103 protein-coding genes and 6 pseudogenes are annotated in these 114390 nt (G+C 69.2%); 55 read left to right on the top strand and 54 right to left on the bottom strand.

The features are described from left to right. From A5787_RS15445 to A5787_RS15400, 10 genes and pseudogenes are all read left to right on the top strand, one after another. A partial coding sequence (locus A5787_RS15445; RefSeq protein WP_197507151.1) for a (2Fe-2S)-binding protein occupies nt 1-1569 on the top strand: 1569 nt, incomplete at its 5' end. Beyond that, nucleotides 1566-1865 (top strand): annotated as a pseudogene (locus A5787_RS15440) (Rieske (2Fe-2S) protein); the annotation flags it as partial. The gene A5787_RS15445 and the pseudogene A5787_RS15440, both read left to right, overlap by 4 nt. Nucleotides 1866-2197: 332 nt before the next feature. Then, nucleotides 2198-2851, top strand: a complete 654-nt coding sequence (locus A5787_RS15435) for a class I SAM-dependent methyltransferase (protein WP_066968413.1) — start codon at nt 2198-2200, stop codon at nt 2849-2851. Next, nucleotides 2848-4137: a molybdopterin-dependent oxidoreductase gene (locus A5787_RS15430; RefSeq protein WP_066968411.1), complete on the top strand. Its 1290-nt coding sequence runs from the start codon at nt 2848-2850 to the stop codon at nt 4135-4137. The genes A5787_RS15435 and A5787_RS15430 overlap by 4 nt, the downstream gene beginning before the upstream one ends. 1 nt (nt 4138) lies before the next feature. Beyond that, nucleotides 4139-4669 (top strand): hypothetical protein, encoded by a 531-nt coding sequence (locus tag A5787_RS15425; RefSeq protein ID WP_066968409.1) that lies wholly within the window; start codon nt 4139-4141, stop codon nt 4667-4669. Nucleotides 4670-4774: 105 nt separating this feature from the next. Beyond that, nucleotides 4775-5980, top strand: coding sequence for an alpha/beta hydrolase (locus A5787_RS15420; RefSeq protein ID WP_066968407.1), 1206 nt, complete (start codon nt 4775-4777; stop codon nt 5978-5980). Nucleotides 5981-6024: 44 nt separating this feature from the next. Next, a complete protein-coding gene (locus tag A5787_RS15415; RefSeq protein WP_066968405.1) occupies nt 6025-7434 on the top strand; it encodes a wax ester/triacylglycerol synthase family O-acyltransferase in 1410 nt (469 codons plus the stop codon). A gap of 109 nt (nt 7435-7543) precedes the next feature. Beyond that, nucleotides 7544-8335, top strand: coding sequence for a crotonase/enoyl-CoA hydratase family protein (locus A5787_RS15410; protein ID WP_066968402.1), 792 nt, complete (start codon nt 7544-7546; stop codon nt 8333-8335). Between the two features lie 67 nt (nt 8336-8402). Then, complete coding sequence (locus tag A5787_RS15405) at nt 8403-9902, top strand: class I adenylate-forming enzyme family protein (RefSeq protein ID WP_066968400.1); 1500 nt, start codon at nt 8403-8405, stop codon at nt 9900-9902. Further along, nucleotides 9899-10195 (top strand): hypothetical protein, encoded by a 297-nt coding sequence (locus A5787_RS15400; protein WP_066968398.1) that lies wholly within the window; start codon nt 9899-9901, stop codon nt 10193-10195. Before A5787_RS15405 ends, A5787_RS15400 begins: the two co-directional genes overlap by 4 nt. 3 nt (nt 10196-10198) lie before the next feature. Here the strand turns inward: A5787_RS15400 and A5787_RS15395 are convergent, their stop codons facing one another. The 5 genes from A5787_RS15395 to A5787_RS15380 all read right to left on the bottom strand — a co-directional run bounded on the left by A5787_RS15395 (nt 10199) and on the right by A5787_RS15380 (nt 15270). Continuing rightward, complete coding sequence (locus A5787_RS15395) at nt 10199-11629, bottom strand: PE family protein (protein ID WP_066968396.1); 1431 nt, start codon at nt 11627-11629, stop codon at nt 10199-10201. Between the two features lie 224 nt (nt 11630-11853). Then, the gene (locus A5787_RS15390) at nt 11854-12420 is read right to left on the bottom strand and encodes a TetR/AcrR family transcriptional regulator (RefSeq protein WP_066968440.1); all 567 of its coding nucleotides are present in this window, start codon (nt 12418-12420) and stop codon (nt 11854-11856) included. 89 nt (nt 12421-12509) lie between these two features. Beyond that, entirely contained in the window at nt 12510-12641 is a 132-nt protein-coding gene (locus tag A5787_RS28505; RefSeq protein WP_255361726.1) for a hypothetical protein, read from the bottom strand. A 347-nt stretch (nt 12642-12988) separates the two neighbouring features. Further along, nucleotides 12989-14458: an aldehyde dehydrogenase gene (locus A5787_RS15385; RefSeq protein WP_066968394.1), complete on the bottom strand. Its 1470-nt coding sequence runs from the start codon at nt 14456-14458 to the stop codon at nt 12989-12991. Between the two features lie 41 nt (nt 14459-14499). Then, the gene (locus A5787_RS15380) at nt 14500-15270 is read right to left on the bottom strand and encodes a class I SAM-dependent methyltransferase (RefSeq protein WP_066968392.1); all 771 of its coding nucleotides are present in this window, start codon (nt 15268-15270) and stop codon (nt 14500-14502) included. Nucleotides 15271-15488: 218 nt separating this feature from the next. On the opposite strand from A5787_RS15380, the gene A5787_RS15375 reads away from it, so the two are divergent. Next, nucleotides 15489-16643 carry a glycosyltransferase family 4 protein gene (locus tag A5787_RS15375; RefSeq protein ID WP_066968390.1) on the top strand — a complete coding sequence of 385 codons (1155 nt, stop codon included), beginning with the start codon at nt 15489-15491 and terminating at the stop codon, nt 16641-16643. On the opposite strand, the gene A5787_RS15370 is transcribed toward A5787_RS15375, so the two are convergent. Beyond that, on the bottom strand, nt 16627-18294 hold the full coding sequence (locus tag A5787_RS15370) for a hypothetical protein (RefSeq protein WP_066968387.1): 1668 nt from the start codon (nt 18292-18294) through the stop codon (nt 16627-16629). The two genes, A5787_RS15375 and A5787_RS15370, sit on opposite strands and share 17 nt — an antisense overlap. A gap of 9 nt (nt 18295-18303) precedes the next feature. Next, complete coding sequence (locus A5787_RS15365) at nt 18304-19593, bottom strand: DUF3068 domain-containing protein (protein ID WP_197507149.1); 1290 nt, start codon at nt 19591-19593, stop codon at nt 18304-18306. A gap of 84 nt (nt 19594-19677) precedes the next feature. Between A5787_RS15365 and A5787_RS15360 the strand changes: the two are divergent. Then, a pseudogene (locus A5787_RS15360) lies at nt 19678-20914 on the top strand (acyltransferase family protein). On the opposite strand, the gene A5787_RS15355 reads toward A5787_RS15360, so the two are convergent. Together A5787_RS15355 and A5787_RS15350 are read right to left on the bottom strand one after the other, a co-directional pair. After that, on the bottom strand, nt 20880-22361 hold the full coding sequence (locus A5787_RS15355; RefSeq protein ID WP_066968381.1) for an AMP-binding protein: 1482 nt from the start codon (nt 22359-22361) through the stop codon (nt 20880-20882). The pseudogene A5787_RS15360 and the gene A5787_RS15355 sit on opposite strands and share 35 nt — an antisense overlap. Further along, nucleotides 22354-23334, bottom strand: coding sequence for a phosphotriesterase (locus A5787_RS15350; RefSeq protein ID WP_066968379.1), 981 nt, complete (start codon nt 23332-23334; stop codon nt 22354-22356). The genes A5787_RS15355 and A5787_RS15350 overlap by 8 nt, the downstream gene beginning before the upstream one ends. Before the next feature lie 63 nt (nt 23335-23397). On the opposite strand from A5787_RS15350, the gene A5787_RS15345 reads away from it, so the two are divergent. The 3 genes from A5787_RS15345 to A5787_RS15335 all read left to right on the top strand — a co-directional run bounded on the left by A5787_RS15345 (nt 23398) and on the right by A5787_RS15335 (nt 26836). Next, nucleotides 23398-25095, top strand: coding sequence for an acyl-CoA dehydrogenase family protein (locus A5787_RS15345; protein ID WP_066968376.1), 1698 nt, complete (start codon nt 23398-23400; stop codon nt 25093-25095). Between the two features lie 107 nt (nt 25096-25202). Next, nucleotides 25203-25898 (top strand): TetR/AcrR family transcriptional regulator, encoded by a 696-nt coding sequence (locus A5787_RS15340; RefSeq protein WP_066968374.1) that lies wholly within the window; start codon nt 25203-25205, stop codon nt 25896-25898. Further along, entirely contained in the window at nt 25895-26836 is a 942-nt protein-coding gene (locus A5787_RS15335) for a R2-like ligand-binding oxidase (RefSeq protein ID WP_066968372.1), read from the top strand. The genes A5787_RS15340 and A5787_RS15335 overlap by 4 nt, the downstream gene beginning before the upstream one ends. An 82-nt stretch (nt 26837-26918) precedes the next feature. On the opposite strand, the gene A5787_RS15330 is transcribed toward A5787_RS15335, so the two are convergent. Next, the gene (locus tag A5787_RS15330; RefSeq protein ID WP_066968369.1) at nt 26919-28337 is read right to left on the bottom strand and encodes an NADP-dependent succinic semialdehyde dehydrogenase; all 1419 of its coding nucleotides are present in this window, start codon (nt 28335-28337) and stop codon (nt 26919-26921) included. A 159-nt stretch (nt 28338-28496) separates the two neighbouring features. On the opposite strand from A5787_RS15330, the gene A5787_RS15325 reads away from it, so the two are divergent. Continuing rightward, a complete protein-coding gene (locus tag A5787_RS15325; protein WP_066968367.1) occupies nt 28497-28922 on the top strand; it encodes a nitroreductase family deazaflavin-dependent oxidoreductase in 426 nt (141 codons plus the stop codon). Nucleotides 28923-28964: 42 nt separating this feature from the next. Next, complete coding sequence (locus tag A5787_RS15320) at nt 28965-30611, top strand: acetolactate synthase large subunit (protein WP_066968365.1); 1647 nt, start codon at nt 28965-28967, stop codon at nt 30609-30611. A gap of 2 nt (nt 30612-30613) precedes the next feature. On the opposite strand, the gene A5787_RS15315 is transcribed toward A5787_RS15320, so the two are convergent. The 4 genes from A5787_RS15315 to A5787_RS15300 all read right to left on the bottom strand — a co-directional run bounded on the left by A5787_RS15315 (nt 30614) and on the right by A5787_RS15300 (nt 36824). Continuing rightward, nucleotides 30614-32062: a lipase maturation factor family protein gene (locus A5787_RS15315; protein ID WP_066968363.1), complete on the bottom strand. Its 1449-nt coding sequence runs from the start codon at nt 32060-32062 to the stop codon at nt 30614-30616. A gap of 57 nt (nt 32063-32119) precedes the next feature. Continuing rightward, a complete protein-coding gene (locus A5787_RS15310) occupies nt 32120-36301 on the bottom strand; it encodes an alpha-(1->3)-arabinofuranosyltransferase family protein (protein ID WP_066968361.1) in 4182 nt (1393 codons plus the stop codon). A 70-nt stretch (nt 36302-36371) separates the two neighbouring features. Continuing rightward, nucleotides 36372-36545 carry a DUF2613 domain-containing protein gene (locus A5787_RS15305; RefSeq protein ID WP_065443914.1) on the bottom strand — a complete coding sequence of 58 codons (174 nt, stop codon included), beginning with the start codon at nt 36543-36545 and terminating at the stop codon, nt 36372-36374. A 72-nt stretch (nt 36546-36617) separates the two neighbouring features. Further along, on the bottom strand, nt 36618-36824 hold the full coding sequence (locus A5787_RS15300; RefSeq protein WP_066968358.1) for a DUF2613 family protein: 207 nt from the start codon (nt 36822-36824) through the stop codon (nt 36618-36620). Between the two features lie 96 nt (nt 36825-36920). Between A5787_RS15300 and A5787_RS15295 the strand changes: the two genes are divergently transcribed. The 3 genes from A5787_RS15295 to A5787_RS15285 are packed head-to-tail and all read left to right on the top strand — an operon-like array spanning nt 36921 to nt 40018. Further along, nucleotides 36921-38069 (top strand): glycoside hydrolase family 3 N-terminal domain-containing protein, encoded by a 1149-nt coding sequence (locus A5787_RS15295; RefSeq protein WP_066968356.1) that lies wholly within the window; start codon nt 36921-36923, stop codon nt 38067-38069. A gap of 55 nt (nt 38070-38124) precedes the next feature. Next, the gene (locus A5787_RS15290) at nt 38125-38742 is read left to right on the top strand and encodes a TetR/AcrR family transcriptional regulator (RefSeq protein ID WP_066968354.1); all 618 of its coding nucleotides are present in this window, start codon (nt 38125-38127) and stop codon (nt 38740-38742) included. Between the two features lie 16 nt (nt 38743-38758). Further along, nucleotides 38759-40018: a chloride channel protein gene (locus tag A5787_RS15285; protein ID WP_066968352.1), complete on the top strand. Its 1260-nt coding sequence runs from the start codon at nt 38759-38761 to the stop codon at nt 40016-40018. Here A5787_RS15285 and A5787_RS15280 read toward each other — a convergent pair. After that, nucleotides 40015-40860, bottom strand: coding sequence for a MaoC/PaaZ C-terminal domain-containing protein (locus A5787_RS15280; protein ID WP_066968349.1), 846 nt, complete (start codon nt 40858-40860; stop codon nt 40015-40017). The two genes, A5787_RS15285 and A5787_RS15280, sit on opposite strands and share 4 nt — an antisense overlap. Beyond that, nucleotides 40860-42224 carry a 3-oxoacyl-ACP reductase gene (locus tag A5787_RS15275; RefSeq protein ID WP_066968438.1) on the bottom strand — a complete coding sequence of 455 codons (1365 nt, stop codon included), beginning with the start codon at nt 42222-42224 and terminating at the stop codon, nt 40860-40862. Before A5787_RS15275 ends, A5787_RS15280 begins: the two co-directional genes overlap by 1 nt. A 141-nt stretch (nt 42225-42365) precedes the next feature. Between A5787_RS15275 and A5787_RS15270 the strand changes: the two genes are divergently transcribed. After that, the gene (locus A5787_RS15270; RefSeq protein ID WP_066968347.1) at nt 42366-43676 is read left to right on the top strand and encodes an acetyl-CoA C-acetyltransferase; all 1311 of its coding nucleotides are present in this window, start codon (nt 42366-42368) and stop codon (nt 43674-43676) included. A gap of 277 nt (nt 43677-43953) precedes the next feature. On the opposite strand, the gene A5787_RS15265 is transcribed toward A5787_RS15270, so the two are convergent. Further along, nucleotides 43954-45789: an acyl-CoA dehydrogenase gene (locus tag A5787_RS15265; protein ID WP_066968345.1), complete on the bottom strand. Its 1836-nt coding sequence runs from the start codon at nt 45787-45789 to the stop codon at nt 43954-43956. A 190-nt stretch (nt 45790-45979) separates the two neighbouring features. Here A5787_RS15265 and A5787_RS15260 point away from each other — a divergent pair. After that, nucleotides 45980-46669, top strand: a pseudogene (locus A5787_RS15260) (2-oxoglutarate and iron-dependent oxygenase domain-containing protein). Between the two features lie 5 nt (nt 46670-46674). After that, entirely contained in the window at nt 46675-47163 is a 489-nt protein-coding gene (locus A5787_RS15255) for a flavin reductase family protein (RefSeq protein ID WP_066968437.1), read from the top strand. 48 nt (nt 47164-47211) lie between these two features. Here A5787_RS15255 and A5787_RS27760 read toward each other — a convergent pair whose 3' ends face one another. The 5 genes from A5787_RS27760 to A5787_RS15235 form a co-directional block, all read right to left on the bottom strand. Then, nucleotides 47212-47367, bottom strand: coding sequence for a hypothetical protein (locus A5787_RS27760; protein ID WP_197507147.1), 156 nt, complete (start codon nt 47365-47367; stop codon nt 47212-47214). Between the two features lie 30 nt (nt 47368-47397). Continuing rightward, a complete protein-coding gene (locus tag A5787_RS15250; RefSeq protein WP_066968343.1) occupies nt 47398-48144 on the bottom strand; it encodes a succinate dehydrogenase/fumarate reductase iron-sulfur subunit in 747 nt (248 codons plus the stop codon). Next, nucleotides 48144-50075, bottom strand: a complete 1932-nt coding sequence (locus A5787_RS15245; RefSeq protein WP_066968341.1) for a fumarate reductase/succinate dehydrogenase flavoprotein subunit — start codon at nt 50073-50075, stop codon at nt 48144-48146. The genes A5787_RS15250 and A5787_RS15245 overlap by 1 nt, the downstream gene beginning before the upstream one ends. A gap of 41 nt (nt 50076-50116) precedes the next feature. Continuing rightward, on the bottom strand, nt 50117-50944 hold the full coding sequence (locus tag A5787_RS15240) for a hypothetical protein (RefSeq protein WP_066968339.1): 828 nt from the start codon (nt 50942-50944) through the stop codon (nt 50117-50119). A gap of 78 nt (nt 50945-51022) precedes the next feature. Beyond that, nucleotides 51023-51328: a hypothetical protein gene (locus A5787_RS15235; RefSeq protein ID WP_066968337.1), complete on the bottom strand. Its 306-nt coding sequence runs from the start codon at nt 51326-51328 to the stop codon at nt 51023-51025. Between the two features lie 92 nt (nt 51329-51420). Here A5787_RS15235 and A5787_RS15230 point away from each other — a divergent pair. Then, nucleotides 51421-52190 (top strand): annotated as a pseudogene (locus tag A5787_RS15230) (isocitrate lyase/phosphoenolpyruvate mutase family protein). On the opposite strand, the gene A5787_RS15225 reads toward A5787_RS15230, so the two are convergent. Further along, entirely contained in the window at nt 52187-52684 is a 498-nt protein-coding gene (locus tag A5787_RS15225) for a helix-turn-helix domain-containing protein (protein ID WP_082977245.1), read from the bottom strand. The pseudogene A5787_RS15230 and the gene A5787_RS15225 sit on opposite strands and share 4 nt — an antisense overlap. A gap of 103 nt (nt 52685-52787) precedes the next feature. Between A5787_RS15225 and A5787_RS15220 the strand changes: the two genes are divergently transcribed. Then, complete coding sequence (locus A5787_RS15220; protein WP_082977244.1) at nt 52788-53327, top strand: DUF302 domain-containing protein; 540 nt, start codon at nt 52788-52790, stop codon at nt 53325-53327. Between the two features lie 57 nt (nt 53328-53384). Here A5787_RS15220 and A5787_RS15215 read toward each other — a convergent pair whose 3' ends face one another. Then, nucleotides 53385-53825: an Hsp20/alpha crystallin family protein gene (locus A5787_RS15215; protein WP_066968335.1), complete on the bottom strand. Its 441-nt coding sequence runs from the start codon at nt 53823-53825 to the stop codon at nt 53385-53387. Between the two features lie 225 nt (nt 53826-54050). On the opposite strand from A5787_RS15215, the gene nirB reads away from it, so the two are divergent. Next, on the top strand, nt 54051-56624 hold the full coding sequence (gene nirB, locus A5787_RS15210) for a nitrite reductase large subunit NirB (protein ID WP_082977243.1): 2574 nt from the start codon (nt 54051-54053) through the stop codon (nt 56622-56624). Further along, a complete protein-coding gene (nirD, locus tag A5787_RS15205) occupies nt 56621-56968 on the top strand; it encodes a nitrite reductase small subunit NirD (RefSeq protein ID WP_066968334.1) in 348 nt (115 codons plus the stop codon). Before nirB ends, nirD begins: the two co-directional genes overlap by 4 nt. A 3-nt stretch (nt 56969-56971) precedes the next feature. Here the strand turns inward: nirD and A5787_RS15200 are convergent, their stop codons facing one another. The 9 genes from A5787_RS15200 to A5787_RS15160 all read right to left on the bottom strand — a co-directional run bounded on the left by A5787_RS15200 (nt 56972) and on the right by A5787_RS15160 (nt 65165). Next, nucleotides 56972-57424, bottom strand: coding sequence for a hypothetical protein (locus A5787_RS15200; RefSeq protein ID WP_066968332.1), 453 nt, complete (start codon nt 57422-57424; stop codon nt 56972-56974). A gap of 31 nt (nt 57425-57455) precedes the next feature. Then, nucleotides 57456-58232 (bottom strand): sirohydrochlorin chelatase, encoded by a 777-nt coding sequence (locus A5787_RS15195; protein ID WP_066968330.1) that lies wholly within the window; start codon nt 58230-58232, stop codon nt 57456-57458. Further along, entirely contained in the window at nt 58223-59374 is a 1152-nt protein-coding gene (locus A5787_RS15190) for a uroporphyrinogen-III synthase (protein WP_066968328.1), read from the bottom strand. Before A5787_RS15190 ends, A5787_RS15195 begins: the two co-directional genes overlap by 10 nt. A gap of 77 nt (nt 59375-59451) precedes the next feature. Then, nucleotides 59452-60858 (bottom strand): MFS transporter, encoded by a 1407-nt coding sequence (locus A5787_RS15185; RefSeq protein WP_066968326.1) that lies wholly within the window; start codon nt 60856-60858, stop codon nt 59452-59454. 417 nt (nt 60859-61275) lie between these two features. Beyond that, the gene (locus A5787_RS15180) at nt 61276-61821 is read right to left on the bottom strand and encodes a GNAT family N-acetyltransferase (RefSeq protein ID WP_066968324.1); all 546 of its coding nucleotides are present in this window, start codon (nt 61819-61821) and stop codon (nt 61276-61278) included. Nucleotides 61822-61856: 35 nt separating this feature from the next. Next, complete coding sequence (locus A5787_RS15175) at nt 61857-62768, bottom strand: 5-oxoprolinase/urea amidolyase family protein (RefSeq protein WP_066968321.1); 912 nt, start codon at nt 62766-62768, stop codon at nt 61857-61859. 10 nt (nt 62769-62778) lie between these two features. Next, entirely contained in the window at nt 62779-63453 is a 675-nt protein-coding gene (locus tag A5787_RS15170; RefSeq protein ID WP_066968319.1) for an allophanate hydrolase subunit 1, read from the bottom strand. 101 nt (nt 63454-63554) lie between these two features. Beyond that, nucleotides 63555-64550: an ABC transporter substrate-binding protein gene (locus A5787_RS15165; RefSeq protein ID WP_082977242.1), complete on the bottom strand. Its 996-nt coding sequence runs from the start codon at nt 64548-64550 to the stop codon at nt 63555-63557. A gap of 9 nt (nt 64551-64559) precedes the next feature. Then, the gene (locus A5787_RS15160; RefSeq protein WP_066968314.1) at nt 64560-65165 is read right to left on the bottom strand and encodes a TetR family transcriptional regulator; all 606 of its coding nucleotides are present in this window, start codon (nt 65163-65165) and stop codon (nt 64560-64562) included. 130 nt (nt 65166-65295) lie between these two features. Between A5787_RS15160 and A5787_RS15155 the strand changes: the two genes are divergently transcribed. Further along, nucleotides 65296-66696, top strand: a complete 1401-nt coding sequence (locus tag A5787_RS15155; RefSeq protein ID WP_066968312.1) for an MFS transporter — start codon at nt 65296-65298, stop codon at nt 66694-66696. Here the strand turns inward: A5787_RS15155 and A5787_RS15150 are convergent. Then, entirely contained in the window at nt 66693-67934 is a 1242-nt protein-coding gene (locus tag A5787_RS15150) for a DNA polymerase domain-containing protein (protein ID WP_066968309.1), read from the bottom strand. The two genes, A5787_RS15155 and A5787_RS15150, sit on opposite strands and share 4 nt — an antisense overlap. Nucleotides 67935-67993: 59 nt before the next feature. On the opposite strand from A5787_RS15150, the gene fadD2 reads away from it, so the two are divergent. Next, nucleotides 67994-69673 carry a long-chain-fatty-acid--CoA ligase FadD2 gene (fadD2, locus tag A5787_RS15145; RefSeq protein WP_066968429.1) on the top strand — a complete coding sequence of 560 codons (1680 nt, stop codon included), beginning with the start codon at nt 67994-67996 and terminating at the stop codon, nt 69671-69673. A gap of 9 nt (nt 69674-69682) precedes the next feature. Here fadD2 and A5787_RS15140 read toward each other — a convergent pair whose 3' ends face one another. Then, nucleotides 69683-70003 (bottom strand): hypothetical protein, encoded by a 321-nt coding sequence (locus A5787_RS15140; RefSeq protein ID WP_066968307.1) that lies wholly within the window; start codon nt 70001-70003, stop codon nt 69683-69685. A gap of 493 nt (nt 70004-70496) precedes the next feature. Here A5787_RS15140 and A5787_RS27755 point away from each other — a divergent pair, with 493 nt between their 5' ends. Further along, nucleotides 70497-70955, top strand: coding sequence for a hypothetical protein (locus A5787_RS27755; protein ID WP_066968303.1), 459 nt, complete (start codon nt 70497-70499; stop codon nt 70953-70955). Between the two features lie 87 nt (nt 70956-71042). On the opposite strand, the gene A5787_RS15130 is transcribed toward A5787_RS27755, so the two are convergent. The 4 genes from A5787_RS15130 to A5787_RS15115 are packed head-to-tail and all read right to left on the bottom strand — an operon-like array spanning nt 71043 to nt 76014. Further along, nucleotides 71043-73244 carry an acyl-CoA dehydrogenase gene (locus A5787_RS15130; RefSeq protein WP_066968299.1) on the bottom strand — a complete coding sequence of 734 codons (2202 nt, stop codon included), beginning with the start codon at nt 73242-73244 and terminating at the stop codon, nt 71043-71045. Between the two features lie 45 nt (nt 73245-73289). Beyond that, nucleotides 73290-74261: a 2-hydroxyacid dehydrogenase gene (locus A5787_RS15125; protein WP_369829120.1), complete on the bottom strand. Its 972-nt coding sequence runs from the start codon at nt 74259-74261 to the stop codon at nt 73290-73292. After that, nucleotides 74237-75370, bottom strand: a complete 1134-nt coding sequence (locus A5787_RS15120) for an alpha/beta hydrolase (protein ID WP_156763959.1) — start codon at nt 75368-75370, stop codon at nt 74237-74239. The genes A5787_RS15125 and A5787_RS15120 overlap by 25 nt, the downstream gene beginning before the upstream one ends. Next, nucleotides 75367-76014 carry a TetR/AcrR family transcriptional regulator gene (locus tag A5787_RS15115; protein WP_066968293.1) on the bottom strand — a complete coding sequence of 216 codons (648 nt, stop codon included), beginning with the start codon at nt 76012-76014 and terminating at the stop codon, nt 75367-75369. Before A5787_RS15115 ends, A5787_RS15120 begins: the two co-directional genes overlap by 4 nt. A gap of 85 nt (nt 76015-76099) precedes the next feature. On the opposite strand from A5787_RS15115, the gene A5787_RS15110 reads away from it, so the two are divergent. Both A5787_RS15110 and A5787_RS15105 read left to right on the top strand, forming a co-directional pair. After that, nucleotides 76100-76681, top strand: a complete 582-nt coding sequence (locus tag A5787_RS15110) for a VOC family protein (RefSeq protein WP_066968290.1) — start codon at nt 76100-76102, stop codon at nt 76679-76681. 7 nt (nt 76682-76688) lie between these two features. Next, entirely contained in the window at nt 76689-77237 is a 549-nt protein-coding gene (locus A5787_RS15105) for a hypothetical protein (RefSeq protein WP_066968286.1), read from the top strand. On the opposite strand, the gene A5787_RS15100 is transcribed toward A5787_RS15105, so the two are convergent. Then, nucleotides 77194-77874 carry a TetR/AcrR family transcriptional regulator gene (locus tag A5787_RS15100; RefSeq protein WP_066968282.1) on the bottom strand — a complete coding sequence of 227 codons (681 nt, stop codon included), beginning with the start codon at nt 77872-77874 and terminating at the stop codon, nt 77194-77196. The genes A5787_RS15105 and A5787_RS15100 overlap by 44 nt on opposite strands. 83 nt (nt 77875-77957) lie before the next feature. Here A5787_RS15100 and A5787_RS15095 point away from each other — a divergent pair, with 83 nt between their 5' ends. Next, complete coding sequence (locus A5787_RS15095; protein WP_066968279.1) at nt 77958-78863, top strand: oxygenase MpaB family protein; 906 nt, start codon at nt 77958-77960, stop codon at nt 78861-78863. Here the strand turns inward: A5787_RS15095 and A5787_RS15090 are convergent. Beyond that, nucleotides 78860-79441 (bottom strand): cation transporter, encoded by a 582-nt coding sequence (locus A5787_RS15090; protein WP_231993996.1) that lies wholly within the window; start codon nt 79439-79441, stop codon nt 78860-78862. The genes A5787_RS15095 and A5787_RS15090 overlap by 4 nt on opposite strands. Nucleotides 79442-79559: 118 nt before the next feature. After that, nucleotides 79560-79907 carry a helix-turn-helix transcriptional regulator gene (locus A5787_RS15085; protein WP_066968273.1) on the bottom strand — a complete coding sequence of 116 codons (348 nt, stop codon included), beginning with the start codon at nt 79905-79907 and terminating at the stop codon, nt 79560-79562. Nucleotides 79908-80036: 129 nt separating this feature from the next. On the opposite strand from A5787_RS15085, the gene A5787_RS26770 reads away from it, so the two are divergent. From A5787_RS26770 to A5787_RS15070, 3 genes are all read left to right on the top strand, one after another. Next, the gene (locus A5787_RS26770; RefSeq protein WP_082977241.1) at nt 80037-81833 is read left to right on the top strand and encodes a PPE family protein; all 1797 of its coding nucleotides are present in this window, start codon (nt 80037-80039) and stop codon (nt 81831-81833) included. Nucleotides 81834-81997: 164 nt separating this feature from the next. Beyond that, nucleotides 81998-82990 (top strand): permease, encoded by a 993-nt coding sequence (locus tag A5787_RS15075; RefSeq protein ID WP_066968269.1) that lies wholly within the window; start codon nt 81998-82000, stop codon nt 82988-82990. After that, on the top strand, nt 82990-83745 hold the full coding sequence (locus A5787_RS15070) for a TIGR03943 family protein (protein ID WP_066968266.1): 756 nt from the start codon (nt 82990-82992) through the stop codon (nt 83743-83745). Before A5787_RS15075 ends, A5787_RS15070 begins: the two co-directional genes overlap by 1 nt. Nucleotides 83746-84197: 452 nt before the next feature. On the opposite strand, the gene rpsR is transcribed toward A5787_RS15070, so the two are convergent. From rpsR to rpmB, 4 genes are read right to left on the bottom strand one after another with little or no spacing between them, the layout of a single operon-like run. Continuing rightward, entirely contained in the window at nt 84198-84461 is a 264-nt protein-coding gene (gene rpsR, locus A5787_RS15065; RefSeq protein ID WP_066968262.1) for a 30S ribosomal protein S18, read from the bottom strand. 20 nt (nt 84462-84481) lie between these two features. Further along, nucleotides 84482-84787 carry a 30S ribosomal protein S14 gene (gene rpsN, locus A5787_RS15060; protein ID WP_066968259.1) on the bottom strand — a complete coding sequence of 102 codons (306 nt, stop codon included), beginning with the start codon at nt 84785-84787 and terminating at the stop codon, nt 84482-84484. 2 nt (nt 84788-84789) lie between these two features. After that, nucleotides 84790-84954 (bottom strand): 50S ribosomal protein L33, encoded by a 165-nt coding sequence (gene rpmG / locus A5787_RS15055; RefSeq protein ID WP_066968256.1) that lies wholly within the window; start codon nt 84952-84954, stop codon nt 84790-84792. Beyond that, a complete protein-coding gene (gene rpmB, locus A5787_RS15050) occupies nt 84954-85190 on the bottom strand; it encodes a 50S ribosomal protein L28 (protein ID WP_066968425.1) in 237 nt (78 codons plus the stop codon). Before rpmB ends, rpmG begins: the two co-directional genes overlap by 1 nt. A gap of 111 nt (nt 85191-85301) precedes the next feature. On the opposite strand from rpmB, the gene mrf reads away from it, so the two are divergent. Further along, nucleotides 85302-86501: a ribosome hibernation factor-recruiting GTPase MRF gene (gene mrf / locus A5787_RS15045; protein WP_066968423.1), complete on the top strand. Its 1200-nt coding sequence runs from the start codon at nt 85302-85304 to the stop codon at nt 86499-86501. Further along, nucleotides 86498-86764 carry a type B 50S ribosomal protein L31 gene (locus A5787_RS15040; RefSeq protein WP_066968252.1) on the top strand — a complete coding sequence of 89 codons (267 nt, stop codon included), beginning with the start codon at nt 86498-86500 and terminating at the stop codon, nt 86762-86764. The genes mrf and A5787_RS15040 overlap by 4 nt, the downstream gene beginning before the upstream one ends. Before the next feature lie 77 nt (nt 86765-86841). Here the strand turns inward: A5787_RS15040 and A5787_RS26760 are convergent. The 4 genes and pseudogenes from A5787_RS26760 to A5787_RS15020 form a co-directional block, all read right to left on the bottom strand. Further along, nucleotides 86842-87189, bottom strand: a pseudogene (locus tag A5787_RS26760) (Fur family transcriptional regulator); the annotation flags it as partial. A gap of 91 nt (nt 87190-87280) precedes the next feature. Beyond that, nucleotides 87281-88135 (bottom strand): metal ABC transporter permease, encoded by an 855-nt coding sequence (locus A5787_RS15030; RefSeq protein ID WP_082977238.1) that lies wholly within the window; start codon nt 88133-88135, stop codon nt 87281-87283. Between the two features lie 62 nt (nt 88136-88197). After that, the gene (locus A5787_RS15025; RefSeq protein WP_369829119.1) at nt 88198-88965 is read right to left on the bottom strand and encodes a metal ABC transporter ATP-binding protein; all 768 of its coding nucleotides are present in this window, start codon (nt 88963-88965) and stop codon (nt 88198-88200) included. Between the two features lie 7 nt (nt 88966-88972). After that, nucleotides 88973-89764 (bottom strand): metal ABC transporter solute-binding protein, Zn/Mn family, encoded by a 792-nt coding sequence (locus tag A5787_RS15020; protein ID WP_066968419.1) that lies wholly within the window; start codon nt 89762-89764, stop codon nt 88973-88975. Between the two features lie 285 nt (nt 89765-90049). Between A5787_RS15020 and A5787_RS15015 the strand changes: the two genes are divergently transcribed. The 13 genes from A5787_RS15015 (at nt 90050) to eccE (ending at nt 107419) form a co-directional block, all read left to right on the top strand. Beyond that, entirely contained in the window at nt 90050-90955 is a 906-nt protein-coding gene (locus A5787_RS15015; protein ID WP_066968243.1) for a class I SAM-dependent methyltransferase, read from the top strand. Between the two features lie 106 nt (nt 90956-91061). After that, nucleotides 91062-92570, top strand: a complete 1509-nt coding sequence (locus A5787_RS15010; RefSeq protein ID WP_066968240.1) for a PPE family protein — start codon at nt 91062-91064, stop codon at nt 92568-92570. A gap of 173 nt (nt 92571-92743) precedes the next feature. Continuing rightward, complete coding sequence (gene eccA / locus A5787_RS15005) at nt 92744-94597, top strand: type VII secretion AAA-ATPase EccA (protein ID WP_066968237.1); 1854 nt, start codon at nt 92744-92746, stop codon at nt 94595-94597. Next, a complete protein-coding gene (eccB, locus tag A5787_RS15000) occupies nt 94594-96231 on the top strand; it encodes a type VII secretion protein EccB (RefSeq protein ID WP_066968234.1) in 1638 nt (545 codons plus the stop codon). Before eccA ends, eccB begins: the two co-directional genes overlap by 4 nt. Continuing rightward, nucleotides 96228-100208, top strand: coding sequence for a type VII secretion protein EccCa (gene eccCa, locus A5787_RS14995; RefSeq protein WP_066968231.1), 3981 nt, complete (start codon nt 96228-96230; stop codon nt 100206-100208). Before eccB ends, eccCa begins: the two co-directional genes overlap by 4 nt. 2 nt (nt 100209-100210) lie before the next feature. Then, on the top strand, nt 100211-100519 hold the full coding sequence (locus A5787_RS14990; protein WP_066968228.1) for a PE family protein: 309 nt from the start codon (nt 100211-100213) through the stop codon (nt 100517-100519). A 2-nt stretch (nt 100520-100521) separates the two neighbouring features. Next, a complete protein-coding gene (locus A5787_RS14985; RefSeq protein ID WP_066968226.1) occupies nt 100522-102018 on the top strand; it encodes a PPE family protein in 1497 nt (498 codons plus the stop codon). 51 nt (nt 102019-102069) lie between these two features. Next, nucleotides 102070-102363 carry a WXG100 family type VII secretion target gene (locus A5787_RS14980; RefSeq protein ID WP_066917492.1) on the top strand — a complete coding sequence of 98 codons (294 nt, stop codon included), beginning with the start codon at nt 102070-102072 and terminating at the stop codon, nt 102361-102363. Nucleotides 102364-102392: 29 nt separating this feature from the next. After that, nucleotides 102393-102683 carry a WXG100 family type VII secretion target gene (locus A5787_RS14975; RefSeq protein ID WP_066968224.1) on the top strand — a complete coding sequence of 97 codons (291 nt, stop codon included), beginning with the start codon at nt 102393-102395 and terminating at the stop codon, nt 102681-102683. Between the two features lie 10 nt (nt 102684-102693). Further along, on the top strand, nt 102694-103575 hold the full coding sequence (locus tag A5787_RS14970) for an ESX secretion-associated protein EspG (RefSeq protein WP_066968221.1): 882 nt from the start codon (nt 102694-102696) through the stop codon (nt 103573-103575). Nucleotides 103576-103620: 45 nt separating this feature from the next. After that, nucleotides 103621-105051, top strand: a complete 1431-nt coding sequence (gene eccD, locus A5787_RS14965) for a type VII secretion integral membrane protein EccD (RefSeq protein WP_156763958.1) — start codon at nt 103621-103623, stop codon at nt 105049-105051. Then, the gene (gene mycP / locus A5787_RS14960) at nt 105048-106442 is read left to right on the top strand and encodes a type VII secretion-associated serine protease mycosin (RefSeq protein WP_066968215.1); all 1395 of its coding nucleotides are present in this window, start codon (nt 105048-105050) and stop codon (nt 106440-106442) included. The genes eccD and mycP overlap by 4 nt, the downstream gene beginning before the upstream one ends. Continuing rightward, the gene (gene eccE, locus A5787_RS14955) at nt 106439-107419 is read left to right on the top strand and encodes a type VII secretion protein EccE (RefSeq protein WP_066968212.1); all 981 of its coding nucleotides are present in this window, start codon (nt 106439-106441) and stop codon (nt 107417-107419) included. Before mycP ends, eccE begins: the two co-directional genes overlap by 4 nt. A gap of 19 nt (nt 107420-107438) precedes the next feature. Here the strand turns inward: eccE and A5787_RS14950 are convergent, their stop codons facing one another. After that, entirely contained in the window at nt 107439-108632 is a 1194-nt protein-coding gene (locus tag A5787_RS14950; protein WP_066968417.1) for a S9 family peptidase, read from the bottom strand. A 102-nt stretch (nt 108633-108734) separates the two neighbouring features. On the opposite strand from A5787_RS14950, the gene A5787_RS14945 reads away from it, so the two are divergent. Beyond that, complete coding sequence (locus A5787_RS14945; RefSeq protein WP_066968209.1) at nt 108735-109520, top strand: trans-aconitate 2-methyltransferase; 786 nt, start codon at nt 108735-108737, stop codon at nt 109518-109520. Between the two features lie 6 nt (nt 109521-109526). On the opposite strand, the gene A5787_RS14940 is transcribed toward A5787_RS14945, so the two are convergent. From A5787_RS14940 to A5787_RS14930, 3 genes are read right to left on the bottom strand one after another with little or no spacing between them, the layout of a single operon-like run. Beyond that, nucleotides 109527-110903 (bottom strand): sulfatase, encoded by a 1377-nt coding sequence (locus A5787_RS14940; RefSeq protein ID WP_066968205.1) that lies wholly within the window; start codon nt 110901-110903, stop codon nt 109527-109529. Between the two features lie 52 nt (nt 110904-110955). Next, nucleotides 110956-111621, bottom strand: a complete 666-nt coding sequence (bluB, locus tag A5787_RS14935; protein WP_066968202.1) for a 5,6-dimethylbenzimidazole synthase — start codon at nt 111619-111621, stop codon at nt 110956-110958. Between the two features lie 28 nt (nt 111622-111649). Beyond that, nucleotides 111650-112132 (bottom strand): hypothetical protein, encoded by a 483-nt coding sequence (locus tag A5787_RS14930; protein WP_066968200.1) that lies wholly within the window; start codon nt 112130-112132, stop codon nt 111650-111652. Between the two features lie 35 nt (nt 112133-112167). Here A5787_RS14930 and A5787_RS14925 point away from each other — a divergent pair. The 3 genes and pseudogenes from A5787_RS14925 to A5787_RS14915 form a co-directional block, all read left to right on the top strand. Next, a pseudogene (locus A5787_RS14925) lies at nt 112168-112788 on the top strand (phosphatase PAP2 family protein); the annotation flags it as partial. Between the two features lie 157 nt (nt 112789-112945). Continuing rightward, on the top strand, nt 112946-113599 hold the full coding sequence (locus A5787_RS14920; RefSeq protein WP_066968192.1) for a L,D-transpeptidase: 654 nt from the start codon (nt 112946-112948) through the stop codon (nt 113597-113599). Between the two features lie 93 nt (nt 113600-113692). Next, a partial coding sequence (locus A5787_RS14915) for a beta-ketoacyl synthase N-terminal-like domain-containing protein (protein WP_304441157.1) occupies nt 113693-114390 on the top strand: 698 nt, incomplete at its 3' end.

Here is a 114390-nt window from a genome sequence, read left to right as displayed (position 1 = left end):
CAGGCCGGCGTGCTGGCCGACCATTTGACCGGCACCAATCCCGCGGCGGCATACCATGGTTCACGCACCGCTACCAAGCTGAAGGTCGCCGGCGTCGACGTGGCGGCGATGGGAGTGAAGACGCCGGAGCGTGACGACGACGAATTCGTTCAGTACTCCGAGCCCAGGCGCGGCGTGTACAAGACCGTGGTGGTGCGCGACGACAAGCTGATCGGCGCCACCCTGGTGGGCGACATCAGCAAGGTGGCGTTCTTGATGCAGGCCTTCGACCGCCGGCTTCCGCTGCCGCCCGAGCGGGTCTCGCTGATGTTCGACCTCGGCACACCGGACGCGGTCACCGGCGCCGCCGAATTGGCGGACGACGCCCAGGTGTGCAACTGCAACGGGGTGAACAAGGCCGCGATCGTCCGCTGCGTCAACGACGGCCAGACCTCTGTCGACGGCGTGATGTCGGCGACCCGCGCGGGCAAGGGCTGCGGGTCGTGCAAGGGCTTGGTCGCCCAGGTCGTCGAGTGGGCGGCCTCGGAGACCGGGGTCGCGATTTCCCAAGGCGCCGGGGCAAATTGGTACGTGCCGGGGATCCCGTATGAAAAGCCGGAGTTGATGGGCAAGATCCGCGAGCTCGAGTTGCACTCGGTGGCATCGGTGTTCGCCGCGCTGGCACCGGAGGGGCGCGAGGACGCCGGGTCGAAGATGGCGCTGGCGTCGCTGCTGCACATGATGTGGGGCGACGAGTTCGTAGACGAACACGACGGCCGGTTCATCAACGACCGGGTGCACGCCAACATCCAGCGGGACGGAACCTTTTCGGTGGTGCCACAGGTCAAGGGCGGCGTGACGAGCTCGGAGCAGCTGCGCAAGATCGCCGACGTGGCCGACAAGTATCAGATCCCGATGATCAAGCTCACCGGCGGGCAACGGATCGATCTGCTCGGAGTGCGCAAGGAGGACCTGCCGTCGGTATGGGCCGACCTCGGGATGCCGTCGGGCTACGCGTACGGCAAGAGCTTTCGGACCGTGAAAACCTGTGTGGGAAGCGACTTCTGCCGCTACGGTTTGGGCGACTCGACGGCGCTGGGCATCGCGGTCGAGGAGCGCTTCCAGGGTATCCCCAGCCCAGCCAAGATGAAGCTGGCGGTGACCGGGTGCCCCCGCAACTGCGCCGAGGCGCTGTGCAAGGACCTCGGCGTCGTCGCCATCGAGGGCGGACAATGGCAGATCTACGTCGGCGGCGCGGCGGGCGCGCACGTCCGCAAGGGCGATCTGCTGGCGACCGTGGACACCCCGGAAGAGGTCATCGCGCTCACGGGCCGGTTCCTGCAGTACTACCGCGAGAACGCCAACTGGCTCGAGCGGACGTACGCCTTCGTGCCGCGGCTGGGCGTCGAGCGGATCCGGCAGGTGGTGGTGGAGGACAGCGAAGGGATCGGCGCCGACCTCGATGCGCGCATGCAGAAATCGGTCGATTCCTACCGTGATCCGTGGAGCGAGAGCCGAAACAACTCCGCACCCAACCAGTTCCGGTCATCCCTACCCCTCGTCCCGCTGCCGCAGGTGCCGGTGCGATGACGGAGGTGACGTTAGGACAAGTGGACGAGATCCCGGTGGGCGAGGGCCGCGCCTACGCGGTTGAGGGTCGGCAGATCGCCGTCTTCCGCCTGCGCGACGGCTCACTGCGGGCGCTCGATGCCGTGTGTCCCCACCGCGGAGGCCCGCTGGCGGACGGGCTCGCCGACGCCCGGATCGTCGTCTGCCCGCTGCACGGCTTCACCTACGACCTGGCGAGCGGAGACGAGGTCGCCAACGGCGGTGCGCCGGTCACCGCCTACCCCGTGCGTGCCGACGACGCGGGAAGCATCCACGTGCGGATCGACGGCGTCCCAGCCCGTCAACCGCAGTGCAACGGGTCGCTGGCCCGTTCGTTCGGCGGTGGGCGGGGTCACGACTTTTGACCCCGACCCGTCCGGGCCGGTTTCGGCGCCGAATGAATCGCGTGAACCATTCGGCCCGGTCGGTGGGGCGGCCCAGCGCGTGCGGGGTTAGCCGCGCGCGGATCGGGGTAGGAATCGGGTTGATCGAAACGTCGGCGCATCCCGTGTGTAGCAGCGTGCCGGCGATGCGGGTTCGCACCACCAACCCCCACCGGGGCAGAGGCGCGTCCGGGCCGCCCGGCCGTGCACGATGCGAGAGGCGTGACATGCTGGGGCATCTCTACGATCGGGCGCTCGGTGGCGAGAGGTGTTGGGTCCGGCACGAGGACGGCGAGATCCGTCCGCTGCCCGCCCACCGCTGGCTGGGCGATCGATGTCCCGACAGCGAGTCCCGCGACGCCTCTGACGACGTGTTCGACGAAGCCGTCACGCAGATGTGCACCGGCCCGACGATCGAGCTGGGCTGCGGGCCGGGTCGATTGGTCGCCAAGTTGATCCGCCGGGGCGTACCCGCGCTGGGCATCGATCGCTCGGCGACGGCGATCCGGCTGGCCGGGAGCGGCGGCGCGCCGGCGATACTGGGCGACGTGTTCGAGCCGCTGCCCGGAATGGGTCGTTGGCAGACGGTCTTGCTGGTCGACGGCAATGTCGGCCTCGGCGGCGACCCGCTCCGGATCTTGGCCCGCGCCGCCGAGCTGCTGGGCCGCGGCGGGCGTTGTGTCGCCGAGTTCGAGACCGAGGCGATCGGCATCCGTCCGCGCTGGGTGCGCCTCGAGACGGCCGGTGACGTGGGGCCCTGGTTCCGCTGGGCATCGGTCGGCGTGGACAGCGCCGCCGCACTGGCCGCGCAGGTGGGTCTGACGCTGACCAGCGTCCGGCTCATCGGTGGCCGGGTCGTCGCGGGCCTGACCGCCCTGTGAGCGACTACGGGTTTCCCGCCAGGCTGTGGCGCGCGCTCGACCGGAATCCACCGCCGGGCGCGCGGCGGCTGAGCCGCTTCCGGAGCCCCCTGCGCGGCCCATGGCTGACGTCGGCGTTCGGGCTGGTGCTGCTGGTTACGCTGCCCATCGTCATCCTCACCGGGCTGCTGTCCTACATCGCCTACGCGCCGCAGTTGAGTCAGGCCATCCCCGCCGACGTCGGCTGGCTGCGCCTGCCGGCCTTCGCCTGGCCGACCCGCCCGTCGTGGTTGTACCGGCTGACCCAGGGCCTGCACGTCGGGCTGGGCCTGGTGATCATCCCGGTCGTGCTGGCCAAGCTGTGGTCGGTGATCCCGAAGCTGTTCGTGTGGCCGCCGGCCCGCTCCATCGCCCAGCTGTTGGAGCGGTTGTCGTTGCTGATGCTGGTCGGCGGGGTGCTGTTCGAAATCGTCACCGGGGTGCTGAACATCCAGTACGACTACATCTTCGGGTTCAGCTTCTACGACGCGCACTATTTCGGGGCATGGGTCATGATCACCGGTTTCCTGATGCACATCACGCTCAAGATCCCGCGCATGGTCACCGGGCTGAAGTCGATACCGCTGCGAGAAGTGTTGCGCACCAATCGAAGTGACACCCGTCCCGAACCGCCCGATCCCGACGGGCTGGTTTCGGCCGATCCGGCCGAACCGACGATGAGCCGGCGCGGCGCCCTCGCGCTAGTCGGCTCCGGCGCGCTGCTCGTGGGCGTGCTGACGGCGGGACAGACGCTCGGCGGCGTATCCCGCGGCGCGGCCCTGCTGCTGCCGCGCGGGCGCGGGCAGGATTTCCCGGTCAACAAGACCGCCCTCGCCGCGGGGGTCGCGCCCGAAAGCGCCGGCGCGAGTTGGCGATTGGTCCTGCGCGGCGGACCCGCCGAGGTGGTGCTGGACCGGGCCGCGCTCGCCCGCATGCCGCAATACCGGGCGCGGCTGCCGATCGCGTGCGTCGAGGGATGGTCCACCGTGCAGACCTGGAGCGGGGTCCGGCTGGCCGAGTTGGCCCGGCTGGCCGGGGTCCCCGCGCCCCGCGCGGCGCGGGTGGACTCGCTGCAGCGCGGCGGCGCATTCGGCACGGCGACGTTGCAGGCCAACCAGATTCGGGATCCGGACGCCCTGCTGGCGCTGCGGGTCAACGGCGCCGACCTGTCGCTGGATCACGGCTACCCGGCCCGGATCATCGTTCCCGCGCTGCCCGGCGTGCACAACACCAAATGGGTGACCTCCATCGATTTCGAGCCGAGCTGACATGACCGGATTGCCAACGCGCTTCGCGGCCGTGTACGGGTCTCGCCCGCTGCACCTGCTGACGATGCTGTCCGGCTTCGCGCTGATGGGCTACGTCCTGGCCACCTTCAAACCGGCGACGCTGTGGAACTCCGGGGTCTGGTGGCAGTCCATCGTCGTCTGGCTGGCGGCCGCGGTGATCGCCCACGACCTGCTGCTGTTCCCGCTCTACGCGCTGGCCGACCGGCTGCTGTCGTTGCGGACGCGCCACTCAGGGCAGCCAAAAGTAAGCGCCCGCAACCACATTCGGGTACCCGCCCTGGGCGCCGGGCTGACGCTGCTGATCTTTCTGCCCGGCATCATCCAGCAGGGCGCACCCACCTACCACGCGGCCACCGGGCAGACCCAGCAGCCGTTTCTGGGCCGGTGGCTGCTGCTCACGGCGGTGATGTTCGCGGTCAGCGCGCTGTGCTACGCCGCGCGACTCGCCGGGACACATTTTCGAGCCGGAGGCGGCCCGCGGAGCGAATCGCCAATTCCGCCTGGACGGTAAGTAGGCCTCACACAGCTAACTACCAGCGGACCGGATTCCGGACGCGGTGACGGCGCGTTACGGAATCGTCAGTTTCGTCGCTCCGCGCGGGGGTACAGTCCGTACATGACTGCGAGGGCGCCCCGCATGACCCCCTGCGTGAAGTGGTTGCTGCGGGCCGGTCCCGGCGATTACATGCTGGCCCTGAGCGAGATCGGCGCTTCGCTGCCGGTCGTCGGCAAACGGCTGGAACCGCTGGGCGCGCTGACCGCCATGAGCGTGTGGGGCGCCCGGCACGCGCCGCAGGCCCTGTCCACGCTGACGAAGGATTTGCTGAAGCCCGGCATCACCGACGAGCGGCGCCGCGACAGGGAAAGCACCCAGGAGGTCTCCCTCGCTGCGCTGCGCGGTGTCGTGTCGGCCGCGGACCTCGACGCCGAATGGCCCGTCGCGGAGCGCACGCCCCCGATCTGGGACGCGATGCGCCAGCGCCGCTACCTGTACCGCCGCGCGGTCCACTACGGGAACAGCCCGGCGCAGGTGCTTGACGTCTGGCGCCGCAAGGACCTGCCCGCGCAACCCGCGCCGGTCCTGATCTTCGTCCCCGGCGGCGCCTGGGTGCACGGCCGCTGCATGGGGCAGGGTTCCGCGCTGATGTCGCGGCTGGCCGAGCAGGGCTGGGTGTGCCTCGCGATCGACTACCGCGTCGCGCCGCACCACCGCTGGCCGCGCCACATCACCGACGTCAAGACCGCCATCGCCTGGGCGCGTGCCAACGTCGACAAGTTCGGCGGCGACCGCAATTTCGTTGCGGTCGCGGGTTGTTCGGCGGGCGGTCACCTGTCCGCGCTGGCCGGGTTGGCCCCCGACGACCCCGCGCACGGGGCCGAGCTGCCCGAAGGCGCCGACAGTTCGGTGGACGCGGTGGTCGGCATCTACGGCCGCTACGACTGGGAGGACCGCTCCACCCCCGAGCGTGACCGGTTCGTCGATTTCCTGGAGCGCGTGGTGGTCAGGAAGTCGATCGCCCGGCACCCCGAGATTTTCCGCGACGCGTCGCCGATCGCGCGGGTGCATCGAAATGCCCCACCGTTCTTGGTGATTCACGGCAGCAGGGACAGCGTGATCCCGGTCGAGCAGGCCCGCAGCTTCGTCGAGCGGCTGCGCGCCGTCTCGCACTCGATGGTGGGCTACCTGGAGCTGCCCGGCGCGGGCCACGGGTACGACCTCATCGACGCGGGGCGTGCGGGTGCGGCGGCGCACGCCGCATCGCTTTTCCTCAACCAGGTCTACCGCGCCAAAATGCAGATCGGCGCGAAAGAGGTTATCTGAGCTCCCGCCGCTGGGTAATGTCCCCCTATGGCTAAGGGGCAGCGGTGAAAAGGCTCAGCGGCTGGGACGCGGTACTGCTGTACAGCGAGACGCCGAACGTGCACATGCACACGATCAAAGCCGCCGTGATCGAGCTGGCGCCGGATCGGCGTGACTTCAACATCGACGCCTTCCGCCAGGTGATCGGCGGCCGGCTGAACAAGCTCGAGCCGTTCTGCTACCAGCTCGTCGAGATTCCCTACCAACTGCACCATCCGATGTGGCGGGAGCACTGCGACGTCGATCTCGAGTACCACATCCGCCCGTGGCGGCTGCCCGCGCCGGGCGGCCGGCGAGAGTTGGATGAGGCGATCGGGCGGATCGCCAGCACCCCGCTGGACCGCGAACGCCCACTGTGGGAGATGTACTTCATCGAGGGGCTGGCCAATCACCGCATCGCGGTGGTCGGCAAGATCCACCACGCGCTCGCGGACGGTGTGGCGTCGGCGAACCTGATGGCCCGGGGGATGGACCTGCAGCCCGGGCCGGCGGACGGTCCGTATCTGTGCGACCCGGCCCCCAGCACGCGGCAGCTGATGACGTCGGCGTTCGCGGATCACCTGCGCCACGTCGGGCGGATCCCGGCAACAATCCGCTACACGGCGCAGGGGCTGGGCCGGGTCCGCCGCAGCTCGCGCAAGCTGTCCCCGGAACTGACCCGGCCGTTCGAGCCGCCATCCACCTTCATGAATCACAAGATCACCCCGGAGCGCCGGTTCGCCACCGCCACGCTGGCGCTGGCCGACGTCAAGGAAACCGGCAAACGGCTGGGCGCCACGATCAACGACATGGTGCTCGCCATGTCGAGCGGTGCGCTGCGCACCCTGTTGCTGCGGTACGACGGCAAGGCCGAGCCCCTGCTGGCGTCGGTGCCGATGAGTTTCGACTTCTCGCCCGAACGGATCTCCGGCAATCGCTTCACCGGCGTGCTCGTGGGCCTGCCGACCGACTCCGACGACCCGCTGGAGCGGGTGCGGTGCAGCCACGAGAACGCCATCGCCGCCAAGGAAAGCAACCAGCTGATGGGACCGGAGCTGGTCAGCAGGTGGGCGGCCTACATGCCACCCGCGCCCACCCAGGCCTTCTTCCGTTGGGCGTCCGGCCGCGACGGGAACAACAAGATCCTGAACCTGAACATCTCCAACGTTCCCGGCCCGCGCGAACGCGGCCGGGTCGGCGGCGCGCAGGTCACCGAGATCTATTCGGTCGGACCGCTGACCGCCGGCAGCGGCCTGAACATCACCGTGTGGAGCTACGTCGACCAGATCAACATCTCGGTGCTGTCCGACGGCGCCACGCTGAAGGACCCGCACGAGGTGACCGAGGCCATGGTCGCCGACTTCATCGAGATACGCAGGGCCGCAGGGCTTCCCGAAGAGCTGACGGTCGTCGAGGCGGCGATGGCACCGGCCTGAGGGCCGGCGGCGGAAACGGGACTCTCGACTGGTGCCAATGGCATTTCCATCGACCGTTACCATCGGTCGAATAGGCAGCCACCCATACCCGAAGGAGCTGTGCGGCACCGTGAGCACTGGGAACGAAGAGGCCACCAATCCCGAACCCGAAGTCCTGGTCGAACAGCGGGACCGGATTCTGATCATCACCATCAACCGACCGAAGGCGAAGAACGCGGTCAACGCCGCGGTCGCCAGGGGCCTGGCCGACGCCGTGGATCGGCTGGACGGCGACACCGGCCTGTCCGTGGGAATCATCACCGGCGCCGGCGGCTCGTTCTGCGCGGGGATGGACCTCAAGGCGTTCGCGCGGGGCGAGGTGCCCATCGTCGAGGGCCGCGGCATGGGCTTCACCGAACGTCCACCGGTCAAGCCGCTCATCGCGGCGGTGGAGGGATTCGCGTTGGCCGGCGGCACGGAGCTGGCCCTGGCCACCGACCTGATCGTGGCCTCCACGGACGCGGCCTTCGGGATCCCCGAGGTCAAGCGCGGTCTGGTGGCCGGCGGTGGCGGATTGCTGCGGCTGCCCGAGCGCATCCCGCCGGCCATCGCGATGGAGCTGGCGCTCACCGGTGAGAACCTTTCCGCCGAGCGCGCCCACGAACTGGGGATGGTCAACGCCCTGGCGGAGCCGGGCCAGGCGCTCGAGGCCGCCATCGCGCTGGCCGAGAAGATCGCTGCGAACGGCCCGCTCGCGGTCGCCGCCACCAAGCGGATCATCGTCGAGTCCCGCGGCTGGACGCCGGAGACGATGTGGGCGGAGCAGGCCAAAATCCTGGGCCCGGTGTTCGTGTCCAACGACGCGAAAGAAGGCGCGATCGCCTTCGCCGAAAAGCGCCCCGCGCGCTGGACGGGGACGTGACGTTCGGCCGGACGGGTTACACTGTGACTAAGTTTTGTAAAGGCGTGGGGATCCGGAAAGACCGAGGATGAGCATTTCGCTGCTGCTGGAGATGGCCGCGTCGAGCAACCCCGAGCGCACGGCACTCGTCGACGGCGAGCTGCGGCTGACGACGCAGCAGCTCAGCGATCTCGCCGACGGCGGCGCCGGCGTCATCGCGGCGTCCGGGGCCAAGCACGTGGCCTACGTGGGCGTCGGCGGTGCCATGCTGCCCCTGCTGATCTTCGCCAGCGCGCGCGCCGGGCTGGCCTTTACGCCGCTCAATTACCGGCTCGCCGCCGACGGCATTCAGGCGCTGATCGCGCGGCTGCCAGAACCGCTGGTGATCGTCGACGACCGCTACCGCGACATGATCGGGGACTCGTCGGAGCGGGTGATGTCGTCCGGCGAATTGCTCGCGGCCGCGCGTGAAAGCGAGCCTGCCGCAGAGTTTCCCGACCCGGAGTCCGTTGGGATCGTGCTGTTCACCTCGGGTACCACGTCGCAGCCCAAGGCCGTCGAACTCTCGCACAACAACCTGACCAGCTACGTCACCGGGACCGTCGAGTTCGAGTCGGCCGAACCCGCCGACGCCGCGCTGATCTGCGTGCCGCCCTATCACATCGCCGGGGTCAGCGCCGCGCTGTCGAACCTCTACGCCGGCCGAAAGATGGTCTACCTGACCAACTTTGATGCCGACGAATGGGTGCGGCTGGTCGACGCCGAGCGGGTGAGCACCGCGACGGTGGTACCCACCATGCTGGACCGCATCGTCGCCGTCCTCGAGGACGGCGGGCATGAGCTGCCGTCGCTGCGCAGCCTGGCCTACGGCGGATCCAAGGTGGGCCTGCCGCTGGTGCGCCGGGCGCTGGAACTGTTGCCACACGTGGGCTTCGTCAACGCCTACGGGCTGACCGAGACGAGCTCGACGATCGCGGTGCTGGGCCCCGATGACCACCGCGAGGCGCACTCGGCGTCGGCCGACCACGTCGCCAAGCGGCTGGCCTCGGTGGGACGCCCGGTGCCCGGCATCGAGCTGCAGATCCGCAGTGAGGACGGCGCGGTGCTGGGGCCAGGCGAAAGCGGCGAGCTGTTCGTGCGCGGCGAGCAGGTGTCGGGGCGCTACACCGGGATCGGCTCGGTACTCGACGAGGACGGTTGGTTTCCGACCCGCGACGTCGCCCTGCTCGACGAGGACGGCTACCTCTTTATCAGCGGGCGCAGCGACGACACCATCATCCGCGGCGGGGAGAACATCGCGCCCGCCGAGCTGGAGGAGGTGCTCATCGAGCACGCCCACGTCCACGACGTCGCGGTGGTCGGCGTCGAGGACCCGCAGTGGGGCCAGGCGATCGTGGCCGTGGTGGTGCCGGTCGCGGGCATCGATCCCGATCCCGAGGAGCTGCGCGAGCATGTCCGAAAGAGTTTGCGCGGGTCGCGCACGCCCGACCGAGTAGTGTTTCGCGACGAGCTGCCGACCACACCCACGGGCAAGGTCCTGCGTCGCGAAATCGTCGAAGATCTCCGAACATTAGGAACGCCAAAATGATCAAGAACGGAACCCGCCTCGCCAGCCAAGTGTGCGACACCCAGGTCATCGTGGTCCGCAGCGCCGACAGCCTCGACGACCTGCGCTGCGGCGGCGCGCCGATGGTGCCGATCGGGGGCGAGCGCTCCGGCGAGCTCGACCCGGCGTTCTCCGACGGCACGGTGATGGGCAAGCGCTACGTCGACGAGACCGGCGCCGAGGTGCTGGTCACCAAGCCGGGTGCCGGCAGCCTGAGCATCGGTCAGACCGCGCTGCAGCTCAAAGAGGTCAAGCCGCTGCCCGCCAGCGACTGAGCGCTAGGGTCCGGCCTGCCCGTTCGGTCCGGGGATCCCGAGCAGCAGCCCGCCTGCCCCACCCACTCCGGGAATCCCGCCGACGCCCGCGCTGTTGCCGCCGGCGCCGCCGTTGCCGACGAGTTGGGCGTTTCCGCCGTCGCCGCCGTAGGCCTTATTGGGGCTGGCCCCGCCGTTTCCGCCATTCCCGCCGCCGCCGAAGACGGCGCTGTTGCCGCCGTGGCCGCCCTGACCGCCGTTAAACGCGGCGTTGGTGGCCTGGCCGCCATTGCCGCCGTCCCCGCCGCTGCCGAACAGCCCGATGGCGTTGCCGCCGGCGCCGCCCTTGCCGCCGAAGCCTGCGGCGGTGGCTTGCCCCCCGTCGCCACCGCGGCCGCCGTCGCCGAACAGGGTGCCGCCGAGGCCGCCGTTCCCGCCGTTGCCGGTGAATTGGCCGGCTCCACCGGCGCCGCCGTTACCGATCAGGCCGGCATTGCCGCCGTTGCCGGCCGGCAGGCCGTAGCCGGCGCCGCCGGCTCCGCCGTTGCCGCTGAGCAGGCCGCCGGCGCCGCCGTCGCCGCCGGCGCCGATGAGGGAGCCAAACGCACCGGCGCCGCTTCCGGCGGCTCCGCCGGCGCCGCCACTGCCGTTCAGCAAGCCGCCGTGGCCGCCGTGGCCGCCGTTCCCGGACGTCTGGTTGACGGCAGACGCTGCGCCGCCGGTGCCGCCCGCGCCGCCGTGGCCGAACAACCCGACCGCGTCGCCGCCCGCCCCGCCGCTGCCCGCTCCCCCAAGGAGGGCGGCGGCGTTGTAGGCCCCACCCGCGCCGCCCGGGCCGCCGTTGCCCCACAACAGCCCGCCCGTGCCACCGGCGCCGCCTCTACCGGCGGGGGAACCGGCGGTGGTGCTCAGGCCGCCGGCCCCGCCGGCGCCGCCGGCGCCGAACAACCCGGCGGGCCCGCCGTCGCCGCCGGCATGGTTCGTCGCTCCGGATCCGCCGTTGCCACCGTTGCCCCAAAGGATGCCGCCGGCCCCGCCGTTCTGGCCGGTGCCTGCTATCCCGTTGGTGCCGTTGCCGATCAGCGGGCGCTGCAACAGCAGTTGGGTGGGCGTGTTGATCGCGCCCAGGAGGTCTTGCTGCAGGACCTGCCACGGGTTGGCGGTCGCCGCGGCGTTGGCCGCTTCGGCACCGGCGTAGGCGCCGGCGCCCGCGTTCAGTGTTTGGACGAACTGCTGATGAAACGCCGCGGCCCGGTTGCTCATGGCCTGGTAATCCTGGGCGTGCGCGCCGAAGAACCCGGCCACGGCGGCCGACACCTCGTCGGCGCCGGCCGCGACCAGCTGCGTGGTCTGGGCCGCGGCGGCCGAGTTGGCCTGGCTGAGCGTCGAACCGACACCCGCCAGATCGGTGGCGGCGACCGCCACCAGGTCGGGTTGCGCGATGACGAAAGACATTCCGAACCTCCGGCATAGCCCCCGTAGGTGGGCAATCGTAGCGCGGTCGCCGGAAGCGCAGGTGCGATTCGTTCGCTACGGTCCCTGCGGCCCGTTGGCCCCGGCGGCTCCCTCGCCGCCGTCGCCGATCAGCCCCACCGCGTTGCCGCCGGGCGCCCGCGCCGACGGTAGCGTTGACCGACTGCCCGCACACCGACCGGGTGCCTGCCAGACGGGGGGCTGCGCTAGCCGGGGAGCCCGTTGCGTACGACGAATTCCCTTGCTTTGATCAGAAATTCGAGCTGCTCGCCCACCTGGCGCAGCGGGTCGGTGCTGCGCGTCGAGCGCGACAGCACGACGGCGCCTTCCAAGGCGGCGATCGACATCACCGCCAGCGACGCCGCATCGGCGTCCTCGAAGCCGTCGTTGGTAAAAGCGCGCGTCAACGCGCTACACCACCGACCCAGAATGGCGCCCGCCTCGGCGGACAGCTTGGGGTCGGCGTCGTCGGAGCCGATCGCCGCGGCGACCACGGCGCAACCGGCGGCGAAGTCGCTCTCGGCCAGGAGGCGCTCCCAGAATTCGACGAACTCGCGCAGCAGCGCCCTGGCCCCCCAGCTGGCGGCGTCGTCGATCATGGCGGTGACGGAGTCGCCTGAGTAGCGCAGTGCCTCGGCGAGAATCTGATTGCGTCCCTCGGGGAAGTGGTAGTAGACCGAGCCGCGCGGCGCGCCGCTGCGGGCGAGCACCTCATCGATGGTCACCCCGGCGGCCCCGCGCTCGCGCATCACCTCGGCGGCGCTGAGGAGCATTTTCTTGCGCGTATCGCAGCGCTTGGTCGGCGCCTGTTCCGCCTTGGCGTCCGTGGTAGTCGGCACTGTTGTACCTCCCGTGGCGAGCGTCATGCAGCGTGCGAGTGCCGCGGTACCGGCCAGTGCATGTTACGCGGGCTGAAGCGGAAGGGGCGGCGCTTCACGTCGGGCATCTCGCGCGTGAACTGGTAGCCGGCGATGTTGAGTTCGATGATCCACATTGTTTTCTCCCGGCCTGAGTGCGGCCCATGATTATGCTTAGAACCATATAAGACATCGGTTGAGTAAGCAACTTTTATTCCCTAACTAAATCCAGCAGCTCGGTAAACGCCGAGTGGGCCTCGTCACAGTGCGAGTCGGGGCCATCCCGGATGTCCCGCTTTTATGCTCTATTGCATAACACTTAGGCTACGGTGCTGCCGACATCAGACGGCGTTGCCCCCAGCTATCGCCACGACCGGCCGCGCCGCCCGCGCTACCGGGCCCGAAAAGCGAAACGCCGAACGTGCACTCACCGCGAGAATCGGCAGAAATCTCGCAGCGCGCGCACGCTCGGCGCTAGCGGCAGCTAACTGTCGATCGTGTAGCCCATCGGCATCAGCACGCTCTTCTGCTGCGTGAAGTGCTCGACGCCCTCGGGGCCGTTCTCGCGGCCGATGCCCGAGTTCTTGTAACCGCCGAACGGGCAGCAGGGATCGAACGCGTACCAGTTGATCGCGTACGTTCCGGTGCGGATCTTCTCCGAGATCTCGATGCCCCGCGGCACGTCGGTGGTCCACACGCTGCCGGCCAGGCCGTACTCCGAATCGTTGGCGATCTTGATCGCGTCCTCTTCGGTGTCGTAGGGGATGATGCTCAGCACCGGCCCGAAGATCTCCTCTTGGGCGATCGTCATCTTGTTGTCGACGTCGGCGAAAACGGTCGGCTGCACGAAGAATCCGCTGTCGAGGCCCTCGGGACGGCCGCCGCCACACACCAGCCGCGCGCCCTCCTCGATGCCCTTGGAGATGTAACCCTCGACCCGGGCGCGCTGCTTCTCCGAGATCAGCGAACCGATCTGGGCGGCCGGATCCGACGGCAGCCCGACCGGCAGCGCCTGGACGAAAGCGCTTACGGCGTGGACGATTTCGTCGTATCGCGAGCGTGGCGCCAGGATGCGGGTCTGGCCAACGCAGGCCTGCCCGGTGTTCATGATTCCGGAGAACACCATCATCGGGACCGCGGCGGCCAGGTCGACATCCTCGAGGACGATCGCCGCCGATTTGCCGCCGAGCTCCAGGGTGCACGGTTTGAGCATCTCCGCGGCGCGGCGGCCGATCTCCTTGCCGACGCCCGAGCTGCCGGTGAAGGTGAACAGGTCGACGTCCCGGTTGGAGGTCAGCGCCTGCCCGGTCTCGATCCCGCCGGGCACCACCGACAGCACGCCCTCGGGCAGGCCCGCGTCGGCCAACACCTCCGCCAAAGCGTTTGCGGTCAGCGGTGTTTCGGCGGCGGGCTTGAGCACCACCGTGCAGCCGGCCAGCAGCGCCGGGCCCAGCTTGTTGACCGCCAGGAACAGCGGCACGTTCCAGGCCACGATCGCGCCGACGACCCCGATCGGCTCGCGGTGCACGATGGTCTGCCCGTAGGAGCCGTTGCGGATCTCCCGCCACTTGACCTGGTCGACGGCCGGCCCGGCGAAGAAGTTCATCGCCCCCATCGAGCCCATCCAGTGCATCGTCTCGATGGTCATCGGCGGCTGGCCGGTCTCGGCGCCCAGCAGGGTGGCGAACTGCTCCTTGCGCTCCTCGAGCAACTGCAGCGCCTTGGCGATGACGGCCGCGCGTTCCTTCGGCGGCGTCGTGGGCCACGGCCCGCTGTCGAAGGCGGCGCGGGCCGCTGCCACCGCGGCGTCGACGTCGGCCGCCGCGGCGAGCGGCACCTTCCCGACGTACTCGCCGGTGGCCGGGCAGTGCACCTCGATGATTTCCGAGGTCGACGGCTCCGTCCACTTGCCGCCGATGAAAAGTTTGTCGTATTCGGTCTTCACGTCGGTCATGGCGCCACCCTACCCAAGCAGAAGCAAAACGAGAACATGTTTCATTCTCGGGGTGCAAGCACCAGCACGAGATTGCTGACCAGGAACTCGCGCAGCGCCGGCACGGAGGTCAGCCACCACGCCCATCGGGGGTGGTAGCGGGGAAATGCGGCCACCGCCGCGCCGGTGCTGGCGGCCCAGTCCAGGCCGTCGGCCGCCGACACCGCGAACAACGACGACCCGTAGTTGTTTTTGGCCGGATGGCCGTGCTTGCGGGCGTACCGCGCGGCCGCGCGGGCACCGCCGAGGTAGTGGGTCAGGCCCATCTCGTGGCCGCCGAACGGGCCCAGCCACACGGTGTAGGACAGCACGGCCAGCCCGCCCGGTCTGGTCACCCGCAGCATCTCGGCGCCGAGCTGCCAGGGCCGCGGCACGTGTTCGGCGACGTTGGACGACAGGCAGATGTCGACGGAGTCGTCGGCGAACGGCAGTGCCATGCCCGAGGCCCGGACGAACGTGCCCGGCTCACGCGCCAAAGCCGGCCCGGCCGCGTGCATCTCGCCGGGGTCGGGCTCCACGCCGAGGTAGCGGACCCCGGCGTCGGCGAACGCCGCCGCGAAATACCCGGGGCCGCCGCCGACGTCCAGCAGCGTGTGGCCGACGGGTGGTCCGCCATGGGCACCCCGCCACAGGTCGGTGACCATCGCCGCGGTGTCGGCCGCCAGCGCGCGGTAGAAGCGGGCCGGGTCGGAGCGTTCGTGGCGGAATTCCGACAGCAGCCGCACCGACCGGCGAAGCGTCGCGCGCCGCGCGAATACGTCGGTCACGCCCACGTGCCGCTCCTCGGGAGCCGGTCGCACTGGTCACATGTGTCACGCGAGTCCCTGCGCCGGGCGGTATGCCCTTTGCCCGGCTCACAGCGACAACTGGCTCGAGCCGTCAGTTGTCGCTGTGAGGTGGGCACGAAGGACATCCTTCCAGCCAGCGGCGGCTGTTACGGATGGGGCAAGGCCCGGCGGGGCGTCCTCGCGCCCGGCTAGGCTGACCAGTAATGTCTGCTCTCCGCTCCGTCCTGCTGCTGTGCTGGCGTGACACCGGGCACCCGCAGGGCGGCGGCAGCGAAGCCTACTTGCAGCGCGTCGGCGCTCAGCTGGCCGCCTCGGGAATAGCCGTCACGCTGCGCACCGCCCGCTATCCGGGCGCGCCGCGGCGCGAAGTGGTCGACGGGGTGCGCATCGACCGCGCCGGCGGCCGGTACTCGGTGTACGTCTGGGCGCTGCTGGCGATGGCCGCGTCGCGCATCGGGCTGGGGCCGCTGCGGCGCGCGCGGCCCGACGTGGTCGTCGATACCCAGAACGGCCTGCCGTTCCTGGCCCGGCTGGTGTACGGCCGCCGGGTGATGGTGCTGGTGCACCACTGCCATCGCGAGCAGTGGCCGGTGGCCGGGCCGGTGCTCGGCCGGATCGGCTGGTTTGTCGAGTCGCGGTTGTCGCCGCGGCTGAACCGCCGCAATCAGTACGTGACGGTGTCGCTCCCGTCGGCCCGTGATCTGGTCGCGCTCGGGGTTGCCAACCAGCAGATCGCGGTGGTGCGCAACGGCCTCGACGAGGCGCCGGTGCAATCGTTGTCGGGCCCGCGCTCGGCGGCGCCCAGGGTGGTGGTGCTGTCGCGGCTGGTGCCGCACAAGCAGATCGAGGACGCCCTGGAAGCCGTCGCGGCGCTGCGACCGCGCCTGCCGAACCTGCACCTCGACATCGTCGGCGACGGCTGGTGGCGCCAGCGGCTCGTCGACCACGCGCAACGGCTCGGCATGTCCGGCGCGGTGACCTTCCACGGCCACGTCGACGACGTCACCAAACACCATGTGCTGCAAAGCTCCTGGGTGCACGTGCTGCCGTCCCGCAAGGAGGGCTGGGGTCTGGCGGTGGTCGAGGCGGCCCAGCACGCGGTGCCCACCATCGGCTACCGCTCCTCGGGCGGCCTGTCCGACTCGATCGTCGACGGGGTGACCGGGATGCTGGTGGACAGCCAGGCCGAGCTGATGGATCGACTCGAACAATTGCTGTGCGATCCGGTGCTGCGTGACCAACTCGGTGTAAAGGCCCAGGCGCGTAGCGGGGAGTTCTCCTGGGTGCAAAGCGCCGACGCGATGCGCGGTGTGCTCGAAGCGGTGCACGCCGGCGAGTTCGTCAGCGGCGTCGTCTAACCCGGCACAGCACCGCCCCGGCGGCGCCCCCGAGCAGCATCGCCAGCCAGGCCAGGTGGGCGATCAGCGTCGCGGTGCGGCGGGCCGGCGAGGCGCCGGCGGCGTCGCCGCCGATCCGATAGAGCGCCAAGTCGTTGTCGCGGTAGGCCGGCCGCAGCGCGGCGAGGGTGCGCGCGGCCGCGCCCATGTCGCCGGCGCTGTCCGATTCGACGACCAGCCACCCGACGCCGGCCGGGGCCAGCGCGGCCGGATCGGGCCCGCTCAGCAGCAGGTCCTGCACCGCGCGGGCGCGGTCGCCCTCCCCGGGCACGACGGTTCCCGAGATGGCCAGGTCGCCGGTGCTCAGCACGTCGGCGCGCAGCCAGCGGGGCAGCGGATCCAGCACCGGCGCCGGGCCCGACCAGGAGAACCGTCGCATGGTGCCGGCCGGCAGCACCGCGACCGTCCGCGGATCGGAGTTGATCGCCGCCGCCACCGCGGCCCACCCGCGCGGGTAGCGCACGGGAGCGACCTTGCCCCACACACCCCACGCCAGGTCCGGCAGCGCCAGGATCAGCGCGAGGCAGCAGACCAGCGCCGCCACCGGCGGCCGCAACCACCGCCGCAACGTCACCACGGCGCCGGCACCGGCCAGCGTGTAGCCCGGCAGCGCCAGCGCCACCCACTTCTGCCCGTCGCGCAGCACGCCGAAGCCCGGCGCGGCGTCCACCAGCGCCCGCAGCGCGTGCAGACCCGGGCCCGTCGCCAGAAGGGCCGGCACCACCACGGACACCGCCGCCAGCGCCAACAGCGGCACCGCCGCGCGACGCACCACCACCGGCAGCCCGGCCGCCACCACCGCCAGCAGCACAACGGCCGACGACACCGCGAAAAGCGTTGCCCGCGAAGCGGGTACGGCCTCGCCGTTCCAGATGCCGCCGAGGCCGGCCAGGCTGGCCAGCGTGCCCAGGCCGGGCTCGGCCCGCGGCGCGAACGCGTCCACACCCAGCGCGGCTTGTGACCTCAACGACGAGCCCAACGCCGCGGCGGTCAGCCAGGGCAGCGCCGTCACCAGCGCGGCGCCCGAGGCCAAGGCGGCGCAGAGCCAGCGCGGGCGCCCCGCACCCGGGGCGGCGACGCAGACCAGCGCCACCGTCGCGGCGAGCAGCAGGCCGGTCGGGGTCAGCCCGGCCAGCGCGATCCAGAACACCAACCCAGACCAGCCCGACCCCGTAGACCGCAGCGTCAGCATCGCCGCCGCGACCCAGGGCAGGCAGCCGTAGCCGACCAGCAGGCTCCAGTGGCCCTGCAGAAGCCGTTCGGCGACATAGGGATTCCAGATCGCCAGCGTGCTGGCGACGAATTCGGCGGGGGTGCCCGCGCCGGGCAGCGCCACGGCGACCAGCCGGGCTGCGCCCCATCCCGCGAGCCACAACCCCGCCACGAGCAGCGCCTTCACCACGACGCCGCCGTCGACCACCTGCGAGGCCAGCGCCACCGCGAAATCCTGGGGCGTCGCCCGCGGCGCAGACGTCAGCCCGAGGGCAGCGTCGGATAGGTACGACCGCGGCGTCGACACCGCGTCGCGCAGGAGCAGGTATCCGGGCGCCAGGAGCGGCCCTACCACCAGGAGCGCCAGCAATAACGCGTACCCCGGCCGGGTCCAGCGCATCCGCGGAAGCTAGGCCCGTTCGGGCGGGCCGGGGGCTTCGGGTTGCCCGGCGTCGGGCGGGCGCGGCTCGGCCGGCTCGTCCGACTCCGGCGGGTCCGAACCGGGTGATTCGGGGTCTCCGGCCGGGCGCTGCGTGGGCAGCTTCTCGGTCTCGGCCTCGGCGCCGGGCACCGGTTCCTCGGGCCCGGTGCGACCGAAGAACTCCTGGTCGGACCGGTCCAGGCCCGGGTCGGTCAGCGCGCTCTCGGTGCGCAGGCTGAAGGCGGCGAGCACGCCGCCGCCGATCAGCGCGATCAGGCCGACCGCGGTGAACGTGATCGGCAGCACCCGCGACCACAGCGCCAGCCGGTCGCGCTCATCGCGCGCGGCGTTGACCTGGGACTCGATGGTGTCTTCGTTCGAGGTGACCTTGTAGTCGACCAGCGTCAGCTCCGGCTTGAGCGGATCGCGGGCGAAGTAGTGGTTGGCGTGCTCGGTCTCCTTGACGATGGTGCCCGACACCGGGTCCACCCAGAAGGTCCGCTGGGCCGCGTAGTAGCGGGTCATGGTGATCTGCTCGGCCGGATCGCCGCCCTGCACGCCCCACATCGCCGCCGACGTGGTCTGCTTGGCGTCCTCCTGGCCGGCCAGCAGCGACGGGTATGCGACGGGGGCCACCAGCTTGCCGTCGGCGTTGTAGCCGATGTTCTGGGTGAACCGGTAGGTGGTCAGGCCGTTGACGTCTTCCTGGGTGTCGTAGTTGACGTCGAACGGCTTCTGCGCGATCGGGTCGAAGTAGGGGTACGTCTTCTTCTCGGTGTGGAACGGGAACCGGTAGGACAGCCCGTCGTGCCGCAGCGACTGGGCGGTGGGTGGGTTCTCATCGTTGAAGGCGCGCGGCTTCTGCAACGAGCCGCCGGGGTGGGTGTCATCGGAGACGGCCATCGCGGTCTTGCGGTTGAGCGTGACGGTGTCGACCATCGCCAGCAACAGACCGCTGTCCTTTTGCTTGTCGGTACGGCGCAAAGAGGTGCCGACCTGCAGCGTGACGAGGTCGGCGTTGGCCGGGGATTCGACGCTGACCTGCTGCTGGGATACCAGCGGCACGTTCTGATTGACGACGAGGTGGTCGGTGGACAGCGACGCGGAGTCGAGCGCGGTTCCGTTGCCGTCGGAGACCAACGTGGCGTTGATGTCCAGCGGGATCTTGGTGATCCGGCTGCTGGTGTACGTCGACAGCAGCAGCGCGGCGATCAGCAGGGCGGCCCCGAGTCCGATGATCGCGCATGCGGCATAGCGCAACATGACTGCTCGATTCACGTTGCTGTGCCCTCCTAATGGATCCCCGCGTGGCAAACCCGTTCGACCCTAACAGCAGAATTTAAGGCCCCGGTTCACCAGCCCGTGCAGCCTCGCGCCGAATACCCGATTCGTCCGCTGCCACACGACAGGCACACTTGTGGTCGTGACCGAGGGCCAGCAGGTGGGAGGGATCCGCAGCTTCCTGCCCGCCGTGGAGGGGATGCGCGCGTGCGCGGCGATGGGCGTGGTCGTCACGCATGTCGCCTTCCAGACGGGGCACTCCACCGGCGCCGACGGCCGCCTGTTCGGGCGCTTCGACCTTGCCGTCGCGGTGTTCTTCGCGTTGTCGGGGTTCCTGTTGTGGCGCGGGCACGCGGCGGCGGCACGGGGGTTGGCGCCGCGGCCGCGCACCGGCCACTACCTGAGGTCCAGGGCGATTCGCATCATGCCGGCCTATGTGGTGGCCGTCGTCGTGATCCTCACCCTGCTGCCCGACTCCGATCACGCCAGCCCGACGGTGTGGTTGGCCAACCTGACGCTCACCCAGATCTATGTGCCGCTCACGCTGACCGGTGGCCTGACCCAGATGTGGAGCCTCTCCGTCGAGGTCGGCTTCTACCTGGCCCTGCCGGTGCTGGCGTTCCTGGCCCGCCGACTCCCGACGGCGGCGCGGGTGCCGGCGATCGCGTCGATGGCGGTGCTCAGCTTCGCCTGGGCCTGGGTGTCCGTGTTTCTGTTGGACAGCAGAACCTGGAACAACCCGCTGGACTGGCCGCCGGCGTTTTTCTCCTGGTTCGCCGCGGGCATGTTGCTGGCGGAATGGGTGCACAGTGGGGTCGGCTTCCCGCACCGCCTGGCGCGCCGGCGCGTGCCGATGGCCGTGATCGCGGTGGCGGCCTACCTGGTGGCGGCGTCCCCGCTGGCGGGGCCGGCGGGCCTGGCCGTCGGCAGCCCCGCCCAATTCGCGGTGAAGACGGCGATGGGCGCCCTGGTGGCCTTCGCGCTGGTCGCCCCGCTGGTGCTGGACCGGGCCGACACCGCACACCGGCTGCTGGGCAGCACGACCATGGTGACGTTGGGACGCTGGTCCTACGGCCTGTTCATCTGGCACCTGGCCGCGCTGGACATGGTGTTCCCCGTCCTCGGGGTCTTCGCGTTCACCGGCCGCATGCCCTCGGTACTGGTGTTGACGCTGATCTTCGGCTGGGCGATCGCCGCGGTCAGCTACGGCCTGGTCGAGTCGCCGTGCCGGGAGGCGCTGCGCCGCTGGGAGAAGCGGCACCAACCGATGGCCGAGCCTGCCGTCACAGACGCTGAGGCGGACTCAATCGCGCCATGACCTCCTCGCGCACCGCCGACCGCCGCGCCTTGCCCGCGTCGTCGCGCAACGGAGCCTCGACGAACTCGACGGTGTGCGGCACCTTGTATGACGAGAGGCGTTCGCGCAGAAAGCCTTTCACGCCGTCGTGGTCCAGCGTGGACCCGTCGGCCGCGTGCACCAGTGCGTAGGGCACCTGGCCCAGGTCCCCGGCGTTCGGGTCGGGCACGCCGACGACGAGGCAGGACAACACGTCCGGGTGCGCCGACAGCGCGTTTTCGATCTCGGCCGGATAGACGTTGCGGCCGCCGACGGTGAACATGTCGACCCGGCGATCCGACAGATACAAGAACCCGTCGCCGTCGAAATAGCCGAGGTCGCCCAGCGAGTCCCAGCCGTCGCGGCTGTTGGCCTGCATGCCGACGTAGCGGTAGGTCGGCGCGCTGCCGGGGGCGGGGCGCATGTAGATCTCGCCCACCACCCCGGGCGGACACGGATTGCCGTCGTCGTCGAGCACCTTCATCTCCCCGGCGACCACCACGCCGACCGAGCCGCGGTGGGTCAGCCACTGGTCACCGGAGATGAAGGTCAAGGCCTGTAATTCGGTGCCGCCGTACAGTTCCCAGACGACCTCGGGGCCCAGCAGGTTGATCCAGGCCTCCTTGATGGCCGGCGGACACGGCGCGCCCATGTGCCAGAACCGCCGAAGCGAGGACAGGTCGTAGGACGCCGGTTCGGCGTGGTAGACCGGCAGCGCCCGCTGCATGATCGTCGGGACCGTCGTCAGGAACGTGACGCGATGGTCGGTGATCAGCCGCAGGAACCGTTGCGGGTCGAACCGGCTCATCAGCACCAGGTGGTGGCGCATCAGCAGCGCGATCGTCGCGGTGGTGAAGCCGGTGTTGTGCGACAACGGGATCGGGACCAGGGTGGTGTCGCACTCCTGCGCGCCCAGCGGGTAGCCGACGGCCGCGGGTATCCGGCTGTCCCCGCCGGATTCGATGAGCTTGGGCCGCCCCGTGCTGCCGCCCGACCCCATCGCCTTCCACACCGGCGACACCGCTTCCGGCAATGCGGCGTCGGACAGGGCCGGGTCGGGGGTGAATCCCGCTGGCACGCTGGGTATTTCAGCACTATCCCGACCCACCAGCAGTGCGGGCGGACGCAGCTCGATCAGCCCCCGCAGCTCCGCGTCCGGTAGCCGGGCCGACAGCGGCTGGGGCACGGCGCCCAGCTTCCAGCACGCCACCGCGGCCTGAATCCACTCGACGGAGTTGGGCAGCACCATCGTCACGTAGTCGCCGACGCCGACGCCGCGCTCGGCGTAGGCCCGGGCCAGCCGGTTGGTCGACCGGTCGAGTTCGGCGCGGGTGAGGGTCAGCCCGTCGCAGGTGACCGCGGGCTCATCGGGGGCGAGGGCGGCCAGCGCCGAAATCTGGGAACCGATTGGTGCAACCGGCTCACTCATAAGCGCCCTGCCGCTCGAAGATGCGCCGCGGGTTGTCGACCAGCATGGTGTGCAACTGCTCGTCGGTGACGCCGCGTTCCTTGAGGGCGGGGATTACGTCGTTGTGGATGTGCAGGTAATGCCAATTCGGCGCGGCCACCGACAACAGGTCCTCGGGCAGCGCGTCGAAGTAGCAGTTCGCGTCGTGCGAGAGCACCATCTTGTCGGCGTGCCCGCGCTCGCACATCTGCGCCACGGTGTTGACCCGGTCCTCGAACGGCAGATACACGTCGATGCCGAACCGGTCCATCCCGATGTAGGAGCCGGCGGCGATGAGCTCCTCGAGGTACCCGAGGTCGGTGGTGTCGCCGGAATGGCCGATCACCACCCGGCTCAGGTCGACGCCCTCCTCTTCGAAGATGCGTTGCTGCTCGAGTCCGCGCCGCAGCCCCGCATGGGTGTGCGTGGAGATCGGCACCCCGGTGCGCTTGTGCGCCTGCGCGACCGCCCGCAGCACCCGCTCGACGCCCGGGGTGACGCCGGGCTCGTCGGTGGCGCATTTGAGGATGCCCGCCTTGACGCCGGTGTCCGCGATGCCCTCCTCGATGTCGCGCACAAACATGTCGGTCATGACCTCCGGGCCGTCCATCGCGGTGCCGGGCCCGAGGTAGTGGAAGCGGAACGGGACATCGTTGTACGTGTAAAGCCCGGTCGCCACAACGATATTCAGCTCGGTGGCCGCCGCGACGCGCGCGATGCGCGGGATGTAGCGGCCCAGCCCGATCACCGTGAGGTCGACGATGGTGTCCACCCCGCGGGCCTTGAGTTCGTTGAGCCGGGTGATGGCGTCGGCCACCCGCTGCTCCTCGTCGCCCCAGGCTTCGGGGTAGTTCAGGGCGATCTCGGTGGTCATGATGAACACGTGCTCGTGCATGAGCGTCACGCCGAGATCGGCGGTATCGATGGCGCCGCGAGCGGTATTGAGTTCTGGCACGGGACTGACTCTAAGGCGGATGGGCGGTTCACCAACAGGGCTGTGTGGGAGTACGTTGCCCCCATGTTGCTCAATCCCAACCGCCTGCAACGCCGCTACCCCGATGCCCGCTCGGGGGAGATCATGGCCGCGACCGTGGACTTCTTCGAGTCCCGCGGCAAGGCGCGACTGAAGTCCGACGACCACAACCGGGTCTGGTACTCCGACTTTCTGGACCACGTCGGGCGGGAACGCATCTTCGCCTCGCTGCTCACACCGTCCGAATACGGGGCGGACGACTGCCGCTGGGATACCTACCGGATCAGCGAATTCGCCGAGATCGTCGGTTTTTACGGGCTGAGCTACTGGTACCCGTTCCAGGTCACCGCGCTGGGCCTGGGCCCGATCTGGATGAGCGACAACGAGGACGCCAAGCGCAAGGCCGCCGCCCAGCTGGAGGCCGGCGAGGTGTTCGCCTTCGGGCTGTCCGAGCAGACCCACGGCGCCGACGTCTACCAGACCGACATGATTCTCACGCCATCGGAGCACGGCTGGACCGCGAGCGGCGAGAAGTACTACATCGGCAACGCCAACGTGGCCCGGATGGTCTCCACCTTCGGCAAGATCGAGGGCACCGACGAGTATGTCTTCTTCGCCGCCGACTCCCAGCATGACCGCTACGAACTGAAGAAGAACGTCGTCAACTCGCAGAACTTCGTCGCCAACTACGCGCTGCGCGACTACCCGGTCACCGAGGCCGACATGTTGCACCGCGGACCCGACGCGTTCCACGCCGCCCTCAACACCGTCAACGTCTGCAAGTACAACCTGGGCTGGGGCGCCATCGGCATGTGCACCCACGCCATGTACGAGGCGGTCACCCACGCGGCCAACCGCTACCTGTACGGGACCGTCGTCACCGACTTCACCCACGTGGGGCGGCTGCTCACCGACGCCTACGTGCGGCTGGTCGCCATGAAGCTGGTCGCCACCCGCGCGTGCGACTACATGCGCAGCGCGTCCGCGACCGACCGCCGCTACCTGCTCTACAGCCCGCTGACCAAGGCCAAGATCACCAGCGAGGGCGAGCGGGTGATCACCGCGTTGTGGGATGTCATCGCCGCCAAGGGAGTTGAGAAGGACACCTTCTTCGAGGCCGTCGCCCGCGAGATCGGCCTGCTGCCGCGGCTGGAGGGCACCGTCCACATCAACATCGGGCTGCTCGGAAAGTTCATGCCCAACTTCCTGTTCGCCCCCAACGCCGACTTGCCCGTCGTCGCGCGCCGCGACGACGCCGCCGACGACACGTTCCTGTTCGCCCAGGGGCCCACCGGGGGCCTGGGCAAGGTGCGGTTCGCGGACTGGCGCCCGCTGTTCGAGGCTTTCGCCCACCTGCCCAACGTCGCGCTGCTGCGCGAGCAGGTCGACGTGCTCACCGAGCTGCTGGCCAGCGCCACCCCGGATGCCGTGCAGCAGAAGGACATCGACTTCGCCTTTGCCGTGGGGCAGTTGTTCGCGACGGTGCCGTATGCCCAGCTCATTCTCGAGGAGGCGCTGTTGTCGGGAGTGGAGGAGGCGTTGCTCGACGGGATCTTCGCGGTGTTGGTGCGGGACTTCAACGGCTACGCCGTGGAACTCGGCGACAAACCCGCCACGACGGACGAGCAGGCCCGGCTGGCGATGCGGATGATTCGGCGCCCGGTCCACGACCCCGCGCGCTACGAGCAGATCTGGAAGGAACACGTGCTGCCGATCAACGGCGCCTACCAGATGCGGCCCTGAATCCGCGGCCCCGACTGTGCGGCAGGCCGCACGCCGGCCGAGCGTCCCTTGACTGTGACGTGGCTCACCGTAGAATGACCAGTGGTCATCGACGCTAGGAGGTCGCATTGCCGACGGTGACGTGGGCGCGGGTCGACCCCGCCCGCCGCGCGGCGGTGATCGAAGCCGCGGAGGACGAGTTCGGGGCGCACGGATTCTCCCGGGGCAGCCTCAACGTCATCGCCCGCCGGGCCGGGGTCGCCAAGGGCAGCCTGTTCCAGTACTTCGCGGACAAGCGCGACCTCTACGCGTACGTCACGGACGTCGCGAGCCAGCGGGTGCGCGCGTACATGGAGAAGCTGATCCACGACCTCGACCCGAGCCGGCCGTTCTTCGAACACCTCACCGACCTGCTCGACGGCTGGGTGGCCTATTACGCCGAGCATCCCCACGAGCGCGCCCTGCACGCCGCGGTGAGCCTGGAGGTCGACACCGAGGCCCGGATCAGCGTGCGCAGCGTCAGCAATCGCCATTACCTGGAGGTGCTGCGGCCGCTGGTGCGCGCCGCGCAGCTGCGCGGTGACCTGCGCGCCGAGGCGGACACCGACGCCCTGCTCTCGTTGCTGCTGATGATCTTTCCGCACCTGGCGCTGGCCCCCTACATGCGCGGCCTGGACCCGGTGCTGGGGCTCGACGACCCTACGCCCGAGCAGCCGGCGCTGGCCGTGCGTCGGCTCGTCGCCGTGCTGGCGGCGGCGTTCTCGGCACATTCCGCGAACTCCCCTGTCAGCCCAGACTCGAAAGTCTCCGAGGAGGTCACATGACACGCACACATTCGGGCTCGATGGTTGCGGGCGGACTCAACTGGAACAGCCTGCCGCTGAAGCTGTTCGCCGGTGGCAACGCCAAATTCTGGGATCCGGCCGACATCGACTTCTCCCGCGACCGCGCGGACTGGGAGAAGCTGACGGACGTCGAACGCCACTACGCCACCCGGCTGTGCGCCGAGTTCATCGCCGGCGAGGAGGCGGTGACCGAGGACATTCAGCCGTTCATGGCCGCGATGCGCGCCGAGGGGCGGCTCGGCGACGAGATGTACCTGACGCAGTTCGCGTTCGAAGAAGCCAAGCACGTCCAGGTGTTCCGCATGTGGCTCGACGCCGTCGGCATCACCGGCGACCTGCACGAATATCTCGACGACATCCCGACCTACCGGACGATCTTCTACGAGGAGCTGCCGGCCTGCCTGGGCGCGTTGTCGTCGGATCCGTCACCGGCCGCCCAGGTGCGGGCGTCGGTGACCTACAACCACATGGTCGAAGGCATGCTGGCGCTGACCGGCTATTTCGCCTGGCACAAGATCTGCGTGGAGCGCGGGATCCTTCCAGGCATGCAGGAACTGGTCCGGCGCATCGGCGACGACGAGCGACGCCACATGGCCTGGGGCACCTTCACCTGCCGGCGCCACGTCGCGGCCGACGACGCCAACTGGGGCGTCTTCGAAACACGGATGAACGAGCTCATGCCGCTCGGGCTGCGCCTCATCGAAGAGGGCTTCTCGCTCTACGACCCGATGCCCTTCGGCATTTCGACGGACGAGTTCATGCAGTACGCCGCCGACAAGGGGATGCGGCGGTTCGGCACCATCAGCAGTGCCCGCGGGCGGCCGCTCGGCGAGATCGACCTCGACTACTCGCCGCTGCAGCTCGAGGACACCTTCGCCGACGAGGACGAGAAGGCGCTGGCGGCCGTCTCCGCCTGAGGCGCCGAGTGTGGGCCCTAGGTACGAAAACCGCGAAGAATTCGTCCATGGGTCCCACGCTCGGCGGCCGGGGTCTGGCCCGTCACTCCACCTTGGTGCCGCTGCCCGCGTCACCGGTTTCGGCCGAGCCCACCCACACGGTCTTGGCGTTGCAGAACTCGCGGATCCCGAGGCCCGCGAGCTCGCGTCCGTAACCGGAGCGCTTGACGCCGCCGAACGGCAGCTCGGGGTAGGACACCGTCATCCCGTTGATGAAGACGGCGCCGGCCTCGATGTCGTCGATGAAGCGCTGCTGCTCGGCCTCGTCGGTGGTCCAGGCGTTGGAGCCCAGGCCGAAGGTGGTGGCGTTGGCGATCTCGATCGCCTCGTCGATGTTCTCGGCGCGGTAGATCGAGGCGACCGGCCCGAAGACCTCCTCGGTGTAGAGCGCCATGTCCTTGGTGATGTCGGTGATGACCGTGGGCGGGTAGAACCAGCCCGGGCGGTCCAGGCGCTCGCCGCCGCAGCGGATCACCGCGCCGGCCGCGGTCGCGTCCTCGACCTGCTTGGCGATCTCGTCCCGGCCCGACTCGGTGGCCAGCGGGCCGACGTCGGTGTCGGGGTCGGTGGGGTCGCCCACCCGCAGCGCCTTGACCCGTTCGACGAACTTGTCCACGAACGCGTCGTAGATGTCGGCGTGGGCGATGAAACGCTTTGCGGCGATGCAAGATTGGCCGTTGTTCTGCATCCGCGCTGTGACGGCGGTCTTGACCGCCTCGTCCAGGTCGGCCGAGGGCATCACGATGAAGGGGTCGCTGCCGCCGAGCTCGAGCACGGTGGGCTTGATCTCGTCGCCGGCGATGGCGCCGACGGACTGGCCGGCCGGCTCGCTGCCGGTCAGGGTGGCCGCGGCGACGCGGGGGTCGCGCAGGATGGTCTCCACGGCGCTGGACGGAACCAGCAGCGTCTGGAAGCAGCCCTCCGGGAACCCGCCGCGGGCGATGACGTCGGCGAGGTACAGCGCGGTCTGCGGCACGTTGGAGGCGTGCTTGAGGAGGCCGACGTTGCCGGCCATCAGCGCCGGCGCGGCGAACCGGACGGCCTGCCACAGCGGGAAGTTCCACGGCATCACGGCCAGCACCACGCCCAGCGGTTGGTAGCGGGTGTAGGCCCGCTTGGCGCCCACCTTTGCCGCGTCGGCGGGCTCGTCGGCCAGCAGCTGCTCGGCGTTCTCGGCATAGTAGCGAAAACCCTTGGCGCACTTGAGTGCTTCAGCCTTGGCCGAGGCCAGCGTCTTGCCCATCTCCAGGGTCATCATGGCCGCGGTCTCGTCAGCCTCGGCCTCCAGCAGGTCGGCGGTCGCGTTGGCCCACCCGGCGCGCTGGGCGTAGGTGGTGGAGTGGCGGTAATCCAGGAAGCGCTCGTGAGCGCGGGCGATCGCTGCTTGGACTTCGTCGTCGGTTGCCGGGGTGAAGGTCTTGACCGTCTCGCCGGTGGCCGGGTTGATCGTGGCGATGGGCACGCTGACATCCTTCGTCTGGTGGGGTGTAACTGGGTTTGTTAAGACGTCCACCTACCAGCCTGCCACTTCCGCGACTGTGATGGCTCGACGGCGGGTATGGACGCTACGAGCACGGCTACATTGAGCACCCGACGCTGGACCGAGCACCGGAAGAGGAATATGACCGACGACGACTTCAATCGGCGCAACATCGAGGAATTTCGTGCCAACCACGGACGGATCGGCGGACAGTTCGAGGGCGCCCCGGTCCTGTTGCTGCACACCATCGGCGCGCGCACTGGCGAGGAACGAGTGAGCCCGATGATGTACCTGCCCGACGGTGACCGCTACCTGGTCTTCGCCTCCGCGGCGGGAGCCGACCGCAACCCCGCCTGGTATTGGAACCTGGTTGCCAACCCCGATGCCGGCATCGAGGTGGGTGACGAGCACCTCGACGTGCACGCCGTCGAACTCACCGGCGCCGAACGCGACGAGAAATACGCCGAGCAAGCCAGGCGGTACCCCGGATTCGCGGAATACGAACGCAAGACGACCCGCACGATCCCCGTGCTCGCGCTGCTGCCGACGGGGCAACACCACGACTGAGGCAGCACGGGCGCCACTAGTGTGGCGACCAGGAGGTGCCGGATGAGCAAAGCGGCCGAGCTGATCGTCAAGTGCTTGGAGAACGAGGGGGTCGCGATAGTCTTCGGGGTGCCCGGCGAGGAGAACATTCGCTTGGTGCAGGCGCTCGCGTCCTCCGGCATCAGGTACGTACTCACCCGGCACGAGCAGGGCGCGTCGTTCATGGCGGAGATGTACGGGCGCGTCACCGGCCGGGCGGCGGTGGTGTCGGCCACCCTGGGCCCGGGCGCGATCAACATGCAACTCGGCGTCGCCGACGCCACCACCAACAGCACCCCGATGGTCGCGATCTCCGCGCAGGTGGGCCAGGACCGGGAGTTCAAGGAGTCGCACCAGTACGTCGACCTGGTGTCGATGTTCGCCCCGATCACGCGGTGGGCCGCCGGCATCCCGACCCCGCGGGCCATCCCCGAGATGGTCCGCAAGGCGTTCAAGGTCGCCGAGGCCGAGCGCCCGGCCGCGGTCTACCTGGCCGTGCCGGAGCACATCGATGCCGATGACGCCGACTACGACCTGACGCCGTTGCCCCGCAACGTGGTTCGACCCGACGCGCCGGCGCCCCGTCAGGTCGCGCGCGCCGTCGACATCCTGCGCCAGGCAAAGCGTCCGGTCGTGCTGGCCGGGCACGGCGCCGCCCGCGCCGACGCGACCAAGGCCCTGGTCCGCTTCGCCGAGGAGTTCGGCATCCAGGTCGCCAACACCTTCCACGGCAAGGGCGTGATGCCCGACGACCACCCCAACAGCATCGGCACGCTGGGCTTCATGCGGCACGACTACGTCAACTTCGGTTTCGACAACGCCGACGCCGTCATCGCCGTCGGCTACGAGCTGCAGGAGTTCGACCCGGTGCGGATCAATCCGCAGGCGGACAAGAGGATCATCCACATCCACCGCTTCCCCGCGGAGGTCGACGCGCACTACTCGGTCGACGTCGGGATCATCGGCGACATCAGCGATTCGCTCAACGCGCTCACCGACGCGCTGGCCGGCCACACCTTCGAACACGCCGCCGATGTGCCCGGCTCGGGCCTGCTGTCCGAGGAATTCGCCCGGGGACAAGAGGATTCGCGATACCCACTGGCGCCGGCCAGGCTGGTCGCCGACACCCGCGCGGCGCTCGGGCGCAGCGACGTGGTCCTGGTCGACACCGGCGCCACCAAGATGTGGATGGCCCGGCTTTATCCGACCTACGAGCGCAACACCTGCCTCATCTCAAACGGCTTGTCCACCATGGGTTTTGCGCTACCGGGCGCCCTCGGCGTCAAGCTGGCACGCCCCGAGGCCAAGGTGCTCGCCGTCGTGGGCGACGGCGCGTTCCTGATGAACTCCCAGGAAATCGAGACCGCCGTCCGGGAGCGGATACCTCTGGTGGTGCTGATCTGGGAGGACGGCGGCTACGGCCTGATCGAGTGGAAGATGGACCTCGAACTCGGGGAGCACTATTACGTCAAGTTCGGCAACCCCGACATCGTGAAGTACGCGGAAAGCTTCGGCGCCAAGGGATATCGGATCAACAGCGCCGACGAGCTGTTGCCGACGCTGCGGGCCGCCCTCGACGACGACGGGGTGTCCCTGATCTGCTGCCCGGTCGACTACTCCGAGAACCTCCGGCTGACAGACCGGCTCGGCGAGCTGGACGAGACGCTGTAAGCTCAGCGGCTTTGCAGGTCGGTCGCGTTGTCGAGCGCCATGGGCCGGACGTATCCGCCCACCAGCGCGCGATGCCACCACGCTCGATCCCGCCGCAACTCGGCGAACGTGGTGAACCGGTACTCATAGAGCTGCGCCCGCACATATCGCGGCGGCGCATCGGGGAACGGATTGTGGCGCAACAGGCGCAGTGTCGGCCGGTCGTTGCGCAGCAGCCGCTGCAGCAGGGGGACCAGCCACGGGTGGGCGTAGCCGGGCGAGATCGCGGCGAACCACATCAGCCAGTCCAGGCGCAGGTGATAGGGCGCCCATTGCCGGGGCAGCCGGTTCACTGCGCCGGGCTTACCCTTGAATTCGTACTCCTGCCAAGCGGTGTGCTGCGTGACCCGTTCGTCGTCGGTGCCCTCGATCACCACCTCGCGCCTGGTGCGCCCGATGCTGCCGAACGCCCCATAGGTGTTCACTAGGTGAAAGGGGTTGAAGGACATGTTCATTCGCTGGCGCGAGGACAGCATGTTGCGCACCGGCCAGTAGGTCAGGAACAGCACGGCGCCGGCGAACGCGATCACCAGGCTGGCGAACCACAGCGGCCGGGCGGCCCAAGCGGGGTGCGCGGAAAGGGGAAACAGCCTCGCCAGGGACGGATCGTCGATGGCGCTGCACGCCAGGAAGATCGTCACCCAGTTGAGCCAGGCGAAGTTGCCCGAAGCCACCAGCCACAGTTGGGTGATCACCACGATCGCCGCGGCCACGCTAGCGATCGGCTGCGGTGCGAACAACCCGAACGGCACGATGAGCTGAGCGAAATGGTTGCCCGCCACCTCGACCCGGTGCAGTGGCCTGGGCAGGTGATGGAAGAACCAGCTCAGCGGCCCCGGCATCGGCTGGGTCTCGTGGTGGTAGTACAGGCACGTCAGGTCGCGCCAGCACGGGTCGCCGCGCAGCTTGATCAGCCCGGCGCCGAACTCGACCCGGAACAGCAGCAGCCGCGCCAGCCACAGCGTCAGCACCGGCGGCGCGATCCGGTCGTTGCCGAGAAAGATCATCAGGAATCCGGCCTCCAGCAGCAACGACTCCCAACCGAAGCCGTACCAGGTCTGGCCGACGTTGACGATCGACAGGTAAAGCACCCACAGCGCCAGCCACGCCAGCATCGCGGCCCACAGCGGCACCAGGTCGGCCGCACCGGCGGCGACGGCTGCCGCCAGCGCCGCACCCAGCCAGCACACGCCCGCGAACAGCCGATCGGAGTAGCGCAGCTGGAAGAGGCTCGGCGCCCGCCAAAACGATTGCCTGGCCAAAAACCTTGGCACCGGCAGTATTCCGTGCTCGCCGATGAGCGCCCGGAACTGGAGCGCGGCGGCTACGAACGCGATCAGGTAGATGGCCGCAACGCCCCGCTGCAGGACCATCCGGCCCAGCCAGTATTCGGGTGCCGAAAGCCAATCCATGGTCGTCACGTATTACCAGTCAAGCAGCAGAAAAACCGGTAGCCAACACCTCGGCCGTCATTCGTTGCGCGGCCGCGCCCGGCGGCCCGGCACCGTCACGACCGAAGCGGCAAGTACGGCAAGCGAAATCAGCGCCAGCAGCTGCACGCTCGCCGCATGGCCGGCGTAACCGTCGACCGAGCGCCAGGGATGCCGCGACAGCACGGCCCCGGCCGCGATCAGCCCGCCGGCGCTGAGTACGACGGTCACGTCGTCGCGCCAGCGCTGCCGGTGGCGCAGCGCGTACCGCAGGCCCAGGGCGGCGCCGACCGCGATCGCCCCGACCACGCCCGCGACGAGCCCGCCGGTCACCAGCGCGGCGACCGCCGCCCAGCGACCCGACGCCCAGGGCCGTGCCGGCTCCTCGTCGGCGCGGCCCCGCCGGGTGCGCCACAGCGCGAGCGCGGCCAGCAGCGGCAGCAACGCCAGCCCGACCGCCAGGCCCGCCCGGTACAGCGAGTTGGACGCGAAGGTCAGCGTGATGGTGCCGGGGTCGCCCGCGGGCACCACCCAGCCCTGCTGCCAGCCGTTGACGGCGACGGGCGTCAACCGGGCGCCGGTGCTGGTGCGCGCCACCCAGCCGGGGTTGATGCTTTCGGGGATCACCAGCACCCGTGAGGTCGCCGCCGCCGGGGCCCGCACCTCGCGGCGGGCCGCGCCCCACGCCCCGGTCTTGGCGCCGGCCTGCGAGGCGGTGGTCAGGTCGTCGGCGGCCGGGGTCGACAGCCGGGCCCCGTCCACGACGAACTGGGCACCGGGGCTGACCAGCAGCTCCTGCTGGCCCGGCGGCAGCGCGATCGGGTCGCGCTCGCAGGGCAGCGCCGCGACCGGTTCGCCGTTCAGCAGCGCGCCCACGGTGGTGCGGATCGAGGTGTGCACGAACCGGCCCGCGACGGCGATCACCGGGCCACGGTCGCAGCCGACGGTGATCTCGCGCGATCGGTTGCGATCGGCATCGGCGGGCGTGATCGGCCGGCCGTCGGCGCCGAGAACCGCCACCTCGGCCAGCCCCGGCGGCTTGAGCTGATCGAAGCCCAGGGCGTTGCGGTCGATGATGTCTTCCCAGCCGAGCAGGCTGATGCTGACGGTGTCGGTCACCCGCGGTGCGAGCGACAGGGTCTGCGGCTCACCGGCTTTCAGCTCCCGGACCTGCGGGCCGTCGCCCAGGTTGACGGCCAGCAGCGTCGGGTGGGCCGGCAATGCCGACCGGCTGGGTGCCACGCGCAACCCGGCGACCTCCGCGGGCCGCGGCAGGGTGACCGTCAGCGTCGGCGGCGACTTGTGCTGCACCACCCGCTGCGGCGCGGTCCAAGCGGTGGCCGGGTCGCCGTCGGCGGCCGCGTATGCCGAGCCGAGGATATCCACCACGTCGGAATCGCCTTGTGCGCGAGTCGTATTCGGCTCGGCGATCAGATCGGCCAGCTTGGGTCCCTGCCGCGGGCGTACCCACACCGTCGGTGTCACCGACACCGGAGCCGCCACGGTCAGGGTGCGGCTGAAGTTGACGGGCTCTTCGGGCGCCAGCGCCATCGACGCCGCGCAGCGCACGCCGTCGGGCGCCTGGGCGCAACCCGGCCTGCCCAGCAGCTCCGAGCCCAGGTCCCAGCCCGCGATCGCCGAGCCCGGCGGCGGCCCCGGCACGCCCACGGTGTGCCGCAGATTGAGCGGGTGGGCGAATCCGGAGGCGTCGTACTGGGTGACCGTCAGATCGGTGATGCCGAACTGCACACCGGGGGAGCCGTCGTCGGTGCCGGCGGCGGTGACCCGCACCCATGGGGTTTCGCCGTACGGCAGCGCCGCCGCGAGCGGCTTGCCGGGCTCGTCGAACCGCAGGGTGGTGCTGCCGTTGGCGGTCTCGATCAGGATGCGGCGGACCTGGGCGCCGACGGCGGTCGCGCTGGGGGTGATGGTGATGGCGCCGTTGCTGATCGGGTGGTCGAAGTCCACCTGCAGCCACTGCCCGACGGCGGACTGCAGCGCGTTGGACACCCACGCGGTTGCCGAGTCGCCGTCGATCGCGGCGGCCGGGGAGGTGGCCGGTGCGACGTCGGGCATCGCGGTGGAATCCGACGACGAGCTCGACACCGTGATCCGGCCGCCGTTCCACGCGCCGGATACCAAATCGGCACCCGGGACCGGGTAGTCGGGGACGCGGTTGAAGGTGTGCCGGGCGTCGCCGGGCGCCCGGATCGCCGACGAATGGTGGTCGACGCGGCCGTAGTCGGTCTCGCGGTCCACCGGGGTGTCCGTCGCGGTGACCAGCGGCGCCGCCAGCCCGGCGCCGCGCGCGTCGTTTGTCATCAGCACCGGACCCAGCGGCGGTTGGCCCAGCAGCCGTCGCCGTTCGTCGAGGCGCAGCAGCGCCTCCGGCCCCCCGTCGACCCGGGCCATCCGGTCGGTGTCGACGAAATACGGCGCCCCCGGATCACCGGCGACGTCGACGCGGTAGATCTCCACCGCCGGGTAGCGCGGGCGCAGCCCGCCGTCGGCGACGAAGCCCGCCAGCGTGCCCGGACCCACCGGCGCGCCGAACTGTGCCACCTTCTGCAGTCGCGGCGAGCCCTCGACGGCGCGATGCACCAGGATCGGCCGCGCCGAGCGCGACGTCTCCGGGTCCAGGTCGTTGCGCAGCACGACATACGAAATACCTTGCCGCGCAAGGGTATCGGCCAGTGCGGCCGAGGGCCGTCCGGCCGCGAACAGGCGTTGCACCGAATCCAGTGCCCGGATGGTCTGCGGCGGGGTCAACGGGATGGAGTCACGCACCCCCCACGGGCTGCTGCCGAGCACCTGCAACGGCTCGTCGTGGCTGGTGCCCCAGACCTGGGTGGCGAACGGCGCGCCGGGGACCACCAGCACACGCCCCGGAGCGGGGGAGCCGGTGTTGTGCTCGCTGAGCCAGTCGGCGGCCTCGTGCCAGTACGGCGGTATCGCGCGGAACGCGCCCGGCGGGGTGAGCCGGCCGGTCCACGCCAGCGAGGTGCTGACCGCCAGGGCCGTGAGGACCACGACCGTCACCGCCACCCGCTTGTCGCGCTCCGGGTGGGCGAACGCGTGCAGCCACACCGACCTCGGCGCGCTGCCGGGCAGCGCGACCCGGCCCAGCAGCTGCGCGATGCCCAGCACCAGCGGAATCCGGACCACCGACCCCAGCTTGTGCACGTTGCGCAGCGGCGCGCCGGCGGCGTCCAGGAACACCTGGATGTCATGGGCCAGCGGCGAGCCCAGGCCGCCGCTGTAGCCGACGGCCATCAACGCCACCCCGACCAGCAGCATCGTCACCAGCCGGCCCCGCGCCGGCATCCCGGGACTGGCCAGCCCGGCCAGCCCCGCCGCCGCGACCAGGCAGGTGCCCAGGATGGCCGCCGACCCGGTGACCAGCGGCGCGCCGGCGGTGGCGGTGGGCGCCACGTACGGGGTCCAGCTGTCGGTGCCGCGCAGGATCTCCGTCAGCGACGACCATTGCGTCGTCACGCCGGAGGATTCGATGAAGTCCAGGAACGGCGGACTGACGTGGCGCAGACACACCAGCGCCACGACCCACCAGAGCATGGCCAGGCACAGGGCCAGCGCCCACCACGCGGTGTAGCGCCACCACAGCCGATTGGGCCGGTGGCACGCCCACCAGATCACCGCGGGCAGGCAACCGGTCAGCGTGGCGATGGCGTTGACCGCGCCCATCAGCGCGACGGCCAGCCCGGCCTGCGCGGCCAGCGCCCGCACCGATTTGTCGGTCGAAGCCCGCAGCGCAAGGATCGTCGGCAACAACACCCACGGCGCCAGCATCATCGGCAGGGTCTCCGACGAGATCGAACCGAGCGTGGTCAGCACCCGCGGCGACAGCGCGAACGCCGCCGCGCCGAGCACCCGCGACGTCGGGCTGCCGATTCCGAGCGTCTCGGCCACCCGCAGCAACCCCCAGAACCCGACGGTGAGCAGCAACGCCCACCACAGTCGCTGTGTCATCCACCCCGGCACCCCCACCAGATGGCCGACCAGAAAGAAGGTGCCGTGCGGAAACAGGTAGCCGTAGGCCTGATTCTGCGACTGGCCGAAGGGCAGGTCGCTGTTCCACAGGTTGGTCGCGCGGGCCAGGAAGCGCAGCGGGTTGGCGGTGAGGTCGAGCTTGGTGTCGGGGGAGATCTGCCCGGGCGACTGCGCGAACGTCAGCGCCAGCGAGACGGCGCCGACCAGCAGCAGCCAGCGGCGGGATAGCGGCGCGGCCGGGGCTTCTTCCGCGGGCTCGGCCCGCGCTGCCTCTGCCGAGCGGCTAGCTACGGTTGCCGTACTCGACCCGGTTGAGCACTGACGACTGCGGATCGCCCCCGGGGAGTGGCGGCTTCGTGTCCTGCTGGACCATCAATGTGATCCCGAAGATCGCGGCCGCGCCCAGCAACAGACCAACCACCACGCTCGCGGCGGCGGGCGCAATGATCCGGTTCAACATGGCTCCTTTGGGTGACGTCCGACCTAGGGCCAACCTAGCAGAACGGCCGCCGGCGGCCGGGCCGGCAAATCACGGCCACGGCACGCAATGGGCATGCCAGCAGCGAGAGCCGTAATCCACCAGATACGGCCCGGTGGGGCTCCGCGTGACCGGTGCGGTCCGGGCGGGCACCCTGGTGTGGTCCTCGAGGGCAAGCGTGACGCCGACGGTCGCCGCGGCACCGATCATCAGCCCCGCGGCGATGCTCGCCGCGGCCGCCAACGAAACCCCCGCCATCGCCGGCTCCTCCCTGCCAGGCAAATGCTCTGGCCAACGTACCGCTGATGCCCCCTGGAGCCCGGGACGAAACGCCAAGCGTGACAACATGGCCCGATGGCATTCCCCCGGACCCTGGCCGTGCTCGCCGTCGCAGCAGCGCTGGTTGCCGGCTGCGGCCACCACGGCGCGCGGGCGCCGGGCGCCGCGACCGGCAAGCCGGCTGCGGTCCCCGCGCCGCCGGTGTGCGCCGACCCGACGGCCGTCCCGGCCGCCCTGTCCACCCGCGACAAGCTGGCGCAGCTGCTGATGGTCGGCGTGAAGGACGCCGGCGACGCGCGGGCCGTGGTCAACGGCTATCACGTCGGCGGCATCTTCATCGGTGGCTGGACGGACCTGTCGATCCTCAAGGGCCCGCTGGCCGACATCGCGCGCAGCGCGGGTCCGCTGCCGCTGGCGATCGGCATCGACGAGGAAGGTGGCCGGGTGTCGCGGTTGAAGTCGCTGATCGGGACGGCCCCGTCGGCCCGGGTGCTGGCCCAGAAGCAAACGCCCCAGCAGGTCCACGACCTGGCGGCCGACCGCGGCAAGAAGATGCGCGACCTGGGCATCACCATCGACTTCGCCCCGGACGTCGACGTCAGCGACGAGCCCGACGACGCCGTGATCGGGGACCGGTCGTTCAGCGCGAACCCGGACACCGTAACCGCCTACGCCGGGGCCTACGCGCAGGGCCTGCGCGACGCCGGCCTGCTGCCGGTCCTCAAGCATTTCCCCGGCCACGGGCACGGCTCCGGCGACTCGCACACCGGGGGCGTGGTGACCCCTCCGCTGAGCGAGCTGCAGAACGTCGACCTGGTGCCGTTCCGCACGCTGGTGACGGCGACGCCGGTCGCCGTGATGGTGGGTCACCTGCAGGTTCCCGGGCTGACCGGCGACGAGCCGGCCAGCCTGAGCCGGGCCGCGGTCCAACTGCTGCGCACCGGCACCGGCTATAACGCCCCGCCCTTCAACGGCCCGGTGTTCAGCGACGACGTGTCCAGCATGGCCGCGATCTCCGACCGCTACACCGTGCCGGAGGCGGTGCTGCGCACCCTGCAGGCCGGCACCGACGTCGCGCTGTGGGTCACCACCGACGAGGTGCCCGCCGTCCTGGACCGCCTGCAAAAGGCGGTCGATTCGGGCGAGCTGCCCATGGCGGCGGTCAACGACTCGGTGGTGCGGGTGGCGACCATGAAGGGCACCAATCGAACATGTGGCCACTAACGCGACGCATCCTCGTTACCCTGTAGCCAGATAGGCGGGCCAGAAGGGTGCAGCGATGGCGGGTGGTACCAAGCGGCTACCCCGTGCCGTCCGCGAACAGCAGATGCTCGACGCCGCCGTGCAGATGTTCTCGGTCAACGGCTACCACGAGACCTCGATGGATGCCATCGCCGCCGAGGCGGAGATCTCCAAGCCGATGCTGTATCTGTACTACGGCTCCAAGGAGGACCTGTTCGGCGCCTGCCTGGATCGCGAGCTGGGGCGGTTCGTCGACGCGGTGCGCGCCGACATCAACTTCGATCAAAGCCCAAAGGACTTGCTGGGCAACGCTATCGGGTCGTTCATGCGCTACATCGACGCCAACCGCGCGTCCTGGATCGTGATGTACGCCCAGGCCATCAACTCGCAGGCGTTTGCGCACACGGTGCGTGAAGGGCGTGAGCAAATCATCGAACTGGTCGCCGAGCTGATGCGCGCCGGCAGCCGCACCCCGCGGTCGGACGCCGAGTATCAGATGATGGCGGTGGCGCTGGTGGGCGCGGGCGAGGCGATGGCCAACCGCCTGTCCACCGGAGACATCGGCGTCGACGAGGCCGCCGAACTGATGATCGACCTGTTCTGGCACGGTCTTCGGGGCACGCCGGAGGACCGGGAAGCCGCCGCGGCCGGGTAGCCCCTACATTCGTGGGGTGGCCTCCTCGGCGTCCCGCCGCAACCTTGATTTCTTTTGCGCGGTGGTGATCGTCGGCCTGCTGGCCGGGGTCGCCGGGCTGGCGACGACCGCGGTGCTGCGCTTCGTCGAACACGCCACCTACCACTACAGTTTCGGCACGTTGCTCGCCGGGATCGCGGGCAGCAGCCCGGCCCGCCGCGTCGTGGGACCGATGGTCGGCGCCGCGCTGGCGGGATTCGGCTGGTGGATCCTGCGCCGCAGCGCCGAGGTGCCGCCGCTCGCGGAGACCATCGCCCGCCGCCAGCGGATCCCGCGGCTCGCGTGGAGCGTCGACGCCGTGTTGCAGGTGCTGCTGGTCGGATCCGGGGCGTCGCTGGGCCGGGAGGGCGCCCCGCGCCAATTCGCCGCGGCACTGGGCGATTTCGGCACCGCGTGGTTGAAGCGGCTGTCCGCGTATGACCGTCAGGTCTTGCTGGCGTGCGCCGCCGGGGCCGGGCTCGGCGCGGTCTACGCCGTTCCGCTGGCGGGCGCGCTGTTCGCCGCGCGGATCATGCTCAACACCTGGCATCCGCGCGCGCTGGGCGCGGCGTGCCTGACCTCGAGCCTGGCCGTCGCGATCGGTTCGGCCGCCACGCACGATCAGCCCACCCTGAGCTGGCCCAGCGAGGAATCGTCGTACGTGCTGACCGCCCACGGGCTGATGCTGGCGCCGCTGACCCTCGCGGTGGGTCTGGCGTTCAACCGCCTCATGGCCGCGGCGCGCCCGGCCCGGGTGATGCGGACGTGGGTGCTGATCCCGGCGCTGGCGGCGGCGGGTCTGGTGATGGGCGTGTGCTCGCATTGGTGGCCGGAGTTGCCCGGCAACGGCCGCAGCATCCTGACCGTCAGCCTCGCCAGCGGCATGACGCTGTCGACGGCCGCCATCATCCTGGCCTTGAAGCCGCTGCTGACGGCCCTGTTCCTGCGCGCCGGCGGGGCGGGCGGAATGCTCACCCCGTCGTTGGCCACCGGCGCGGCGGCGGGGTCGGCGCTGGTGCTGGCGATCAACTGGGCGGCGGGGACCAACCTGCACACGCCGGCCGTCTCGCTGGCCGGGGCCGCCGGGGTGCTGGCGGTCACCCAGGACTCACCGATCTGGGCCGCGATCTTCGTCTGGGAACTCGCCCATCCGCCGCTCTGGCTGTTCCTCCTGTTTCTGCTGACCGCCTGCGCCGCGTACGGATTGAAGGTGCTCGCGCTCGGTCGCCGATCCGCCGCGCCGGCGCGCAAGGGCTAGCCGGCCCGGACGCTGCCGGTCAGGTAGGGATACCCCTTGGCGACGTTGCGCAGGGAAAGGTCCCAGCCGCCGTCGTCGCCCTGGTCGATGTAGAGCCCGGCGGTGCCGGGCAGCACCAGCGGCTTGCCGAACCGCACCGAGTACTGCACCTGGTCGGGTAGCCGGGCCTCGATGTTGGCCAATACCGCCGCGGCGCTGAACATCCCGTGCGCGATGACCGTCGGGAATCCGAACAGCTTGGCGGCGATCGGGTTGGTGTGGATCGGGTTGTGGTGGCCGCCGACGACGGCGTAGCGACGGATCTGGCCGGGGCTGACCCGCAGCAAGGTGCTGGGCGGCGGCAGCCTGGGCTGCTTCTGCGGCGGCGGTTTGGGCTCGTCGGACAGGCTGGTGCGTTGCTGGTGCAGGAAGGTGGTCACCTGGTGCCACGCATCCTCATTGCCGACGCTGACGTCCGTGACCAGGTCCACCAGGAGGCCCTTCCGGTGTTCGCGCAGGTTCTCCGCGTGCACCCGCACGCCGACCGTATCGGTCACCGCGATCGGGCGGTACTGCGTGATGTGATTCTCGGTGTGCACGGATCCCATTGCCGCGAAAGGAAAGTCGAAGCCGGTCACCAGCGACATCATCGCGGGAAAGGTCAACGCGAACGGGTAGGTCAGCGGCACGTGGTTGCCATAGCGCAGGCCGGTGACGCCGGCGTATTCGGCCACGTTGGTGTGGTCGATGGGCAACTCGTCGACGGTCACCGTGCGGGTGGGCAGCTGGTCGGAGCGGGGCACCAACGGCAGGGCCCCGGCCGCCGCGCGCAGCATGTTCTTCAGGCCGCTTGGCTGGTTCATCACGCCCCCAGCATCGCCTGGCCGCAGACGCGAATGACGTTGCCGGTCACCGCATTCGAGGCCGGGCTGGCGAAGTAGGCGATCGCTTCGGCGACGTCGACGGGCTGCCCACCCTGCAGCAGCGAGTTCATCCGCCGGCCCACCTCGCGGGTGGCCAGCGGGATGGCGGCGGTCATCTGGGTTTCGATGAACCCCGGGGCGACGGCGTTGATCGTGATGCCCTTCTCGTACAGCCCCGGCGCCAGCGCCTGGGTGAGGCCGATCATGCCGGCCTTGGTGGTGGCGTAGTTGGTCTGCCCGCGGTTGCCCGCGATGCCGGCCATCGACGACAGGCCGATCACCCGGCCCCCTTCGCCGATGCTGCCGTTGCCGATGAGACCCTCGGTAAGCCGTTGCGGGGCAAGGAGATTGACGGCCAAGACGGCGTCCCAGCGGGCGTCGTCCATGTTGGCCAACAGCTTGTCGCGGGTGATGCCGGCGTTGTTGACCAACACGTCGGCGTGCCCGGCGTAGTGGTCGCGCAGGTGCTCGGCGATCTTGTCGACGGCGTCGTCGGCGGTGACGTCGAGCCACAGCGCGGTGCCGCCGACCCGGCTGGCGGTTTCGGCGAGGGTCTCCGCGGCCGACTCCACGTCGATCGCGACGACGCGGGCGCCGTCGCGGGCGAACACCTCGGCGATGCAGGCGCCGATGCCGCGGGCGGCGCCGGTGACGATCGCGACGTTGCCGTCCAGCGGCCGGTCCCAGTCGGCCGGCGGCGTGGCATCGGCCTCCCCGACGTAGAAGACCTGGCCGTCGACATACGCCGACTTGCCCGACAGGATGAACCGCATCGTCGACTCCAGGCCCGTGGCCGCGGGTTTGGCGGCCGGCGACAGGTACACCAGCTGCACGGTGGCGCCGTTCCGCAGTTCCTTGCCCAGCGAGCGGGTGAAGCCCTCCAGCGCGCGCTGGGCGATCCGCTCGTCGGTGCTGGCGGCCGCGTCGGGCGTGGTGCCGACCACGACGACGCGCGCGCTGTGGCCCAGATTGCGCAGCACCGGGGTGAAGAATTCGTGCAGGCCCTTTAACCCGGCCGGCGTGGTGATCCCGGTGGCGTCGAAAACCAGGCCGGCGAACTGATCGGCCCAGCGGCCGCCCAGGTTGGCGCCCACCACGTCGTAATCCTTGGCCAGCGCCGAACGCAGCGGCTCGGCCACCCTGCCCTCGCCGCCGATCAGCAGGGACCCGGCCAGCGGTGGGTCGCCGGGGGAATACCGGCGCAGGGTCTCGGGTTGCGGGACGCCAAGTTGCTTTGCCAGAAACGATCCGGGCCCGGAGTTGACGACCTGCGAGAACAGATCGGACGAGCGCTTGGGAGCCACTGAGCTGCTGCCTTCCATGGGTAGTTCGGTATCAGGCCAACCGTATCGGGGACGAACTTACTTCAGAGTAAGAACAGTGGGTAGTATGGCCTGTAACGGCCGGTTCAAGACTGGTGTACCCGGAGATACACGGAGAGAAAAGTGGCCCCAGAGAGTAAGAGCAGGCGACCCGTCGCGGTGCTGGGCGGCAATCGCATTCCGTTCGCGAGGTCCGACGGCGCCTACGCGGAGGCGTCCAACCAGGACATGTTCACCGCGGCCCTGGATGGGCTGGTGGACCGGTTCGGGCTGGCCGGCGAGCGGCTGGGCGCGGTTGTCGGCGGCGCGGTGCTCAAGCACAGCCGCGACTTCAACCTGACCCGCGAATGCGTGCTCGGTTCCGAGCTGTCGTCGTACACGCCGGCGTTCGACATCCAGCAGGCGTGCGGGACCGGGCTGCAGGCGGCGATCGCCGCGGCCGACGGGGTGGCCTCCGGCCGCTACGAGGTCGCCGCCGCCGGCGGGGTGGACACGACCTCCGACCCGCCCATCGGGCTGGGCGACAACCTCCGCCGCCAGCTGCTCAAGCTGCGCCGGTCCAAGTCCAACCTGGAGCGGCTGCGGCTGGTCGGCACGCTGCCGGCCACCCTCGGGCTCGAGATCCCGGCGAACAGCGAGCCGCGCACCGGGCTGTCGATGGGCGAGCACGCCGCCATTACCACCAAGCAGATGGGCATCAAGCGCGTCGACCAGGACGAGCTGGCCGTGGCCAGCCATCGCAACATGTCCGCCGCCTACGACCGCGGCTTCTTCGACGACCTGGTCATGCCGTTCCTGGGGCTCTACCGCGACGACAATCTGCGGCCCAACGCCAGCACCGAGAAGCTGGCGACGCTGCGCCCGGTCTTCGGCGTGAAGAACGGCGACGCGACGATGACCGCCGGCAACTCGACTCCGCTGACCGACGGCGCCTCGGTCGCGCTGCTGGCCAGCGAGGACTGGGCGGCCGCCCACTCGCTGGAGCCGCTGGCCTTCCTGGTGGACGCGGAGACCGCCGCGGTCGACTACGTCAACGGGCGCGACGGGCTGCTGATGGCGCCCACCTACGCCGTGCCCCGGCTGCTGGCCCGCAACGGGCTGAGCCTGCAAGACTTCGACTTCTACGAGATCCACGAGGCGTTCGCGTCGGTGGTGCTGGCACACCTGCAGGCCTGGGAATCCGAGGAGTACTGCAAGGAGCGGCTGGGGCTCGACGCCGCGCTCGGCTCGATCGATCGGTCCAAGCTCAACGTCAACGGTTCGTCGCTGGCGGCCGGGCATCCGTTCGCCGCCACCGGCGGGCGGATCCTCGCGCAGGCCGCCAAGCAGCTGGCCGAGAAGAAGGCCGGCCAGAAGGGCGGCGGGACCGTCCGGGCGCAGATTTCGATCTGCGCCGCGGGCGGCCAGGGCGTCGCCGCGATCCTGCAGGCCTGAGACCCGGGGCGCGCGCGCCCCAATGAAATCCGTCACAGCAGGTTATGAAACCGGCCCGCGGGGTACCCCCTCGTCCGGATAGCCCCGTGTTGCGGTCTGACCCCCCGACCCCGACGGCAATACGGGGCATCCCTTTAGTCAACCGCCCCGTCAGCGTGGACGGGCGTGTGAAACGGGCCGCCGCTGGAGTGAGGGGATCCAGCGGCGGCCCTTTTCGTGTGCCGCGCAATACAAAAACCCCGCCTCCAGCCGGAAGCGGGGTTTTTGCTGAGGCCGGTTAGAACGCGGCCTCGTCGAGCTCCATGATGTCGTTGTCCAGCGTCTCGATGACCTCGCGGGTGCCGGCCAGCAGCGGCAGGAAGTTCTTCGCGAAGAACGACGCCACCGCAATCTTGCCCTCGTAGAAGGACCGCTCGGAACCGCTGGCGCCGGCGTCCAGCGCCGCCACGGCCACCGCGGCCTGACGCTGCAGCAGCCAGCCGATGACCAGGTCGCCGACGCTCATCAGGAAGCGCACGGAACCCAGGCCCACCTTGTACAGGCTGGTGACATCCTCCTGGGCGGCCATCAGGTAGCCGGTCAGGGTCGCCGCCATGGCCTGGACGTCGGCCAGCGCCTTGCCCAGCTGCTCACGCTCGGTCTTCAGCCGCCCGTTGCCGGTCTCGCTGTCGACGAACTTCTGGATCTCACCCGACACGTGGGCCAGCGCCACACCCTTGTCGCGGACGATCTTGCGGAAGAAGAAGTCCTGCGCCTGGATGGCGGTGGTGCCCTCGTAGAGCGAGTCGATCTTGGAGTCCCGGATGTACTGCTCGATCGGGTAGTCCTGCAGGAAGCCGGACCCACCGAAGGTTTGCAGGCTCTCGGTCAGCTTCGCGTAGGCCTGTTCGGAGCCCACACCCTTGACCACCGGCAGCATCAGGTCGTTGACCTTGACCGCCAGGTCGGCGTCCACGCCGTGCAGCGCCTCGGCGACCGCCGCGTCCTGGTAGGTCGCGGTGTAGAGGTACAGCGCGCGCAGACCCTCGGCGTAGGCCTTCTGGGTCATCAGCGACCGGCGCACGTCGGGGTGGTGCGTGATGGTCACCCGCGGGGCGGTCTTGTCGGTCATCTGGGTCATGTCGGCACCCTGCAGCCGCGTCTTGGCGTACTCCAGCGCGTTGAGGTAGCCGGTCGACAGCGTGGCGATCGCCTTGGTGCCGACCATCATCCGGGCCATCTCGATGACGTCGAACATCTGCGCGATGCCGTTGTGCACCTCGCCGACCAGCCAGCCCTTGGCGGGCACGCCGTGCTGACCGAGCGACAGCTCGCAGGTCGTGGAGACCTTGAGGCCCATCTTGTGCTCGACGTTGGTGACGAAGACGCCGTTGCGCTCGCCCGGGTCGCCGGTCTCGAAGTCGAACAGGAACTTGGGCACGATGAACAGCGACAGGCCCTTGGTGCCCGGGCCGGCGCCCTCGGGGCGGGCCAGCACCAGGTGGACGATGTTCTCGAACAGATCGCCGGATTCAGCGGAGGTGATGAACCGCTTCACACCCTCGATGTGCCAGGAGCCATCCTCCTGCTGGACGGCCTTGGTCCGCCCGGCGCCCACGTCCGAACCGGCGTCCGGCTCGGTGAGCACCATGGTCGCGCCCCACTGACGCTCTGCGCACAGCACGGCCCACTTCTTCTGCTCCTCGGTGCCGAGGTGGTAGATGACGTTGGCGAAGCCGGCGCCGCCGCCGTACATCCACACGGCGGGGTTGGCGCCCAGGATGTGCTCGTGCAGCGCCCACACCAGGGCCTTGGGCATCGGCATGCCGCCGAGCGCCTCGTCGATGCCGGCCTTGTCCCAGCCGGCCTCTTGGACCGCGCGCACCGACTTCTTGAAGTTCTCCGGCAGCGTCACCGAGTGGGTCTCGGGGTCGAAAACCGGCGGGTTGCGGTCGCCCTCGACGAACGATTCCGCGATCGGGCCCTCGGCCAGCCGGCTGACCTCGGTCAGCATCTCTTTGGCCGTGTCCACGTCCAGGTCGCTGTACTCGCCCTGGCCTAAAGCCTGGTCAACGCCGAAGACTTCGAACAGGTTGAACACCTGGTCACGGACGTTGCTCTTGTAGTGGCTCACTACGTTCCTCCTCGTTGAGAATGCCACTTGTGGTTGGGTACTAGGTCTAAGTTACCCACCAGTAACTGTCCTAAAATATATCCGTTATTTGCGCCAACGCAAGCGAGTGTGAGCTACATTGCAGCATCTAACTAACCAACCGGTTGGGAAGGCGGGCATTGGCCGGTTGAGCTGCGGAGATGATCGCGGGATGACGGACGTGAGTCGCGTCACTGCGTTGCCCGTGGTGGATCTGCGGGCCGGTCGGGCGCCGCTGCGGGAGAGCCTCCGACCGGCCGCTCACGAGGTCGGATTCTGCTACCCGATCGGCGATGGCGTGCCCGACACGCTGGTGGGCAGGGCGCTCGAGGCGGCCCCGCGGCTGTTCGAGCCGCCGGACGCCGACAAGGACGCCATCGCGATGGTGGGCAGCCCGCATTTCGCGGCTACACGCGGCCGGGCGGCTACCCAGGCCGGGTGGGCTGGCGCGAGCAGATCGACCTCGGGCCGAAACGTTCCCGGATCGCCGGCCCGGCAAGCCGGACTACCTGTGGCTGCAGGGCCCGAATCAGTGGCCGAACGCCCTGCCCGAGCTGCCCGGGATCATCGCCCAGTGGGACGCCGCGCTGTCCGAGGTGACGGGCCGGCGACGGAGCGGATTTCGGTGGCGTACTTCTTCAACCCGTGAATGGACGCGCAGCTGCCGGTGCCGTCGCTGCCCGAGGAGTTCGCGGCAGTGGCCACCGAGCGGCACGACCCGGCTGACCCGATCTTTTCGGTCTACGGCCGCAACGCCTGGAAGAGCAGGCTGCGGGCGCATCCGGATGTGGCTTCAGCCCACGGATATTCGGCAGGTAGGGTCTGGGGCGAGAATTCCGTTCTCGGCGCAAGGGGCGTATGACCGCGGTGAACTCGAACAAGAATCTGACACCGTCCACACTTCGTGAGGCCTTCGGGCATTTCCCGTCCGGCGTCGTGGCCATCGCCGCCGAGGTCGAGGGGACCCGAGAAGGTCTGGCGGCCAGCACCTTTGTCCCCGTCTCGCTCGAACCTCCGCTGGTGTCGTTCTGCGTGCAGAACACGTCGACGACGTGGCCCAAGCTCAAGGGCGTGCCGATGCTGGGCATCAGTGTGCTCGGCGAGGTGCACGACGCGGCCGCGCGCACGTTGGCCGCCAAGACCGGGGACCGGTTCGTCGGTCTGGAGACGGTGTCCTACGACAGCGGCGCGGTGTTCATCAAGGGCACCGGCCTGTGGCTGGAGAGCGCCATCGAGCAACTGATTCCGGCGGGGGACCACACGATCGTGGTGCTGCGAGTCAACGGGGTGACGGTGGACGCCGAGGTGGCCCCCATCGTGTTCCACCGCAGCACGTTCCGCCGGCTGGGCGCCTAAGCGCTGGGCTGCACCATCGCGCAGGCTCGGCGCCGCGCGGGCCGCCAGCTAGGGCCGGTGGCCGAGTTCTTCCCGATAGCCGTCGATGCGCCGCTCGATTTCCGCAGCGTCCTCGTGCCGGCCCTCTTTACGCGCGAGTTCGGCGCGGACCGACAGCTCGCGGATCGCGGTGCGGATCTCGTTGACGCTGGTGGTTCCTCGCATGGGTTCCGGGTACCCGATGCGGGCGGGGCCTTAACGGCGGAACAGCTTGTTACCCAGCCACACCACGGGGTCGTATTTGCGGTCCGCGACCCGCTCTTTCATCGGGATCAGCGCGTTGTCGGTGATCTTGATGTTTTCCGGGCACACCTCGGTGCAGCACTTGGTGATGTTGCAGTAGCCCAGGCCGTGCTCTTCCTGCGCCTGGTTGCGCCGGTCCAGCGTGTCCAGCGGGTGCATTTCCAGCTCGGCGATGCGCATCAAAAAGCGCGGGCCGGCAAATGCCTTCTTGTTCTCCTCGTGGTCGCGGACCACGTGGCAGACGTTCTGGCACAGGAAGCACTCGATGCACTTGCGGAACTCCTGGGAGCGCTGCACGTCGGCCTGCGCCATCCGGTATTCCCCGGGCTGCAGGTCCTTGGGCGGCGCGAAAGACGGTATCTCGCGGGCCTTTTCGTAGTTGAACGAGACGTCGGTGACCAGGTCGCGGATCACCGGGAACGTCCGCAGCGGCGTGACGGTCACCACCTCGTCCTCGGCGAACGTCGACATCCGGGTCATGCACAGCAAGCGGGGATAACCGTTGATCTCCGCCGAGCACGATCCGCACTTGCCCGCCTTGCAGTTCCACCGCACCGCGAGGTCGGGGGTCTGGGTCTGCTGCAGGCGATGGATGATGTCGAGCACCACCTCGCCCTCGTTGACCTCGACCGTGAAGTCCTGCAGCGCGCCGGTGGCGTCGTCGCCGCGCCACACCCGCATGCTGGCGTTGTAGCTCATTAGCTTCTCCGTCCTGGGTGGTCGGCCAGCTCGTCGCCGGTGTAGTACTTCTCCAGCTCAGAGATCTCGAAAAGCTCGAGCAGATCGGGCCGCATCGGCGTCTGGTCCTCACGCGTGATGGTGATGTCGGGGATCACGGCGGCTTCCGGGTCGCCGGGCTCGGCGACTGCGCGGCACACCAGCAGCACCTTGCGCCACGACGAGTCCATCGACGGGTGATCGTCGCGCGTGTGCCCGCCGCGGCTCTCGGTGCGCTCCAGCGCGGCCTTGGCCACGCACTCGCTGACCAGCAGCATGTTGCGGAGGTCGATGGCCAGGTTCCAGCCGGGGTTGTACCGGCGACCGCCCTCCACGTGGATGTTCTTGAACCGCTCGCGCAGTTTGCCGAGCCGGCCGAGGGCCTCGGAGATCTCCTCCGACTTGCGAATGATGCCCACCAGGTCGTTCATCGACTGCTGCAGTTCCAGCTGGAGGGTGTAGGGGTTCTCGGCCGCGGCGCCGTTGCTTGGTCCGTCGAACGGGGCCAGCGCCCGCTGGGCCGCGGTGTCGACGGCGTCCTGGGCGACCGCGGGGCGGCTGCTCAGTGCGCGCACGTAGTCGGCGGCCCCCAGGCCGGCGCGCCGGCCGAACACCAGCAGGTCGGACAGCGAGTTGCCGCCCAACCGGTTGGAGCCGTGCATGCCGCCGGAGCACTCACCGGCGGCGAACAGCCCGGGCACCGTGGCCGCGCCGGTGTCGGCGTCGACCTCGACTCCACCCATCACGTAGTGGCAGGTGGGTCCGACTTCCATTGGCTCCTTGGTGATGTCGACGCCCGCCAGCTCCTTGAACTGGTGGTACATCGACGGCAGGCGCCGCTTGATCTCCTCGGGCGTCAGCCGCGAGGCGATGTCGAGGTACACCCCGCCGTGCGGGGTGCCCCGGCCGGCCTTGACCTCCGAGTTGATCGCGCGCGCAACCTCGTCGCGCGGCAGCAGGTCCGGGGTGCGGCGGGCCGAGTCGTTGTCCTTGAGCCACTGGTCGGCTTCTTGCTCGGTCTCGGCGTACTGGCCCTTGAACACCGGCGGGATGTACTCGAACATGAACCGCTTGGTGTCGGAGTTCTTCAGTACCCCGCCGTCGCCGCGGACGCCCTCGGTGACGAGAATCCCCTTCACGCTGGGCGGCCACACCATGCCCGTCGGGTGGAACTGGACGAACTCCATGTTGATCAGTGACGCGCCCGCCCGCAGGGCCAGCGCGTGCCCGTCGCCGGTGTACTCCCAGGAGTTCGACGTCACCTTGAATGACTTGCCGATGCCGCCGGTGGCCAGCACCACCGCCGGGGCCTCGAACAGGACGAAGTTGCCGCTTTCGCGCCAGTAGCCGAAGGCCCCGGCGATCGCGTCACCGTCCTTGAGCAGCTCGGTGATCGTGCACTCGGCGAAGACCCTGATGCGCGCCTCGTAGTCGCCGAGCTCCGCGAAGTCCTCCTGCTGCAGCGAGACGATCTTCTGCTGCATGGTGCGGATCAATTCCAGGCCGGTGCGGTCGCCGACGTGCGCCAGCCGCGGGTACGTGTGCCCGCCGAAGTTGCGCTGGCTGATCTTGCCGTCCTTGAGGCGGTCGAACAGCGCGCCGTAGGTCTCCAGCTCCCAGACCCGGTCCGGGGCCTCCTTGGCGTGCAGCTCGGCCATCCGCCAGTTGTTGAGGAATTTCCCGCCTCGCATGGTGTCGCCGAAGTGGGTCTGCCAGTTGTCTTTCGGGTTGGTGTTTCCCATCGACGCGGCGCAGCCGCCCTCGGCCATGACCGTGTGGGCCTTGCCGAAGAGGGACTTGCACACCACCGCGACCTTGAGGCCGCGTTCCCGCGCCTCGATGACCGCGCGGAGTCCCGCGCCGCCGGCACCGATGACGACGACGTCGTAGGAGTGCCGTTCGACCTCAACCATGAAACCCTCGCTAAGTTCCGATTTCTTCTTCAAATGGCTTTTCAGCCAACAAATCTCAGGTCAGGGCTGGTGCCGCTGGCCACCAGCGCGATGTAGAAATCGGTGAGCATCAGCGTGCCCAGCGTGATCCAGGCGTAGAGCTTGTGTCGGGTGTTGATGTGGCTCACCTGGGTCCAGATCCAGTACCGCACAGGGTGCTTGGAGAAGTGCTTGAGCCGCCCGCCGGTGACGTGCCGGCACGAGTGGCAGGACAGCGTGTAGATCCACAGCATGACGACGTTGCCGACCATGATCAGGTTGCCCAGCCCGAAGCCGAATCCATCCGGCCCACTGTCGGAGTGGAACGCGATGATCGCGTCGTAGGTGTTGATCACCGAGATGATGCCGGCGATGTAGAAGAAGTAGCGGTGGCTGTTCTGGATGATCAGCGGCAACCTGGTCTCGCCGGTGTAGTGGACGCGGGGTTCGGCCACCGCGCAGGCGGTGGGCGACTGCCACACCGTGCGGTAGTAGGCGCCGCGGTAGTAGTAGCAAGTGAGCCGGAACAGCAGCAGGAACGGCAGTGTCAGCGCGGCGTACGGCAGCCACCACACGTCCGGCAGCATTTGGGGCCAGAAGTCGCCGGCCGCCCCGCAGGCCTTGCTGACGCAGGGCGAGTAGAAGGGCGTCAGATAGTGGTACTTCGGGACGAAGAAGTAATCGCGTTGGAACGCGCGCGCCGTCGCGTAGATGACGAATGCGGCGAAGCCCAGGTCGATCCGCAGCGGCGACATCCACCACCGGTCGGTGCGCAGGGTCCGTTGCGGGATGTTGGCGCGCGTCGGTGAAAAGACACCGGACGCAGGACGGTTCGCCGTGGGTGCGCTCATCTAGTGTTCCTCTTCGAACGGGCTGTTGGTCGAAGGGTACACAGAGAGCACCCCCTCATTTCCGGGGGGCTTGTGTTGTCAGGACCTGCTGTGACCCCCGACACCCTCGTCGTCGACATCGCGCCAAAAATCGCTGTCGTATTGGGTGTCCGGAATGACGATCTTCTCGCCGGACTGCTGCACGGTGGCGCGGGCCAGATCCAATTCGGAGACGTCGGAATCGAGCAATTCGACGTCGGAAAGGATCCGGTCGGCGTCGATGACGATGCGGCGCATCGCGGGGCTGTCGCCGTACCGAGTCCGCAGGGAGTTCACGCACCGCCGCAGGCCGCCGATGAGGTCGTGCAGTTCGGCCAGTTCAGCAGTGCCGGTGGGGCTGGTCAACAGATCTCCTCGGATCTTCCCGCGCTAGACGGTGTCACGGATCACAGTATGCCCCCGATAGTAGCCACCGCGGCGGCCTAAGGTCGGACACCATGACAGGCCAAACCACCGCCCGGCGCGCGACGGCGCTACTGGAGCTGCACCAGCCGGGCAACCCGGTGATCCTGCCGACCGTGTGGGACGCGTGGTCGTCGGGGCCAGGCCACCTTGAAATAGACGAGCCGGATTCGCCGCCCTGACCGTCGGCAGCCATCCGCTGGCGGATTCCATCGGCAAACCGGACGGTGAGGGCATGTCGTTCGACGACGTGCTCGCGCGCGTCGCGCAGATCACGGCCGCCGTCGAGGTGCCGGTGTCGGTGGACATCGAATCCGGGTACGGGCAGCCGCCGGCGCGGCTGATCGAGGGCCTGCTGGGCGTGGGCGCCGTCGGCCTGAACATCGAGGACACCGTCCATGCCGAGGGCAAGCGGCTGCGGTCGGCCGGCGAACACGCCGAACTGGTTGCGGCGCTGCGCTCGGCCGCCGACGCCTCCGGGGTGCATGTCGTGATCAACGCCCGCACGGATCTTTTTCTGCGCCGCGACGGTGACGATTCCGACCGCGTCGAACGGGCGGTAGCGCGCCTGACCGAGGCCGCTCACGCGGGTGCCGACGTGCTGTACCCGGTGGGCCGACACGACCCGGACACGTTGCGGCGCTTGGCCACTGACCTGCCGCTGCCGATCAACGCGATCGCGCTGCCCGACCGGGACGATCCCGCGTCGTTCGGCCCGCTGGGCGTCGCGCGGATCAGCTTCGGGCCGTTCCTGCAGGCCGCGCTGGCGGCCCGCGCCAAGGAGCTGCTGGCCCGTTGGGGCTAGATCGGCTTCAGCATTCGGTGGGGACGCCGGAGCGCTCGGCTGACCGGATCATCGCGGCTCGGATTGCGCGGTCGCTGCGGCGGGTGCGCGATGAGATCGCCCACATCCGGAACACGTGCGCATCGGTGGCATGCGCGGTCGGGCCCGATCATGCCCCCACAGTCCGCGTGTCGGTAGGTCCTGCGATTGGGCTTGTCCACGTAGTTGTCGTTGCCCCAGGTGATCATCGACCAGATCATCGGCCACAGCTGTTTGCCCTTGTCGGTCACCCGGTATTCGCCCGAATCCTTGGTCAGCACGCCCTGTTCCACGAGGAAGCCCAGCCGTTCGGACAGCACTGCTTTCGGGACGCCGAGATGGCGCTGCACGTCGCTGAAGCGCCGTGCCCCGTAGAAGGCATCGCGCAGGATGAGCAGGGTCCACCGTTCGCCGACGATTTCCAGGGACCGCGCGATGGGGCAGCTCTCGGCGGGATATTCGCGGGGAAGGGCCACGGGGTCGATGCTACGCCTTGTGGGTTCGTTGACTGAACCATACACTCGGGGTGTTGAGTTCATTCACAGAACGAAAAGCGGCTTCGAAGCGTGAGGAAAGACGATGACGACTAGCGTTCAACCGGCCGAATTCACCGTGGTGCCGCACGCGATGAACCGCATCGACGTGGCCACCGGCATGGAATTCGACGAATTCCGAACCGCTTTCGAGAAGGCCGCGCCACCGTTCGACCGGGAGTCGATGCAGGATATCGTCGCGCGCGGGGGCAGCTGGGACGACGTCCTTGCGGCCGTGGCGCGCAACGCCCCGCACGGCCTGATGGTCTACGCCACCATCGACGCCCTGCCCTTGCTGTCCCTCGCGGGCCATACCACCAAAGCGGTGGAGTACCTGCTGGGCAACCACACGATCGCCGAGACCATGTTCCGCCACGACCCCAGGGCGCTGTTGTACGCGCCCCTGCGGGTGCTGGTCTACGCCGACGCCGACGGTGATGCGGTGTTCTCGATGGACCAGCCCAGCGCGGCGTTCGGCAGCCTGGGCATCGCCGCGGTGACCGGGGTGGGTGAGGAGCTCGACCGCAAGGTGGCAAACCTGTTGCGGGTCATCGGAATCGACGCCGCCGCCGCCTTCGGGTGCTAGGCGCGGCGAATCCGGCGGAACCGATGCCCCGCCGGATTCGTTGCGATTGACCGCGAATTACTGGGTGACCGCGATGCGCTGCGGCTGGGAGCCGGCGTAGGCCCCGGCGACCCGGACCGTTAACACGCCGGCGTCGTAGGAAGCCGCGATGGCCTCGCCGGTGACGTGCGCGGGCAGTTGGAACGACCGGCGGAACGAACCGTAACGAATCTCCCGCAGGGTCCGGCCGTTCTCCTCTTCCGCGTGCTCGTCGCGGTGTTCGCCGTGGATCACCAGGCGGCCCTTGTCGACCTCGACGTTGACATCCTTCGCTACGTCCACGCCGGGCAGTTCGAGGCGGACGACGGCGTCATCGCCATCCCTGACGACCTCGGCGGCGGGCGTAAATCCACCGGCGACCGGCTTGAACCAGTCGGTCGTCGCCGCGGGGCCGAAGAAGTCGCGCAGCCACCGGTCGGTGTCCCAGGCCGGTCGCGACCATAATGCGAGGTTGCTCATGGGTGTCTCCTTGTGCTTCCTTGTGCTTCCTTGTGAGTTGGCTGTGACCGGCTTGGCGGCCGGACGGCTATTTCTGGAAACCTGAGTCGACCCCGCTAAAGTTCCACCCGAGCGTTCGCCGGCAGCGAACACCTTCACAGCGGGCGTTGTGAGGTGTGAGGGCGCCGTCATGTGGGTGTCACATTCAGCGATTTCTCCTTAATTTGCGGCCCCTACCCTCGTGGCATGGCCCAATCCGAAACCGGGCGCGAGCACTGTGCCGCGCGTCACGTCATTGTGGTGGGGCACGGCATGGTTGGCCACCGCCTGGTCGAGGCGCTCCGTGCCCGCGACACCGAGGGGTATTGGCGTATCACGGTTTTGGCGGAGGAGGCCGACGCGGCCTATGACCGCGTTGGCCTGACCTCCTACACCGACAGCTGGGACCGGGCGCTACTGGCACTGCCCGGCAACGACTACGCCGGTGACGAGCGGGTCCGGCTGCTGCTGAACGCGCGCGTCACCCAAATCGACCGGGCCGCAAAGTCGGTGTTCACCGCCGACGGCCAACGGCACAGCTACGACGCCCTGGTGCTGGCCACCGGGTCCTACGCGTTCGTTCCGCCGGTGCCCGGCCATGACCTGCCCCTGTGCCACGTCTATCGCACGCTCGACGACCTCGACGCCATCCGAGCCGACGCCCAGCGCACCCTGCAGGCCGGCCGCACCTCGGGGGTGGTCATCGGCGGCGGGCTGCTGGGGTTGGAAGCCGCTAATGCGCTGCGCCAGTTCGGGTTGCGGACGCACGTCATCGAGATGATGCCGCGGTTGATGGCCCAGCAGATCGACGAGGCCGGCGGTGCCCTGCTGGCCAGGATGATCACCGAGCTCGGCATCGAGGTGCACGTCGGCACGGGCACCCAATCGATCGAATCCGTCGATCACGCGGACGGCTCGACGTCGGCGCGGGTGCGCCTGTCCGACGGCGGGGTCATCGACGCCGGCGTGGTGATCTTCGCGGCCGGGGTCCGGCCGCGCGACGAGCTGGCGGCCGCCGCGGGGCTGACGCGCGCCGAGCGGGGCGGCGTGCTCACCGACTTATCCTGCCAGACAAGCGATCCCGACATCTACGCGATCGGGGAGGTCGCCGCGATCGAGGGGCGCTGCTACGGCCTGGTCGGGCCCGGCTATACCTCCGCCGAGGTGGTGGCCGATCGGCTGCTGGACGGCGCGGCGGAATTCCCGGAAGCGGACCTGTCGACGAAGCTCAAACTGCTGGGCGTCGACGTCGCCAGCTTCGGCGACGCCATGGGCGCGACCGAGAACTGCCTCGAGGTCGCCATCAACGACGCGGTGAACCGGACGTACGCCAAACTGGTGCTGTCCGACGACGCCAAAACCCTGCTCGGCGGAGTGCTGGTGGGCGACGCCTCGTCGTACGGGGTGCTGCGGCCCATGGTCGGCAGCGAGCTACCGGGTGATCCGCTCGCGTTGATCGCGCCGGCCTCCTCCGACGGCGGGTCGGCTTTGGGTGTTGGGGCGCTTCCCGATTCGGCGCAGATCTGCTCGTGCAACAACGTCAGCAAGGGCGACCTGAAGGGCGCGATCACCGGCGGCTGCGCCGACGTTGCCGCGCTCAAGTCGTGCACGGCGGCGGGCACGTCGTGTGGGTCGTGCGTGCCGTTGCTCAAGCAACTGCTGGAAGCCGAGGGCGTGGAGCAGTCCAAGGCGCTGTGCGAGCACTTCAGCCAGTCGCGCGCCGAGCTCTTCGAGATCATCTCCGCCACCGAAATCCGGACGTTCTCGGGGCTGTTGGAGCGCTTCGGCAGCGGAAGGGGTTGCGACATCTGCAAACCCGTGGTCGCCTCCATCCTGGCGTCCACCGGTTCCGACCACATCCTCGACGGCGAGCAGGCCTCGCTGCAGGATTCCAACGACCACTTCCTGGCCAACATCCAAAAGAACGGCAGCTACTCGGTGGTCCCGCGGGTCCCCGGCGGCGACATCAAGCCGGAGCACCTGATCCTCATCGGACAGATCGCCCAGGATTTCGGGCTTTACACCAAGATCACCGGCGGTCAGCGGATCGATCTGTTCGGTGCCCGCGTGGACCAGTTGCCGCAGATCTGGCAGCGGCTGGTCGACGGCGGCATGGAATCCGGCCACGCGTACGGCAAGGCGCTGCGCACGGTGAAGAGTTGCGTCGGCAGCGACTGGTGCCGTTACGGCCAACAGGATTCGGTGCAGCTGGCCATCGACCTGGAGCTGCGGTACCGCGGCCTGCGCGCCCCGCACAAGATCAAGCTCGGTGTCTCGGGTTGCGCGCGCGAGTGCGCCGAGGCGCGCAGCAAGGACGTGGGCGTCATCGCCACCGAAAAGGGGTGGAACCTCTACGTCGGCGGCAACGGCGGCATGACGCCCAGGCACGCTCAGCTGCTGGCCAGTGACCTCGACACCGACACGCTGGTCCGCTACATCGACCGGTTCCTGATGTACTACATCCGGACCGCCGATCGGTTGCAGCGCACCGCGCCGTGGGTCGAGTCGCTGGACGGCGGCCTGGATCACATGCGCGAGGTCGTGTGCGACGACTCGCTCGGCCTGGCCGGCGAATTCGAGGCCGCCATGGAGCGGCACGTGCAGAACTACAAGTGCGAATGGAAGGGCGTGCTGGAGGACCCGAACAAGCTGTCGCGGTTCGTCTCCTTCGTCAACGCCCCGGACGCCGTCGACTCGACGGTGACCTTCACCGAACGTGCCGGACGCAAAGTACCCGTGCCCATCGGCATGCCGCGGGTCCGTGTGGGAGAGGAATCATGACAGTTCTCAACGACATTCAGGTATGGACGACCGCCTGCGCCTACGACCGCCTCATTCCGGGTCGTGGCGTCGGAGTGCTGCTCGACGACGGGACGCAGGCGGCGCTGTTCCGGCTGGACGACGGGTCGGTGCACGCGGTCAGCAACATCGATCCCTTTTCCGGGGCGGCCGTGCTCTCGCGCGGGATCGTCGGGGACCGCGGTGGCCGCGTCACCGTCCAATCCCCCTTGCTGAAACAGGCTTTCGCGCTCGAGGACGGCTCCTGCCTGGACGACCCGCGGGTCTCGGTGCCGGTGTATCAGGTGCGCGTGACGCCCGAGGGCGAAATCCAGATCGCCGCCTGAGGGCTAGCGGGAGATGTCGCCGACCAAATAGCGCTGCATCGTCGGGCCGATCGCGTCGACCAGCGTGTCGACCGACATCGAGTGCAGCGGCTCGGAGCGAATCCCATAGCGCATGATGCCGAGGCCGACCAGCTGGGAGGCGCACAACGACGCCCGCACGGCCGCCTTGTCGGCGCCCAGCATCTTCAGGATCGGGCCGAAAACCGGGCCGATGAACATGGCCTCGACGATTTCGGCGGTCTTGGCCATCCCGGTGGAGGCGACCGCGCTGGCCGCGAAGGGGCCGCCGCCGGCCGCGTCCCAGGTGGTGATCAGCATGTGCAGCGTGCGGCGGCCCACCTGGTTGACCCCGCCGGTGACGATCCGATCGATGAACTCCGGTGTGCCGAAGGGCAACCGCAGCATCTTCGCCACCGGGTCAAGGAGCCCGCGCGAGGGTTCTTCGCGGCTAGGCATGAAGCCAGAATCGCCGGTATGCGATCAAAGATCAAGCGTCGCGGGCCCCGGCGTGCCTCTTCAGGTGGGGTCCATGAGCCAGCAGAAGGCTGGGCCGGCGCGACGCGTGCCGCGCCGTGACGGGGACGAGCCCCGGCACGGCCCGGCGGAATCGATGCGCAACGAGCCGGGCCAGGCCGGGGTGGGTGCCCAGCGGTTGGCTCACCACATCGGCACCGCTGGCCAGCAGGCGTTGTTGAAACAGGCCGTCGGCCAGGAGGTAGGAGGCGACCACCACGCGCCGTGCACCGCCGCGCCGGGCGGCGGCCACCGCGTCGGCCACGGACGGATCGCCGGTGGCCGCGAATCCCAGCCGCACCCGCGCGCCGACCATGGCCGACAAGGTCGTTGCGGTGACGTGCAAGTCGGCGCGCGCCCGCGGATCCGTGGTGCCCGCCGCCGCGAGGATGACCGAATCGCCCAGCCGCCAGCCGGATTTCACCAACTGGTCGGCGACTATACGCGCGATCTCCCCGCTCGGCCCCAGGGCGGGGGCGAGGGTGACGTGCGGGTGGCCGCTGGTCGCGACATGGGCGGGCAGGTCGGTGCGCACGTGATAGCCCCGCGACAAGAACGCCGGCACCACGACCGCGGGGCGGCCGCCTGCCGCCGCCCGCGACAGCACCTCGCTGGGGCTGGGGCCCAACACGTCGACGAACGCGACCTGCACGCGGCGGTCGAGCAGTGCGCTCACTCGCGCCGCAAGGTCGCCGATCATCGTGACACCGCCCGGTCGGCGGGTGCCGTGCGCGGCCAGGATCAGGTCCACGGGTCGCCCTTGGGATCGTCGACGGCGAGCCGGTAACCCCGCTTGACCACGGTCGCGACCATGTTTTTGTCGCCCAGGGCAGTTCGCAGTCGCAGCACGGCCGTGTCGACCGCGTGCGGATCGTTGCTGTTGCCCGGCAGCACCCGCAACAGATCGGTGCGCGCGACGACGTCGCCGGGCCGTTGTGCCAGTGCGCGCAGCACCGACATCCCCGACGGCGACAGCAGCTTGATCGAACCGTCCACCAGCACGCAGGTGCCGCGGATGTCGAGCGTGTGGCCGGCCACCTTGACGGTGCACGATCCCAGCAGCGGCAACTCCTCGGCGATATGCCGGGCCAAGGCCCCCAACCTCATTCGCTCGGGCGCCGATGTCGGCACGCCCTTGCGGATCAACGGTTTGGACGTCACCGGGCCGACGCACATCGCGTGCACATCGGTGCGCAGGGCCCCCAGCACCTGGTCCTCGATGCTGAGCTCTCGGCTGCGTTCCAGCACCGCGGCGGCCGCGGGCGCCGACGTGAAGGTGACCGCATCGAACTGCCGGCGCGCGATCCCGGTGACCAGCTGGTCGAAATCGCCGCCCAATGGCGTTGGCTTCCACCGGTAGACCCGGATCGGGATCACGTCGGCTCCCGCGAAGCGCAGCCCGCCGAGGAACTCCGGGAAAGGGTCCCAGGCGTCGGCGGCGCCGTGCAGCTGGATGGCGACGCGCAGCCCGGATACGCCCGACTCGAGCAGATACTCGAGCACCTCGTGTGAGGATTCGGACTCAGGGGACCACTCCTCGTGCAGCCCGGCGGCGCGCACCGCTCCGGTCCCCTTCGGCCCGCGCGAGACGATCCGCGCCGACGACAACGACGTGACGAGCTGGTTGGCCAGGCCCCACCCCTCGGCCGCCGCGAGCCAGCCGCGGAATCCGATGCCGGTGTGCACGACCAGGATGTCGGGGGGATCCGCGATCAAAGCCGCTGTGTGCCTGTGTAATTCGTCATCGTCGGGCAGCGCGATCATGTTGATCGCGGGGGCGCTGCAAACCTCGGCGCCCTGCCGGCTCAAGAGCGCGCACAGCTCCTCGGCGCGGCGGGCGGACGTGACCGCAACCCGGTAGCCGGTGAGCGGCGCGGATTTTGGTTCGGCCATATGACCTGTGTAGGCCTGTGACGTTTCCGACGCGTTACCGGGGAATTGCTGACGCATTGCTCCTGTTGCGACGGCGCTCACACCCGTGCGAACTCAGTCTGGGCCTGCGAGCTCGCCACGTCCGGGGCCGCCGACGCGGGCCGGCGCACGTAACGCGCCCACGTCAAAACCGCTGCGGCGACATAGAAAAACAGGAAGACCCAGAACGCCAACGTGTCGGTGCCGGTGCTCAGGTAGGACTGGCGCAGCGCGAGATTGATCCCCACGCCGCCGAGCGCGCCGAAAGCGGCAACGAACCCGATGACCGCGCCCGACGTGGCTTGCGACCAACGACGGCGGTCGGTGTCGGTCAGGCCGAGCCGGTGGCTGCGCGCCTCGAAGACCGAGGGGATCATCTTGTACACCGAACCATTCCCCAACCCGGCCAGGACGAAAAGGGCCATGAACCCGCAGACGTAGCCGACCATGGTGGCCGTTGTGGTGAGGCCGGGAGTGCGGTCGTCGTGGGTGCTGAGGGCGACCAGGAACGCGGTGGCGACCCCCATGGTCGCGAGCACCGCCAGGGTGACGCGGCTGCCACCGATGCGGTCGGCCAGCCTACCGCCGTAAATTCGCGCCACCGACCCCAACGCCGGGCCGATGAAGGCGAATTCGGAGGCGTGCAGCGCGGCGTCGGCGTGGCTCTGCCCGGTCCCGACGAAGTTGATCTGCAGGATCTGGCCGAACGCGAACGAGAAACCGATCCAGGAGCCGAAGGTGCCGAGGTAGAGCATCGCGAGCACCCACGTGTCGCGCTCGGACAGGATCGAGCGCAGATGGCTGACGTCGTAGGTGGCGTGCGCCAGGTTGTCCATGTAGCGGGTCGCACCCAGGGCCACGGCGGTCAGCAGGAGCAGATAAAGGCCGCACACCCAGTACGGCTGGCGGTGGCCGGCGATGGCGATCACCAGCAGCCCGACCAGCTGGATCATCGGCACCCCGAGGTTGCCGGCCCCGGCGTTGAACCCGAGCGCAAACCCTTTGCGCCGGTGCGGGTAGAAGAAGTTGGTGTTGGTCATCGACGCCGCGTAGTTGGCCCCGCCCATTCCGGTCAGCGCCGCGCACACCAGATATGGCCACAGTGGCAGGCCGGGGTGGGCGAGCAGCCAGATCGTGCCGACGGTGGGCACCAGCAACGCCACGATTGAGAACACGGTCCAGTTGCGGCCACCGAAGGTGGCGATGCCCAGTGAGTAGGGGATACGCAGGCATGCCGCCACGAAAGTTGCGGTCGCGCCGAGCAGGAATTTGTCGGCAGCCGAAAAGCCGTACACGTTCTGCGGCATGAACAGCGCCATCACCGGAAACAGGGTCCAGACGCCGAAGGCGATGTGGTCGCAGGCGATGATCCACAGCAGATTGCGCCGGGCGATCTTGTTGTTGCCGGCCTCCCAGGCGGCCGCGTCTTCCGGATCCCAGTTCGTGATGCGGTGGCTGCGGCCCATGCTGTCTGCACCTTTCTGCCAACTCTTCCAGCGGGTTTGTCCCGGGCGGCGACGACGATGTCGCCGGGTCTCGCAAGGGCTCACCCCCAGGCGAAATGGCCTGGGCGCGTTGATGACTCACTGCCGTCAACCGCGGGCGCGCCGATTTGATCGCGCAAGGTCGCGCGAACGAAGAGACTTGCCCCGCCGTACGTTTCGATGCTCACATTAAAGACAGAAGCCCGTCAACTCGATCCGGCCGATATCGCCTGTAAGTTGAATCCCAGTTATCTGGTAAAGAGCTGAGCAACAATTCGGCAACGGTAATAGCTGCCGCGTCAAGTGATTTCGCGCGGTTGTGGGATTTGGTGTGAGCTGGAATACATTTCGTTTGAAACGGAATTCCGCGGCTTCACGCCACTGCGGAAATTCGCCTTACTACCAGACGTCGCCGGCGCGCCAGTCGCACGTCAGGGCCGCGGAGGTGTCCAAGCTGATGCCGACGGGCAGGACGTACACGCCGCCGTCGTCGTCGGGGGTGCGGACCGGACCGGTGGGAGCCAGCACCGAGGTCGGCCCCCGCCAGCGCAGCCACCGGCGCGCCGTGTACACCGCGCGGGCCGCGTCGGACGAACTCGCCGCACCCACCTCGTAGGCGCCGCGGATCACCTGCTCGACGCCATCGAGCAGGGCGTGCACCAGGCCCTGCCCCCGGCAGTCCTCCCGCACCGCGACCCCTTCGACGTAACCGCAGCGCAGCGCGTCGTCGCCGTAGCACAATCGCCGCTGGATCACCGCGGCGTGCGCGATGATCGCGCCGTGCTGCCAGATCAGGGCGTGCATGCCGCCCAGCGTGTGCTCCCAGTCGTCGTCGGTGAAGTCCCCGGCGAACGCGGCGGTGACCATCTCGCGGACGCGCTGCCGGGTTTCGCCGTCCAGATCGGCGGTGTGGACCAGGCGTGCCGTGTGGACCTGGGCTTGCACACTCCTTGTCTACCAGCCCTGTCCACCGGTCGGCGCTAGGAGAATGGCGACCCCGCGGCGCTCGAAACCGGCCGTCCCGCGGACCGGGGCCGCGCCCAGTGCAGCCGCACGTACTGGCCGGGTCGTACCTGGGCGACCTTGTCGATGTCCTCGTCGGTGACCACGCCCACCACCGGGTAGCCGCCGGTCACCGGATGGTCGGGTCCCAGGATCACCGGTAAACCGTTGGGCGGCACCTGGATCGCGCCGCGGGTCGTTCCCTCGCTGGGCAGCTGGCGGTCGGGGTAACGGTGCTGCAGCGGGCGGCCCTCCAAGCGCATCCCCACCCGGTCGCTGCGGTCGGACGCCATCCAGATCGTGTGCACGAGCGCGTCGGGATCCACCAACCAGTCGTCGCGCGGCCCCGGCACCGCCCGCAGCTCCACGAGGTGTTCGGCGATGCCCGCCACCGGGGCCTGGTCCAGCTCGGGGTAGTCGTCCGTGTGCGCGCCGACCGCCAGCCGGTCGCCGGCCCGCAGCGGCGCCGGGCCGATCGCCGACATCACGTCGTAGCTGCGCGATCCCAGTACCGGCTCCGCGCAGATGCCGCCGCGCACCGCCAGGTACGTCCGCAGGCCCGCGCGCGGGGTGCCCAGGGTGATCACCTGCCCGTCGCGAACGTGGTGAATGCTGTTGGTGCCGAACTCGATTCCGTCCACGGTGGGGTCGGTGTCGGCGCCCGTCACCGCGATGTCGACGTCGCCGCCGCGGACCCGGGCGCACAGGCCGCCGAACGTCACCTCGACCGTCGCGCGGTCATCTGGGTTGGCGACCAGCCGGTTGGCCAGCCGGTGGGCACTGCGGTCGGCGGCCCCCGAACGGCTGACGCCGAGATGGGCCAGCCCCGGACGGCCGAGGTCCTCGACGACGGCGAACGGGCCGGTGCGCAGGATTTCCAGGGTCACCATGGCTACCTCCTCAGACCGCCCGGAACCGAACCCACATGCCCTGCGTCAGCAACGCCGGGCTGGGACGTTCGAGGTCCCACAGGACGGCGTCGGTGCGCCCGATGAGCTGCCAGCCGCCGGGCGACTGCCGCGGATATACCGCGCTGAATTCCCCGGCGAGGGCGACGGAGCCGGCCGGCACCGAGGTTCGGGGCTCCGCGCGGCGCGGCACCCGCAGCCGCGCGTCGCCGTCGACCAAGTACGCGAAACCCGGTGCGAATCCGCTGAATCCGACCCGCCAGAGGCTGGAGGTGTGGGCGTCGATCACCTGCGCCGCGGTCAGCCCGGTGGCCTCGGCGACCTCGCGGAGGTCCGGGCCGTCGTAGACGACGTCGATCACCACGTCGGCGCCGCGGCCGGTCGCGGCGTCCGCGGTGGCGGTGACCCGCATCTTGCGGAGCCGCTGCCGGGTCACCCCCTGCCAGCGGGGGTCGTCGAGCTTGACCAGCACGGTGCGGGCGGCGGGGACGATGTCGAGCACACCGGGCAATGCGGCCGCGCGCAGGGCGTCCACCCACGCCAGTACCTCGGCGGTGCTGCCGCATTGGAGCATCAGCGCTTGGTCGCCGTAGTCGTAGACGGTGTTGCCGACCAGGTCGGTCGACAACCCCGTGGGGACACCCCCGCTCATGTCCGTCACGCTCATTACTCGACGGTAACTCCGCGATCGGGGCAGGCGGGAGGGGATGCGGACGGATTTTCGAGCACTGCCAGAGGTGCCTTAGCGAACGCTCAAACAGGGCGGCGCTAACCCAGGATTTTGCCCAGCTGCGGCGGCAGTTGATCGGCGATGACCGGGTAGCTCAGCGGCGACGCGAACGCGATCGCGCCGGCCTGGTCCTTGGTGGTGAAGATGTGGCGGTTCTGGGCGGTCGCGAGCGTGCCCGCCACCTCCGGGTCGGCCAGGAGCGCCTTTTGCTCGTCGGGGCTTTCGGTCGTCCAGATCACCACGTCGGCGGAATCGAGCACCGGCTTGATCTGATCGCGCGGGATGACGGCGCGATGATCGCTGCCGAAGGGCTTGATGCCGTCGGAGATGACGAGGCCCATCTGGTTGAGGAAGTCGGTGCGCCAGCCCGCCAGGGTCGCGACCACCGTGCCCTGAAAGAACGTGCCCTGCATCAGCAGCGCCTTCTTGCCCTTCCACTGCGGATTCTTCTGGGCGACATCGGTGAACTGCTTGTCGACACCGTCGATCAGTGACTTCATCTGGTCGGGCTGAAACACCGCCTGGCCGACGGCGGTGGCCTGCTCCTTCCAGGGCTCGAAGAAGGCGTCGCCGTCGGATTGCGCGACGGTCGGGGCGATCGCCGACAGCTTCTGATAGGTGTCGGCGTCCACCCCGGCGTTGATGGCCACGATCAGGTCGGGTTTGAGCCCGGCGATCTGGTCTACCGGGATCCCGTTGTCCAGGCTCAACACCACCGGCTGGGCCGTGCCGAGCTTGGGCTGGGCCCAGGGCCACACCGCGAAGGGCTGGTCACCGAACCAGTTGGTCACCGCGATGGGCACCACGCCCAGCGCCAGCAGGTCGTCCTGCTCGGTGTAGCCCGCACTGACGACGCGCTTGGGCGGCTCCTTGATGACGGTCTGACCGAACAGGTGGGTGATCGTCACCGAGCCGCCGGGCGCGGCGCCCGGTGCCTGTTTGCGCGGCGAGCACGCGGTCGGCGCGCCGGCGATCGCGGCCACCCCCATCGCCCCCGCGAGCTGCAAGAATCCCCGTCGATTCCAACCGCTCATCGCGTGAGATTATCGCGTTCTCGGCCCGGGCCCGCTCAGCGGCATGCCGGCGTCGAGAAAGTTCAGGGCCCGATAGATCGTCTCGGCCGTTTTCGGCGCGCTGTCGTAGGCCGACATCATCGCGCCCACCATCGCGCCGACGAACACGCGAACCTCGAAATCGTCTGCGGGACGCCCGATTCGGTCGCCGATGGCCTCGGCCATGACGGTGACGGTGCGGTGGTACTCGTCGTAGAGCGCGGCCTTGAGTTCGGGTATCGAGAAGATCAGCCGTTGCCTGGTGCTCTCGAACTCCGACTGCTCGTCGGACAGGGCCGCCATCGTCGACTCGTAGGCGCGGCGGATGGCCTGGGTCGGCGACAGTTCGGGCGGCTGGGCCCGGAACGCGGCCAAGATCAGCGGGTCCAGGTCGTCGGCCAGCAGCAGCGACTCCTTGGACGGGAAATACCGGAAGAACGTGCTCGGTGACACCTCGGCGGCGTCGGCGATCTGTTCGACGGTGGTGGCGGCGTAGCCGTGGGCGTCGAACAGGCGAAACGCCTCACGCCTGATGGCCTGCCGGGTCTTGATCTTCTTGCGTTCCCGCAGTCCCATGGGCTGGTCGGTCGCCTGCATGGGTTAATTCTCCCGCATCCGGGCGGCAAAAAGTTCTTACAGCGGCCCAGGGGCCGTTGCGAGATCCACGTATCTCCGGCGTAACTGCGCACACCACGACCGGTAACAGTCAGTCCTTAACGTCGGGTCCGTGACCACGACCACTCCCGAGACCGGCACTGGACTCCTCGCGCCCGCGCCGCGCCGGCATCACCACGGGCGACACTGGATCGACGACTGGCGGCCCGAAGACCCCGCGTTCTGGGAGACGACCGGCAAGCCGATCGCCCGTCGCAACCTGATCTTCTCCATCTTCGCCGAGCACGTCGGGTTCAGCGTGTGGATGCTGTGGAGCATCGTCGTCGTCCACATGACGGCCGGTGCGCACGGGCACGCCGCCGCGTCCGGTTGGGCGCTGACCGCCAGCCAGGCGTTGTGCTTGGTCGCGGTGCCCAGCGGTGTCGGCGCCTTCCTGAGGCTGCCGTACACGTTCGCGGTCCCGGTCTTTGGCGGCCGCAATTGGACGACGATCTCGGCGATGCTGCTGGTGATCCCGTGCCTGCTGCTGGCCTGGGTGGTGAGCCACCCCCACCTGCCGTTCCCGGCGCTGGTGGCGATCGCCGCGACCGCCGGCGTCGGCGGCGGCAACTTCGCCTCGTCGATGGCCAACATCTCGTTCTTCTACCCCGAGAAGGACAAGGGCTGGGCGCTGGGCCTCAACGCCGCCGGGGGCAACATCGGCGTCGCGGTCGTGCAGAAGATCATCCCGCCGATCGTCATCGCCGGCGGCGGGGTGGCGCTGTCGCGCGCCGGCCTGTTTTACGTGCCGCTGGCCGTCGTGGCCGCGGTGTGTGCCTTCCTGTTCATGAACAACCTCACCGAGGCCAAGGCCGACGTGAAGCCGGTTTGGCAGTCGCTGCGGCACCGCGACACCTGGATCATGTCGCTGCTTTATATCGGCACGTTCGGCTCGTTCATCGGCTACTCGGCCGCCTTCCCGACGCTGCTCAAGACGGTGTTCGGGCGCGGTGACATCGCGTTGGCGTGGGCGTTCGTCGGCGCGGGCATCGGATCCGTCATTCGTCCCGTGGGGGGCAAGCTGGCCGACCGGATCGGCGGGGCGCGCATCACCGCCATGAGCTTCGTGATGCTCGCCGCCGGCGCCGCGGCGGCGCTGTGGTCGGTCAACGCCAAGAACCTGCCGCTGTTCTTCGCCAGCTTCATGTTCGTGTTCGTCGCCACCGGCATCGGCAACGGCTCGACCTACCGGATGATCTCGCGGATCTTCGTGATCAAGGGCGAGCTCGCCGGCGGCGACCCCGACACCATGGTGCACATGCGCCGCCAGGCCGCGGGGGCGCTGGGCGTCATCTCCTCGATCGGCGCCTTCGGCGGGTTCGTGGTGCCGCTGGCCTACGCCTGGTCCAAGTCGCACTTCGGCAGCATCGAGCCCGCGCTGCGGTTCTACATCGCGTTCTTCATCGCGCTGCTGGTCGTCACCTGGTACTTCTACCTGCGCAAGAAGACCCGGATCGGGCGGCTGGGTGTCTAGCCGTTCTGGTAGCGCGCCCAGGGGCTGTAGTCGGCGATCAGCTCCTCCTGCGGCGGGCGCTGGTCGTCCGGCACGTGCTGCAGGTTGATCCGGATCCGGTACCAGATGGAACTCGGCCCGCGCATCCCGTCGACCAGCACGTCGGCGGGTTGCAGCAGGGCGGCCGCGGCGGGATAGCGGTCCCGCCAGGTGTCCAGCGCGGCCATCGCCTCGTCCTTGGTTTTGGTGCGGGCGATCTCGATGAGCGGTTTCGACGAGACGCGCCCGCCCTCGGTGCGGGTGCCGGACCCCTTCGGCGCGCGCTCGGGTGGTCCCATCTCCTCGGCCAGCATCAGCAGCCGATCGAGCTCGCCGACCGCGTCGTCCATCCCGGCCCACGCGTCGCCCAGTTCGGCGAACCGGTCGGGCACCGTTTCGATGGTGAACGCCTCGGGCCGGCAGCCGGCGACCTCCTCCCAGCGCAGCGGTGTCGAGACCCGCGCGTCCGGAGTCGCCCGCACGGAGTAGGCCGACGCGACGGTGCGGTCCTTGGCGTTCTGGTTGAAGTCGACGAAGACGCCCTCGCGCTCCTCCTTCCACCAGCGGCTCGTCGCGACCCCGGGCGCCCGCCGCTCGACCTCGCGGGCGACGGTCTGGGCCGCCAGTCGAACCTGGCGGAACCCCCAGCGTGGGGCGATCCGGGCGTAGATGTGAAACCCCCGGGACCCGGACGTCTTCGGCCACGCGACCAGGCCGTAGTCCTCCAGCACCTCGCGGGCAACCATCGCGACCTCGACGATGCGCGGCCACGCGACCCCGGGCATCGGGTCCAGGTCGACGCGCAGTTCGTCGGGGTGATCGAGGTCGCCGGCGAGCACCGGGTGCGGGTTCAGGTCGACGCAGCCCAGGTTGATCGCCCACGCCAGCCCGGCGGCGTCGTGGATGACGGCCTCGGCGGCGGAAGTGCCGCGCGCGTAGTGCAATTCGGCGACGTCGACGTAGTCCGGCCGGTTGGCCGGCGCCCGCTTCTGGAAGACGGCCTCCTGCCCGATGCCCTTGACGAAGCGCTTGAGGATCATCGGCCGCCCGGCGACGCCGCGCAGCGCCCCTTCGGCGACGGACAGGTAATAGCGGACCAGGTCGAGCTTGGTGTACGGGCCCGCGGTGCCGTGGCGTTCGAAGACCACTTTGTCGGGGTGGGTGACCGTGACCTGGTGCCCGGCCACCTCCAATGACGCCGGACCGGTCATGTTCATCATCGTAAGTCGGGGGGTATTAACTAGTGGCACTGAGACGGACGTCACATAGGGTGGAATTCATGCCAAACCTCATCGGCCTGCCGGGGCAGGCTGTCGCCAAAGTTCAGCAGTACCTCGACCGCGGCGCCGCCGAATTGCACTACGTGCGCAAGATCTTCGAATCGGGTGCGTTCCGGATCGAGGCGCCGCAGAACTACGCCGCGATGGCCGCCGACATCTACAAGTGGGGCGAGTTCGGCATGCTGCCGTCGCTCAACGCCAGGCGTCATCCCGACAAGGCCGCCTGCATCGACGAGGACGGCGAATTCAGCTACCGGGAGCTCGACGAGGCCGCGCACGCGGTGGCCAACGGGCTGCTGGAGAAGGGGGTCAAGGGCGGCGACGGCGTCGCTATCCTCGCCCGCAACACCCGCTGGTTCCTGATCGCCTACTTCGGTGCCGCACGGGTCGGCGCCCGCATCATCCTGCTCAACAGTGAGTTCTCCGGCCCGCAGATCAAAGAGGTGTCGGAGCGCGAGGGCGCCAAGCTGATCATCTACGACGACGAGTACACCAAGGCGGTCAGCAAAGCCGAGCCGGAGCTGGGCAAGCTGCGGGCGCTGGGCTCCAATCCCGATGCGGACGAGTCGTCGGGCAGCGACGACGACACGCTGGCCGACCTGATCGAGCGCAGCGACAAGTCTCCCGCTCCGAAGGCGAGCAAGCACTCGTCGATCATCATCCTGACCAGCGGCACCACCGGCACCCCCAAGGGCGCGAACCGCAGCACCCCACCAACGCTGGCGCCAATCGGGGGCATCCTGTCGCACGTGCCGTTCAAGGCCGGCGAGGTGACCTCGCTGCCCGCCCCGATGTTCCATGCGCTGGGTTTCCTGCACGGCACCATCGCGATGTTCTTGGGCTCGACGCTGGTGCTGCGGCGCAAATTCAAGCCGCCGCTGGTGCTCGAGGACATCGAGAAGTACAAGGTCACCGCGATGGTCGTGGTCCCGGTGATGCTTTCCCGCATCCTCGACGCCGTCGAGAAGATGGATAAGAAGCCCGACCTGTCCTCACTGAAGATCGTCTTCGTGTCCGGCTCGGCACTCGGGTCGGAACTGGCGGAACGGGGCCTCAAGGACCTCGGCCCCGTCATCTACAACATGTACGGCTCGACGGAGATCGCCTTCGCCACGATCGCCGAGCCCAAGCACCTGGAATTCAATTCCTCGACCGTTGGCCCGGTCGTCAAGGGCGTCAAGGTCAAGATCTTCGACGACAACGGCAAAGAGTTGCCGCAGGGTGAGGTCGGGCGGATCTTCGTCGGCAACGCGTTCCCGTTCGAGGGATACACCGGCGGGGGCAAGAAGCAGATCATCGACGGGATGTTGTCCTCCGGCGACGTCGGCTACTTCGACGAGAACGACCTCCTTTACATCAGCGGGCGTGACGACGAGATGATCGTCTCCGGCGGCGAAAACGTGTTCCCGGCCGAAGTCGAGGACCTCATTACCGGACATCCGGATGTCGTGGAGGCCACCGCGATCGGTGTCGAGGACAAGGAGTGGGGCCACCGGTTGCGCGCGTTCGTCGTCAAGAAGGAGGACGCCGACCTCGACGAGGACACGGTCAAGCACTACGTCCGCGACCACCTGGCCCGCTACAAGGTGCCGCGGGAAGTGGTCTTCCTCGACGAGCTGCCGCGCAACCCCACCGGGAAGGTCCTGAAGCGCGAGCTGCGCGAGATGGAGATCGACTGAGTCGTCAGGTCACCTGCGGGCCTGAATGGCCCGGGTGATCTGCGAGGAGAGCTGGGGATCGATCAGCAGCTGATCGATGAGCGCACTAAGGACCTCCTGCCCGGTCACCCGCGCGACGCCGATGCGGTCGGCCGCGTCGCGCTGCCAGACGTCGAGCGCGCGGTGGGTGGCCAGCGGCAGGTCGACGGTCCGACGCGTGCGCCGGTCGCGCGACGGCCGCGCGGGCGCCTCGCCGAGCGCGCTGAGGCGCTGCGTCGGGCCCGTCTGCCCGGGCGGGGGCGGCTTGGCGGTGTACCGGGCGAATCGGTTGGGACCTGAGTTGATCGTCATCGCGCGACTTTCTCTGAGAGGAGGGGTTGCACGTCAGTAGATCCGCTCTTCAGTATGCGCATCGCCGAGCGCCCGCGGCGCGGCGGCGGCCCGGCGCCGCTTGCGGCTGGCCGAACTCACGAGGCAAGAAAGACGGGGCATAAGCGTTCGGGCATTGTTTGCTCTGCCTTCGATATGCGAAAAGAATTGACCACATATGGCTTCATGATTCGCCCAAGTGATTATTCGCGTAACGCAGTGAATCCGTAATTCAGTAGAGCGAGTCTGACATGCATGTATGCCGGGTCACATAGTACTGAAATGAGCAAATCCGCAAATCGGAGATGTCGCAACACGTTTCCCAACCCCAAAACTATCGGCTGTGGATGGCGATTTGTCGTGAGATTGCTGACTTTGTGTAGAACCGAGAAATATGGGTATTGTCCCTCTGACGCAATGAGCGATCGTTGGCGTAGAACCTTTCGATCCCCTCCACACGCCGAAGGAGTCGCAGATGTTGATCACATTGCTTTCGCTCCGCAGGGCCGCGGTCCGCGCGGCTGCGGCCGGTTTGCTGGTGGGAGCGCTCCTGTTCGCGGGGAGCCCCGCTGCGCATGCCGCCCCGCCACCCGCTCCCGGCAACAGCTTCGACATGTCCGGCCCGCACGGCGCCCCCGACATCCCGCTACGGCCCGGTGGGGGCGGCGGCCACGGTGGCGGCGGCTGGGGCGGCCCCGGCGGCGGCGGTCACTGGGGCGGACCCGGACCCGGCGGCGGTCACTGGGGCGGACCCGGCGGTCACTGGGGCGGCCCCGGCGGTCACTGGGGCGGCCCCGGCGGCGGTCACTGGGGCGACTGGGACGGCCACGGCGGCTGGGGCGGCCACCCCGGTTGGGGTCACCCCGGCTGGGGCAACGGTGGCTGGGGCCCGCCCGGACTGGGTTTCCGGCCCTGGTGGGACTGGTGGTGGTGAGTTAGCGCCGCCCGCATAGCGGCCAAAGACCGGGCCATGCCGACCTGTACAGACGTGCGACAGGTCGGCATGTCCCTTTTCCGGCGTCTACGGGTCGCGGGGGAGGCCCAGCAGTCGTTCGGCGATGATGTTGAGCTGCACCTCGGAGGTGCCCCCGTAGATGGTGGTGGCCCGGCTGGCCAGCAGGTACTCGCCCCACTTGCCCGGCAGTTCGGCGGTGTCGCCGATCGCAGCGTCGGTGCCGAAGGACGACACCGCGAATTCGGCGTAGCCCTGGCCGGTTCGCATCGATAGCAGCTTGGAGACCGCGGCCGACGGCATGGCGTCGCCGCCGGCCAGCGTCAACAGCGTCGAGCGCAGGTTCAGCACCTTGGCGGCGTGGCCCTCGGCGATCAGCTGCCCGGCCCGGTGCTGCGCGGCCTGGTCGAACTGCCCGTCGCGGACGAACTCGACGAACTCGGGAAGCGTCGCAAGGAAATTCGCGTCGCTGCCGCCTATCGAGACTCGCTCCGCCGTCAACGTGTTGCGGCTGACCTCCCAGCCCCGGTTGACCTCGCCGAGCACGCACTCGTCGGGCACGAACACGTCGTCGATGTAGACGGTGTTGAAAAACTCCTGGCCCGTCAGCTCACGCAGCGGCTTGACGGTGACGCCTTCGCTTTTCATGTCGAGCAGGAAGTAGGTGATGCCGTTGTGCTTCGGGGCCGACGGGTCGGTCCTGGCCAGTAGCGCGCCCCATTGCGAGAACTGCGCGGCGGTGGTCCAGATCTTTTGCCCGGTGATGCGCCAGCCGCCCTCGGTCCTGGTCGCCTTCGTGGTCAGCCCGGCCAGGTCCGACCCGGCGCCCGGCTCGGAGAACAGCTGGCACCAGATCATCTCGCCGCGGAAGGTCGGCGGTAGGAACCGTTGTTTTTGCTCCTCGGTTCCGAACGCGACGATCGACGGGATGATCCACGCCGCGATGCCGACCTGCGGGCGCTTGACCCGCCCGGAGCTGAACTCCTGGGCGATGATGATCTGCTCCACCGGACTGGCGGCGCGACCCCATGGCTCGGGCAGGTACGGCAGGACCCAGCCGGCCTCGGCGATCGCGACCTTGCGGGCCTCGCGCTCCATCGCCTTGAGCGCGTCGACCTCCTCCCGGATCTCGCCCCTCAGTTTCTCGGTGTCGGGATCGAGGTCGATGTCGACCGCGCGCATTCCGGTGGTGGTCGCGGTGTCCACCACCTTCTGCGGGTACTCCGAACCCCGGCCGAAGGAGGCGGCCAGCATCAGCGCCCGGCGGTAGTAGACGTTCGTGTCGTGCTCCCACGTGAACCCGATCCCGCCGTGCACCTGGATGCAATCCTGCGCGCAGCGCTGGGCGGCGGTCGGAGCCAGCGTCGCCGCGACGGCCGCTGCGAACTCGACGTGGGAAGCGACGATGTCCCAATCGTTTTGGCCGGCCTCGTCGATCGCGCGGGCCGCGTCCCAAACGGCCGCGGTGGCCCGCTCGGTGTCGGCGATCATCTCCGCGCACTTGTGCTTGATGGCCTGGAACTGACCGATCGGCCTGCCGAACTGCTCACGGATCTTCGCGTATTGCGAGGCCGTGTCGGTCGCCCAGCGCGCCACGCCGATGGCCTCGGCAGACAGCAGCGTCGTCATCAGCGCGTGCGCGGTCGCCATGTTCAGGTTCCCCAACACGACGTCGTCGCCGACCTCGACGGCATTGGCGCGCACGTGCGCGATGGGCCGCAGTGGGTCAAGGCTTTTCACGGGCACGATCTCGAGCTGTTCGGCGCGCAGCACCACCCACTCCTCGCCGCTGTCGATCGCGACCGGAAGCACGAGCACGGAGGCCTGCGCGGCGGCCGGGACCGCGCGGACCTCGCCGCGGATCACCAGCGCGTCACCCTGACGGGTGGCGGTCAGCGCGCAGCAGTCCAGCGCGTAGGCGCCGATCGCCGCGCCGGACGCCAGCTCGGAGAGCACCTTCGCGTGCGGGTCATGCGCGGAGATCAGCGCGCTCGCGATGGCCGACGGCACGAACGGGCCGGGCATCGCCCCGTAGCCGAACTCGGCCAGCACGATGGCCAATTCGAGGATGCCGAAGCCCTGCCCGCCGACCGATTCCGCCAAATGCAAGCCCTGCAGACCCTGTTCGGCCGCGGCCCGCCAGTACGGCGGGGGGTTCTCGATCGGTGTCTCCATGGCCTGGTGCAGCACCTCGGACGGCGCAACGCGCGCCACCAGGGACCGCACCGAGTCGGCCAGGTCTTGATGCTCAGGATTTATTGCGATCGGCATTGGTCGCCTTCCCATGGCTCGCGTTTCGGCCCCGCAGCTTCCAAGCTAACAACCGGTCGGTTGGTTGACTACATGGGCCAGCGGCCGGCCGTCGCGCAGCCGGCGGCAGTTGGCCACCGCCTCGGTCAGGTATCGGCGCATGGTGTCCGCGGTATACCAGGTGACGTGCGGCGTCAGCACCACGTTGTCCAGCCCGAGCAGCGGATTGTCCGGCGCTACCGGCTCGACTTCGAAGACGTCCAGCCCGGCCCCGGCGAGCCCGCCCGTGCGCAGCGCGTCGACGAGGGCCGCCTCGTCGACGACGGCGCCACGGGACGTGTTGACCAGCACCGCATTCGGTTTCATCCGGGCCAGCGCGTCGCGCCCGAGCAGATGACGGGTCTGCGCCGTCAGGGGCAGGTGCAGCGAGACGATGTCGCTGGCGGCCAGCAATTCGGGCAGCGGCCGCCAGCCCGGCCGCCCGTCGTCGCGGGTGCTGGTGTGCAGCACCGCGGCCCCCATCGCCGCGACGATCTCGCTCACGCGCTTGGCGATGTTGCCGTAGCCCACTAGGCCGACGGTGCAGCCGCCGATGTCACGTACCGTCTCGCCCAGGCCCGGGTCCGACGGCCAGCCCCTCCCCTGGCGGATCGCGCGGTCCAGGCCCGGTAGCCGGCGCAGCGCGGCCAGCATCAGCAGCACCGTGCCCTCGGCCACGGACGGCGCGTTGGCGCCCGGCATGTTGGCGACGGCGATGCCGCATTCGCTGGCGGTCTGCACGTCGATCGTGTTCACCCCCGCGCCCAGCTTGTGCACCAGCCGCAGCCGGACCCCGAGCCGCAGGTCGGCGCCCGACAGCGGCCGAAGAACATGCCAGATGACGTCCGCCTGCGGCAGTTCCCGATAAAAGCCCGAGTCGTCGTCTTCGGCGCACCATCGGATGTCGAGCCAATCCGATTCTGGCGCAACGAAGTCGAGCACTTTGTCGCCGGGAACGAAATGAGCGAGAACCCTCAGCGCCACCGCTTGGTGATCCACCTGGCGATGGTATCGGCCTGCTCGCTGCGTGCGCCCGGGGTGGTGAAGTAGTGGTCGGTGTCGATCGACGCCCGCGACTTGTCCGTGCTGGCGAGCGCGTCGTAGATGCGCTGGGCGTCGGACGGGAACACGCCGGTGTCGGCCTCGGCGTTCATCACCAGCGCCGGGCAGTCGATGCGGGCCAGGTGCGGCTCCGCCCGGGTCTGCGCCATCCGCAGACTCCACATGCCCAGCCAGCTGCGCAGGGTGCATGCCGCGGCGATGCCGTGCGCCGACCGGTTCGCCTTGGCCGGGACGCCCGCGTAGCACAGGTTCGGCTGGCGCTTGGTCGGCTCGATGCTCGGGTCGACCATGCGGGGATCGGCCCAGGTGCGCATCACGGTGAACGGCCGATCCGAAAACCCGGCGGCGCGAACCCGTTTGAGCTCCGTCTCGGCCCAGTCGGTGATGGCGTGGTTGCGCGCCAGCTGTGCGTCCCGGTAGCGGGCGATGAAGTCCGCCGAGTATGGGGGGCCGTTGTCCTCGTTGAACAGGTCGAGGTCGGCGGCGGTGGCGACCGGGTCGTTCTCGTCGACGACGGCGGCGTCCATCCAGGCCGTCAGCACGTCGGGCCGCCCGGGGTGTGCGGCGGTGGCCACGTAGCCGTCGGCGGGAACCAAGTCGGTCAGCCCGGCCGCGGGGCGCATGCCCTCGAGCGGGGTCACGTTCGGTTCGGTCGCCTGCGACTGATAGGCGGCCATCAACGATCCACCACCCGAATTGCCCAGCAGCACAACGGTATCGATGCCCTGGGCCTCCCGCAGCCAACGCACCCCCACGCCGATGTCGACCAGCGCATGGTCGAGCAGGAAGCTGCTCTCGAAGCCGCGGAATCTGGTGTTCCAGCCCAGGAATCCGACGCCGCGGGTGGCCATGTAGTCCGCGAGGTAGTGCTCGGAGAAGTCGATCTGGTAATGCGCGGCGATCATCGCCACCTTCGGCTTGCGTCCCACCGCACGGTGGTAGAGGCCCTGGCAGGGATGCCCGCCGGCGCCGGCCCGCCCGGCGGTCGGCGATGGCAGCCCGACGAACTCGCGGAGCACCCCGGCGGCGGCGTTGCGACGGGTCAACTCGGCTCACCCCCCTCGGCGTAAATGGCCCGGTAGTAGATGTTGGCCAGCGTCCGGATGCACGCCTCGTCATCGGGTTCACCGGGACCGGCGAGCTGCATGTAGCAGAACTGGTAGAACATGGCCAAAATCGCCTCGCCGATCAGCCGCGGATCGTCGTCGGTACAGTGGCCGTCGGCCTGGGCGCGCCGCACCGAATCGCTGATGAAAGCGATTGGCGTAGCACAGATTTCGGCCCAGTACTGCGCGAAGTCGTCGTTGACCATTGCCAGCTGATAAATGCTGATGACCTCGGCGAGCCGGTTGCGGTAGGAGTGCCACTGCGCGGCGGCGGCCTCGTATGCGCGCTCGCGATTGGACAGGCCGTGTTCGGTCACCGCACGCGCCCGCTGGGTGATCTCCTCGCGGAACCGCAGGGCCCATTCGCGGACCATCGCCTCTTTGGAGTCGTAGTAGTTGTAAAACGAGGCTGGGGAACGGCCCGCCTCGGCGGCGATATCGGCGATCGTCGTCGCCAGAATGCCCTTACGCGCGATCACGGTCCGGGCGGCCAGGTCGATCGCGGCCCGCGTCCGCCTGCCGCGCTGCGTCGGAAACGCCCGCACGGGGCCGGCTCGCCCCTCAGGTTGCGCTGCGGTCGACAATTGCGCACCTCCTGGAGCAGAACTGAACCTGATGTTAGATTCAGATTTGCCTCTTGGCCATGACCCCGCGGACGGGAGCCGCACGATGATCAAGCCGCACAACGCCAACGCGGAATTCGAGCTCGGCGGCATCAACCACGTCGCGCTGGTGTGTTCGGACATGGCGCGGACGGTGGACTTCTACTCCAACATCCTCGGGATGCCGTTGATCAAATCGCTCGACCTGCCCGACGGCGCGGGACAGCACTTCTTCTTCGACGCCGGAAACGGCGATTGCGTCGCGTTCTTCTGGTTCGCCGACGCCCCCGACCGCGTGCCTGGCCTCTCGTCGCCGGGCGCGATCCCCGGCATCGGCGACATCACCAGCGCGGTGAGCACCATGAACCACCTGGCGTTCCACGTTCCGGCCGAGAAATTCGACGACTACCGCCAGCGCCTCAAGGCAAAAGGCGTGCGGGTCGGCCCGGTGCTCAACCACGACGAGAGCGAGCGCCAGGTCTCGGCGACGGTGCATCCCGGCGTTTACGTGCGCTCGTTCTACTTCCAGGACCCCGACGGCATCACGTTGGAATTCGCCTGCTGGGTCAGGGAATTCGGCACGAGCGACACCAAGGCCGTTCCCAAGACCGCGGCCGACCGCAGGCCGTCCGTGGAGGCCGTACGCTGAAACGGAGATGACCGACGGCATTCTGTCCGACGCCCAGATCGCGGCTCTGACGCCCGAGCAGCGCCGGGACCTGATCAGCCGGCTCGAGCAACCCCTGAGCGACGTGATCGATCCGGAGTTCCTCGGCCGGATACGGCGCATCCGGTTGAGCCTGATGACCGGGGGCTCGATCGCGATGATCCCCTGGCTCGGGTATCTGTCGATGACGCTGCCGCAGAACTACGTCGCCCACAATTGGACCCTCACCTGGATCGGTTTCGACGTCCTGCTGGTCGGGTTCATGATGGCCACCGCAGTGCTCGGCTACCTGCGCCGTCAGCTGCTGGTCCCGGCCGCGTTCACCACCGGGGTGTTGCTGATCTGCGATGCGTGGTTCGACCTGATGACCGCCGGGCCCAAGGACGTCTGGCTGTCGGTCACCACGGCGTTGCTGATCGAGGTGCCGGTGGCGGTCTTCATGATCTTCAGTGCGCAACGGCTGCTGCGACTCACGCTGATGCGGTTGTGGTTGATCAATCCCGGGATGCGGCTGTGGCATCTGCCGCTGTTTCCGTGACGCGGTACAGCTGCGGGTTGGTGAGTTCCTCGAGCAGCGCGGCCAGGTGATCGACGAGCTGGTCCGGCCCGAGTTGGACATCGCCGGCCAGCCAGGCGCTGATGGTCTGTCCGACGCCGCCGACCGCGAAGTGCGCCGCCGCCTTGACCCGCTCGTTCGCAGGCGCCCGCAGCGTGTCGACGGCGTGCTGGCCGGACAGCATGGCGAACAGTGCGCTGGATTCGGCGCGCTTGCGCACGATGACCGAGTTGGCCAGCTGGGTGCTGAACAGCAGCCGCCCGACGCGGGGGTCGCCGGCGATGCTCCGCACGATGTTGGCCATCCCGGCGCGGGTCTTCTCGTGCGCCGGCACCGCCGCCACCGCGGCCTGGGTGGTGGCCGCCAACTCGGCGACCACCCAGTCGAACACCCGCCCGACGAACTGGTCCTTGTCGGTGAAGCTCTCGTAGAAGTAGCGCGCCGCCAGGCCGGCCTGGCGGCAGATGCCGCGAACGGTCAGGTCGGAGATGTCTCGTTTTTCCGCGCCCAGAAGTTCCAGGCCCGCGGTCAGCAACCGGCGCCGGCGGCCGGCGAGCCGCTCGGCAGCCTCAACGCCCCGGTAGGGCCGCGCGCTGGAACCCTCAGCCATAGCCACCATCTTGACACCGGCGCCGGTAACAGGACAACATCGGGAAACAGGCGTTCGCACATTTAGCGGGCGGTGCCGCGGGAGGACTTACGATGGCCATACACGAGCCGATTGGGCAGGTGGAACGCCCCGTCGCCGACCCGCCCCGGTCGCGGCATGCCCGACGGTCCCCGGGTAGACGCGCCCTGGGCATGGACGAGGGCTTGATGGGCGTGGCGCTACTGGCCGGGCCCGCAAACGTCATCATGCAGTTGGCGCGGCCCGGCGTCGGCTACGGGGTGATGGAGAGCCGCGTCGAAAGCGGCCGGGTGGATCTGCACCCGATCAAGCGCGCGCGCACCACCTTCACCTACCTCGCGGTGGCCACCGCCGGCAGCGACGCCCAGAAGGAGGCCTTCCGCCGGGCGGTCAACCGCGCGCACGCGCAGGTCTACTCCACCCCGGACAGCCCGGTGCAGTACAACGCCTTCGACGTCGACCTGCAGCTGTGGGTGGGGGCGTGCCTGTACAAGGGCGGGGTCGACATCTACCGCATCTTCATCGGTGAACTGGACGGCGAGGACGCCGACCGCCACTATCGCGAGGGCATGGCCCTGGCCACCACGTTGCAGGTGCCGCCCGAGATGTGGCCGGCGGACCGGGCGGCCTTCGATCGTTATTGGCAGGAGTCGCTGGCCAAGGTGCACATCGACGACGCGGTCCGGGACTACCTGTATCCCATTGCCGCGGGCCGCATTCGGGGCGTAGCGCTGCCGCGCCGGCTGCAACGCCTGTCCGACGACTTCTCGTTGCTGATCACCACGGGCTTTCTGCCGCAGCGGTTCCGCGACGAGATGCGGCTGCCCTGGGACGCCGCCCGGCAACGGCGCTTCGACCGGCTGATGGCCGTGTTGCGCACGGTCAACCGCATGCTGCCGCGCTTCGTCCGGAACTTCCCGTTCAACGCGCTGCTGGCCGACGTCGACCGCCGGATCAGGACGGGGCGCCCCCTCGTCTAACGCATCGGCTGGCGGCCGCCCCAGCAGCCGCACTTGCCCCGCCAGGCGGCGCGGCCTTCCCTTAGCGCGGCGGCGGCGATCACCAAGGCGACCACCGGGTCGGCCCACGACCAGCCGAACAGGGAATTCAGCAGCAACCCGGCGAAGAGGACGCCTGACAGGTAGGTGCACAAAAGCGTCTGCCGGGAGTCGGCGACCGCGCTGGCCGAACCCAGCTCCCGTCCGGCACGCCGTTGCGCGAACGACAGCACCGGCATGACCACCAGCGACACCGCCGCCAGCACCATCCCGACCGTCGAGGGTGCGGCTGCCGCACAGGAAAACAACGATCGCGCGGACTCCAAAGTCACATAGCCGGACAACGCGTAGAACGACACCGCGATGATCCGCATCGCGGTGCGTTCCCGCGCCTCGGGGTCGGCACCCGAGAACTGCCAAGCCACCGCGGCGGCCGACGACACCTCGATCAATGAGTCCAGTCCGAATCCGATCAACGCGGTCGACGATGCGGCCGACCCGGCACCGATGGCAACCATAGCCTCGGCGAGGTTGTAGGCAATCGTCGCCGCAACGAGCATGCGCACACGCCGCGACAACGTCGTACGCCGTTGCCCATCAAGTGAATTCGTGGCCGCCGCAGCGCGGCACTCGCCACCGCAAGGGACTTCGCCCATGGACGGTCGGGTGACGGCACCATCACCCATGGTGCCCTCCCGCCGATTGCACGCCATCGTCGACGCATGACCGCTCGCGGTCGACGGTAAGCACCATCCGTACCAACTCCGTCAACGCGCGAGCAAGATGCGGATCGGCCAACGCGTAACGGACCTGGCGGCCCTCGTAACTCGCCACCACCAAACCGCAGCCGCGTAAGCAGGACAAGTGGTTGGAGACGTTCGATCTCGTGAGCCCAAGCTCGGACGCGAGTTGGCCGGGATAGCTGGCGCCGTCGAGCACGGCTAGCAGGATCCGGCACCGCGTCGGATCGGCCAACGCCCGCCCCAGCCGGGCCAATGTCAGCTCACGCGCTTCAAGCGTCATCATGGGCTGAACAATACAGTCGACAGTGATATGAACTGCTTTTGGATCGATGGCGCCGCTGGCTTGATAACGACAATCGTTTTCATTAAAGTCTGTTCCGTCTGGTAGACCCTCACAGCCCGAGGAGTGCCTATGACCGCACCGGTCTGGATGGCCTCGCCGCCGGAGCTGCACTCGGCGTTGCTGAGCAGCGGCCCCGGGCCGGGGTCGCTGCTGACCGCGGCGGGGACGTGGAATGCGCTGAGCGCCGAATACGCTTCGGCGGCGGACGAACTCATCGCAGTGCTTGCGTCGGTGCAGGCCAGCGCGTGGGAGGGGCCGAGTGCCGCGTCGTACGTCGCCGCCCACGCCCCATTTCTGGCCTGGTTGACGCAGGCCGTCGCCGACAGCGCGGAAACCGCGGCCGCCCACGAGGCCATGGCCGCGGCCTACACCACCGCGTTGGCCGCCATGCCGACCTTGCCTGAACTGGCCGCCAACCACGTCGTGCACGGAGTCTTGTTGGCCACCAACTTCTTTGGGATCAATACCATCCCGATTGCGCTCAACGAGGCCGACTACGTGCGGATGTGGATCCAGGCCGCCACCACCATGGCCACCTATCAGGCGGTCTCCAGCACGGCGGTGGCGTCTACACCGCAAACCCCCCCGGCGCCGCAAATCCTGAAATCCGACGCGCAAACCCCGGCCCAGGCGTCGGCGGCTACCAATCCACTGCAGTTATTCGTTCAACAGATCGAGCAGTTCCTGCAGAGCCCGCTGCAGGCGTACCAGGACTTCGTGAGCAACCCGAACATCAACCCGTTCAACGATTTCACGAACTTTGTGAACAGCCCGCAGATCTCTAACTTCCTGCAACAGTTCGGCATCGGCAATAGCTTATTGACACACGACCCGACGGTCTCCAATGCGCTGGATAACTTCGTCGCGAATATCTTGCAGAACTTCGGGGTGCATTGGAATCCCGCCGAGGGCACCGTGAATGGATTGGAATACGACGCTTACGCGGACCCGACCCAGCCGATGTGGTGGGTGGTCCGCAGCCTCGAAGTTTTCGAGGATTACCAGCAGTTCTTCGTCTACCTACAGTCGAATCCGGTGCTGGCCTTCCAGTACCTGGTCAGCCTGGAGCTGTTCGACTGGCCGACGCACCTGGCCGAGGCGTTTACCCTGACCAGCCAGCCCGCCGCACTGTTGGCGGCGCTTCCCGCGGCGGCCGCCCCGCTCGCGTCCGCTGGCGGCCTTGCCGGGCTGGCCGGGCTGGCGGCCATCCCGCAACCCGTCGTCGCCGCGCCGGCTCCCGTCGCGGCCGCCCCGCCCTTGTCTGCGATCGCCGCGATGGGGCCGACTTTCACGGCGCCGGCTGCGGCGCCCGCGTCGGCCCCGGCGCCCGCGCCCACGCCTTCCGGCCCACCGGCCCCCGCGGGCCCGGCACCCACAGCGCCGCCCGCGGCCGCGGGTTCGGCGGCTTTTCTTCCTCCGTATGTGGTGGGTCCTCCCCGCCTCGGGTCCGGCTCGGGGATGGGCGCCAGTGCGAGTTCCAGCGCGAAAAGAAAAGCGCCGGAACCCGACAGCGCAGCTGCGGCGGCTGCGGCGTCTGCTCGCGAGGCGGCACGGGCGCGTCGGCGCCAACGGCAGCGGCAGCGCGGGTACGACGACGAGTACATGGACATGAATGTCGACGTCGACCCGGACTGGGGTGGACCGCCCGCCGCCGAGACGGGGGCCTCCGACCGGGGCGCCGAAACGCTGGGGTTCGCCGGCACGGCGCGCAAGGAAGCGGCCGCCGAGGCGGCGGGTCTGACCACCCTGGCCGATGACGAGTTCGGCGGTGGCCCGCGGATGCCAATGTTGCCGGCCACGTGGGGCCCGGGCGGTGCCCGCGAGGGTGCCGAAGGGGCCCGCGACAGCGAACGACGCGGCAGTTAGCCTTGCTCCCTCCCCATTCCCTTCGTGTACACACCTGGCGTGCGGGCGCACAAACCGTTCATCGACTTCCTGAGCGAATGCGGCCGCGGCGACCTTCAGAGATCTGTCGCCGACATCGTCCGCAGGTCCCGATGGGGCCGCCCACGCGCTGACATACTGAGACGATGGCGACGCTGAGGACTCGGCCCAAGTTGCCGGTCGGGTCGATGGAAGTGCTGGTGGGCATTCTGCTCGTCGGTGCTTTCGCGGCGTCGAGGCTGCGGAACGCGGTCGCCCTCAGTCCGGCGTTATCGACGGCTGGCACCGTGTTCTGTGGGGTGTTCGTGCAGGCGGTTCCTTTCCTGGCGCTCGGCGTGGTGGTCAGCGGGTTGATCGCGGTGTTCGTGTCGCCCGAACGATTGGCGCGCTGGCTGCCGCGTCGTCCCGCGGTGGCGGTATTGGCCGCCGGCGTCGGCGGGGCTGCGTTGCCCGGCTGCGAATGCGGTTCGGTTCCGGTGGCGCGGCGGCTGTTTGGCGAAGGAGGGGCCACGGGAGCGGCGGCTCTGACGTTCATGCTCGCCGCGCCGGCGATCAACCCCGTAGTGCTCGTGGCCACCGCGGTGGCGTTTCCCGGCGCGCCCAGGATGGTCGTCGCGCGCATGGGGGCGTCGCTGCTCACTGCGGTGATCATGGGCTGGGCGTGGTCACGTTGGGGCCGCGCGGAGTGGATCACCCGCCGGTTACCCGCTTCGGGAACCGGGACCGAGTCACGGTGGACGGTGTTCACCGAGGCGGCAAGACATGACTTCCTTCAGGCCGCGTCGTATTTGGTTGTGGGCGCCGCGGCGGCGGCGGCGCTTCATGTGGTGGTGCCGCGTTGGGTGTTCACGCATCTGGCGTCGAACCTGATCCTGGGCGTTGCGGTGATGGCCGCCCTGGCGGTGGTGCTGGCGTTGTGCTCGGAGGCCGACGCGTTCGTGGCCGCCAGCATGATCATGGTGCCGCTGCTGCCCCGGCTCGTGTTTCTGGTTGTGGGCCCGGCCGTCGACGTAAAGCTGTTTGCGATGCAGGCCGGGATGTTCGGCCGGGCCTTTGCGGCCCGCTTTGCACCCTGCACGTTCCTTGTCGCGATCGCATGCGCCTGTGGCGTAGGACTACTCGTTCTGGCTGGCAGGTAATGACCCGCGAAACAGAGAACACGGTGCTGCTGGTGGTGGGCATCAGCATCGTCATGATCACGATCACGGGCGAATTCACCCGTTACGTCAAGCCGGGAATGCTCCCGTGGCTGGTCGCTTCGGCGGTGCTGCTCATCGGTTTGGCCCTCTTGGCGATGCTCGGCGATATCCGCCGCGGCGGTCCGCGCAACAGTGAGGAGGTCGACGATCACGATCACGATCACGATCACGATCACGGCCACGTGCACTCGCATCGGCGCGGCATCGTGTGGCTGCTCGTCGTTCCGATCGTGGCCCTGTGTTTCGTGACGCCACCGGCGCTAAGGCCGTCGGCCGCCGCGCCGTCGGTGACATCGGTGTCCAATGATGTTATGAATCGGGCGTTTCCGCCGATCCGCCCCGGCCGGGCTCCCGAACTGTCGCTGCCGGAGGTGCTCATGCGCGAGGCTCAGGACACCACCGGCTCGCTGAAGGGTCGGCCGATCACCGTGACCGGCTTTGTCCTGAACGAGGCGCAGGGCATCGACCTTGGCCGCGTCGTCATCATCTGTTGCGCGGCCGACGCGCAACTGGCCCGCATCCACCTGGGCGGCCCGGCCGCCGCGCAGGCCACCGGGCTACCCGACAACACATGGATTCGGGTCGAGGGCGAAGTCCCGCCCAGGCAACCGGATTCGCCCAAGATTCCGACGCTGCAGGCGACCGCGGTCACTCGCATCGATGCCCCGGCCAACCCCTACGATTATCCACGTTGATGACCTGCCATAGCCTCAATTGCTCCGACCAGCGTTGCGGGTCCAAAATTGATGACTGCCGAGATGCCTTGGCACAGGACCATTTTCCCATTGTCCGCGCTCCAACCAATCGCACAGCGCGGCGGCCCCGTCGTTGTCGCTGATGGGGCCGATCCAATGGGGTGGTCCGCAGGCTGTCCGGTCGTCCGTGCACGGCTGGACGAGAGCCATGACGCCGCATCCGGTTGGGCGCGACGCGCAGGTGAGTGGTCCGAGCATGCACGTGGCGGAGATCAGCATGGCGTGTGGACAGCGGCGGATGGTGGGACGAAGTTCGTCGATGACCGAGAGGGCGTGGTCGGCCGCACACGCGGCACAGACGACGACGGTGAACGGGCGGTCGGTACCGCCGTGCGGCGAAGTCAACGGTCAGTCCCTTCGTATCGTCCGGATGTCTTGATGCCCAGCACGTTTCAGTGACTCGCGGTCGGTCCCGGGTAGGGCAGCAGCGCCATTTCGCGCGCGTTCTTGATCGCCGTGGCGACCTGCCGTTGTTCTTGGACGGTGAGACCGGTCACGCGCCGCGAGCGCATCTTGCCCCGCTCCGAAATGAACACGCGAAGCGAGGCGGTGTCCTTGTAGTCGACCGCGTTGAGCCCGATGCTGGCGAGAAGGTTCCTCTTGGGCTTGATCAGGAGATCCGCGGTCAGGCGGCCGCGCCGAAGTGTCTTAGCCATTACCTAGCCATCCCGAGCCGTCACCAACTCGCCTTCCGCACGCCGGGCAACTGCCCGTTGTGGGCCAATTGGCGGACGCGCACTCGTGACAACCCGAACTTGCGCAGGTGCCCCCGGGGTCGTCCGTCGACGGAGTCGCGGTTGCGCAGCCGCACGGGGCTGGCATCGCGCGGCTGGCGCGCCAGGTCACGCTGAGCGGCTTCCTGTTGCTCAGCCGTGCTCGACGGTGAGCGAATGATCTCCGTGAGTTCGGCGCGGCGTTCGGCGTAGCGCGCCACGATGACACGTCGCTGGTCGTCCTTGACGACCTTCGATTTCTTGGCCACCCTCAGCGCTCCTCGCTGAAGTCGGCGTGGCGGCGGATTACGGGGTCGTACTTGCGCAACACCAGCCGGTCCGGGTCGCTGCGCCGGTTCTTGCGGGTCACATAGGTGTAGCCGGTGCCGGCCGTCGAGCGCAGCTTGACGATCGGGCGGATCTCGTTGCGCGCCATCAGATCCGATGCCCCTCCCGGCGCAGCCGCGCCACGACCGCCTCGATGCCGTCGCGGTCGATGACCTTGATCCCCTTCGCGCTGACCCTCAGCCGAATCCGGCGGTCCTCTGACGGCAGGTAGTACGTCTTGTGCTGGACGTTGGGTGACCACCGCCGACGAGTCCGCCGATGCGAATGCGACACCGCGTTGCCGAAACCCGGTGCCCGGCCGGTCACTTGGCAATGGGCAGACACTGGTACCTCCCCGAACCCGTTCGCCTTATTGAAAATCATTTTCGACAAGCTCTGCCGGAGACGGTACCTTACGGGTAGCCCTAATGAAAATGATTATCAAGAAGGGGAATGATGCGGACGCCCGTCATCCTGGTCGCTGGCCAGACCGACACCGACCCGGTTGTGGGGTTGCTGCTGCGCGGCTCCGGCACGCTCGTCGTAGAGCACCGTTTCGACGGTCATGTGGTGCGTCGGACGATGGCGATGCTGCAGCGGGGCGTGCTGACGACGGCTGAGGCCGGGCTCGAACTCGCGCACGGGTGCGTGGCGTGCACCATCCGCAACGATCTGCTGGTGCTGTTGCGCCAGCTGCATCGCCGAGACGACGTCGAGCGTGTCGTGGTGCACCTGGCGCCCTGGCTTGAACCCGAACCGATTTGTGTGGCGATCAACCATGTCCGAGTGCGTGTGGCGGCCGGGTACGTCGACGGTCCTGCGGCTCTGGATGTCTCGATCGCCGCGGTGGTGAACTGTGTCGATTCGTCGGTGTGGTTGGGTCAGGCGCTCGGTGACACCGAACTCGACGATGGACGCACCCACGCCCAGGTGGTGGTCAATCAGGCCGAATTCGCCGACGTGGTCGTGCTCAACCGTCCCGACCCGCACGTGTCGGGCGCGCTGCGCCGTCTGTCGCCCCGCGCGCGCATCCGGGTCGGCGCCGACGGCATCGAGCGCGCCCTGGAACAGCTGCTGCCCGACGCGCGGCGTGGCCGAAGCGACGATCCACACGGTCCGCTGCTGGCCGGACAGCCTCCCTTGAATGCGCAGGGGTCGATCATGCTGGTCGAGTTCAATTCCCGGCGGCCCTTTCATCCGCACCGTCTGCACGCTTGCCGGGACCTGCTGCTCGACGGCGTGATCCGAACTCGTGGACGGCTTTGGCTAGCCAGCCAACGTGAGCACGCAATGTGGTTGGAATCGGCCGGCGGCGGATTGCGGGTGAGCTCGGCCGGCAAATGGCTGGCGGCCCTGACCGCGTCCGAGCTGGCCGGCATCGACGCAGAGCGTCGCGCCTTCGCCGAGCTGCGATGGGACGACCGCCATGGCGATCGACACACGGCGATGACCCTGCTGGTTTGCGGCGCCAGCCGCGGCGACATCCTCGACGGCCTGCACGGCGCGCTGCTCACCGACGAGGAGTACCGCTCGCCGCGGTACTGGATCCACTACGACGATCCGTTCGGCGACTGGCACGAAGACCCCTGTGCGGCAATGGCGGAAGCCGCCGAGGACACACGCGCCCGACAGACACGGGACGGAGACGGCCGATGAAACCCGGCATCCACCCCGACTACCACCCCGTGGTCTTCCAAGACGCCACCACAGGCTCGATGTTCCTGACCCGATCGACTCTCACGAGCTCTCGGAGCATCGAGTGGCAGACGCCGCACGGCGTGCGCACTTACCCGGTGGTCGTTGTGGAAGTCACCTCGGACTCACACCCGTTCTGGACCGGCGGGCGCCGCATCGTCGACACCGCCGGACAGGTGGAGAAGTTTCACCGCCGCTATGGCAACCGGAAATCATCCTCGTAGGCCCCCGCGACGCGGCCGTCAGGACGGCCGGGTGTCGGATGTGGTTGATCGGCGGCGCTTTCGAGGTCGGTGGCCGTCCGGCATCTCGGACAGGTGCCATACAGATCCACGTGGTGAGTGACGTCGCTGTAATGGTGTTGGCGGCTCAGCCGACGGGTGTGTTCTTCGATGGCGACGGGGGTAAATCCTTCGGCTCTACCGCACTGCCGGCAGACCAGGTAGTGACGATGGCCTGTTTCAGTGCGCAGGCGGTAGAGGATCTCACCGTCCTCGGCGCGCTGGGTCTCGGCGATCCGGTCGACGGCCAGCGTCCGCAAGATGCGGTAGACACTGGTCAAGCCAATTCCCAGCTGCCGGTCCCGGCGAATGTTTAGATAAAGCTGTTGGGCGCTGCGGAAGTTCTCCTGCTCCCGCAGGACCTCCAATACGGCTCGTTGCTTCTCCGTGGAACGTCTGCGCGGGGATTCAGGCGGCGATGACACCGGGAAACACTCCTTTCGGCACGTGGCATGACCGTCAAACCTGCGAGGGAGCAGACCTCGTTGGCGTGATGGTGGCGGGCGGGGCGCAGCTCGATTCGTCCACTTCCTGGGCGGCACCGCGCCGGCGGCGGTCGCCTGCCCAGACCGTCGCCCAGATGAGGCAGGCGATGGCGACGACGGTGGCGCTCGGTGGCAGGTTGAACATGGCTGATGCGCCCAGTCCGAACCACACCGCGCTCAGGCTGATCGCTGTCGAGGCGGCCATGGCGCTGACCGGGCGGGGTGTGAGCTTGATCGCGGTCGCAGCTGGAGTGACGACCAGGGCGAACAACAGCAGCGTGCCGACGGCTTGTACGGCCATCGCCACAGTCACCCCGAGCAGCGTCATGAAGATGATGGACAGCGCGCGTACGGGAACACCTTTGGCCTCGGCGACGAGAGCATTTACTGAGGCGAATAGCAGCGGTCGATAAATCACGCCGACGCTGAGCCCCAGCACCACGAGCAGGATTCCGAAGCTGACCAACTGGGCGTGGGAGATGGCCAGCAGGTTCCCGAACAGAACGTTCGTGACCGTGCTGGAGCTCTTGGTGGCGAGCGAGTTGAAGAACAGGCCCAAACCGGTCGCGGCGGCAAGAACCGTTCCGGTGACCACTTCGCGATCGGCGGACCGCTTGCCCAGCGCGCCAATCACCAGGGCTCCGCCGACGCAGAAGACACCGAGCCCGACGACCACGGGCACACCCAGAAGGACAGCGCCGGTCGCACCGGGAAATCCGATGTGCGCCAAGGCATGGGCGGCGAAGGCGGTCTGTCGCACCACGACGAAGTAGCCGATCAACCCGGCGGCCAGGGCCACGATGGTGCCGCCGATCAGGGCATTGCGCATGAATTCCGAAGTCAGAATCGGCCACCAATTCGGTTGGTAGCCAAGGGCTGCGAGGTGTGAGGTCACAGCATGCTCCTCATGTACCGTTCACCGAGCGGCGTGTGCGCGACTTGGATGGGAGTGCCGTATAGCTGGGTCAGCAGCGCATCGTCGACGACCTCGTCGATGGGTGCGTAATGCGGGTGCCCATCGAGCAGGTAAATCGCGCTGTCGAGAATCGGCAGCAGTGGGTTGAGGTCGTGGGAAACCACCAGGGTGGTCACGGCGAACTCGGTGTGCAGTCGGGCCAGCAGTGCGACGATGTCACGCTGGCTGTGAAGATCCAATGAGGCCAGCGGTTCGTCGAGAATCAGCAGCTTGGGGCGGTCCACCAGGGCCGCGGCGATCGCGATACGTTGCCGTTGCCCTCCGGACAGTGTTGATAGGCGCCGGCCGGCGATCTCGGTCGCCTCGACGGCGGCCAAGGCCTGGTCGACCTGCCTTCGCTCGGCCGCGGTGCTGCGCCCGAAGGCCCACTTGCGCCCAGTGAGTCCGAGCAGGACCACGTCGGCGGCGCGGACCGCCTCCCCCGAATTCTCGGCATAGTGTTGCGGCACGTAGCCGATGCGGTCGTTGGCCTCGCCGGGGCGATGGCCGAACACCTCGAGGTCGCCGGTGGCGGTCGGAATCAGACCGAGGACCATGTGCAACAGGGAGGTCTTGCCGGACCCGTTGGGTCCGATGACCGCGACGACGCCGCCCGCGGGCACCGTGAACGAACCATGCGACCAGATGAGTCGTCCGCCACGTACTGCGCTGACGTCGGTGAGCGCCAGCGCGGGCGGAGTCACTGCCTGCTCAGACCGCGACACCGAGGGCCTTCCCCAATGCGGTCAGCTGGGCGAATTGCCAGCCCTCAAACGAGGTTTGGCCGGGCGGCACGGTCTCGGTCACCTCGACGACGGGCACACCGGCCTGTTCGGCAGCAGAACGGATCTGTTGTGGGATCGAACCCTCGGTCTGTGTGTTGTAGACCAAGACGTCGACATGCCGGCCGGCCAGTGCGGTGCGGAACGCGTCAATGTCGGCCGGCGAGGGATCCGTCTCGTTGGCGGACGCTCGCTGATAGCCCGCCGGGGTCTTGTTGACCAGGCCCAACGCGTGCGCCTGGTAGTCGAAAACGGTTTCTGTGGCCGCGTAGGACTTGCCCGCCGCTGCGGTCTTTACCTTGCCGATGAGGCCGGTGTAGGGCGCGATAGCCGCGCTGAATTCCGATCTGCGTTGACTGAAGTAACTGGCAGCTGGTGGGTCGATCTGGGTCAACTCGGCGGTCACGGCGTCGGCGAGCGCGGTCACCGCCGATGGCAGATACCAAAGGTGCGGGTTGGCGCCGTCGGGGGTCTGTGTGACGGCGGCGACGCTCACCACACGGGCGCCGGCGGCGGAGCTGGCGGCGAGCTTGGAAGCCCACGGGTCGTAGTTGGCGCCGTTGACCACGACAAGTTCGGCGCCGGTGAAGGATGCCGCATCCGCCGGTGATGGCTCGTACTCGTGCGGGTCCACGGACGAGCTGGCAAGAATCGTTTTAACGGCCGCGCAAGAGCCGCCAAGTTCGGAAACGATGTCGCCCCACTGATCGACGCTGACCACCACGGGAACCGGGCCGGCCGGGCAAGACGCCGCCGCGGTGCTGCCGCTTGCTACAGGGCTGGTTGCCGCGCCTGAATTTGTCGCGGTTCTCGTATGGGCAGTCGAACAGCTCGTCGCAGCGAGGGTCAGCGCGGCCACGGCAACGACGGCGGCACGATGCACGCAGAAGTGCAGAACGCTCACAGGAGAACGATAACCGTTTTCATTAATGCTGGCGAGGAGCAGCCTGGATGAATTGGCGATCGGCGACGAAGCGCCTCGGCTGCTCCCGGTAATCTCGGTTGGGTGCGTAGTGAAGGTGATACCTGGGACATCACAACGAGTGTCGGTTCGACCGCCCTGTTCGTGGCCACCGCGCGAGCGTTGGAGGCGCAGAAGCCCGATCCGCTGGCCGTCGACCCGTACGCGGAGCTGTTCTGCCGCGCCGTCGGCGGCCCCGCGGCCGACGTCCTCGACGGCAAGGACCCCGACCACCCGCTGAAGACCGCCGACTTCGGCGAGCACTTCGTCAACTTCCAGGGCGCCCGCACCCGGTATTTCGACGAATACTTCCGCCGGGCGGCCGACGCCGGCGTGCGGCAGGTGGTCATCCTGGCCGCCGGTCTGGATTCCCGCGCCTACCGGCTGGACTGGCCGGCGGGCACCACGATCTTCGAGCTGGACCGTCCGCAGGTCTTGGACTTCAAGCGCGAGGTGCTCGCCGGCCACGGCGCCCAACCGCGCGCCGAGCGCCGGGAGATCGCCGTCGACCTTCGGGAGGACTGGCCGCAGGCCCTGCGCGACAACGGCTTTGATCCCGCCAGGCCGTCCGCGTGGATCGCCGAGGGCCTGCTGATCTATCTGCCGGCCGCCGCCCAGGAGCAGCTGTTCACCGGCGTCGACGGCCTGGCCGGGCAAGGCAGCCACGTCGCGATCGAGGACGGCGCCCCGCTCGAGCCGGACGAGTTCGAGGCCGCGGTCGAGGAGGAACGCGCGGCCGCCGCCGAGGGCGACCAGCGCCTGTTCTTTCGGTTGGTCTACAACGAGAGGCACGCGCCGGCCACCGAGTGGTTCGGCCAGCGCGGCTGGACCGCCGTCGGCACGCCGCTGGGCGATTACCTCCGGCAGGTCGGCCGGCCGGTGCCCGGTCCGGACACCGAGGCGGGGCCGATGATCGCGCGTAACACCCTGGTGAGCGCCGTCAAGGACTGACGGGAACTTTTCCCCACCTGCAACCGACTACTACCTGCGGGCTCGTGACGCCGCCGACAGCCCAGGCGGCCGTTTGATCCAGCCCGATCGGTAAGGAGTCGTTGCTATGACCGCGCCGGTGTGGATGGCGTTGCCCCCGGAGGTCCATTCGGCCCAGCTGAGCAGCGGTCCCGGCCCGGGCGGCCTGCTGGCCGCCGCCGCGGGGTGGAGTTCGCTGAGCGCCAGCTACGCCTCGGCGGCCGACGAACTGACGGGAATCCTGGCCGCGGTGCAGGCCGGGGCGTGGGAGGGGCCGACCGCCGAGCAGTACGTGGCCGCGCACGCGCCGTATCTGGCGTGGCTGATGCGGGCCGGCGCCAACAGCGCCGCGGTGGCCACCCAGCACGAGACCGCCGCGACCGCCTACACCGTGGCCTTGGCCGCCATGCCGACGCTGCTGGAGCTGGCCGCCAATCACGCGATCCACGGCGTGCTGCTGGCGACCAACTTCTTCGGCATCAACACCATTCCCATCGCGCTGAACGAGGCGGACTACGTCCGGATGTGGGTCCAGGCGGCCACCACCATGGCTTCCTATCAAGCGGTCGCCGGCACGGCGGTCGCGTCCGTGCCGCAGACCGATCCGGCGCCGCAGATCCTGCACGCGGCCGACGACAACAGCGATGGCACCGACACCGGCGACAGCGGCGACATCATCGACAATGACGGCGGCGATCCGACGCAATGGAGTTGGTGGGTCAACCGGCTCACCGAGGTCACCCAGACGCTGGGCCGCGACATCGAGGAATTTCCCGAGAACCCCGCCGAGGCGATATCCCAGATCGAGAACGACATCCCGCTGCTGGTTGCGGACGAGTTCACCCACGTCGGGGAAGTCATCGACACCTTCCCGCAGCTGCAGGCGGTAATCCCGCTCGCGCTCACCGCGCCGCTGGGCGCCGGCTTCCTGGGCGGGTTCGCGGGGCTGAGCGGGCTCGCCGGGATCCAACCGGGTGCGGCCCCCGTGGTGGCAGCCGCACCCATGCCCGATGCAACGGCGATGCCGGCGACCGCCGGCACGCCGGCCGTGAGCGTCGCCTCCTCCGCTCCCGCCCCGGGCCCGGCCTCGGCGCCGGTTCCCGCGCCGGCGCCGCTGTCGGTGGCGGCCGGAGCGCCGCCCCCGCCGCCGCCGGGCGTCGCGGGGGGCGCCTTCCCCTACCTGGTGGGCGGCCCGACCGTCGGGTCCGGCACAGGGATGAGCGGCAGGGCACGCCGGAAGGCGCCGGAGCCGGACAGCGTGGCGGCCCCGGCGGCGGCGGCCGCGGCGCGGCAAGAACAACGGGCGCGTCGACGCCGGCGGGCGGCGATGCACGACAACCACCGCGGTTATCGCTACGAATTCGTGGACCCGGAGTGGGACGCGGGCGACGGGCCGACCCTCGACGCGGCGCAGTCGGTCGAGTCCGACCGCGGCGCGGGCGCCCTGGGTTTCGCCGGAACGGCGCGCCAGCGGGCTGGGGCGGCGGCGGGGCTGGCGACGCTTCCCGGTGACGAGTTCGGCGGCGGCCCAACGGTGCCGATGGTGCCGGGAACCTGGGAGCGCGAGCGACTTGATAATGAAAACGATTTTCAGTAAGCTTCGCTGGTCGCCGGAGCCCGCCGCCGGTCGCCAACGCGCTGGTCAGCGGGGTCGGTACGGGCTTGGAGTCGCGAGGCGAGCGGGCTTGGAGACCTCGACACTTAGCTTATGCAATGCTAACTTCAGGCGGGTTAGGTTAGGGGAGGCTACATAGATGGGAAGAAGCGGCCGTGGAAGGTGGTGACAGCGGCGTGCTCGCAGCTCAGCCCGTCAATTCTCGCTCGGACGGCAGGGTGGACGGCGACGTCGTCAGCCGGTTCGCGACCTGTTGTCGCGCGCTCGGGGTCGCGGTCTACGACCGGCAGCGTCCCGCCGACCTGGCCGCCGCACGCTCCGGCTTCACCGCGCTGACGCGCATCGCGCACGACCAATGCGACGCGTGGACCGGGCTGGCCGCGGCCGGCGACGTCTCGCTTCGCGTGCTGGAGGCCGTGTCCCGCACGGCGACCACGTCGGGCAGGTTGCAGCGCCAGGTGGAGCTGCCGCCCGGGGCCCTGGGCTTCCGCTATGACACCGGCCTCTACCTGCAGTTCCGCGCCGCCGCCCCCGACGACTTCCACCTCGCCTACGCCGCGGCGCTGGCTGCAACCGGGCGGTTCGCCGAGGCGCATGAGATCGTCGCCGGCCTCAGCACACGCCGCCCCGGCTGGCGCGAGGCCCGCTGGGTCGCCGTCGTCATCAACTACCGCGCCGAGCGCTGGTCGGACGTCGTCAAGCTGCTCACCCCGATCGTCAACGACACCGATCTCGACGAGACGTTTTCCCACGCGGCGAAGGTGACCCTGGGCACCGCGCTGGCCCGGCTGGGCATGTTCGCACCGGCGCTGTCCTACCTCGAGGAGCCCGAGGGGCCCGTCGCGGTGGCGGCGGTGGACGGCGCGCTGGCCAAGGGGTTGGTGCTGCGCGCGCACGTCGACGAGGAGTCGGCGAGCGAAGTGCTGCAGGAGCTGTACGCGGCCCACCCCGGCAACGAACAGGTCGAACAGGCTCTGTCCGACACCAGCTTTGGGATCGTGACGACCACGGGTGCCCGCATCGACGCCCGCACCGACCCCTGGGACCCCGGCACCGAGCCCACCGCCGAGGACTTCGTCGACCCCGCTGCCCACGAGCGCAAGGCCGCGCTGCTGCACGAGGCCGAACGCCAGCTCGCCGAGTTCATCGGTCTGGACGAGGTCAAGAACCAGGTGTCGCGGCTGAAGAGCTCGGTGGCCATGGAACTGGTACGCAAGCAACGCGGGCTGACGGTGGCGCAGCGCACCCACCACCTGGTGTTCGCCGGTCCGCCCGGGACTGGTAAGACCACCATCGCCCGCGTGGTGGCCAAAATCTATTGCGGCCTTGGGCTTTTGAAGCGGGAGAACATCCGCGAGGTGCACCGCGCCGACCTGATCGGCCAGCACATCGGCGAGACCGAGGCCAAGACCAACGCGATCATCGACAGCGCGCTGGACGGGGTGCTGTTCCTCGACGAGGCCTACGCCCTGGTGGCCACCGGCGCCAAGAACGACTTCGGGCTGGTGGCCATCGACACCCTGTTGGCCCGCATGGAGAACGACCGCGACCGGCTGGTGGTCATCATCGCCGGCTACCGGGCGGATCTGGATAAGTTCCTCGACACCAACGAGGGCTTGCGGTCCCGGTTCACCCGCAGCATCGACTTCCCCTCCTACACACCGGGGGAGCTGGCGGAGATCGCGCACAAGATGGCCGAGCAGCGCGACAGCGTCTTCGAGCCCGCCGCGCTGGACCACATGGAGGCCTTGTTCTTGAAGTTGGCCACCGAGTCGACGCCGGACGCCAACGGGATCGCGCGGCGCAACCTCGACATCGCGGGCAACGGCCGGTTCGTCCGCAACATCGTCGAGCGCTCCGAGGAAGAACGCGAATTCCGCCTCGACCATTCGGAACACGCCGGAACCGGGGAATTCAGTGACGAGGAGCTGATGACGATCACCGACCAGGACGTCGAGAAGTCGGTGGAGCCGCTGTTGCGTGGTCTCGGGCTGTCGGTGCCCGCATGACGACCAATAACCATGAGCCCGAGACGGACCGGCGCTCGTTCGCCTCGCGGACCCCGGTCAACGACAACCCCGACAAGGTGGAGTACCGCCGCGGCTTCGTCACCCGCCATCAGGTGAGCGGCTGGCGCTTCGTGATGCGCCGCATCGCCTCCGGCATCGCCCTGCACGACACCCGGATGCTGGTCGACCCGCTGCGCACCCAGTCGCGCGCGGTGCTGATGGGCGCGCTCATCCTGGTCACCGGCCTGGCGGGCTGCTTCGTGTTCTCGCTGATTCGGCCCAGCGGGACGGCGGGTAACAACGCGGTGCTCGCCGACCGCTCGACCGCCGCGCTGTACGTGCGCGTCGGCGAGGACCTGCACCCGGTCCTCAACCTGACCTCGGCCCGGCTGATCGTCGGCAAGCCGGTCACCCCCACCACGGTGAAAAGCAGTGAGCTGGACCGGTTTCCGCGGGGCAACCTGATCGGCATCCCGGGCGCGCCCGAGCGCATGGTGCAGAACGTCTCGCACGACGCCAACTGGACGGTGTGCGACGCCGTCGGTGGAACTCCCCCCCTTCGCGGGGGCCCCACGCGGGGCGCGCACAGCACGGGCGTCACGGTGATCGCCGGCCCGCCCGACGGCAATGGGGCGCGGGCGACCGTCATCCACGCCAATCAGGGGATCCTGGTGGACAACGGCAGCACCACCTGGCTGCTCTGGGACGGCAAGCGGAGCCAGATCGACCTGGCCAACCACGCCGTCACCAACGCCCTCGGCCTCGGCGTCGGAGATTCCGACGTGCCCGCGCCGCGCCCGATCGCGCAGGGGCTGTTCAACGCGATACCCGAGTCGCCCCCGCTGACGGCGCCGTCGATCCCGAACGCCGGTGGCCCCGCGGGCTTTTCGGTGCCGGCACCGATCGGCGCGGTCGTCGTCTCGTACGGCCTGGAGCAAAACTCGTCCGGCACCCTGCATTACTACGCGGTGTTGCCCGACGGCCTGCAGCCGATTTCGCCGGTGCTCGCCGCGATCCTGCGCAACTCCAATTCCTATGGGCTGGACCAACCGCCGCGGCTCGGCGCCGACGAGGTGGCGAAACTGCCGGTGTCGCGGCTGCTGGACACCGGCCGCTACCCCGATCAGCAGGTTGCCCTGATCGACGCGGCGAAGAGCCCCGTCGCCTGCGCGTACTGGAGCAAGCCGGCCGGCGCGGCGACGAGCTCGCTGAGCCTGCTCTCCGGGTCGGTGTTGCCGGTACCGGAGGCGGTGCGCACGGTGGACCTGGTCGCCGCCGGCTCCGAGGGCACCGCCACCCGCGTCGCCCTGGCGCCGGGAACCGGCTACTTCACCCAGACGGTGGGCGGCGGGTCTGCGGCGCCGCCGGCCGGCTCGTTGTTCTGGGTATCCGACACCGGGGTGCGCTACGGCATCGACAACGAGGCAGAGAACGGGCCAGGGGCCGTCGGGCACGGGAAAACGGTTGAGGCGCTTGGCCTGAACGCGCCCGCGGTGCCGGTCCCGTGGTCGGTGCTGTCGCTGTTTGCGCCCGGCCCGACGCTGTCGCGCGCCGACGCGCTGCTGGCCCACGACGGCCTGGCGCCCGACGCCAAGCCCGGTCGCCCGGTCGCGGCGCAGGGAGAGGGACGATGAGCCGACTGATCTTCGAGGCCCGCCGCCGGCTCGCGCCGCCGGCGACGCGCAAGGGCACCATCACCATCGAGGCGCCCCCGGAGCTGCCCCGGGTGGTCCCCCCGTCGTTTCTGCGGCGCGCCATGCCCTATGTGCTTGTGATCCTGATCGTCGGCATGGTGGTGGCGCTGGTGGCCACCGGCATGCGGGTCATCTCCCCGCAGACGCTGTTCTTCCCCTTCGTGTTGCTGCTGGCGGCGACCGCGCTGTACCGCGGCAACGACAACAAGACCCGCACCGAGGAGGTCGACGCCGAACGCGCCGACTACCTGCGTTACCTGTCGGTGGTGCGGGACAACATCCGCACCCAGGCCGCCCAGCAGCGGGCGGCCGCGGAGTGGTCGCACCCGGACCCGGCGGCGCTCGCGGCGGTGCCCGGCTCGCGGCGTCAGTGGGAGCGCGACCCGCACGACCCCGACTTCCTGGTGTTGCGGGCCGGCCGTCACCAGGCGCCGCTGGCCACCGCGCTGCGGGTCAACGACACCGCCGACGAGATCGACTTGGAACCCGTGTCGCACAGCGCATTACGCAGCCTGCTCGCCACCCAGCGCACCGTCCGCGACGTCCCGACCGGAATCGACTTGGCCAAGGTCTCGCGGATCACCGTGCTGGGCGCGGAAGATGAGGTGCGGGGGGCGTTGCGCGCCTGGATCGCCCAGGCGGTGACGTGGCACGACCCCACGGTGCTCGGCGTGGCGCTGGCCTCCCGAGACCTGGAATGCCCGGACTGGCCCTGGCTGAAGTGGTTGCCGCACGCCGACATTCCGGGCGAGCTCGACGGTGTGGGCCCGGCCCGCTTCTTGTCGACGGACGCCGACGAGCTGGTCGCGATGCTGGGGCCGGCGCTCGTCGATCGCCCCGCGTTCACGGGTGAGCCCGCAGATGCGTTGCGGCACTTGCTGATCCTCGTCGACGACCCCGACTATGACCTCAACGCCTCGGCGCTGGCGGTGGGCCGGGCGGGAGTCACCGTCGTGCACTGCTCCGCCAGCCCCCCGCACCGGGAGCAGTATTCGGACCCGGAGAAGCCGATTTTGCGGGTTGCGGGCGGCGCCATCGAACGCTGGCAGACCGGCGGCTGGCAGCCGTACGTCGACAGCGCGGATCGACTCGCCGCGGACGACGCCGCACACCTGGCGCGGCAGCTGTCGCGATGGGACTCCAACCCGACGCATGCCGGCCTGCGCTCCGCGGCCACCCGCGGCGCGACGTTCACCACGCTGCTGGGCATCCCGGACGCGTCGCGGCTGGACGTGCCGACGATGTGGGCGCCGCGCCGCCGCGACGACGAGTTGCGCGTTCCGATCGGCGTCACCGCGACCGGCGAGCCGCTGATGTTCGACCTCAAGGACGAGGCCGAGGGCGGAATGGGCCCACACGGGCTGATGATCGGCATGACCGGGTCCGGCAAGTCACAGACCCTCATGTCCATCCTATTGTCGCTGTTGACAACCCATTCGGCGGACCGGCTGATCGTCATCTACGCCGACTTCAAGGGCGAGGCCGGCGCCGACAGCTTCCGGAACTTCCCGCAGGTCGTCGCGGTGATCTCGAACATGGCCGAGAAGAAATCGCTGGCCGACCGCTTCGCCGACACGCTGCGCGGCGAGGTGGCCCGCCGCGAGACGCTGCTGCGGGAGGCCGGCCGCCGGGTGCAGGGCAGCGCGTTCAACTCGGTCACCGAATACGAGAACGCTCGGGAATCTGGGGCGCCGGCCGCCGCCGATCTCCCGCCCATCCCCACGTTATTCGTCGTCGCCGACGAATTCACCCTGATGCTGGCCGACCATCCGGAATACGCGGAGCTGTTCGACTACGTGGCCCGCAAAGGGCGCTCGTTCCGCATCCACATCCTGTTCGCGTCCCAGACGCTGGACGTGGGCAAGATCAAGGACATCGACAAGAACACCTCATACCGCATCGGTTTGAAGGTGGCCAGCCCCAGCGTTTCCCGCCAGATCATCGGCGTCGAGGACGCGTACCACATCGAATCCGGCAAGGAGCACAAGGGCGTGGCCTTTTTGGTGCCCGCACCCGGCGCGACCCCAATCAAATTCCGCAGCACCTACGTCGATGGCATCTACGATCCACCGCGGGCGGCCAAAGCCCTTGTGGTGCACTCGAACCCGGAGCCCAAGCTGTTCACGGCAGGGATGGTGGAGCCCGATCACGGCACCGTGATATCCACCGGTGAGGACGAGGACTTTGCCGGACCGCCGCGCAAGCTGATCGCGACCATCGGCGAGCAGCTGGCGGGCTACGGGCCGCGGGCGCCGCAGCTGTGGCTGCCGCCGCTGGACGAGCCGATCCCGTTGACCGCGGTGCTGGCGCGCGCCGGCGTGGCGCAGGGGCAATGGCGCTGGCCGCTCGGCGAGATCGACAAACCCTTCGAGATGCGCCGCGACGCCTTGGTGTTCGACGCCTCGTCGTCGGCGGGCAACATGGTGATCCACGGCGGCCCCAAGTCCGGGAAATCGACTGCGCTGCAGACGTTCATTCTGTCGGCGGCCAGCCTGCATTCGCCGCGCGAGGTCACGTTCTACTGCCTGGACTACGGCGGCGGGCAACTGCGGGCGCTGGAAGACCTGGCGCACGTCGGCAGCGTCGCCTCGGCGCTGGAACCCGAACGCATCCGCCGCACCTTCGGCGAGCTGGAGCAGCTGCTGCTGTCCCGACAGCAGCGCGAGGCCTTCCGGGAAAGGCACGGCGCCGCCCCGGACGACGGCTACGGCGAGGTGTTCCTGGTCATCGACAACCTCTACGCGTTCGGGCGGGACAACACCGACCAGTTCAACACCCGTAATCCCTTGCTGGCCAAGGTGACCGAGCTGGTCAACATCGGCCTGGCCTACGGCATCCACGTGGTCGTCACCACTCCCAGCTGGCTGGAGGTGCCGCTGGCCATGCGCGACGGCCTCGGGCTGCGGCTCGAGCTCAAGTTGCACGACGCGCGGGACAGCAACGTACGGGTGGTCGGCGCGCTGCGCCGTCCGGCCGACAGCGTTCCGCACGACCAGCCGGGCCGCGGATTGACCATGGCCGCCGAGCACTTCCTGTTCGCGCTTCCCGAGCTCGGCCAGGTCGCCGCGATCAACGCCCGCTACCCGGGGGTCTCGGCACCGCCGGTGCGGCTGCTGCCCACCGACCTCACGCCCGACGCGCTGGGGCCGCTGTACCGCGGCGCGGAGTCGGTGGTCATCGGCCAGCGCGAAGAGGACCTCGCGCCCGTCACAGTCGATTTCGCCGAGAATCCACTGCTGATGGTGTTAGGCGACAGCAGGTCCGGGAAGACGACGCTGCTGCGCCACATCATTCGCACCGTCCGCGAGCACTCCACCGCCGATCAGGTGGCGTTCACGGTGCTGGACCGGCGGCTGCACCTCGTCGACGAGCCACTGTTCCCCGAAAACGAATACACGGCCAACATCGACCGGGTCGCCCCGGCGATGCTCGGGCTCGCCAACCTGATCGAGTCTCGGCGGCCACCGGCGGGCTTGTCGCCGGCGGAGCTGTCCCGCTGGCGCTACCAGGGCCACACCCACTACCTGATCATCGACGACGTCGACCAGATCCCGGATTCGCCCGCGATGAGCGGTCCGTACGTCGGGCAGCGGCCGTGGACCCCGCTGATCGCGCAGCTGGCGCAGGCCGGCGATCTGGGCCTGCGGGTGATCGTCACGGCGCGCGCCACCGGGTCGGCCCACGCCTTGATGACCAGCCCGTTGCTGCGCCGCTTCAACGACCTGCAGGCGACCACGTTGATGCTGTCGGGCAATCCGCAGGACAGCGGCAAGATCCGGGGCCAGCGGTTCGGCCGGCTGCCCGCCGGCCGGGCAATCCTGCTGGGCGACAGCGATATTCCCACGTATGTGCAGTTGGTCAACCCGCTCGCCGGGGAGGCCGTGATGTCCGGTGAGACGCAACAGAAGGGGAGTTAGTCATGACGTTGCGAGTGGTTCCCGAGGGGCTGGCCGCCACCAGCGCGGCCGTGGAGGCACTGACGGCGCGGCTGGCGGCCGCGCACGCGGCGGCGGCCCCGGCGATTACCGCGGTGGTGCCGCCGGCGGCGGATCCCGTGTCGCTGCAGACGGCCGCGGGGTTCAGCGCCCAGGGCCAGGAGCACGCTGCCGTCGCCGCCCAGGGTGTCGAGGAGTTGGGCCGCGCCGGAGCGGGCGTGGGTGAGTCCGGCGCCAGCTATCTCGCCGGTGACACGGCGGCGGCCGCGACCTATGGGATGGCGGCGGGCTGACGATGACGGCCCCCGTTTGGATGGCGTCGCCGCCGGAGGTGCACTCGGCGTTGCTGAGCGCTGGTCCGGGGCCGGGGTCGCTGCTGGCGGCCGCCGGTGCCTGGTCGTCGCTCAGCGCCGAATACGCCTCGGCGGCGGCCGAACTCAGCGGGATTTTGGGGGCGGTGCAGGCGGGGGCGTGGCAGGGCCCGAGCGCCGAGCAGTACGCGGCGGCTCACCTGCCGTACCTGGCGTGGCTGCAGCAGGCCGGCGCCGACAGCGCCGGCGTGGCCGCCCAGCACGAGGTCGCCGCGACGGCGTACGCCGGCGCCCTGGCCGCGATGCCGACCCTGGTGGAGCTCGCCGCCAACCATGTCATCCACGGCGTCCTGCTTGCTACGAATTTCTTTGGCATCAACACGATTCCGATCGCGCTGAACGAGGCAGACTACCTGCGCATGTGGGTCCAGGCCGCCACGGTGATGGGTGCCTATCAGGCGGTCTCGGGCGGGGCGCTGGCCTCGGCGCCGCGCACCACCCCGGCACCTTCCATCGTGAACCAGAGCGGCGCGGCCACCCCGGCCGCCCAGTCGGGTTCGTCTTTCAATCCGTCCGACCTGCTGTCTCAGCTGCTGTCGCAGTACACCAATTTCTACGGAAACATGTTCCAGGAGCTCGCCACGTTCTTCCAGGACCCCGTCGGGAACTCGGTGAAGATCATCCAGGCCTTCATGACGAATCCGTCTGAGGCACTGGTGCTTTACGGTCCGCTGTTGTTCGCGATCGCCTACCAGGCTTTCTCCTGGATCGGTGCGGGGATCACTTACCCGTCGCTGCTGCTCAGTCCTTTCCTCGGGCTCATCCTCCCGGTGGCACTGCAACCGGCGCTGGCGCTCGCGGCCGCGGCCCCCGCGCTGGCGGCACCCGTGGCGGGGGGTATCGCCGCGACCGCCGTCCCTGTTTCCACGGTGTGGCCGGTCGCCGGCGTGGCCCCGACGGCCGCGGCTCCGGCGGCGGCACCGGCGTCGGTGGGCACTGCGGGCGCCAGTGCGCCCGCAGTGCCGGCCCCGGCGACAACCGTCGGAACCTTCGCGTACATGGTGGGTTTCGGCGGTGGCCCCGGATCCGAGTCCGGCCCGACGCTGGGTGGCCGTGGCGGCGCCAAGGCGCCGGCGGCGACCATACCGGCGGCGGGCGCGGCGGCGCCCAGCCGGGCAGAGGCGCGGGCGCGGCGGCGCCGGCGGGCGGCGATGCGCGAATACGGCGACGAGTTCCTGGACATGGATTCGGACATCGGCGTTGCACCCGACTATGAGGCCGAGGAGTTGGTTTCGGCGGTGGCCTCCGGAAACGGGGCCGGGAGCCTGGGATTCGCGGGGACCGCACACAAAGACACCGCCGTGGGCGCCGCCGGGTTGACCAAGCTGGCCGGCGACGAGTTCGGCGGCGGTCCGCGGATGCCGATGGTGCCGGGGACGTGGGATCACGAGCCGGAGAAAGGGGGCGACGACGGCACCTAACGTGGCAGTCAGCAACCGAAATCCGAAGAGAGCGAAAGGAAACCAATCACCATGAGCATGTTGGACGCTCATATTCCGCAGTTGGTGGCCGCGCAGTCGGCGTTCAGCGCCAAGGCGGCCTTGATGCGCAGCACGATCAGCCAGGCCGAGCAGGAAGCGGTGTCGGCGCAGGCGTTCCACCAGGGCGAGTCCTCGGCGGCGTTTCAGGCCGCGCACGCCCGCTTCGTGGAGGTCGCGGCGCGGATCAACACCCTGCTGGACATCGCCCAGGCCAACCTCGGGGACGCCGCCGGCACCTATGTGGCCGCCGACGCCGCGGCCGCGTCGGGCTACACCGCGTTCTGATCAGACCTCCAACCGCGAAAGGACTTGCGATGTCGCAAATCATGTACAACTACCCCGCGATGCTGGGCCACGCCGCAGACATGTCGGGCTATGCCGGCACGTTGCAGGCGCTCGGATCGGACATCGCCAGCGAGCAGGCCACGCTGTCCAATGCCTGGCAGGGTGACACCGGCATGACGTACCAGGTGTGGCAGGCGCAGTGGAACCAGGCGATGGACAGCCTGGTCCGGGCCTATCAGTCGATGGCCGGCACCCACGATGCCAACACCACCGCGATGCTCGCCCGCGACCAGGCCGAGGCCGCCAAGTGGGGCGGTTAATCCCCGCCTGATGAACGCAGCACCAAATGCCGTCGAGCTGACGGTTGACCACGCGTGGTTCATCGCGGAAACCATTGGGGCGGGCACCTTCCCGTGGGTCCTGGCGATCACCACGCCCTATCGCGACGCCGCGCAGCGCGCCGAGTTCTTCGAGCATCAGCGCGCCGAGCTGACCCGGATCGGTCTGGTGTCGCGGGACGGGCTGGTCAACCCGGCGGTCGCCGGCTGGATCAAAACGGTGTGCTTCCCGGACCGGTGGCTCGACCTTCGGTACGTGGGGCCCGGGGCGGCCACCGGCGCCGGTGAGCTGCTGCGCGGCGTGGTCGCTCAGCGCGCCACCGGCGGGAGCGGCACGGCGCAGAAAACCGTCGTGGCGTTGCGCAGCGCCCAGCTCGTCACCTTCACCGCCATGGATATCGACGACGCGCGGGGGCTGGTCCCGGTCCTCGGCGTCGGGCTGTCGCAGCGGCCGCCCGCCCGGTTCGACGAGTTCAGCATGCCGATGCGGGTGGGGGCCCGCGCCGACGAACGGCTGCGGACCGGCGCTTCGCTGTCGGAAGTCGTTGATTATCTGGGCATTCCGGCGTCCGCGCGACCGGTGGTGGAGTCGGTGTTCTCCGGGCCGCGCAGCTACGTCGAGATCGTCGCCGGGTCCCGCCGCGACGGGCAGCACTCGACCACCGAGGTCGGGATGAGCATCGTCGACACCGCCGCGGGCCGGGTGCTCATCAGCCCGTCGCGCGCCTTCGACGGCGAGTGGGTCTCCACTTTCGCCCCGGGCGCGCCCTTCGCCATCGCCGTCGCGATCGAACAGCTGACCACCCTGCTGCCAGAGGGCCAATGGTTCCCCGGCCGCCGGCTGTCCCGAGACTTTTCCGCACAGAGTTCATAAACACCCAACGTTCAGATACAGCAACGAAATAGAGAAGAGAGAACCATGTCAGTGACGTCCGGCGCCGTGATGCCGATAGTGCGCGTCGCCATCCTCGCGGACAACAGGCTGACGGAGATGGCCCTGCCGGCCGAGCTGCCGCTGCGCGAAATCCTGCCGGCGGTCAAGCGGTTGGCGGCCCCGGCGGCCACCAACGGTGACACCGAGGACACCCTGGACGGTCTCGCGGCCGCCCACCTGAGCCTGGCGCCGATCGGCGGCGCGCCGTTCAGCCTGGACGCCAGCCTGGACACCGTCGGGGTCGTCGACGGCGACCTGCTGGCGCTGCAGCCGGTGCCCGCCGGGCCGGCCGCGCCGGGCATCGTCGAGGACATCGCCGACGCCGCCATGATCTTCTCGACCTCCCGGTTGCGGCCCTGGGGCACAGCGCATATCCAGCGTGCGGCGCTGGCCGCGGTGATCGCCGTGGCCTTCCTGGCGACCGGTCTCGGCGTCACCTACCGGGTGGCCACCGGCGCGCTGTCCGGGCTGGTCGCGGTCGCCGTGATCGCGGGACTGACAGGGGTGGTCGGCCTACTGGGCACCGCGCGTTCGCCGCGCGCCGGGATGGCGCTGTCGATCGCGGCCCTGGTGCCCATCGGCGCCGCGCTGGTATTGGCGGTGCCCGGCGGGTTCGGGCCGGCGCAGCTGATGCTGGCAGCGGCCGGCGTCACCGCGTGGTCGCTGATCGCCCTGATGGTCCCCGGCCCGGAGCGTGAACGGGTCGTCAGCTTCTTCACCGCGACCGCAACCGTCGGGGCCGGGGTGGCGCTGGCAGCCGGCGCCGAATTGCTCTCGCATTTCCCGATACTGACCATCGGCTGCGGGCTCATAGTGGCGGCCCTGCTGGTCACCGTCGAGGCCGCTCCGTTGTCGGCGCTGTGGGCGCGCTTCCCGCTGCCCGTCATTCCGGCGCCCGGCGATCCCACCCCGTCGGCACCGTCGCTGCGCGTGCTCGAGGACCTGCCGCGGCGGGTGCGGATCGGCGACGCGCATCAAAGCGGGTTCATCGCCGCCGCGGTGTTGCTCAGCGCGCTGGGCTCGGTGGCGATCGCGCTGCGCCCGGAGTCGTTGGCGGGCTTCGGCTGGTACGTGGTCGGCGCGACCGCGGCGACGTCCGTGCTGCGCGCCCGCGTGTGGGACTCGGCCGCCTGCAAGGCCTGGCTGCTCGCCCAGCCCTACCTGGTCGCCGGTGTCCTGTTGGTGCTCTACACCGCGACGGGGCGCTACGCCGCCGCGCTCGGCGCCGCGTTGGTGCTCGTCGCGCTGGCGCTGGTGTGGGCGGTGGTGGCGTTGAATCCGCGCATCGCGGCGCCGGAAAGCTACTCGCTGCCGCTGCGGCGGCTGGTGGGCTTCGTCGCGGCCGGCCTCGACGCCTCGCTGATCCCCGTGATGGCCTACCTGGTCGGTCTGTTCGCCTGGGTGCTCAATCGATGATGCGCCCCCAAGCCGGATTGGCCTGCGTCATGGCCCCTTTGGCGGCCATGATGTGGGCCGCTCCGTCGGCGCTGGCCATCGACCAGCCGAAGGTGGATCCCGGCGTCCCGCCGCCGAGCGGAGCGCCCGGACCCGGGCAGCCGATGGAGCAGCGCGGCCCCTGCAGCGTCTCCGGTGTCATCCCGGGCAGCGATCCGGCCGTGGCGGCGCCCAGCCAGTCGATGCTGAATCTTCCTGCGGCGTGGCGGTTTTCCCGAGGCGAGGGCCAGCTGGTGGCGGTCCTCGACACCGGCGTGCGCCCCGGCCCGCGGCTGCCCAACGTCGATCCCGGCGGCGATTTCGTCGAGACCACCGACGGCCTGAGCGACTGCGACGGGCACGGCACTCTGGTGGCCGGCATCATCGGCGGCCAGCCCGGTGACGATGGGTTCTCGGGGGTGGCGCCCGCCGCACGGATGCTCTCGATCAGGATGACGTCCGCGAAATTCTCGCCGCGCACGCCGGGCGGTGATCCGTTGCTGGCCAGGGCGTCCCAGGACATCGCGACGCTGGCGCGGGCGATCGTGCACGCCGCCGACCTCGGCGCCCGGGTGATCAACATCTCCGCGATCACCTGCCTGCCCGCCGACCGGACGGTCGACCAGGCCGCGCTGGGCGCGGCGATCCGCTACGCGGCGGTGGACAAGGACGCGGTGATCGTGGCCGCCGCGGGCAACAACGGCCCCACCGGCTCGGTCGCCGGCGGAACGTCCTGTGACTCCAACCCGCTCACCGACCTCGGCCGCCCCGACGACCCGCGCAACTGGGCGGGTGTCACGTCGGTCTCCATCCCGTCGTGGTGGCAGCCGTACGTGCTGTCGGCGGCCTCCCTCACGCCGGGCGCGGAGCCGTCGAAATTCACCATGGCCGGGCCGTGGGTGGGCATCGCGGCGCCGGGCGAAAACATCGTGTCCGTCAGCAACCGCGACGGCGGCGGCCTCGCCAATGGCCTGCCCGACGACCATCAGCAGTTGGTCGCGTTGAGTGGCACCAGCTATGCGGCCGGCTACGTGTCGGGCGTCGCGGCGCTGGTGCGCAGCAAGTATCCCCAACTGACCGCGACGCAGGTGGTGCACCGCATCACCGCGACCGCCCACAACGGGGCCCGGGCGCCCTCCAACGTCGTCGGCGCCGGCGCGGTGGACCCCGTGGCGGCGCTGACGTGGGAACTGCCCGCCGGCAACCCATCCGGCGTGTCGGCGGCCAGGCCGGTCACCGTCCCGGCGGCGCCCGCGCCCCGGGACACCACCCCGCGAACCGTCGCGTTCGCCGGAACCGCCGCGTTGGCCGTCGTCGTCGCGGCGGTCGCCGCCGTCTCCGCGATCGCCCGAAAGAAGGAGACCACCCCGTGAGCCGCTCGACACCCGCTGCAGGAACGGGCCGAATCACGCTGGCGCTGCTGGCGGTGGTGCCCGCGGCGATGGCATACCCCTGGCGGTCCCCCCGCGACTACTGGGTGCTCGGCATCGCGGCCGCCGTGGTGATCGTGCTGTTCGGCTGGTGGCACGGCCTGCACGTCACCACGATCCTGCGCCGCCGCCTGGCGATGGCGCGGCGCGCCCGGGGGTCCGTGCCCGAATCGGGCTCTGCCACAAGCGCAACCGCGCTGCTGCGGCTCGGGTCCCCACTCGGCGACTCCGACGTGCTCCCGCTGCGCCTCATCGCGGACTACCTGGATCGCTACGGCATCCGCGCCGACAAGATCCGAATCACCAGCCGCGACAACGCATCCGACGTCTCAAGGCGCCAGACGTGGATCGGGCTCACGGTGTCGGCGGCCGACAACCTGGCGGCGCTGCAGGCGCGCTCGTCGCGGATCCCGCTGACCGAGACCGCCCAGGTCGCCGCGCGCCGGCTGGCCGACCACCTGCGTGAGATCGGCTGGGACGCCGGCACCGTCGCACCCGACGACGTCCCGCGGCTGCTGGCGCCCAACGCTCGCGAGACCTGGCGGGGTGTGCAGCGCGGCGACTCGGATTACATCGCGGCATACCAGGTCCGCGTCGACGACGGACTGGCCGAAACGCTGGACGCGATCCGGTCGCACCCGGTGCGCGAAACCTGCACGGCGCTGGAGATCGCCGGCGACCGGACGCATCACACCGTCGCGGCCGCCTGCGCGTTCTTGACCGATTCGCCCCCCACGGGCGCGGCGCCGCTGGCCGGGTTGATCCCCCAGCGCGGTAATCACCGGCCCGCGCTGGCGGCGCTGGATCTGTCGTCGGCGCAACGCCTCGACGGACACGTTGACGAGCCTCCCGGCGTCCTAGCGGGACTGGCTTGGCCGACTCCGGGGGCGGGCGCCCATCGGGCGCCGCTGGCGTCGTGAGTCGTTTGGTCCCGGTGCGCTAGAACATAACCCCGCGCAGAAACTGGGTCATCCGGCGCAAATAGTCCAGCTGGCTCACGTGCAGCACATGGCTGCCCGGAAACCAGTGCAGCGCACAGCGATTCCAGTGTTCCCACAGCGTGACAGCCTGTTCCGGCGGGGCCATCCGATCGCCGAGGCCGGTGATGATCATCCGGCGGTCCTTTCCGATCAGCGGCGGGTAGTTCAGCGGCGAGTGATAGGCCAACCCGGCGGCAAGCTCGGCACGGCTGATCTTGGACATCCGCAGCCCCAGCCCCATGAGCTTGTTGGCCGGGAACCAGTCGTCGAACATCGTTGCCGGCGTCACGACCGGGCAGTTGGGGATGACGGCCTCCAGCCGGTCGTCGACCGAAGCCACCAGCGCGGAGGTGTAGCCGCCCAGCGAGATTCCGGTCAGCGCGATGCGCTCGACGCCGGTGTGGCGCAGGTAGTCGATGATGGACCGGAAGTCGTGCACGGCCTGGGCCATCGCCTCGGCGAAACCGCACAACCCACCGGAGAAATACCCGAAACCGCTGAACGGCGAATACTTTTCGGCCCGTGGGCCGTGGAACGGCAGGGTGTACATCAGGACGTCGTAGCCGGAGCGGTAATACCACGGCAGCGTGAAGAACCGCCCGTTGGCCAAATACGACGACCCCATGAAGCCGTGGATGACGCACAGCGTGGGATGCGGTCCGTCGCCATGCCGCCAGTGCTGCGCGTGCACGATGTTGTTGGCGGACAACGCGCTCCAGCGCGTGCGCATCGCGGGATTGATCGCCCGGAAGCTGCTGGGGAACGAGATGTTGTCGACGGTGCCGTGGGCGATCCACTCCGCGAGCGGATTGGCGGGCCGCGACGAGACGGTGGGCGCCTCGGTGGGCGCCGGAAACGACCTCGCCGGATCCCGCTCGGCGCCAAGTTCGGCGTAGAAGCGCAGGCTGTCGCGTTCGCTGCCGGAGCGCACCGACGTGGCCAGCACGGCCGGCGTGACGGTGGTCGTCAGCACCGACGCGACCGCGGTGCGCAGCGCGAGGTCGGAGATGGCCGCCGCCTCCACGACCATTCGCTGACGGGGCGACAGCGCGGAGCGCGGCGGCAATCCCGCGGCGCCCGCGGGCACGTCGGCGCCGGGAACGTCCGGAACGGGAACCGGAGGATTGACCGGGTCCGGGTCGGGCGGTGTCACAAACGCGATGCTATCGCCCACTCGGTCGGCGCCGGGGCCGCATGCGGTAATACGGTTTACCTATCAGCTCGACCCGTGCTGGTGTTGATCAGGAGGACCGACATGTGGGATCCCGACGTCTACCTGGCCTTTGCTGACCATCGCAGCCGCCCGTTCTATGACCTGGTGTCGCGAGTGGGTGCCAAGCAGGCGCGTCGAGTGGTCGACCTGGGCTGCGGCCCGGGCCACCTGACCAAGTACCTGGCCCGGCGCTGGCCGGAGGCGGCGATCGAGGCGGTGGACAGCTCGCCGGAGATGGTCGCCGCCGCCAAGGAGCGCGGCATCGACGCCGTCATCGGCGACTTGCGGGACTGGAAGCCCAAGCCCGACACCGACGTGGTGATCTGCAACGCCGCCCTGCATTGGGTACCCGAGCACGCCGGTTTGCTGGTGCGGTGGGCCGAGGAGCTGGCGCCCGGCTCGTGGATCGGCGTGCAGATCCCGGGCAACTTCGAAACCCCGTCGCACGCCACGGTGCGGGCGCTGGCCCGCCGCGAGCCGTACGCAAAACTCATGCGCGACATACCGTTTCGGGTGGGCGCGGTGGTCCAGCCGCCCATGAACTACGCCAACCTGCTGCTGGACGCCGGATGCAAGATCGACGTGTGGGAGAGCACCTACCTGCATCAGCTCACCGGTGAGAATCCGGTGCTGGAATGGATCACCGGCACGGCGCTGGTGCCGGTGCGCGAGCGGCTCGACGACGAGGGCTGGGAGCAGTTTCGCCGCGAGCTCATCCCGCTGCTGGACGACGCGTACCCTCCCCGGGCCGACGGCACCACGATATTCCCGTTCCGGCGGGTATTCATCGTCGCCGAGGTCGGCGGCGCCCAACGCTCCGGCGGATAAGCCGGACTATTCCTCGATGCCGCGGTCGACGGCGATCGCCGAGCGGCTGCTCGGCTTTATGCGGTGAATCTGCAGATAAGTCTCGGTGTAACGCAGGGCGATGCGGTAGCCGGCAAACTCCGACGGTATCACGTCGCCGGTGCGCTGGCGCCAATCATGCAGGCGCACAGCCAGATCGGCGGCGATCGCCTCCATGGCGGCGCCGTCGACCCCGGTCAGCAGGTTGGCGGTTTCGCTGGGATCGGTGCGCAGGTCGTAGAGTTCGCGCTCGGGGCGCGGGCCCGAAATGTACGGTGCGACCGCCTGCCCCGAGGGGCTTTCCTGGATGTCCAACGGCAGGTCCAGCAGCGGGCGGGCCGCGTAGTTCTCGATGTAGCTGTATTCCTTTGTGCGAATCGCGCGAATGGGGTCGAACGAGTCGTGGTAGGTCTTCATGGTGTACACCTGCTGCCGGACCGGTTCGGTTGGCGGGCCGGGCGCCAGCAGCGCGCCGGCGTGTGACACTCCTTCCACGTCGGGCGGCACGTGCACGCCCAAGAGCCCGAGCAGCGTCGGCACCAGATCGACGCCGCTGAACAGCTCGTCGTAAACGTGCGGCGCCACCGCGCGTTTGGTGGGAGGGCGGATGATCATGGCGATGCCGGTTCCGGCGTCGTACAGCGTGGATTTCGCGCGCGGAAACGCCGGCCCGTGATCGGTGAAGAACACCACCCACGTGTTGGCATCGAGCCCCGTTTCGGCCAGCGCGTCCAGCAGCCGGCCGACGGCGGCGTCGGCCGTGGCGATCGCCCCGTAGAAGTCGGCGAGGTCGCCACGAACGTCGGGGGTGTCGGGCAGGTAGTCGGGGGGATCGACCTGCGCGGCGTCCGCCGGCTCGTAGCGGTCGCGCGGGTAGGGGCGGTGCGTCTCGAAGAAGCCCGCGGTCAACAGAAACGGCTGGCCCGCAAGGTTCTCGGCGCTGTCGCGCAGCCATTCGTCCGTTCGGTCCACCACGTAGTCGCAGTAGGAGTTGGACACGTCGAACTCGTCGAAGCCCAGCCGCTTCGGGTAGGACGTCTCGTGTTGCATCCCGAAAAGGGCTGAGTAGTAACCCGATTCGGACAACATCTGGGGCAGCGTCCGCACGCCGCTGCGATATTCCCAGCCGTGGTGCGCCAGGCCGACGAGCCCATTGCTTTGCGGGTAGCGCCCGGTGAACAGCGATCCGCGCGACGGCGAGCACAGCGGCGCGGCGGCATGAGCCCGGGTGAACAGGATGCCCTCGGCGGCAAGCCGGTCCAGCCGCGGGCTGGCCACGTCCGAGTGACCGTAGGCGCCGAGGTATCGCCCCAGGTCGTGCCAGTGCACGAGCAGCAGATTCTCTTTGGCGTGTTGAGCCGTCATACCGTCACCTCGACCGGCGACGATACAGCAGGGTGTCCGCGTCCACCGGGCGTTACGCTCGGCGCGATCCCCATTCGTTCTCGGAGACGAACTCCGGCAGCGGCCGCCCGAGGGTCCAGCCGTCGAGCTCCAGGGCCGGCCGGTCGGGAAACTCGGGCACCGGGCCCAGACACAGGATGGCCACCGGCTCGGCGTCGGCGGGCATCGCCAGCAACGCCGCCAACCGTTGCGGGTCGAACAGGGAAACCCAGCCCATGCCAAGGCCTTCCGAGCGCGCCGCCAGCCACAGGTTCTGGATGGCGCACGACACCGACGCCAGATCCATCTGCGGCAGCGTCCGCCGGCCGAACACGTGCCGGTCGCGGTTGTCGCGCAGCGCCACCACGAACAGTTCGGCGCACTCGAGGATGCCCTCGACCTTGAGCGCCAAGAACTCCTCGGCCCGCTCGCCCAGCGCCGCGGCCGTCAGCGGACGTTCCTCGTCGACCAGAGCGTGGATGCGTCGACGCAGGGCGCCGTCGGTGATCCGGATGAAGCGCCACGGCTGCATCAGGCCGACGCTGGGCGCGGCATGCGCGGCCTGCAACAACCGCGCCAACACGTCCTCGGCCACCACGCCGCCCGGCGAGAACCGGCGCATGTCGCGCCGTTCGGAGATCACCCGGTAGACGGCCTGCCGCTCCTCGGGGCTGAAGGCCGGATCGGTCACACCCGTCATCGTAGGAAAGCCATCGCCGCCGTGACGATCACGGCGAATAGGTGACGCCGACGGCGCGGAAGACGTATTCGGGTGGCATGTCGAAGGCCAGCGACCGGCGCGGCAGCGCGGCGAGCGCGTCGTCCGGGACCGCCGCCTTGTAGTGCAGCGACAGCTCCCCGCTGAACTTGGGGTCGACCTCGGCGACGTCGACGTCGACCTGCACACCGGTCGACGAGATCTCGACCATGGCCGCGCCCGCCTGCGGCGCGTCCCAGCGCGCGTCGACGGTAGGCCCGGCCAGCTTGGGCAGCATGGACAGCGTCGCGAGCACCCGCTCGGAGGTGAAGACCAGCGAGCCGGCGTAACTGGCGACGCTGTGCGGCAATCGCACGCCGGGGATGGTGCCGCTGAAGCGCCGGGTCACCGCGACATAGTCGGCGAGGTAGATCAGGCCCTCCGCCTCGACCTGGGCGTGCAGGTCGGCGGGAAGCTTGCCGATGCCGAACAATCTGCGGACGAAGACCGCCATGACGCCAGTATGACCGGCCTGGTATCCGTTGACTCATGACCCGCCCCCGGACCGGCTGGGCCGTGGGCGTCGCCCTGGCCGCCGCGCTCGTGTACGCGGTCATGTGGGTGGGCTACTGCCGGCACTGGAGTTGGCCGCAGCGCGTCGACTGGTCGTTGTTGAACCCCGCCCACGACCTCGGCATCAAACACCCGGCGTGGGTGAGTTTCTGGGACGGGGTGTCGATCGCGCTGGGACCGGTGACGCTGCGGCTGCTGGGGACGGTGGCGACGGTGGCCGCGCTGGTGCGGCGCGACGTGCGGGCGGCGCTCGTGCTGTTCGCCTGTACGCCGCTGAACGGGCTGGTGACGTGGGCGGCCAAGGGCCTGGTGGACCGCCCGCGACCGCCGACCATGCTGGTGGCGGTGCCCTCCTCGTCGTTTCCCTCGGGGCACGCGCTGGAGGCGACGTCCGCGTTGCTGGCGCTGCTGGTGTTCCTGCTCCCGATGCTGAGCCGCGCGCTGGGCCGCGTCGCGATCGCGGTGACGGCGCTGAGCCTGCTGCTGGTCGGGATCGCCCGGGTGGCATTGAACGTGCACTACCCGAGCGACGTGCTGGCCGGGTGGTCGCTGGGGTACCTCTATTTCCTCCTCTGCCTGTTGGTGTTTCGGCCTCCGATACGCACCACTAACGCCGACCGTCGAGTTGTTGAGAGAAGTAAGCCGAAATCTCGACAACAAGTCGACGCTCGGCACATCGATAACGGCGCAGTGACGCAACCGGGTCTAAAGCTTTACTTGACCAGGAGGTTCGCGCCGCCCGACGATTGAACCCATGCGCCGACTGCTCGCTTCGCTGTGCGCCGGGGCGTGCCTGATCGCCGCGTCGGTCCTGCTGGCGCCGGCGGGTAACGCGGCCGCTCCCTGGTTCGCGAACTCCGTCGGCAATGCCACGCAGGTGGTTTCGGTCGTCAGCACCGGCGGTTCCAACGCGACGATGGACATCTACCAGCGCACCGCCGCCGGTTGGCAGGCGCTGGTGACCGGTATCCCCACCCACGTCGGTTCCGCGGGCATGGCGCCGCAGGCACGCAGCGGGGTTCCGGCAACGCCGATGGGCGTGTACACCCTCGACTCCGCCTTCGGCACCGCGCCGAATCCCGGTGGGGGACTGCCCTATACGCAGGTCGGGTCCAATCACTGGTGGAGCGGCGATGACCACAGCCCCACCTTCAACAGCATGCAGGTCTGCCAGAAGGCGCAGTGCCCGTTCAGCACCGCCGCCAGCGAGAACCTGCAGATCCCGCAGTACAAACACGCGATCGTGATGGGCGTCAACAAGAACAAGGTCCCGGGCGGCGGTTCGGCCTTCTTCTTCCACACCACCGACGGCGCTCCCACCGAGGGCTGCGTGGCGATCGACGATCCGACGCTGGTGTCGATCATCCGGTGGCTGCGGCCCGGCGCGGTGATCGCGATCACGAAATAACCCGGCGACCCGCCTGGGCCTGCGGTGTTTGCATGATTCGGTGACGTGGACGACGCTGGCGTGGAGCTACTCGACCACGGAAGGCGCCATGCGATGACAGAGCTGGTTACCGGGAAAACGCTGCCGAATGTCGTCGTCACCGGCATCGCCATGACCACCGCGCTGGCGACCGACGCCGAAAACACCTGGAAGTTGTTGCTGGACCGCCAAAGCGGCATCCGGACCCTCGATGACTCCTTTGTCGACCACTATGACCTGCCGGTGCGCATCGGGGGACACCTGCTGGAGGAATTCGACGACGGATTGACCCGCGCCGAGCGCCACCGGATGGGCTACCTGCAGCGGATGTCCACCCAGCTGAGCCGGCGGGTGTGGCAGCAGGCCGGCTCGCCCGAGGTCGACCCCAACCGGCTGATGGTCTCCATCGGCACCGGCCTGGGCTCGGCGGAGCAAATCGTCTTCAGCTACGACGACATGCGCGCCCGGGGGCTCAAGGCCGTGTCGCCGCTCGCGGTGCAGAAATACATGCCCAACGGCGCCGCCGCGGCCGTCGGGCTGGAACGGCACGCCAGGGCCGGGGTGATCACCCCGGTTTCGGCGTGTGCGTCGGGTTCCGAGGGCATCGCCCAGGCGTGGCGCAGCATCGTGTTCGGCGAGGCCGACATCGCGATCTGCGGGGGGGTCGAGGTCAAGATCGAGGCGGTGGCGATCGCCGCGTTCGCCCAGATGCGCATCGTGATGTCCACCAAGAACGACGACCCGGCGGGCGCCTGCCGCCCGTTCGACCGGGA

The organism is Mycobacterium sp. 852002-50816_SCH5313054-b (assembly GCF_001667185.1).
Classification (GTDB): Bacteria; Actinomycetota; Actinomycetes; order Mycobacteriales; family Mycobacteriaceae; genus Mycobacterium.
Note: the sequence above shows the minus strand (reverse complement) of the source record. Positions and strands in the feature narration are given on the sequence as shown.

Bases quoted from the DNA above. Each gene is read 5' to 3' on its own strand.
- A5787_RS15435 (WP_066968413.1), top strand. From the start codon at position 2,198: ATGCTGGGGCATCTCTACGATCGGGCGCTCGGTGGCGAGAGGTGTTGG.
- A5787_RS15425 (WP_066968409.1), top strand. From the start codon at position 4,139: ATGACCGGATTGCCAACGCGCTTCGCGGCCGTGTACGGGTCTCGCCCG.
- A5787_RS15420 (WP_066968407.1), top strand. From the start codon at position 4,775: ATGACTGCGAGGGCGCCCCGCATGACCCCCTGCGTGAAGTGGTTGCTG.
- A5787_RS15405 (WP_066968400.1), top strand. From the start codon at position 8,403: ATGAGCATTTCGCTGCTGCTGGAGATGGCCGCGTCGAGCAACCCCGAG.
- A5787_RS15400 (WP_066968398.1), top strand. From the start codon at position 9,899: ATGATCAAGAACGGAACCCGCCTCGCCAGCCAAGTGTGCGACACCCAG.
- A5787_RS15395 (WP_066968396.1), bottom strand. From the start codon at position 11,629: ATGTCTTTCGTCATCGCGCAACCCGACCTGGTGGCGGTCGCCGCCACC.
- A5787_RS15390 (WP_066968440.1), bottom strand. From the start codon at position 12,420: ATGCTCCTCAGCGCCGCCGAGGTGATGCGCGAGCGCGGGGCCGCCGGG.
- A5787_RS28505 (WP_255361726.1), bottom strand. From the start codon at position 12,641: ATGTGGATCATCGAACTCAACATCGCCGGCTACCAGTTCACGCGCGAG.
- A5787_RS15385 (WP_066968394.1), bottom strand. From the start codon at position 14,458: ATGACCGACGTGAAGACCGAATACGACAAACTTTTCATCGGCGGCAAG.
- A5787_RS15375 (WP_066968390.1), top strand. From the start codon at position 15,489: ATGTCTGCTCTCCGCTCCGTCCTGCTGCTGTGCTGGCGTGACACCGGG.
- A5787_RS15370 (WP_066968387.1), bottom strand. From the start codon at position 18,294: ATGCGCTGGACCCGGCCGGGGTACGCGTTATTGCTGGCGCTCCTGGTG.
- A5787_RS15355 (WP_066968381.1), bottom strand. From the start codon at position 22,361: ATGAGTGAGCCGGTTGCACCAATCGGTTCCCAGATTTCGGCGCTGGCC.
- A5787_RS15345 (WP_066968376.1), top strand. From the start codon at position 23,398: ATGTTGCTCAATCCCAACCGCCTGCAACGCCGCTACCCCGATGCCCGC.
- A5787_RS15335 (WP_066968372.1), top strand. From the start codon at position 25,895: ATGACACGCACACATTCGGGCTCGATGGTTGCGGGCGGACTCAACTGG.
- A5787_RS15325 (WP_066968367.1), top strand. From the start codon at position 28,497: ATGACCGACGACGACTTCAATCGGCGCAACATCGAGGAATTTCGTGCC.
- A5787_RS15320 (WP_066968365.1), top strand. From the start codon at position 28,965: ATGAGCAAAGCGGCCGAGCTGATCGTCAAGTGCTTGGAGAACGAGGGG.
- A5787_RS15315 (WP_066968363.1), bottom strand. From the start codon at position 32,062: ATGGATTGGCTTTCGGCACCCGAATACTGGCTGGGCCGGATGGTCCTG.
- A5787_RS15300 (WP_066968358.1), bottom strand. From the start codon at position 36,824: ATGGCGGGGGTTTCGTTGGCGGCCGCGGCGAGCATCGCCGCGGGGCTG.
- A5787_RS15295 (WP_066968356.1), top strand. From the start codon at position 36,921: ATGGCATTCCCCCGGACCCTGGCCGTGCTCGCCGTCGCAGCAGCGCTG.
- A5787_RS15290 (WP_066968354.1), top strand. From the start codon at position 38,125: ATGGCGGGTGGTACCAAGCGGCTACCCCGTGCCGTCCGCGAACAGCAG.
- A5787_RS15280 (WP_066968349.1), bottom strand. From the start codon at position 40,860: ATGAACCAGCCAAGCGGCCTGAAGAACATGCTGCGCGCGGCGGCCGGG.
- A5787_RS27760 (WP_197507147.1), bottom strand. From the start codon at position 47,367: ATGCGAGGAACCACCAGCGTCAACGAGATCCGCACCGCGATCCGCGAG.
- A5787_RS15250 (WP_066968343.1), bottom strand. From the start codon at position 48,144: ATGAGCTACAACGCCAGCATGCGGGTGTGGCGCGGCGACGACGCCACC.
- A5787_RS15245 (WP_066968341.1), bottom strand. From the start codon at position 50,075: ATGGTTGAGGTCGAACGGCACTCCTACGACGTCGTCGTCATCGGTGCC.
- A5787_RS15240 (WP_066968339.1), bottom strand. From the start codon at position 50,944: ATGAGCGCACCCACGGCGAACCGTCCTGCGTCCGGTGTCTTTTCACCG.
- A5787_RS15220 (WP_082977244.1), top strand. From the start codon at position 52,788: ATGACGACTAGCGTTCAACCGGCCGAATTCACCGTGGTGCCGCACGCG.
- A5787_RS15215 (WP_066968335.1), bottom strand. From the start codon at position 53,825: ATGAGCAACCTCGCATTATGGTCGCGACCGGCCTGGGACACCGACCGG.
- nirB (WP_082977243.1), top strand. From the start codon at position 54,051: ATGGCCCAATCCGAAACCGGGCGCGAGCACTGTGCCGCGCGTCACGTC.
- nirD (WP_066968334.1), top strand. From the start codon at position 56,621: ATGACAGTTCTCAACGACATTCAGGTATGGACGACCGCCTGCGCCTAC.
- A5787_RS15200 (WP_066968332.1), bottom strand. From the start codon at position 57,424: ATGCCTAGCCGCGAAGAACCCTCGCGCGGGCTCCTTGACCCGGTGGCG.
- A5787_RS15190 (WP_066968328.1), bottom strand. From the start codon at position 59,374: ATGGCCGAACCAAAATCCGCGCCGCTCACCGGCTACCGGGTTGCGGTC.
- A5787_RS15185 (WP_066968326.1), bottom strand. From the start codon at position 60,858: ATGGGCCGCAGCCACCGCATCACGAACTGGGATCCGGAAGACGCGGCC.
- A5787_RS15175 (WP_066968321.1), bottom strand. From the start codon at position 62,768: ATGGTGACCCTGGAAATCCTGCGCACCGGCCCGTTCGCCGTCGTCGAG.
- A5787_RS15170 (WP_066968319.1), bottom strand. From the start codon at position 63,453: ATGAGCGTGACGGACATGAGCGGGGGTGTCCCCACGGGGTTGTCGACC.
- A5787_RS15165 (WP_082977242.1), bottom strand. From the start codon at position 64,550: ATGAGCGGTTGGAATCGACGGGGATTCTTGCAGCTCGCGGGGGCGATG.
- A5787_RS15160 (WP_066968314.1), bottom strand. From the start codon at position 65,165: ATGCAGGCGACCGACCAGCCCATGGGACTGCGGGAACGCAAGAAGATC.
- A5787_RS15150 (WP_066968309.1), bottom strand. From the start codon at position 67,934: ATGATGAACATGACCGGTCCGGCGTCATTGGAGGTGGCCGGGCACCAG.
- fadD2 (WP_066968429.1), top strand. From the start codon at position 67,994: ATGCCAAACCTCATCGGCCTGCCGGGGCAGGCTGTCGCCAAAGTTCAG.
- A5787_RS15140 (WP_066968307.1), bottom strand. From the start codon at position 70,003: ATGACGATCAACTCAGGTCCCAACCGATTCGCCCGGTACACCGCCAAG.
- A5787_RS27755 (WP_066968303.1), top strand. From the start codon at position 70,497: ATGTTGATCACATTGCTTTCGCTCCGCAGGGCCGCGGTCCGCGCGGCT.
- A5787_RS15130 (WP_066968299.1), bottom strand. From the start codon at position 73,244: ATGCCGATCGCAATAAATCCTGAGCATCAAGACCTGGCCGACTCGGTG.
- A5787_RS15110 (WP_066968290.1), top strand. From the start codon at position 76,100: ATGATCAAGCCGCACAACGCCAACGCGGAATTCGAGCTCGGCGGCATC.
- A5787_RS15105 (WP_066968286.1), top strand. From the start codon at position 76,689: ATGACCGACGGCATTCTGTCCGACGCCCAGATCGCGGCTCTGACGCCC.
- A5787_RS15100 (WP_066968282.1), bottom strand. From the start codon at position 77,874: ATGGTGGCTATGGCTGAGGGTTCCAGCGCGCGGCCCTACCGGGGCGTT.
- A5787_RS15095 (WP_066968279.1), top strand. From the start codon at position 77,958: ATGGCCATACACGAGCCGATTGGGCAGGTGGAACGCCCCGTCGCCGAC.
- A5787_RS15090 (WP_231993996.1), bottom strand. From the start codon at position 79,441: ATGCTCGTTGCGGCGACGATTGCCTACAACCTCGCCGAGGCTATGGTT.
- A5787_RS15085 (WP_066968273.1), bottom strand. From the start codon at position 79,907: ATGATGACGCTTGAAGCGCGTGAGCTGACATTGGCCCGGCTGGGGCGG.
- A5787_RS26770 (WP_082977241.1), top strand. From the start codon at position 80,037: ATGACCGCACCGGTCTGGATGGCCTCGCCGCCGGAGCTGCACTCGGCG.
- A5787_RS15075 (WP_066968269.1), top strand. From the start codon at position 81,998: ATGGCGACGCTGAGGACTCGGCCCAAGTTGCCGGTCGGGTCGATGGAA.
- A5787_RS15070 (WP_066968266.1), top strand. From the start codon at position 82,990: ATGACCCGCGAAACAGAGAACACGGTGCTGCTGGTGGTGGGCATCAGC.
- rpsR (WP_066968262.1), bottom strand. From the start codon at position 84,461: ATGGCTAAGACACTTCGGCGCGGCCGCCTGACCGCGGATCTCCTGATC.
- rpmG (WP_066968256.1), bottom strand. From the start codon at position 84,954: ATGGCGCGCAACGAGATCCGCCCGATCGTCAAGCTGCGCTCGACGGCC.
- mrf (WP_066968423.1), top strand. From the start codon at position 85,302: ATGCGGACGCCCGTCATCCTGGTCGCTGGCCAGACCGACACCGACCCG.
- A5787_RS15040 (WP_066968252.1), top strand. From the start codon at position 86,498: ATGAAACCCGGCATCCACCCCGACTACCACCCCGTGGTCTTCCAAGAC.
- A5787_RS15030 (WP_082977238.1), bottom strand. From the start codon at position 88,135: ATGCGCAATGCCCTGATCGGCGGCACCATCGTGGCCCTGGCCGCCGGG.
- A5787_RS15010 (WP_066968240.1), top strand. From the start codon at position 91,062: ATGACCGCGCCGGTGTGGATGGCGTTGCCCCCGGAGGTCCATTCGGCC.
- eccB (WP_066968234.1), top strand. From the start codon at position 94,594: ATGACGACCAATAACCATGAGCCCGAGACGGACCGGCGCTCGTTCGCC.
- eccCa (WP_066968231.1), top strand. From the start codon at position 96,228: ATGAGCCGACTGATCTTCGAGGCCCGCCGCCGGCTCGCGCCGCCGGCG.
- A5787_RS14990 (WP_066968228.1), top strand. From the start codon at position 100,211: ATGACGTTGCGAGTGGTTCCCGAGGGGCTGGCCGCCACCAGCGCGGCC.
- A5787_RS14985 (WP_066968226.1), top strand. From the start codon at position 100,522: ATGACGGCCCCCGTTTGGATGGCGTCGCCGCCGGAGGTGCACTCGGCG.
- A5787_RS14980 (WP_066917492.1), top strand. From the start codon at position 102,070: ATGAGCATGTTGGACGCTCATATTCCGCAGTTGGTGGCCGCGCAGTCG.
- A5787_RS14975 (WP_066968224.1), top strand. From the start codon at position 102,393: ATGTCGCAAATCATGTACAACTACCCCGCGATGCTGGGCCACGCCGCA.
- A5787_RS14970 (WP_066968221.1), top strand. From the start codon at position 102,694: ATGAACGCAGCACCAAATGCCGTCGAGCTGACGGTTGACCACGCGTGG.
- eccD (WP_156763958.1), top strand. From the start codon at position 103,621: ATGTCAGTGACGTCCGGCGCCGTGATGCCGATAGTGCGCGTCGCCATC.
- mycP (WP_066968215.1), top strand. From the start codon at position 105,048: ATGATGCGCCCCCAAGCCGGATTGGCCTGCGTCATGGCCCCTTTGGCG.
- A5787_RS14945 (WP_066968209.1), top strand. From the start codon at position 108,735: ATGTGGGATCCCGACGTCTACCTGGCCTTTGCTGACCATCGCAGCCGC.
- A5787_RS14940 (WP_066968205.1), bottom strand. From the start codon at position 110,903: ATGACGGCTCAACACGCCAAAGAGAATCTGCTGCTCGTGCACTGGCAC.
- bluB (WP_066968202.1), bottom strand. From the start codon at position 111,621: ATGACGGGTGTGACCGATCCGGCCTTCAGCCCCGAGGAGCGGCAGGCC.
- A5787_RS14930 (WP_066968200.1), bottom strand. From the start codon at position 112,132: ATGGCGGTCTTCGTCCGCAGATTGTTCGGCATCGGCAAGCTTCCCGCC.
- A5787_RS14920 (WP_066968192.1), top strand. From the start codon at position 112,946: ATGCGCCGACTGCTCGCTTCGCTGTGCGCCGGGGCGTGCCTGATCGCC.